The 113748-nt window shown below is 60.7% G+C and carries 111 protein-coding genes, 1 tRNA gene and 1 pseudogene (1 of these 113 only partly in view); 68 read left to right on the top strand and 45 right to left on the bottom strand.

The window, feature by feature from the left end:
- Together araH and LUB09_RS01705 are read left to right on the top strand one after the other, a co-directional pair.
- Positions 1-677, top strand: a 677-nt coding sequence (gene araH, locus LUB09_RS01700) for an L-arabinose ABC transporter permease AraH (protein ID WP_231421409.1), incomplete at its 5' end; no start/stop codon positions are given.
- Between the two features lie 181 nt (positions 678-858).
- Positions 859-1662 carry an IclR family transcriptional regulator gene (locus LUB09_RS01705; protein WP_209983908.1) on the top strand — a complete coding sequence of 268 codons (804 nt, stop codon included), beginning with the start codon at positions 859-861 and terminating at the stop codon, positions 1660-1662.
- On the opposite strand, the gene LUB09_RS01710 is transcribed toward LUB09_RS01705, so the two are convergent.
- Positions 1663-2715, bottom strand: a complete 1053-nt coding sequence (locus LUB09_RS01710) for an NAD(P)-dependent alcohol dehydrogenase (RefSeq protein ID WP_209983906.1) — start codon at positions 2713-2715, stop codon at positions 1663-1665. It lies immediately after the preceding gene.
- A gap of 181 nt (positions 2716-2896) precedes the next feature.
- Between LUB09_RS01710 and LUB09_RS01715 the strand changes: the two genes are divergently transcribed.
- On the top strand, positions 2897-3790 hold the full coding sequence (locus LUB09_RS01715; RefSeq protein WP_209983904.1) for an AraC family transcriptional regulator: 894 nt from the start codon (positions 2897-2899) through the stop codon (positions 3788-3790).
- An 86-nt stretch (positions 3791-3876) separates the two neighbouring features.
- On the opposite strand, the gene LUB09_RS01720 is transcribed toward LUB09_RS01715, so the two are convergent.
- The gene (locus LUB09_RS01720; RefSeq protein WP_209983902.1) at positions 3877-5541 is read right to left on the bottom strand and encodes an electron transfer flavoprotein-ubiquinone oxidoreductase; all 1665 of its coding nucleotides are present in this window, start codon (positions 5539-5541) and stop codon (positions 3877-3879) included.
- A 520-nt stretch (positions 5542-6061) separates the two neighbouring features.
- On the opposite strand from LUB09_RS01720, the gene LUB09_RS01725 reads away from it, so the two are divergent.
- From LUB09_RS01725 to LUB09_RS01785, 13 genes are all read left to right on the top strand, one after another.
- Complete coding sequence (locus tag LUB09_RS01725; protein WP_122718035.1) at positions 6062-6811, top strand: electron transfer flavoprotein subunit beta/FixA family protein; 750 nt, start codon at positions 6062-6064, stop codon at positions 6809-6811.
- Positions 6812-6813: 2 nt separating this feature from the next.
- Positions 6814-7743, top strand: coding sequence for an electron transfer flavoprotein subunit alpha/FixB family protein (locus LUB09_RS01730; protein ID WP_209983900.1), 930 nt, complete (start codon positions 6814-6816; stop codon positions 7741-7743).
- A 71-nt stretch (positions 7744-7814) separates the two neighbouring features.
- Positions 7815-8630 (top strand): substrate-binding periplasmic protein, encoded by an 816-nt coding sequence (locus tag LUB09_RS01735; RefSeq protein ID WP_231421410.1) that lies wholly within the window; start codon positions 7815-7817, stop codon positions 8628-8630.
- 9 nt (positions 8631-8639) lie between these two features.
- A complete protein-coding gene (locus tag LUB09_RS01740) occupies positions 8640-9002 on the top strand; it encodes a DUF4398 domain-containing protein (protein WP_209983896.1) in 363 nt (120 codons plus the stop codon).
- Positions 8999-9808, top strand: a complete 810-nt coding sequence (locus LUB09_RS01745) for an OmpA family protein (RefSeq protein ID WP_231421411.1) — start codon at positions 8999-9001, stop codon at positions 9806-9808. Before LUB09_RS01740 ends, LUB09_RS01745 begins: the two co-directional genes overlap by 4 nt.
- A 273-nt stretch (positions 9809-10081) precedes the next feature.
- Positions 10082-11521 carry an aminotransferase-like domain-containing protein gene (locus LUB09_RS01750; protein WP_209983892.1) on the top strand — a complete coding sequence of 480 codons (1440 nt, stop codon included), beginning with the start codon at positions 10082-10084 and terminating at the stop codon, positions 11519-11521.
- Positions 11522-11625: 104 nt separating this feature from the next.
- Entirely contained in the window at positions 11626-12099 is a 474-nt protein-coding gene (locus LUB09_RS01755) for a translation initiation factor 2 (protein WP_209983888.1), read from the top strand.
- 159 nt (positions 12100-12258) lie between these two features.
- Positions 12259-12513, top strand: a complete 255-nt coding sequence (locus LUB09_RS01760; RefSeq protein WP_209983886.1) for a YkgJ family cysteine cluster protein — start codon at positions 12259-12261, stop codon at positions 12511-12513.
- Positions 12514-12554: 41 nt separating this feature from the next.
- The gene (locus LUB09_RS01765; RefSeq protein WP_209983884.1) at positions 12555-13160 is read left to right on the top strand and encodes an START domain-containing protein; all 606 of its coding nucleotides are present in this window, start codon (positions 12555-12557) and stop codon (positions 13158-13160) included.
- A gap of 103 nt (positions 13161-13263) precedes the next feature.
- On the top strand, positions 13264-13500 hold the full coding sequence (locus LUB09_RS01770) for a hypothetical protein (RefSeq protein WP_209983882.1): 237 nt from the start codon (positions 13264-13266) through the stop codon (positions 13498-13500).
- A 214-nt stretch (positions 13501-13714) separates the two neighbouring features.
- Complete coding sequence (locus LUB09_RS01775; RefSeq protein WP_057009243.1) at positions 13715-14056, top strand: ribonuclease E inhibitor RraB; 342 nt, start codon at positions 13715-13717, stop codon at positions 14054-14056.
- Positions 14057-14456: 400 nt separating this feature from the next.
- Positions 14457-15866: a circularly permuted type 2 ATP-grasp protein gene (locus tag LUB09_RS01780; RefSeq protein WP_231421412.1), complete on the top strand. Its 1410-nt coding sequence runs from the start codon at positions 14457-14459 to the stop codon at positions 15864-15866.
- Between the two features lie 114 nt (positions 15867-15980).
- Positions 15981-16784, top strand: a complete 804-nt coding sequence (locus LUB09_RS01785) for a transglutaminase family protein (RefSeq protein ID WP_231421413.1) — start codon at positions 15981-15983, stop codon at positions 16782-16784.
- Between the two features lie 25 nt (positions 16785-16809).
- Here the strand turns inward: LUB09_RS01785 and LUB09_RS01790 are convergent, their stop codons facing one another.
- A complete protein-coding gene (locus tag LUB09_RS01790) occupies positions 16810-17616 on the bottom strand; it encodes a cytochrome c (protein ID WP_231421414.1) in 807 nt (268 codons plus the stop codon).
- Positions 17617-18333: 717 nt separating this feature from the next.
- Here LUB09_RS01790 and LUB09_RS01795 point away from each other — a divergent pair.
- Positions 18334-19056: an amidotransferase gene (locus LUB09_RS01795; RefSeq protein ID WP_209983874.1), complete on the top strand. Its 723-nt coding sequence runs from the start codon at positions 18334-18336 to the stop codon at positions 19054-19056.
- Here the strand turns inward: LUB09_RS01795 and LUB09_RS01800 are convergent.
- The 3 genes from LUB09_RS01800 to LUB09_RS01810 all read right to left on the bottom strand — a co-directional run bounded on the left by LUB09_RS01800 (position 19053) and on the right by LUB09_RS01810 (position 21760).
- Positions 19053-20024, bottom strand: coding sequence for a magnesium and cobalt transport protein CorA (locus tag LUB09_RS01800; RefSeq protein ID WP_209983872.1), 972 nt, complete (start codon positions 20022-20024; stop codon positions 19053-19055). The genes LUB09_RS01795 and LUB09_RS01800 overlap by 4 nt on opposite strands.
- Positions 20025-20112: 88 nt before the next feature.
- Entirely contained in the window at positions 20113-20853 is a 741-nt protein-coding gene (locus LUB09_RS01805; RefSeq protein ID WP_231421415.1) for a lysophospholipid acyltransferase family protein, read from the bottom strand.
- Positions 20854-21067: 214 nt separating this feature from the next.
- Complete coding sequence (locus LUB09_RS01810; protein ID WP_231421416.1) at positions 21068-21760, bottom strand: crotonase/enoyl-CoA hydratase family protein; 693 nt, start codon at positions 21758-21760, stop codon at positions 21068-21070.
- A 319-nt stretch (positions 21761-22079) separates the two neighbouring features.
- On the opposite strand from LUB09_RS01810, the gene LUB09_RS01815 reads away from it, so the two are divergent.
- The 3 genes from LUB09_RS01815 to LUB09_RS01825 all read left to right on the top strand — a co-directional run bounded on the left by LUB09_RS01815 (position 22080) and on the right by LUB09_RS01825 (position 23027).
- Positions 22080-22169, top strand: a tRNA-Ser gene (locus LUB09_RS01815).
- Between the two features lie 281 nt (positions 22170-22450).
- Positions 22451-22732 carry a hypothetical protein gene (locus tag LUB09_RS01820; protein WP_231421417.1) on the top strand — a complete coding sequence of 94 codons (282 nt, stop codon included), beginning with the start codon at positions 22451-22453 and terminating at the stop codon, positions 22730-22732.
- A 64-nt stretch (positions 22733-22796) separates the two neighbouring features.
- Positions 22797-23027, top strand: a complete 231-nt coding sequence (locus LUB09_RS01825; RefSeq protein ID WP_231421418.1) for a hypothetical protein — start codon at positions 22797-22799, stop codon at positions 23025-23027.
- Positions 23028-23602: 575 nt separating this feature from the next.
- On the opposite strand, the gene LUB09_RS01830 is transcribed toward LUB09_RS01825, so the two are convergent.
- From LUB09_RS01830 to LUB09_RS01845, 4 genes and pseudogenes are all read right to left on the bottom strand, one after another.
- Entirely contained in the window at positions 23603-24787 is a 1185-nt protein-coding gene (locus LUB09_RS01830; protein WP_231421419.1) for an Arm DNA-binding domain-containing protein, read from the bottom strand.
- 269 nt (positions 24788-25056) lie between these two features.
- Positions 25057-25305 carry a hypothetical protein gene (locus LUB09_RS01835; RefSeq protein ID WP_231421420.1) on the bottom strand — a complete coding sequence of 83 codons (249 nt, stop codon included), beginning with the start codon at positions 25303-25305 and terminating at the stop codon, positions 25057-25059.
- A 66-nt stretch (positions 25306-25371) separates the two neighbouring features.
- Complete coding sequence (locus tag LUB09_RS01840) at positions 25372-25665, bottom strand: hypothetical protein (protein ID WP_231421421.1); 294 nt, start codon at positions 25663-25665, stop codon at positions 25372-25374.
- Positions 25666-25680: 15 nt separating this feature from the next.
- Positions 25681-25866 (bottom strand): annotated as a pseudogene (locus tag LUB09_RS01845) (hypothetical protein); the annotation flags it as partial.
- Between the two features lie 247 nt (positions 25867-26113).
- On the opposite strand from LUB09_RS01845, the gene LUB09_RS01850 reads away from it, so the two are divergent.
- The 21 genes from LUB09_RS01850 to LUB09_RS01950 are packed head-to-tail and all read left to right on the top strand — an operon-like array spanning position 26114 to position 41750.
- Positions 26114-26584 carry a head completion/stabilization protein gene (locus tag LUB09_RS01850; RefSeq protein WP_231421631.1) on the top strand — a complete coding sequence of 157 codons (471 nt, stop codon included), beginning with the start codon at positions 26114-26116 and terminating at the stop codon, positions 26582-26584.
- A complete protein-coding gene (locus LUB09_RS01855; RefSeq protein ID WP_209983838.1) occupies positions 26581-27030 on the top strand; it encodes a phage tail protein in 450 nt (149 codons plus the stop codon). The genes LUB09_RS01850 and LUB09_RS01855 overlap by 4 nt, the downstream gene beginning before the upstream one ends.
- A complete protein-coding gene (locus tag LUB09_RS01860; RefSeq protein ID WP_231421422.1) occupies positions 27020-27700 on the top strand; it encodes a phage virion morphogenesis protein in 681 nt (226 codons plus the stop codon). The genes LUB09_RS01855 and LUB09_RS01860 overlap by 11 nt, the downstream gene beginning before the upstream one ends.
- Positions 27701-27711: 11 nt before the next feature.
- Positions 27712-28827, top strand: coding sequence for a DUF2586 domain-containing protein (locus LUB09_RS01865; RefSeq protein WP_231421423.1), 1116 nt, complete (start codon positions 27712-27714; stop codon positions 28825-28827).
- Between the two features lie 6 nt (positions 28828-28833).
- Entirely contained in the window at positions 28834-29283 is a 450-nt protein-coding gene (locus LUB09_RS01870; protein WP_003235237.1) for a phage protein, read from the top strand.
- Positions 29283-29501, top strand: a complete 219-nt coding sequence (locus tag LUB09_RS01875) for a TraR/DksA family transcriptional regulator (RefSeq protein ID WP_231421424.1) — start codon at positions 29283-29285, stop codon at positions 29499-29501. Before LUB09_RS01870 ends, LUB09_RS01875 begins: the two co-directional genes overlap by 1 nt.
- Positions 29498-29704, top strand: a complete 207-nt coding sequence (locus LUB09_RS01880) for a hypothetical protein (RefSeq protein WP_063033543.1) — start codon at positions 29498-29500, stop codon at positions 29702-29704. The genes LUB09_RS01875 and LUB09_RS01880 overlap by 4 nt, the downstream gene beginning before the upstream one ends.
- Positions 29701-30234: a lysozyme gene (locus LUB09_RS01885; RefSeq protein WP_231421425.1), complete on the top strand. Its 534-nt coding sequence runs from the start codon at positions 29701-29703 to the stop codon at positions 30232-30234. Before LUB09_RS01880 ends, LUB09_RS01885 begins: the two co-directional genes overlap by 4 nt.
- Positions 30234-30686 carry a lysis system i-spanin subunit Rz gene (locus LUB09_RS01890; RefSeq protein ID WP_122456930.1) on the top strand — a complete coding sequence of 151 codons (453 nt, stop codon included), beginning with the start codon at positions 30234-30236 and terminating at the stop codon, positions 30684-30686. Before LUB09_RS01885 ends, LUB09_RS01890 begins: the two co-directional genes overlap by 1 nt.
- Positions 30687-30720: 34 nt before the next feature.
- Entirely contained in the window at positions 30721-31008 is a 288-nt protein-coding gene (locus tag LUB09_RS01895; RefSeq protein WP_186751381.1) for a putative phage tail assembly chaperone, read from the top strand.
- A 20-nt stretch (positions 31009-31028) separates the two neighbouring features.
- On the top strand, positions 31029-31172 hold the full coding sequence (locus tag LUB09_RS01900) for a DUF6890 family protein (protein ID WP_032872601.1): 144 nt from the start codon (positions 31029-31031) through the stop codon (positions 31170-31172).
- Positions 31173-31178: 6 nt separating this feature from the next.
- Entirely contained in the window at positions 31179-33491 is a 2313-nt protein-coding gene (locus tag LUB09_RS01905; RefSeq protein WP_231421426.1) for a phage tail tape measure protein, read from the top strand.
- Positions 33488-33805 carry a DUF2590 family protein gene (locus LUB09_RS01910; RefSeq protein WP_003235256.1) on the top strand — a complete coding sequence of 106 codons (318 nt, stop codon included), beginning with the start codon at positions 33488-33490 and terminating at the stop codon, positions 33803-33805. Before LUB09_RS01905 ends, LUB09_RS01910 begins: the two co-directional genes overlap by 4 nt.
- Positions 33802-34974 (top strand): baseplate J/gp47 family protein, encoded by a 1173-nt coding sequence (locus tag LUB09_RS01915; protein ID WP_231421427.1) that lies wholly within the window; start codon positions 33802-33804, stop codon positions 34972-34974. Before LUB09_RS01910 ends, LUB09_RS01915 begins: the two co-directional genes overlap by 4 nt.
- Positions 34971-35495: a phage tail protein gene (locus LUB09_RS01920; RefSeq protein ID WP_003235260.1), complete on the top strand. Its 525-nt coding sequence runs from the start codon at positions 34971-34973 to the stop codon at positions 35493-35495. Before LUB09_RS01915 ends, LUB09_RS01920 begins: the two co-directional genes overlap by 4 nt.
- Before the next feature lie 8 nt (positions 35496-35503).
- Positions 35504-37918 (top strand): phage tail-collar fiber domain-containing protein, encoded by a 2415-nt coding sequence (locus tag LUB09_RS01925; RefSeq protein ID WP_231421428.1) that lies wholly within the window; start codon positions 35504-35506, stop codon positions 37916-37918.
- Between the two features lie 8 nt (positions 37919-37926).
- Positions 37927-38634, top strand: coding sequence for a DUF4376 domain-containing protein (locus tag LUB09_RS01930; RefSeq protein ID WP_231421429.1), 708 nt, complete (start codon positions 37927-37929; stop codon positions 38632-38634).
- Positions 38616-39554: a hypothetical protein gene (locus LUB09_RS01935; RefSeq protein WP_231421430.1), complete on the top strand. Its 939-nt coding sequence runs from the start codon at positions 38616-38618 to the stop codon at positions 39552-39554. Before LUB09_RS01930 ends, LUB09_RS01935 begins: the two co-directional genes overlap by 19 nt.
- Complete coding sequence (locus tag LUB09_RS01940; protein WP_231421431.1) at positions 39551-40105, top strand: baseplate complex protein; 555 nt, start codon at positions 39551-39553, stop codon at positions 40103-40105. Before LUB09_RS01935 ends, LUB09_RS01940 begins: the two co-directional genes overlap by 4 nt.
- The gene (locus LUB09_RS01945; RefSeq protein WP_231421432.1) at positions 40102-40806 is read left to right on the top strand and encodes a hypothetical protein; all 705 of its coding nucleotides are present in this window, start codon (positions 40102-40104) and stop codon (positions 40804-40806) included. The genes LUB09_RS01940 and LUB09_RS01945 overlap by 4 nt, the downstream gene beginning before the upstream one ends.
- The gene (locus LUB09_RS01950; protein WP_231421433.1) at positions 40779-41750 is read left to right on the top strand and encodes a hypothetical protein; all 972 of its coding nucleotides are present in this window, start codon (positions 40779-40781) and stop codon (positions 41748-41750) included. The genes LUB09_RS01945 and LUB09_RS01950 overlap by 28 nt, the downstream gene beginning before the upstream one ends.
- 110 nt (positions 41751-41860) lie before the next feature.
- On the opposite strand, the gene LUB09_RS01955 is transcribed toward LUB09_RS01950, so the two are convergent.
- The 7 genes from LUB09_RS01955 to LUB09_RS01985 form a co-directional block, all read right to left on the bottom strand.
- The gene (locus LUB09_RS01955) at positions 41861-42538 is read right to left on the bottom strand and encodes an MAE_28990/MAE_18760 family HEPN-like nuclease (RefSeq protein ID WP_231421434.1); all 678 of its coding nucleotides are present in this window, start codon (positions 42536-42538) and stop codon (positions 41861-41863) included.
- Positions 42535-43662, bottom strand: a complete 1128-nt coding sequence (locus tag LUB09_RS01960) for a DUF262 domain-containing protein (protein ID WP_231421435.1) — start codon at positions 43660-43662, stop codon at positions 42535-42537. Before LUB09_RS01960 ends, LUB09_RS01955 begins: the two co-directional genes overlap by 4 nt.
- A gap of 10 nt (positions 43663-43672) precedes the next feature.
- Positions 43673-44929, bottom strand: a complete 1257-nt coding sequence (locus tag LUB09_RS01965) for a hypothetical protein (protein WP_231421436.1) — start codon at positions 44927-44929, stop codon at positions 43673-43675.
- A gap of 677 nt (positions 44930-45606) precedes the next feature.
- Positions 45607-45822, bottom strand: coding sequence for a hypothetical protein (locus tag LUB09_RS01970; protein WP_231421437.1), 216 nt, complete (start codon positions 45820-45822; stop codon positions 45607-45609).
- A 740-nt stretch (positions 45823-46562) separates the two neighbouring features.
- Positions 46563-46898 (bottom strand): hypothetical protein, encoded by a 336-nt coding sequence (locus LUB09_RS01975; RefSeq protein WP_231421438.1) that lies wholly within the window; start codon positions 46896-46898, stop codon positions 46563-46565.
- A 308-nt stretch (positions 46899-47206) separates the two neighbouring features.
- Positions 47207-47785, bottom strand: coding sequence for a DUF4337 domain-containing protein (locus LUB09_RS01980; protein WP_209983808.1), 579 nt, complete (start codon positions 47783-47785; stop codon positions 47207-47209).
- Positions 47786-47840: 55 nt separating this feature from the next.
- Positions 47841-48206 carry a DUF2784 domain-containing protein gene (locus LUB09_RS01985; protein WP_209983806.1) on the bottom strand — a complete coding sequence of 122 codons (366 nt, stop codon included), beginning with the start codon at positions 48204-48206 and terminating at the stop codon, positions 47841-47843.
- 109 nt (positions 48207-48315) lie between these two features.
- Between LUB09_RS01985 and LUB09_RS01990 the strand changes: the two genes are divergently transcribed.
- Positions 48316-49002, top strand: coding sequence for an HAD-IA family hydrolase (locus LUB09_RS01990; protein WP_231421439.1), 687 nt, complete (start codon positions 48316-48318; stop codon positions 49000-49002).
- A gap of 17 nt (positions 49003-49019) precedes the next feature.
- Here LUB09_RS01990 and LUB09_RS01995 read toward each other — a convergent pair whose 3' ends face one another.
- The 8 genes from LUB09_RS01995 to rloA all read right to left on the bottom strand — a co-directional run bounded on the left by LUB09_RS01995 (position 49020) and on the right by rloA (position 56148).
- Positions 49020-49748: an aspartate/glutamate racemase family protein gene (locus LUB09_RS01995; RefSeq protein ID WP_209983802.1), complete on the bottom strand. Its 729-nt coding sequence runs from the start codon at positions 49746-49748 to the stop codon at positions 49020-49022.
- 31 nt (positions 49749-49779) lie between these two features.
- A complete protein-coding gene (locus tag LUB09_RS02000) occupies positions 49780-50514 on the bottom strand; it encodes a phosphoadenylyl-sulfate reductase (RefSeq protein WP_057009232.1) in 735 nt (244 codons plus the stop codon).
- 152 nt (positions 50515-50666) lie between these two features.
- On the bottom strand, positions 50667-51023 hold the full coding sequence (locus tag LUB09_RS02005) for a helix-turn-helix domain-containing protein (protein ID WP_209983800.1): 357 nt from the start codon (positions 51021-51023) through the stop codon (positions 50667-50669).
- Complete coding sequence (locus LUB09_RS02010; protein ID WP_209983797.1) at positions 51023-51325, bottom strand: type II toxin-antitoxin system HigB family toxin; 303 nt, start codon at positions 51323-51325, stop codon at positions 51023-51025. Before LUB09_RS02010 ends, LUB09_RS02005 begins: the two co-directional genes overlap by 1 nt.
- A gap of 226 nt (positions 51326-51551) precedes the next feature.
- Positions 51552-52895 carry an aminodeoxychorismate synthase component I gene (pabB, locus tag LUB09_RS02015; protein WP_209983795.1) on the bottom strand — a complete coding sequence of 448 codons (1344 nt, stop codon included), beginning with the start codon at positions 52893-52895 and terminating at the stop codon, positions 51552-51554.
- Positions 52896-53087: 192 nt separating this feature from the next.
- Positions 53088-54074 (bottom strand): alpha-L-glutamate ligase-like protein, encoded by a 987-nt coding sequence (locus tag LUB09_RS02020; protein WP_231421440.1) that lies wholly within the window; start codon positions 54072-54074, stop codon positions 53088-53090.
- Positions 54074-55606 (bottom strand): osmotic stress tolerance membrane protein RloB, encoded by a 1533-nt coding sequence (gene rloB, locus LUB09_RS02025; RefSeq protein ID WP_209983791.1) that lies wholly within the window; start codon positions 55604-55606, stop codon positions 54074-54076. Before rloB ends, LUB09_RS02020 begins: the two co-directional genes overlap by 1 nt.
- A gap of 5 nt (positions 55607-55611) precedes the next feature.
- Positions 55612-56148 (bottom strand): retropepsin-like aspartic peptidase RloA, encoded by a 537-nt coding sequence (gene rloA, locus LUB09_RS02030; protein ID WP_231421441.1) that lies wholly within the window; start codon positions 56146-56148, stop codon positions 55612-55614.
- Between the two features lie 271 nt (positions 56149-56419).
- Here rloA and LUB09_RS02035 point away from each other — a divergent pair, with 271 nt between their 5' ends.
- The 6 genes from LUB09_RS02035 to LUB09_RS02060 all read left to right on the top strand — a co-directional run bounded on the left by LUB09_RS02035 (position 56420) and on the right by LUB09_RS02060 (position 64334).
- Positions 56420-57133, top strand: a complete 714-nt coding sequence (locus LUB09_RS02035) for a GntR family transcriptional regulator (protein ID WP_209983788.1) — start codon at positions 56420-56422, stop codon at positions 57131-57133.
- Positions 57130-58023 carry a methylisocitrate lyase gene (gene prpB / locus LUB09_RS02040; protein WP_209983786.1) on the top strand — a complete coding sequence of 298 codons (894 nt, stop codon included), beginning with the start codon at positions 57130-57132 and terminating at the stop codon, positions 58021-58023. The genes LUB09_RS02035 and prpB overlap by 4 nt, the downstream gene beginning before the upstream one ends.
- A 42-nt stretch (positions 58024-58065) precedes the next feature.
- On the top strand, positions 58066-59193 hold the full coding sequence (gene prpC / locus LUB09_RS02045) for a bifunctional 2-methylcitrate synthase/citrate synthase (RefSeq protein WP_231421442.1): 1128 nt from the start codon (positions 58066-58068) through the stop codon (positions 59191-59193).
- Positions 59194-59317: 124 nt separating this feature from the next.
- The gene (acnD, locus tag LUB09_RS02050; RefSeq protein WP_209983781.1) at positions 59318-61912 is read left to right on the top strand and encodes a Fe/S-dependent 2-methylisocitrate dehydratase AcnD; all 2595 of its coding nucleotides are present in this window, start codon (positions 59318-59320) and stop codon (positions 61910-61912) included.
- 10 nt (positions 61913-61922) lie between these two features.
- Positions 61923-63113: a 2-methylaconitate cis-trans isomerase PrpF gene (gene prpF / locus LUB09_RS02055; RefSeq protein WP_209983779.1), complete on the top strand. Its 1191-nt coding sequence runs from the start codon at positions 61923-61925 to the stop codon at positions 63111-63113.
- Positions 63114-63404: 291 nt separating this feature from the next.
- Positions 63405-64334 (top strand): hypothetical protein, encoded by a 930-nt coding sequence (locus tag LUB09_RS02060; protein WP_231421443.1) that lies wholly within the window; start codon positions 63405-63407, stop codon positions 64332-64334.
- 65 nt (positions 64335-64399) lie between these two features.
- Here LUB09_RS02060 and LUB09_RS02065 read toward each other — a convergent pair whose 3' ends face one another.
- Genes LUB09_RS02065 through LUB09_RS02085 form a run of 5 tightly spaced genes read right to left on the bottom strand, consistent with a single transcriptional unit; the run spans position 64400 to position 69873 of the window.
- On the bottom strand, positions 64400-65128 hold the full coding sequence (locus tag LUB09_RS02065) for an alanyl-tRNA editing protein (RefSeq protein ID WP_209983777.1): 729 nt from the start codon (positions 65126-65128) through the stop codon (positions 64400-64402).
- 2 nt (positions 65129-65130) lie between these two features.
- Positions 65131-66123: a serine O-acetyltransferase gene (locus LUB09_RS02070; protein ID WP_209983776.1), complete on the bottom strand. Its 993-nt coding sequence runs from the start codon at positions 66121-66123 to the stop codon at positions 65131-65133.
- A gap of 37 nt (positions 66124-66160) precedes the next feature.
- A complete protein-coding gene (locus tag LUB09_RS02075; RefSeq protein WP_231421444.1) occupies positions 66161-67075 on the bottom strand; it encodes a PLP-dependent cysteine synthase family protein in 915 nt (304 codons plus the stop codon).
- 15 nt (positions 67076-67090) lie between these two features.
- The gene (gene moeB / locus LUB09_RS02080; protein ID WP_231421445.1) at positions 67091-68953 is read right to left on the bottom strand and encodes a molybdopterin-synthase adenylyltransferase MoeB; all 1863 of its coding nucleotides are present in this window, start codon (positions 68951-68953) and stop codon (positions 67091-67093) included.
- 26 nt (positions 68954-68979) lie between these two features.
- Positions 68980-69873 carry a DMT family transporter gene (locus LUB09_RS02085; protein ID WP_209990459.1) on the bottom strand — a complete coding sequence of 298 codons (894 nt, stop codon included), beginning with the start codon at positions 69871-69873 and terminating at the stop codon, positions 68980-68982.
- Positions 69874-70033: 160 nt separating this feature from the next.
- Between LUB09_RS02085 and LUB09_RS02090 the strand changes: the two genes are divergently transcribed.
- On the top strand, positions 70034-71458 hold the full coding sequence (locus tag LUB09_RS02090; RefSeq protein ID WP_231421446.1) for an aminotransferase-like domain-containing protein: 1425 nt from the start codon (positions 70034-70036) through the stop codon (positions 71456-71458).
- Between the two features lie 34 nt (positions 71459-71492).
- On the opposite strand, the gene ppsR is transcribed toward LUB09_RS02090, so the two are convergent.
- A complete protein-coding gene (ppsR, locus tag LUB09_RS02095; protein ID WP_231421447.1) occupies positions 71493-72311 on the bottom strand; it encodes a posphoenolpyruvate synthetase regulatory kinase/phosphorylase PpsR in 819 nt (272 codons plus the stop codon).
- A 179-nt stretch (positions 72312-72490) separates the two neighbouring features.
- Here ppsR and ppsA point away from each other — a divergent pair, with 179 nt between their 5' ends.
- The 8 genes from ppsA (at position 72491) to LUB09_RS02135 (ending at position 80571) form a co-directional block, all read left to right on the top strand.
- Positions 72491-74866: a phosphoenolpyruvate synthase gene (gene ppsA / locus LUB09_RS02100; protein ID WP_057009261.1), complete on the top strand. Its 2376-nt coding sequence runs from the start codon at positions 72491-72493 to the stop codon at positions 74864-74866.
- 106 nt (positions 74867-74972) lie between these two features.
- The gene (locus LUB09_RS02105; protein WP_209983768.1) at positions 74973-75962 is read left to right on the top strand and encodes an alpha/beta fold hydrolase; all 990 of its coding nucleotides are present in this window, start codon (positions 74973-74975) and stop codon (positions 75960-75962) included.
- A gap of 178 nt (positions 75963-76140) precedes the next feature.
- Positions 76141-76629 carry a ribonuclease E activity regulator RraA gene (rraA, locus tag LUB09_RS02110; RefSeq protein ID WP_139136753.1) on the top strand — a complete coding sequence of 163 codons (489 nt, stop codon included), beginning with the start codon at positions 76141-76143 and terminating at the stop codon, positions 76627-76629.
- 25 nt (positions 76630-76654) lie between these two features.
- Entirely contained in the window at positions 76655-77650 is a 996-nt protein-coding gene (locus tag LUB09_RS02115; protein ID WP_209983766.1) for a zinc transporter ZntB, read from the top strand.
- An 87-nt stretch (positions 77651-77737) separates the two neighbouring features.
- A complete protein-coding gene (locus tag LUB09_RS02120; RefSeq protein WP_209983764.1) occupies positions 77738-77980 on the top strand; it encodes a CrfX protein in 243 nt (80 codons plus the stop codon).
- 2 nt (positions 77981-77982) lie between these two features.
- A complete protein-coding gene (locus LUB09_RS02125; RefSeq protein WP_209983762.1) occupies positions 77983-78807 on the top strand; it encodes a mechanosensitive ion channel family protein in 825 nt (274 codons plus the stop codon).
- Between the two features lie 85 nt (positions 78808-78892).
- Entirely contained in the window at positions 78893-79483 is a 591-nt protein-coding gene (sigX, locus tag LUB09_RS02130; RefSeq protein WP_209983760.1) for an RNA polymerase sigma factor SigX, read from the top strand.
- Between the two features lie 107 nt (positions 79484-79590).
- The gene (locus tag LUB09_RS02135; protein ID WP_003230320.1) at positions 79591-80571 is read left to right on the top strand and encodes an OmpA family protein; all 981 of its coding nucleotides are present in this window, start codon (positions 79591-79593) and stop codon (positions 80569-80571) included.
- Positions 80572-80631: 60 nt separating this feature from the next.
- On the opposite strand, the gene cobA is transcribed toward LUB09_RS02135, so the two are convergent.
- The 8 genes from cobA to LUB09_RS02175 form a co-directional block, all read right to left on the bottom strand.
- A complete protein-coding gene (cobA, locus tag LUB09_RS02140; protein ID WP_209983758.1) occupies positions 80632-81375 on the bottom strand; it encodes a uroporphyrinogen-III C-methyltransferase in 744 nt (247 codons plus the stop codon).
- A gap of 10 nt (positions 81376-81385) precedes the next feature.
- A complete protein-coding gene (locus tag LUB09_RS02145; RefSeq protein WP_231421448.1) occupies positions 81386-84094 on the bottom strand; it encodes a nitrate reductase in 2709 nt (902 codons plus the stop codon).
- Positions 84094-84411 carry a nitrite reductase small subunit NirD gene (gene nirD, locus LUB09_RS02150; RefSeq protein WP_003230326.1) on the bottom strand — a complete coding sequence of 106 codons (318 nt, stop codon included), beginning with the start codon at positions 84409-84411 and terminating at the stop codon, positions 84094-84096. Before nirD ends, LUB09_RS02145 begins: the two co-directional genes overlap by 1 nt.
- Complete coding sequence (gene nirB, locus LUB09_RS02155) at positions 84408-86861, bottom strand: nitrite reductase large subunit NirB (RefSeq protein WP_231421449.1); 2454 nt, start codon at positions 86859-86861, stop codon at positions 84408-84410. The genes nirD and nirB overlap by 4 nt, the downstream gene beginning before the upstream one ends.
- Before the next feature lie 223 nt (positions 86862-87084).
- Positions 87085-88755, bottom strand: a complete 1671-nt coding sequence (locus LUB09_RS02160) for a bifunctional protein-serine/threonine kinase/phosphatase (RefSeq protein WP_231421450.1) — start codon at positions 88753-88755, stop codon at positions 87085-87087.
- Positions 88755-89966, bottom strand: coding sequence for a nitrate/nitrite transporter (locus LUB09_RS02165; RefSeq protein ID WP_003230331.1), 1212 nt, complete (start codon positions 89964-89966; stop codon positions 88755-88757). The genes LUB09_RS02160 and LUB09_RS02165 overlap by 1 nt, the downstream gene beginning before the upstream one ends.
- 414 nt (positions 89967-90380) lie before the next feature.
- Positions 90381-90956 carry an ANTAR domain-containing response regulator gene (locus LUB09_RS02170; protein ID WP_231421451.1) on the bottom strand — a complete coding sequence of 192 codons (576 nt, stop codon included), beginning with the start codon at positions 90954-90956 and terminating at the stop codon, positions 90381-90383.
- A gap of 13 nt (positions 90957-90969) precedes the next feature.
- Entirely contained in the window at positions 90970-92196 is a 1227-nt protein-coding gene (locus LUB09_RS02175; RefSeq protein WP_231421452.1) for a CmpA/NrtA family ABC transporter substrate-binding protein, read from the bottom strand.
- A gap of 161 nt (positions 92197-92357) precedes the next feature.
- On the opposite strand from LUB09_RS02175, the gene sctC reads away from it, so the two are divergent.
- From sctC to LUB09_RS02195, 4 genes are all read left to right on the top strand, one after another.
- Positions 92358-93815: a type III secretion system outer membrane ring subunit SctC gene (sctC, locus tag LUB09_RS02180; protein ID WP_231421453.1), complete on the top strand. Its 1458-nt coding sequence runs from the start codon at positions 92358-92360 to the stop codon at positions 93813-93815.
- A 166-nt stretch (positions 93816-93981) separates the two neighbouring features.
- Positions 93982-94377 (top strand): winged helix-turn-helix domain-containing protein, encoded by a 396-nt coding sequence (locus LUB09_RS02185; RefSeq protein ID WP_231421454.1) that lies wholly within the window; start codon positions 93982-93984, stop codon positions 94375-94377.
- Positions 94370-94831: a transglycosylase SLT domain-containing protein gene (locus LUB09_RS02190; protein ID WP_231421455.1), complete on the top strand. Its 462-nt coding sequence runs from the start codon at positions 94370-94372 to the stop codon at positions 94829-94831. The genes LUB09_RS02185 and LUB09_RS02190 overlap by 8 nt, the downstream gene beginning before the upstream one ends.
- 85 nt (positions 94832-94916) lie before the next feature.
- On the top strand, positions 94917-95972 hold the full coding sequence (locus LUB09_RS02195) for a quinone-dependent dihydroorotate dehydrogenase (RefSeq protein ID WP_231421456.1): 1056 nt from the start codon (positions 94917-94919) through the stop codon (positions 95970-95972).
- Between the two features lie 253 nt (positions 95973-96225).
- Here the strand turns inward: LUB09_RS02195 and rmf are convergent, their stop codons facing one another.
- The gene (rmf, locus tag LUB09_RS02200) at positions 96226-96441 is read right to left on the bottom strand and encodes a ribosome modulation factor (protein WP_002553055.1); all 216 of its coding nucleotides are present in this window, start codon (positions 96439-96441) and stop codon (positions 96226-96228) included.
- A gap of 532 nt (positions 96442-96973) precedes the next feature.
- Here rmf and rlmKL point away from each other — a divergent pair.
- On the top strand, positions 96974-99238 hold the full coding sequence (rlmKL, locus tag LUB09_RS02205; RefSeq protein WP_209983740.1) for a bifunctional 23S rRNA (guanine(2069)-N(7))-methyltransferase RlmK/23S rRNA (guanine(2445)-N(2))-methyltransferase RlmL: 2265 nt from the start codon (positions 96974-96976) through the stop codon (positions 99236-99238).
- 136 nt (positions 99239-99374) lie between these two features.
- The gene (locus tag LUB09_RS02210) at positions 99375-101759 is read left to right on the top strand and encodes a sensor domain-containing diguanylate cyclase (protein WP_231421457.1); all 2385 of its coding nucleotides are present in this window, start codon (positions 99375-99377) and stop codon (positions 101757-101759) included.
- A gap of 107 nt (positions 101760-101866) precedes the next feature.
- Here the strand turns inward: LUB09_RS02210 and dacB are convergent, their stop codons facing one another.
- Together dacB and LUB09_RS02220 are read right to left on the bottom strand one after the other, a co-directional pair.
- Complete coding sequence (dacB, locus tag LUB09_RS02215) at positions 101867-103327, bottom strand: D-alanyl-D-alanine carboxypeptidase/D-alanyl-D-alanine endopeptidase (RefSeq protein ID WP_209983736.1); 1461 nt, start codon at positions 103325-103327, stop codon at positions 101867-101869.
- 305 nt (positions 103328-103632) lie between these two features.
- Entirely contained in the window at positions 103633-103977 is a 345-nt protein-coding gene (locus LUB09_RS02220) for a YggL family protein (RefSeq protein WP_209983734.1), read from the bottom strand.
- Between the two features lie 245 nt (positions 103978-104222).
- On the opposite strand from LUB09_RS02220, the gene LUB09_RS02225 reads away from it, so the two are divergent.
- Positions 104223-105548, top strand: a complete 1326-nt coding sequence (locus LUB09_RS02225) for an NAD(P)/FAD-dependent oxidoreductase (protein WP_231421458.1) — start codon at positions 104223-104225, stop codon at positions 105546-105548.
- 296 nt (positions 105549-105844) lie between these two features.
- On the opposite strand, the gene LUB09_RS02230 is transcribed toward LUB09_RS02225, so the two are convergent.
- The 3 genes from LUB09_RS02230 to LUB09_RS02240 are packed head-to-tail and all read right to left on the bottom strand — an operon-like array spanning position 105845 to position 108923.
- Positions 105845-107308 (bottom strand): aldehyde dehydrogenase family protein, encoded by a 1464-nt coding sequence (locus LUB09_RS02230; RefSeq protein ID WP_209983730.1) that lies wholly within the window; start codon positions 107306-107308, stop codon positions 105845-105847.
- 28 nt (positions 107309-107336) lie between these two features.
- Positions 107337-108050, bottom strand: a complete 714-nt coding sequence (locus tag LUB09_RS02235) for a cupin domain-containing protein (RefSeq protein WP_231421459.1) — start codon at positions 108048-108050, stop codon at positions 107337-107339.
- A gap of 21 nt (positions 108051-108071) precedes the next feature.
- Positions 108072-108923 carry a GNAT family N-acetyltransferase gene (locus LUB09_RS02240; RefSeq protein ID WP_231421460.1) on the bottom strand — a complete coding sequence of 284 codons (852 nt, stop codon included), beginning with the start codon at positions 108921-108923 and terminating at the stop codon, positions 108072-108074.
- 501 nt (positions 108924-109424) lie between these two features.
- Here LUB09_RS02240 and LUB09_RS02245 point away from each other — a divergent pair.
- From LUB09_RS02245 to LUB09_RS02260, 4 genes are all read left to right on the top strand, one after another.
- On the top strand, positions 109425-110093 hold the full coding sequence (locus LUB09_RS02245) for a haloacid dehalogenase type II (RefSeq protein WP_209983724.1): 669 nt from the start codon (positions 109425-109427) through the stop codon (positions 110091-110093).
- Between the two features lie 30 nt (positions 110094-110123).
- Positions 110124-111398, top strand: coding sequence for an NAD(P)/FAD-dependent oxidoreductase (locus LUB09_RS02250; RefSeq protein ID WP_231421461.1), 1275 nt, complete (start codon positions 110124-110126; stop codon positions 111396-111398).
- Between the two features lie 95 nt (positions 111399-111493).
- Entirely contained in the window at positions 111494-113131 is a 1638-nt protein-coding gene (locus LUB09_RS02255) for an ABC transporter substrate-binding protein (RefSeq protein ID WP_231421462.1), read from the top strand.
- Positions 113132-113144: 13 nt separating this feature from the next.
- A protein-coding gene (locus LUB09_RS02260) for an ABC transporter permease (protein WP_209983710.1) crosses the window boundary here: on the top strand, positions 113145-113748 show its 5' portion. 353 nt of this gene lie beyond the right edge of the window; only the first 604 of its 957 coding nucleotides appear in the window; the start codon lies at positions 113145-113147; the stop codon falls past the right edge of the window.

A 113748-nucleotide genomic window follows, 5' to 3' on the forward strand; every position in this document is an offset into this window, starting at 1 on the left:
CCGACAGCGTGATGCTGGGCATCGGCGCCGCCCTGGGGATGGGCCTGCTGGTGGGGCTGATCAACGGCATCGTGATCGCCAAGCTGCGGGTCAATGCGTTGATCACCACGCTGGCGACCATGCAGATCGTGCGCGGCCTGGCCTATATCTTTGCCGACGGCAAGGCGGTGGGCGTGTCCCAGGATCAGTTCTTCATCTTCGGCAACGGCCAGTTGCTGGGCGTGCCGGTGCCGATCCTGATCACCATCGTGTGCTTTGTGTTCTTCGGCTGGCTGCTCAACTACACCACCTACGGGCGCAACACCATGGCCATCGGCGGCAACCCGGAAGCGGCGCTGCTGGCGGGGGTCAACGTTGACCGCACCAAGATCATCATCTTCGCCGTGCACGGCCTGATCGGCGCCCTGGCCGGCGTGATCCTCGCCTCGCGCATGACCTCGGGCCAGCCGATGATCGGCCAGGGTTTCGAGCTGACGGTCATTTCCGCCTGCGTGCTGGGCGGGGTATCGCTGAGCGGCGGCATCGGCATGATTCGGCATGTGATTGCCGGCGTGCTGATTCTGGCGATCATCGAAAACGCGATGAACCTGAAGAACATCGACACGTTTTATCAATACGTGATTCGTGGCTCGATCCTGCTGCTGGCGGTGGTCATCGACCGCATGAAGCAACGCTGATCTCAGAATCGTATGAGGCAAATGTGGGAGGGGGCTTGCTCCCGATAGCGGTGTATCAGTTGGCACATCAATAGATGACCCACCGCCATCGGGAGCAAGCCCACTCCCACATTGGATCTGCGCTGTTTTGACGTTGGGTATTTGCCATAATGCTGCCGCGTTCACACTTATAGGGCCCGATATGCAGGAAACATCCTCCACCCCCGGCAAAGACGTCGCCCCCACCGGCACCCAGACCCTGCTGCGTGGCCTGGGCGTGGTGCAGGCCGTGGCGGCCGGTGCGCGGGATCTGAAAGAGATCGCCCGGCGCATCGGCACCACCCGCAGCACCACGCACCGCCTGGCCAGTTGCCTGGTGGAAGAACGTTATCTGCGTGTGGTGCCGCAGGTCGGCTACCTGCTGGGGCCAAAACTGATCGAGCTGGGCTTTCAGGCGCGTGAGGAATTGCCGCTGGTGAGCCTGGCGGTGCCCTACCTGGATGAGCTGTCGGCGCTGACCGGCGACACCATTCACCTGGCCATCCGTGAATACGACGATGTGCTCTACCTGCACAAGAACCCCGGCCGCAACGGCCCGGAAATGCGCTCGCGGGTTGGCCATCGCATGCCGCTGGCGCGTACCGGGGTGGGCAAGGCGATGCTGCTCGATGACAGCGTGGCGGAATGGCAGCGCTTGTACGAAGCCAGCTTGCCGGAGGGTGGGAAAAGCCTGCAATGGCCGCAACACCCGGAACAATCCTGGGCGCAGTTCGAGCAGCGCATGCATGAATACGTGGTGGGCGGTTATGCGTTCGATCTGGAAGACAACGAACCGTCGATCCGTTGCGTGGCGGCACCGGTGCGCGATGCCAGCCGGCGAATCGTCGCCGGCATCAGCATCGCCAGTACCGTGCCCTACATGCCGCTGGAGAAAATGGCCGAGCTGATCCCTGTGATCAAACAGGTGGCGGCCCGGCTGTCCGCGGAGTTGGGCGCCAAGGCCTGATCAGGCCTTGAGGGTTGCCATGTCGATGACGAAGCGGTACTTCACATCACCGGCGATCATGCGGGTGTAGGCTTCGTTGATCTGGCGGATGTCGAGCATTTCGATATCGCAGGTGATGCCGTGCTCGGCGCAGAAATCCAGGACTTCCTGGGTTTCGGCAATGCCGCCGATCAACGAGCCGGCCAGCACTTTGCGGCCCAGCACCAGCTTGGCGGCGTTCACCGGCGGGTCCACTGGCTCGATCAAGCCGACCAGGATATGCACGCCGTCAAAGCGCAGGGTGTCCAGGTAGGGGTTGATGTCGTGCTGCACCGGGATGGTGTCGAGCAGGAAGTCGAAGTGCCCGGCGGCGGCTTTCATCTGCTCGGCGTCGGTGGACACGATCACATGGTCCGCGCCCTGGCGACGGCCTTCTTCGGCCTTGCTCGCGGAGCGGGTGAACAGTGTGACTTCGGCGCCCATGGCCTTGGCAAACTTGATGCCCATGTGGCCCAGGCCGCCCATACCGAGGATGCCGACCTTATCGCCGGCCTTGACGCCGTAGTGCTTGAGCGGCGAGTAGGTGGTGATGCCTGCGCAGAGGATCGGCGCGGCGCTGGCCAGGTCGAGTTTGGCCGGAATCTTCACCACGAAGTGTTCGCTGACCACGATGCTGTCGGAGTAGCCGCCCATGGTGTTGCTGCCGTCCACGCGATCAGGGGTGGCGTAGGTCATGGTCGGGCCTTCGAGGCAATATTGCTCCAGGTCCGATGTGCACGCGGCGCAGGTGCGGCACGAGTCGACCATGCAGCCGACGCCCACCAGGTCGCCGACTTTGTGCGCGGTCACGCTGGCACCGACGGCGGTAACCTTGCCAACAATCTCGTGGCCCGGCATCAGCGGGTACACGGCGATGCCCCATTCGTTGCGCGCCTGGTGGATATCGGAGTGGCAGACGCCGCAGTAGAGGATCTCGATGGCCACGTCATCGGCGCGCGGGCTGCGGCGTTCAAACGACATGGGGGCGAGGGGAGTGGTGGCCGACTGGGCGGCGTAACCGATAGCGGTATACATAGGGAAGCCTCGCAAAAACAATAACAAGTGAGGCGTGCCATTCTCCCCGCCGAGCCTGCGCGCGGCCATGGTGATTGCTCCGGGTCTTATGCCTATTCGTCCGGGAGTGCCCCTGGTTTGGATGCATTGGCCGCCAGACCTGCGATGATGTTCTCATCCCTTTTTTGCGAAGTTTTTTGCCATGTTGTTGACCCGCCATCTCGACGCCAACGCCACGCTGGTTTCCCTGATTGAGGGGCTGACGCCCCGCGATGGTTTTTCCCCGACTCACCTGCCAGGCGTGAAAGTGTTGCGCGCCAGTTGCGACGTGGCACGCGGGCCGCAGATCTATGAGCCCAGCCTGATGTTCGTCGCCCAGGGCAGCAAGGTCGCGTACCTGGGCCCGCGCACCCTCGAATACGGCGCCGGGCATTACCTGATCCAGGCGATGCCGGTGCCGTTCGAATGTGAGACTTTTGCCATGGCCCCCGACGCACCGCTGTATGGCGTGACCGTGGGGATCGACCGGGTGGTGCTGGGCGAACTGGTGATGGCCATGGGCATGCAGGCCGGGCCGCCGCCGATGCCGCAGACCCTTGAGTCGATGAGTTCAGTGGTGCTCGATGATGCCATGCGTGGTTGCGTGGAGCGGCTGTTGCAATGCCTGCACGATCCGCTGGAAAGCCGCATCCTGGGCCCGGCGCGAGTGCGCGAATTGTTGTTCACCGCGTTGCGTGGCCCGCAGGCGGACGTGTTGCGCGCGCTGGTCGAGCAGCAGGGGCAATTCTCGCGCATCGCCACGTCGCTGAGTCACCTGCATGCCCATTACGCCGAGCCGCTGAATATCGAGACCCTGGCCGGGTATGCGCACATGAGTGCATCGACCTTTCATGAACACTTCAAGCGTTGCACCCTGTTGTCGCCGGTGCAGTACCTCAAGCGTCTGCGGTTATTGAAGGCGCAGCAGTTGCTGCTGGTGGACGGCCTGAGTGTGGCGCAGGCGGCGCACAGCGTGGGGTATCAGAGCACGTCGCAGTTCAGTCGCGAGTACAAGCGCTATTTTCTGCGCAACCCTGGCGAAGAGCGGGCTGCCTAGATTCTGTTGATGCAACTCGGTCGACTGGCCTTTTTCCGAGCGCAAAAAAGGCCCCCGTCTGGGAGCCTTGTTCTCAAGCAGCTGGTTTACATATTCGGGTAAGTCGGCCCACCCGCGCCTTCCGGCGATACCCAGGTGATGTTCTGCGAAGGGTCCTTGATGTCACAGGTCTTGCAGTGCACGCAGTTCTGGGCGTTGATCTGGAAGCGCTTTTCGCCGTCTTCCTTGGTGATCACCTCATACACACCGGCCGGGCAGTAGCGCTGCGCCGGTTCGTCGTAGAGCGGCAGGTTGGTGCCGATCGGGATGCTCGGGTCCTTGAGCTTCAAGTGGCACGGCTGCTCTTCTTCATGGTTGGTACCGGAGATGAACACCGAGCTCAGCTTGTCGAAGCTCAGCTTGCCGTCGGGTTTGGGGTAGTCGATCTTCTTGCAGTCCTTGGCCAGCTTCAGGCAGGCGTAGTCCGGCGTGTTGTCGTGCAGGGTGAAGGGGAGCTTGCCGGCAAAGATGTTCTGGTCCAGCCAGTTGAAGCCGCCGCCGAGGATGGCGCCGAACTTGTGCACGGCCGCGCCGAAGTTACGGCTGGCGAACAGTTCTTCGTACAACCAGCTCGACTTGAAGCTGTCGACGTAAGCGGTCAGTTCATCACCGCCCTCGGACTCGGCAAACAGGCGGTCGGCCACGGCGTCGGCGGCGAGCATGCCGGACTTCATCGCGGTATGGCTGCCTTTGATCTTGGCGAAGTTCAGGGTGCCGAGGTCGCAACCGATCAGCGCACCGCCCTTGAACACCATTTTCGGCAGCGAATTCAGGCCGCCTTTGCAGATGGCGCGGGCGCCGTAGCTGATGCGCTTGCCGCCTTCCAGGTGCTGGGCCAGCACCGGGTGGTGCTTGAGGCGCTGGAACTCGTCGAACGGCGACAGGAAGGTGTTGCTGTAAGACAGGTCGACGATCAGGCCGACCACCACCTGGTTGTTTTCCAGGTGATACAGGAACGAGCCGCCGGTGTTCTCGGTGCCCATGATATCCAGCGGCCAGCCGGCGGTGTGCACCACGAGGCCGGGTTGGTGTTTGGCCGGATCGATCTCCCAGATTTCCTTGAGACCGATGCCGTAGTGCTGGGCGTCGGCGTCGCTGTCCAGGTTGAAGCGCTGGATCAGTTGCTTGCCGATATGCCCGCGGCAACCTTCGGCGAACAGCGTGTACTTGCCGCGCAATTCCATGCCGGGGGTGTACACGCCTTCCTTGGGTTTGCCTTCGCGGTCGACGCCGAGGTCGCCGGTGATGATACCGCGCACCACGCCGTTTTCGTCGAACAACGCTTCCTGAGCGGCGAAGCCTGGGTAGACCTCCACGCCGAGGTTCTCGGCCTGCTGGGCCAGCCAGCGGCAGAGATTGCCCAGGGAGATAATGTAGTTGCCTTCGTTGTGCATGGTCTTGGGCACAAAGAAGTCGGGCACCTTGGTGGAGGCGTCGGGGCTGCGCAGTACATAGATGTCATCGCGCACCACTGGCGTGTTGAGCGGGGCGCCGAGGGCCTTCCAGTCCGGGAACAGTTCGTTCAGGGCGCGAGGTTCAAACACGGCACCGGAGAGGATGTGAGCGCCGACTTCGGAGCCTTTCTCGACCACGCAGACGCTGATTTCCTTGCCGGCGTCAGCGGCCTTCTGCTTCAGGCGGCAGGCGGCGGACAGGCCCGCAGGGCCGGCGCCGACGATGACCACGTCGAATTCCATGTATTCGCGTTCCACAGGCTATCTCCTACTCAAGGCTCAACAGGCTTTTTTCTAATGGGTGGAGGTTCGGTGCGGCCGTGCGGCGATGGCAGGACTCACCTTTCTCTCTAGGTGGCGCATTCTAGGTCGCGCAGTATATCTACACCACTGTGAGCGTCCAATACAAACGTTTGTTTGAATTGCCCGCAGGCTAGGTAAATCAAAGCAACGCGGCTTATAACTGGCTATTTTGCCGTATTGACCAGAATAGGTGTTCCGGTCAAGATACGGTCGGTTTCGCGCTTACCGTAGGCAGACTGCAGGTTTCAGGAGTACGTCCAAAAGCAGGCCAGGGCATGGGCGCTTTTTTAAAGAGCGCTCAGTTTACACGCCGCGATCAAGAATGACCTCTCAGTCACCCCTGACGAACGGTCATCGCTGTCCGTGATCAAGGTCACGTGCCAAGGTTTTTGGAGGTGCCCTTGTGTGCCGATGAGCATCAACCGCCAGGTTCGCCTAGGCGACTTTCTTTTCACCGGAGAGTAACGAGGAATCCATGAAGGTTCTTGTAGCTGTCAAACGCGTTGTCGATTACAACGTGAAAGTTCGCGTCAAGGCGGACAATTCCGGCGTCGACCTTGCTAACGTCAAGATGTCGATGAACCCTTTTTGTGAAATCGCCGTGGAAGAAGCCGTACGCCTGAAAGAGAAAGGCGTGGCGACCGAAATCGTCGTGGTTTCCATCGGCCCGACCACCGCCCAGGAACAACTGCGCACCGCCCTGGCACTGGGCGCCGACCGCGCCATCCTGGTCGAGTCCGCTGAAGAACTGACCTCCCTGGCCGTGGCCAAGCTGCTCAAGGCCGTTGTCGACAAGGAACAGCCACAGTTGGTCATCCTCGGCAAACAAGCCATCGACAGCGACAACAACCAGACCGGGCAGATGCTGGCTGCGCTGACCGGTTACGGCCAGGGCACCTTCGCTTCCAAGGTTGAAGTGAGCGGCGACAGCGTGGCCGTGACCCGCGAGATCGACGGCGGCGCGCAGACCGTTTCCCTGAAACTGCCGGCCATCGTCACCACCGACCTGCGTTTGAACGAGCCGCGCTACGCGTCCCTGCCCAACATCATGAAAGCCAAGAAGAAGCCGCTGGAGTCGCTGACGCCAGAAGCTCTGGGCGTTTCCACCGCCTCCACCAACAAGACCATCAAGGTTGAAGCACCGGCTGCACGCAGCGCGGGCATCAAGGTCAAGTCGGTGGCTGAACTGGTCGAGAAACTGAAAAACGAAGCGAAGGTAATCTAAACATGACTATCTTGGTAATCGCTGAACACGACAACAAGGTGCTGGCCCCGGCCACCCTGAACACCGTGGCCGCCGCCGTTAAAATCGGTGGCGATATTCACCTGCTGGTCGCCGGTGAGGGCGCAGGCCCGGTGGCTGAGGCCGCTGCAAAAATCGCTGGCGTAAGCAAAGTGCTGAACGCCGACAACGCCGCCTACGCGCATCAGTTGCCGGAAAACGTTGCGCCGCTGGTTGCAGAGCTGGGCAAGGGCTACAGCCACATCCTGGCCGCCGCCACTTCCAACGGCAAAAACATCCTGCCACGCGTTGCCGCGCAGTTGGACGTCGACCAGATCTCCGAGATCATCTCGGTCGAAAGCGCCGATACCTTCAAGCGCCCGATCTACGCCGGTAACGCCATTGCCACCGTGCAATCGACCGCCGCGATCAAGGTCATCACCGTGCGCGCCACCGGTTTCGATCCGGTCGCCGCTGAAGGTGGCTCGGCCACTGTTGAAGCCGTCTCCGCCGCCCACGACGCAGGTACTTCCAGCTTTGTTGGCGAAGAGCTGGCCAAGTCGGATCGTCCTGAGCTGACCGCTGCCAAGATCGTCGTTTCCGGCGGGCGCGGCATGCAGAACGGCGACAACTTCAAGCACCTGTACGCCCTGGCCGACAAGCTGGGCGCGGCGGTCGGCGCTTCCCGCGCTGCCGTCGACGCAGGTTTTGTACCCAACGACATGCAGGTCGGCCAGACCGGCAAGATCGTTGCGCCACAGCTGTACATCGCCGTCGGTATCTCCGGCGCGATCCAGCATCTGGCCGGCATGAAGGACTCCAAAGTGATCGTTGCGATCAACAAGGACGAAGAAGCACCGATCTTCCAGGTGGCTGATTACGGCCTGGTGGCGGACTTGTTCGAAGCCGTACCCGAGTTGGAGAAGCTGGTCTAATCCAGCCGCTTCACTTATAAAGAGCCCGGTCTTGTGACCGGGCTTTTTTTTGACTATCGGAGACCTTCGCCATGGAATTGCGCCCCTGGATCGTACTGCTGGGCCTCACGCTGCTGCCAACCCTGGCGCACGCCGCCGGCAAATGTAATCGCCTGGTCATCACCGGCAGCCCGGACGCCCCACCCCTGCTCTGGCGCGACCCGCAAGACCCCACGCACCTGATCGGCGCCACCGCCGATGTGTTGCAGCAGGTGGCCAATGACCTCGGTCTGAAAATTGACCTGCTCTACGGCGGCAAACGCGCGGCAGCCCTGGATGAAGTGCGCAGCGGACGCATGGACATTCTCGCCGACGCAACGTTGAACCTCGGCGAGTTGCAAACCCTGGACTACATTCACCCGCCGCTGATGCAGCTCGACTACCTCGTCTGGACCCGTAAGGATTCCGCCCTGGTGTATACCACTGCGGCCGACCTGCACGGCCACTCGGGCGCAGTATCGGAACGGGCGCGCTTGAGCGCGGATTTCGACACTTTCGCCAGTCAGCAGCTCAACCTGCAACGCCTGCCCACGCTGACGCCGGCGTTTCAGAAACTATTGTTGGGGGAGGTGGACTATGTGCTCGCCAGTCGCTATTCCGGCATGGCCATGGCCCAGAGCCTGGGCATGAGCAACGACCTGGTGGCCCGCGAAGTGCCCATCGATCAGCCCGGCCTGTACCTGGCGATTTCCCACAACTCGGCCTGCAATGATCCGTGGCTGCGCGGACAGCTGGCGAAAAAGATGACAGAATTGCCCGCGTCCGGTGTGGCGCAAGCTGCGTTGCAGCGCAATCTGGAACGCTGGAAGGCGCAATTGCAGCAACCTGTCGGCACCTCAACACAGTAGGGATTTTCAGTGATTTTTCGACCTCTTTTAGCGGCCCTCGCCGCTGTCGCTCTGGCGGGATGTGCAACCGATCCCGCGCCGAATGAACAGCTGCGCCTGACCCGGCAAGCGCTTGAGCAAGCCAGCGCGGTCGGCGCCGTCGCCGAGGAGTCGGCCGAATTGAAACTGGCCGAAGACAAATTCGCCCGGGCCGAGGCCGACATGGCCGACCAGTCCTACAAGGACGCGCGCATGCAGGCCGAGCAGGCCGAACTGGATGCCCGCCTGGCCGAAGCCCAGGTGCTGACTCGCAAGAGCCAGGAGCAACTGAACGTGCTCAACACCCGCATCACCCGCTTGCGCAAGCAATTGCAGTTGGGGGAAGCCCAATGAGCCGGCTGATCCGTGGGATGAGCGCCGTGCTGCTGGCCGGCGCCATGTTGGGTGGCTGTGCCACCCATCCGAACAGCGAGCAGGCCCTGCAGCAGGCGGCCGGCGATTTCCAGAAGGTCAAGGAAGACGCCAATGTGCTGCGCTTCGCGCCCAAGGATGTGATCCGCGCCGGGGAGTCGCTGGCCCGTGCCGACCGCCTGTCCAGCTACTGGGGCAGCGGCGCCGATGTGGAGCATTACGCCTACCTGAGCCGTCGCTACAGCGCGATTGCCCGGGAACATACCGAGCAGGGGCTCAACGCAGAGCGCGGCGCGAAGCTGGAACTGGAGCGCCAACGCCTGCAACTGGCCCTGCGCGAAAGCAAGCTGTCGAGCGTGCAACAGCAGGGCAAGTGGCTCGAAGAGCAGATCACCAGCCTCGCCACCCAGACCGACCGCGGCCTGGTGATGACCCTGGGGGACGTGCTGTTCGACACCGGTGACGCGGAGCTAAAAAACTCGGCCAACCGCACAGTGCTGAAAATCGTGCAGTTCCTGCAACTGAACCCCAAGCGCGTGGTGCGTATTGAGGGGTATGCGGACAACACCGGCGGCGAGCAGGAAAACCTCAGGCTGTCCCGCGAGCGTGCACAATCGGTGGCCGATGTGCTGGTGGACCTGGGTATCGATGAAAAACGCATTCAGGTTGAGGGGTATGGCGACCAGTACCCGGTGGAGGCCAACGCCTCCGAGCGGGGCAGGGCGCAGAATCGCCGCGTGGAAATCGTCTTCTCCGACGCGAAGGGCCAATTGGGCGCTGCTCGCTAGGCGCCTGGCGCAGGTCAAAATGTGGGAGGGGGCTTGCTCCCGATAGCGGTGGTTCAGTCAACATCTTTGACGACTGACACGCTGCTATCGGGAGCAAGCCCCCTCCCACATTTGTTTTGAGGTACAGCTGAAAGCTCTATCCTAAACCCTTACAGTTTTTGCTGTCACTGCCGCGCGGCCTCGACTATTGTGGCAACTGTCCCCGTACACTTCTAAACTGTGCCGGTATGTTCCACACAAAAATAAAACGCCCGTGAAATCGAGTGCTGCGTCATGACCAATCTGTTGCTTTACCAACGTATCGCCCAGCAACTGGCTGAGGACATCCGGCGCGGTGTCTATCAACCGGGGGAGCGTGTGCCTTCGGTGCGCAAGATGAGTTCCCAGCTCAACGTGAGTCACGCCACGGTCTTGCAGGCCTATGCCAACCTGGAAGACCAGGGGCTGATCAGGGCGCGGCCACAGTCCGGCTATTACGTGCACCAGACGCCCGCGCTCACCGCGCCGACGCCGGATATCGCACGGGTCGAACGCCCGGGGCTGGTCACCCGCAGCAGCATCATTCAACAGGTATTGGGCGAGTCGCGCCGCGAAGGCGTGTTTCCCCTTGGCGCCGCGGTGCCGAGTGTCGACTACCTGCCGGTGCGAGCACTGCACCAGCAGTTGGCCAAGGTCACGCGCTTCCAGAGCCCACGGGCCTTCAGCTACATGTTCAGCCCCGGTTTCGAGCCGCTGCGCCGCCAGGTGGCGATCCGCATGCGTGATGCCGGCGTGGTGATTGACCCATCCGAAGTGGTGATCACCCATGGCTGCGTCGACGCGTTGCAGATGTCCCTGCGCGTACTGACCCGTCCCGGCGACCTGATCGCCGCCGAGTCGCCGACCTATTACGGCTTGCTGCAACTGGCCGATCTGCTCGGCCTCAAAGTGATCGAAATTCCCAGCGACCCCTCCACCGGTATGAGCCTGGAAGCCCTGCAGCTGGCGGCCAACCAATGGTCGATCAAGGCGCTGGTGCTGACCACACGCTTGAGCAACCCGCTGGGTGGCACCATGCCCGAAGAGCGGCAGAAGCAACTGCTGCGTCTGGCCTCGGATTTCGATATCCAGATTGTCGAGGACGATATCTACGGCGAGTTGATGTTCGAACTGGGCCGCACCAAGGCGCTGAAAGCCTATGACCGCCTGGACCGGGTCATTTACTGCTCGAGCTTCTCCAAGACGCTGTCGCCCGGTGTGCGCATTGGCTGGATGATTGCCGGTAAATATCAGCAGGAGATCCAGCGCCTGCAGATGTTCAGTACCCACTCGGCGTGCAGCGTCACGCAGATGGGCGTCGCCGCATACCTGGAGAACGGTGGCTATGACCGCCACCTGCGCTACATCCGTCAGGAATACCGCAAGAACCTCAGCGCTTTCCAGCTGGCAGTGCAGCAGTACTTCCCTGAAGGCACGCAGATGACCCGGCCTACCGGCGGTTTTATCCTGTGGGTCAGCTTGCCGGGGCGCGTCAATACTCAGGAGTTGCATGTGCGCGCGCTGCAACAGGGCATCAGCATTGCGCCCGGGCTGATCTTCAGCAATACAGAACAGTTCAACCATTGTATTCGGCTCAACTGTGGCACGCCATGGAACCGCGAAGCAGAGCGGGCGCTGATGACCCTGGGGATGCTGGCCAGCCAATTATGCCAGGAGACCAGCGCCGGTCTCTGAGGCGCAGAACCGGGACAATTCCTGCACGGGTGTGATTGCCGCGCTTGTCATGCTGCGCACAACAAGCGAGCATATGGCCTTCTGCCGTTAATGCTGTTGGCGATATGAATTCGATTTTTCGCGCTGTAGGGATGATTGGCCTGTTAACGCTGTGCAATGTCGGCGTCTTAATGGCGGCCGCGCCCGTATCGGACACCAGGTCTGCGCCAAGTGCCGAACAGGCGGCCTCCACGAAAAAAACGGCAGAGGCCAGGAAAGCCACGGTCGCCAAGAAAAAGCGCGCCTCGGCCAGAAAAAAATCCAGATCAGCTCGTGAGGTCGCCCAGACTAAACTGCCACCGGCACAACTGGACCTGTCGCTGCCGTCCGACATGGTCAGGCATTTACAGCCTATCGGTACCATGCCCAAGCCCAAAAGCGTACCGCTGCTACCGCCGATGTTCGGCGACAAGCCCACCGATAACAGCGCGTTTCAGATCAACGGCCGCTTGCTCAGCAATGAGATGAAGCTGCAACTGCGCAACGAAGAACGCCGTGATGTTGAAGGTGCGGCGCTGGATTTCGAATTCAAGCAATAACTATTGCGCACATGTGAGGAGCTGGATCGACCATTTGTCGCGGACTGGTCAGTCACTTGTCTTTTCCGTGAAAAACCCTCGTTGGACCGTTTTAAAACGGTTGTTCAGGGGCGTACCCTAGCTCCGCCATCCCATTGAGTCGTCGAGGACCTGCCGGTCATGAAATGCCGTGAAGGCTGTGGTGCTTGCTGCATCGCCCCCTCTATCAGTTCGCCATTACCCGGAATGCCCAAGGGCAAGCCGGCGGGCGAACGCTGCCTGCACCTGTCGGTCGAACAGCTATGCCAGCTGTTCGGCAAGCCCGAGCGCCCGGCGGTGTGCAGTGACTTCAAGGCGGATCTGGAGGTGTGCGGCACCGACCAGGCTGATGCAATCCGGCTGATCGGCTGGTGGGAACAGATGACGGCGGCTTGATGGGCTTTACTCTCGGAACTTCAACAATAAGGAATACAACGATGGGTTCGCTGAAACGAATGGCTGTGCTGTGCGGTTTCACGGTGTTGTTCGCGGCCACCGCGCAGGCCGAGGACTGGCAGGTGGCCAAGGACGAAGACGGCATCAAAGTGTCCCTGAGCGAGGTTGCCGGCTCCAAGTACAAGGCCTATCGCGGTGTCACCCTGATCAAGGCGCCCGTGGCGAAAATCCAGGCCCTGCAGGAAGACGTCGCCGCTGCCTGTTCATGGATTCACGAATGCAAATCCCAGAAGCTGGTGGACAAGAAGGGCGATGAGGCCTGGACCTACACCCAGTTCAACGCACCGTTCCCGGTGACTGACCGTGATTCCTACACCCACATCACCACCACCAAAAACGCCGATGGCGGTATAACGCGCACATTGCAGGGCGTGCCGACCTACAAGCCGGAAGAAAAAGGCTACGTGCGCGTGGCGCAGGTCGAGGGTTTCTGGAAGCTCGTACCCAAGGGCGATAACCAGACCGAGGTCACCTATCAGGTGCACACGGAGCCGGGCGGCAGCGTGCCCTCCTGGTTGGCCAACAAGTTCGTGGTGGACGCGCCGTTCAACACCTTGAAAGCCCTCAAGGAACACGCCGAGAAATAACCGCTGTCGATCAGGTGCCTGTGGCCTTGAGTGGAACGTTTGACGAGCCCTCAAGGTCCAGATGGATGTGAGCCCACACATGGGTTTTATCGAGGAGGCACCGATGCAAATGTGGCAAATTACCTTCGTTGACGATCACGGTGTGCAGGCCGTGGAGCAGTTCGACTGCGACCACAAGCCCAGCCTCGAAGATGCGGCGCACATGATTCGCAACAAACTCGTGCCGGTCGCCGCCGAACTCGACCTCAACGACCTTGAGGGCCGTAAGCCGGAGCCTACGGTCAAGATCCTCAAAGACCAGAACAGTATCCAGATCCTCGACATTTCGCCCGCCGCCTGAACATTCCCTGTTTGCCAGTGCAGCCCCTCTGGTGGAGGTGATAGCTTCGCGCTACTCTGCAAGCGAGATCAGCGAATGATTCGCTAGGTACTGGTCTTGTCAGCTACATGCTTGTTTTCCCTGCGGTGCAGTCATTGCCGTGGTGCTCGCGCCAGCAGCGCGCGGGCTTCGGGAGGCACGGAAAGTCTATCCATCGGTTTTAGGAGGACGTTTCATGAGCACAGCCTATCAAGAAGACATCAGCACCCACGTCCTACGCCGCATGAAAGAAGGCGGTTTTGACTTTTCACGGTTTCACCCCATCGAGTTCTACGCGATTTTCCCGGATGAAGAACGGGCGCGCAGGGCGGCGGGTGAGTTTCGCGGCGAGTCCCTGAATGCCCAGGTCAGTGCGCGCGATGACGGCGCCTGGTATCTGGAATTGAGCAAGATCATGTCAGCCACCTACGACGGCATAGGAGACTTCGAGCAGGACTTTGAAGCGGTGGTCGAGCCGTTGGGCGGGATCATTGAAGGATGGGGCGTCAAGCAGGAGGTGCGTGGGTTACCCATGTAGCTGTTTGCACAAGCACAGCGTATCGGCTGACCTTTGGGTCGGCCGATTTTGTTTGTGCCGTGGGAAAACGCTGCGCGGGTTTTTCGAAAGCAAAAAAAAGCCACCCAAGTCGGGTGGCCTAAAGGGAAGATCGTTGCGCTGAAACTGTAGGACGCGTCCTGTTCAGCAGATGTTGGCGATTATCCGCAGCTTGCGCCGCGCAGTGAAATCAAGTCTGACTATGCTGTTGATAGTAAAACGCCGCCTTGCGATGAAGCAGGCGGCCATGCGCTGGGTATTCTGTGCACCAGGACGGTGCTGGCAGATCCCGGCGGCCATTCAACTCACTGATGTTCAAGTGTTTATGCCGCTGGCACGGGCCTTGCGATAGTGCTCGTGTCCGGGTGACAAGGAGTTCGGCATGATCCGCACTTATTTCGACGAAATGTACGACGGGGCAGGGCAGGTACGCCCCCATTACCGCGAATTCGCCCGTTGGCTGGCGCTGACCCCGCCCGAACTGTTGGCCCAGCGTCGGCGCGAAGCCGATTTGCTGTTTCACCGTGCGGGTATCACCTTCACCCTCTATGGCGACGAGCAAGGCACTGAACGCCTGATTCCCTTCGACATCATCCCCCGCAGCATTCCGGCCAGTGAATGGCAGATTGTCGAGCGCGGCTGCATCCAGCGGGTCAAGGCGCTGAACCTGTTTCTTGCCGACCTGTATCACGAACAGCGCATTATCAAGGCGGGCATCATTCCCGCCGAACAGGTACTGGCCAACGAGCAATACCAACTGGCCATGCAGGGTCTGAATCTGCACCGTGACCTGTATTCACACGTCTCCGGGGTTGATCTCGTACGCGATGGCGACGGCACTTATTACGTACTGGAAGACAACCTGCGTACACCCAGCGGTGTCAGCTACATGCTCGAAGACCGCAAGATGATGATGCGCCTGTTTCCCGAACTGTTTGCCGCCCAGCGCATTGCACCGATCGATCATTACCCCAACCTGCTGCTCGACACGCTCAAGAGCGCCAGCCCTATCGACAACCCCAGCGTTGTGGTACTGACTCCGGGACGCTTCAACAGCGCCTTCTTCGAACACGCGTTCCTGGCCAGGGAAATGGGCGTTGAGCTGGTGGAAGGCGCCGACCTGTTCGTGCGCGATGACCACGTGTTCATGCGCACCACCGACGGGCCCAAGGCCGTGGATGTGATCTACCGTCGCCTTGATGACGCGTTTCTCGATCCGTTGGCATTCAACCCCGATTCCATGCTCGGTGTGCCCGGTCTGCTCGCGGTCTATCGCTGTGGCAATGTGGTGCTGGCCAACGCGATTGGCACTGGCGTGGCGGATGACAAGTCGGTGTACCCCTTCGTTACCCAGATGATCCGTTTTTACCTGGATGAAGAACCGATCCTGAAGAATGTGCCAACCTTTCAATGCCGCAAGCCTGACGAATTGTCCCACGTGCTGGCCAACCTGCCGCACCTGGTGGTCAAGGAAACCCAGGGCTCCGGCGGCTACGGCATGCTGGTCGGGCCGGCATCCAGCGCCGCCGAAATCGAAGCCTTTCGCGCACGCATCAAAGCCAAGCCCCACGCTTATATCGCCCAGCCTACCCTGTGTTTATCCACGTGCCCGACCTTCGTCGACAACGGCATCGCCCCGCGCCATATCGACCTGCGCCCGTTCGTGCTGTCCGGCAAGGAAACCCGCGTGGTGCCCGGCGGCTTGACGCGTGTGGCGCTGCGCGAGGGCTCGCTGGTGGTCAACTCGTCCCAGGGTGGCGGCACCAAGGACACCTGGGTGGTGGAGGACTGATGCCATGTTGAATCGAGCTGCCTTGCACCACCTGCGGGGAAACCTCCACGCCACCTTCATCCCCTCGGTGCGCCAGTTGGGCGACGCCATTTACGGTTCCTGCACGGAGGCCCCATGAGACTTTCCATCAGTCACGAAACCACCTACCACTACGAAGACCAGGTGCGCGCCAGCATCCAGTACCTGCGCCTTACACCCCACGACAGCGAGCGCCAGCAGGTCATCAGTTGGCAGCTCGACCTGCCGCGCCCGGTGCGCGCCCAGGTGGACCCGTTCGGCAACATCCTGCATGTGCTGACCCTGGATGAACCCCACGATGCAATCGTTATCCGTGCTCGCGGCCAAGTGGAGATCGACGAGCTGCGTGAAGCGGAGCACGAGGGCCAGTCGGCATTTCCTTTCCTGCGCTGCACCCGCCTGACCGAGCCGGACGAGGCTCTGCGCGGCTTTGCCGACCAGCACTGTCATCAACGCCGTGACCGCAGCGCGTTGATCGACCTGATGCACGCGCTCAACCAAACCATGGTTTACACGCCCGGCGCCACCGAGGTCGATACCTGCGCGGCCCAGGCCTTCGCTGGCGGGGCGGGCGTGTGCCAGGATCATACCCACGCGTTCCTGGCCTGCGCGCGCAGCCTGGGGATTCCGGCGCGTTATGTGTCGGGGTATTTATACAGCGAAGACAGCACGCACCTGGCCAGTCACGCCTGGGCCGAAGCCTGGCTGGAAGGCGCGTGGTACAGCTTTGACGTGACCAACCAGATGGCGCGGCCGGAGCGGCACCTCAAGCTGGCGGTGGGCCTGGACTACCTCGACGCGTGCCCGGTGCGTGGCATGCGCCGGGGCGGCGGGCAAGAGCAGATGCACGCCAGGGTAGTGGTCATGCCGACGCCGGTGATCGCTGTGCAGCAGCAATAATCGCACTGTTCCCACAACATAAAACTCAGGGTTGGGATTTACGCCCGGCCATGTGCTTCAAATACCCCACCAGCAAATCCAGTTCGCTGTCGGGCAACACATTGGCGGCGAACGCCGGCATCTTCGCCTGTGGCCAGTGCCGCATGCTTTGCGGGTCGCGAATATAGTGCTTGAGAAAATCGCCGCTGAAATACTCGGTGGGGCTGTAGGGAATATTCAGGTCCGGGCCCACCTCTGCATCCCCGGCGCCATTGAGCCGATGGCAGGCCAGGCAGTTTTTCTGGAACAGCGCAAAGCCCTGGTTGATCGGATCATTCGCCGCCAGCTTCGGGTCGGGCAATAACGCCGGGAAACGCTCGGCCACGGTCTTCAACTGTTTGATCCGGGAAACCTGAAACGGCCACTGCTCCGGGCTGATCGGTCCCGCCTGCGGGTCGGTCCACACCAGGTAAAAAGGCCCGGCGCCAGGTTTGCCTGACGTCAGGGGTGGCCAGGGGTGGGCCGGGTCTTCCACCGCCAGCCAGGCGCGGGCGCCGGTTGTTTCCAGCAGGGGCGCGGCGCTGAGTTCGGCCGCAAACCCATCCAGGGCGACCGCCTGCAGATGACTCTGCGGCGCAAGCCCCGGCAGCAGTACCGCCAGCGGCACTGCGCGATACGTCATGTCGCGCTTGTAGGAAACGTCATCAATGATGTGCACCGTCTGCGCATCCGGGTGTTCGAGCAGCTCGGCGGTCTGCCAGGTCTTGCTGGTGTGGTCCAGTTCGATGGTCAATTGCGCGGCGCCGGCTGGCACGCTGAGCAGCAGGGCGAACAGCGCAAGGATCGTTTTCAACAGTGAGTCCGTTTTCAAGTGGCGATGACCTGCAAGATAGCGGAAATCAGCATGTAAAAAGACAGCCCCTGCAACGGGATCGCTATGCGCAATGCCTCGCAGGTGCTGTCAAAAACTGTAATTCTGATGCGGTGGGTGCACAGAACTCGTGGCTCGGATCGTTACCCGATAACCTTGGTTAAATTGGGCAGGATCAAAATCAATGTGGTGGCGAAAAGAATAAGTCCCGCCTGACGTACTTTCGAATGTTTGAACATGGCTGACTGCCTTTTGTTGTTATTCCTGAGCGTCAAATGCGTGCCGTTGAATTCAGTATCGCGATCTGGCGTGACATTTTTCTTACAGCTGCTCCAGCAAAACCCGGCAGCAACCTCTTACTGAGTTCAACCTTAGAGCGCTCGTTCTTGCAGTCTTAGACTCATTTCATATCAGATAATCGTCATTCGAGATTAAAAAGGCATAAGGCAGAACGCCATATTGGCGCCAATGCCTTGGCTAGACAGCTAAAACGATTAATCAGGTCATTCGCCCAGGTGCCTACCGTTCGTCCGGGCGCAGGGGGTCAAAGCAGTCAACGCATCCGCCATTGAAACCGTGTCAATCGGGCGTGAATAAAGGCGTACGGGGTGAATGCGCAGTTCTGCGCTTGCGTTGCAGGTATGTTTCAAGGCAGGCTCTGGGTGTTCATTATTCCCATCGCCGTGTCAGGTATTTTTTATGTCGCTACGCGTCTGCATTCTGGAAACCGATATCCTGCGCCCTGGCTTGATCGATCAGTACCAGGGTTATGGGCAGATGTTCAAGCGTCTGTTTTCCCGGCAGCCCATTGCTGCCGAGTTTGTCGTCTACAACGTTGTGCAAGGCGAATACCCGCCAGATGACGAAACTTTTGATGCGTATCTGATCACCGGCAGCAAGGCCGATTCCTTCGGCACCGACCCCTGGATCCAGACCCTCAAAACGTATGTGCTGGAGCGTTACGCGCGCGGCGATAAATTGCTCGGCATTTGTTTTGGTCACCAGTTATTGGCATTGCTGCTCGGCGGCAAGACCGAACGCGCAAGCCAGGGTTGGGGCATGGGCATCCACGATTACACGCTCGATGCCAAGGCCCCGTGGATGAGCCCCGAGGTGCCGGAACTGACCCTGCTGATCAGTCACCAGGACCAGGTCACCACGTTGCCGGCCAATGCCACGGTTATCGCCTCGAGTGAGTTCTGCCCCATCGCCGCGTATCACATCGGCGACCAGGTGCTGTGCTTCCAGGGCCACCCTGAGTTTGTCGCTGACTATTCGCGCGAGCTGCTGGAAATTCTTCAGACGACTCTTGGGGAAAAGGTCTACACCCAGGGCGTCGCAAGCCTTGAGCGAGACCACCACGGCGCGACTGTGGCGGAATGGATGATGCGCTTCGTGGCGCACAAGCCCGAGTCGGCTTAAAGCCAGCCCGACCGCTTGAAGCTGGCCCACAGACTGATGCAGCCGGTGGCAATCAACCCGAGTACCGCGAAGTAGCCGTAGTGCCATTGCAGCTCGGGCATGTTCTGGAAGTTCATCCCATAAATCCCCGCCACCGCCGTGGGGAATGCCAGGATCGCCGCCCAGGCGGCGAACTTGCGCTGTACCACGCTCTGGCGTGACGCCTCCAGCAACACCCCGATCTCGATGGTCTGGCTGGCGATATCGCGCAGGGTGGTAAGGTCTTCCATCTGCCGCGTCACGTGGATCTGCACGTCCCGGAAGTACGGGCGCATGTTCTTGTCGATGAACGGGAAGCTCAGCTTCTGCAGTTCCTGGCTGATCTCCACCATCGGCGCCACATGGCGCTTGAGTCGCAGCACATCGCGGCGCAGGCCGTGGATCTTCTGGATGTCGCGCTCGCTCAGCGAGCTGCACAGCACGTTGCGCTCCAGCTCATCGATCTCGGCATGGATCGCCTCGCTCACGGGCTGATAGTTCTCGGTGACGAAATCCAGCAGCGCATAGAGTACGAAATCTTCCCCATGCTCCAGCAACAGCGGCCGCGCCTCACAGCGCTGACGCACAAAGCCGTAGGACGCCGAGTGACCGTTGCGCGCGGTGATGATGTAGCCATTGCCGGCAAAGATATGGGTTTCGATAAACTCCAGCTTGCCGTTCTCGCGCACCGGCGAGTAGGTGACGATAAACAGCGCATCGCCGAAGGTCTCGAGCTTCGGGCGGCTGTGCTTTTCCATCGCATCTTCGATTGCCAGTTCGTGCAGGTTGAACTGGCGTTGCAGGTTGGTCAGCTCCAGGGTGGTGGGCTCTTCCAGCCCGATCCATACAAAATGACCCGGTTTGGCGGCCCAGGCCGCGCCTTCATCAAGGGTGATATCCGTGACTTTCTTGCCATCGCTGTAGACGGCGGCCGCAACAACTCTACCCATGATGCTGATCACTTCTATCGTGAGGACAGGAGTTGGGCAGCTTAGTCTGATTGACGTTCCGTTGTTACTCGATGGCATTTCACGTCGTTCAGGTGTTCTTCAGGAGCGCGCGCTCTGCAACGTCACGGTCCATCTGCGCGATGCATTCATCCATCTGCGTCTGACATGCTTGCATCAAGGCCGGAATGTCATCCGTCGTCAGACCAATCGTAGGAATCGGCGGCAACGACCGTATGAGTACATCGCCACTGTTCCAGTGATTGAGTTGCATATGCGTGACGTAATTGCTCACGCACACCTGCACCACCGGCACACCCGCGGCAATCGCCATGTGAAAGGCGCCTTTTTTGAACGGCAATAAACCCTTGCCCAGGTTTCGCGTGCCCTCCGGGAACACCCAGATCGACGTGTCTTCATGTTGCAGGGTACGCGTGGTGGTGAGCATCGCCCGGCGCGCCTTGTGCGCATTGCCCCGGTCGATCAGCACATTGCCCGCCAGCCAGAACAGCTGGCCGAACAGCGGCACCCATTTCAGGCTCTTCTTGGCGATACACACGGTACGGTGGGGCACCACGGTGCCCAGCACAAACAGGTCGTAGTTGGACTGATGATTGGCGATCACCACGCAGGGCCCCGGTTTCTGACGCAGCGAGTCGACGTTCGCCTTTACATTCAGGCGCAGGATCCACATCGCCGGCACTGCGTACAGGCGGGCACACAAGCGACTGTTGTCCGGATTGAATGGCCGGCAAATACCCAACAGCACGCCTAGCACACCGGCGACCATAAAGTGCAGACCCATCAACAACATACGTAACAGAAACAGCATCGACACGGCCCATCGAGACAAAAGGTGGCGCAGTGTACGGATGTGCACTGTATTCGGCAATTGACCCTAAGGACGTCGGAGATAGCCGATGTTTAAGCACATGTTTCAACAATCGCTGACAAACCCCTTCTAGAGCGGCTAGGAAAGTTTCGGATTCTCTTGTAAGAAAAAGCCCGACACGAGGTCGGGCTTCGGTGAGCGCTGTGCAGGAGGCTTAACTGAGGCCGTGGCTCTGGTCCTGGATGATTGCCTCATCCAGTGCCTCCAGCAGTGCCTTGCGCACCTTCAATTTGGTCTGCTTGTGCGCAGTCATATTGATCTTTTTCAACTGCCGCGCCGCTTCCAGGGCCGCCGCGTGCAATTCCTCAGGAGCCACCACCTTGTCGAGGAAACCCGCTTGCAGCGCGCCGTGCGGGTCAAACATCTCGGCGTTGATCACCGAGCGGTGAAAGGCCGACTTGCGCAGACGGTCCCGCGCCAGCTCGATACCGGCGTGGTGCATGGTCATGCCGATCGCCACTTCGTTCAGGCCAATGCTGAACGGGCCCTCCACGCCGATCCGATAATCCGCCGACAGCAGCAAGAACGCGCCCTTGGCCACCGCATGCCCGGGGCACGCGACAATCACCGGGAACGGATGCGACAACAGGCGCCGCGCCAGCGTCGAACCGGAAGTTACCAGGCCGATGGCCTCCTTGGGGCCTGCGGTCATTACCTTCAAATCATAACCCCCCGACAGAATGCCCGGCGTCCCGGTGATGACCACCACCGCGCGATCCTTCTCGGCCTGATCCAGCGCCTCATTAAAAGCGCTGACCACCGCCGGAGAAATGGCATTCACCTTGCCGTTGCTCAAGGTCAGGGTCGCGATACCTTCTTCGAAGTGGTAGGCAATCAACTCACTCATGACGCGTTTCCTTGCAGGACTTGTTAGAGAAGAATGCAGCAGACGTTACCCACCACGCACGCCTCGGTAAAGCGCCGTGACTGACTACCCAGTCAGGCTTTTCCCACACCTGCAAGGGTAGATGGCCCGGAGCAGGGTGTGAAAGGCGAGTCAGAGCCATGCCACCAGTGCCCGAGAATGGCACAATCACCGCCCTCGTCGGGGGCGTCCTGACGGAGCGATCTAACCGCATGAAAATTCTGAAAAAAACCTTTGCCATCAGAAAGGCTTTCGACTACATTAGCGCGCCTCGACAGACTGAACTGGTTTGCCGAGATACGGTGAAGTGTCCGAGTGGCTTAAGGAGCACGCCTGGAAAGTGTGTATACAAGAAATTGTATCGAGAGTTCGAATCTCTCCTTCACCGCCAAATTATGAAAACGCAAACCCCTGATTTTCCTAGAGAAAGTCGGGGGTTTGTGGTTTTTGGCGTTCCAAAAACAGCCCCATGGGACCGCCATGGGACTGGTGCTTTATTTTGGTGCGAAAAAAGCGGGTGTCAGCGCACGGGTTCGGTTGCTGCCAAAAGAAAACTTCTTGAGGTCGTTGATCGCTGCCCTATAGTCACTCTTCAGTGCACAGAACAGGGCGGCGAGGCTTAACGCATATGCCGTCAAAACATGCCCCGCTGACCAGATGAAAGGATGCCTCATGAGAGCGACCGTAGATCTAAAGCTCGCGTACGCCATTATCGGTAGGCCCCAAAGCGAAGAACTCAGCCAGCTGTATCAAAATGTTGATGTGACGATTGAGCAAGTACAGAGTGGCCGTGATCAGCAACTGATTATCAACTTGCATGAGCCATTAGACGATTTGGCCGAGTTCAACCAGGTATGGGTGACTGTCAACGGACGGGTGCAGGAGGGTATAGGGAGATTAGACGCAGGCCGCAATCGCATTCTCGTGACGCTGTACCGTCACCAAACCGGATAGAAAGGAACCCCACCCTGCGGCCGCACTGGTTACAATGAGCCATCATTCAAGGAAGGTGCTTTTTATGAGTAACGTGACAAATCACTACTATTACTTTGCATTCAAAGACTCCGCGGAAGGACCTAGCACAGAGCGAAATACAGCTGCGACACTTGGAATGCTTGAACAGAAGGTCACGCGACAGTTTATTCAGCATGCGAAGAAAGTCGCCGGGGCAGCTCCTGATGCCTTTATGTCGTGCTGTACCTACCTGGGCGAAATGACCAGTGCAGAGTTTCACGAAGGGTTCGAATAACGCCACTTATGTTCAAAAGGCCCCACACCTTGCCCAGGTGTGGGGCCTTTTTGTGTCCTACCGCTTGCCGGAATTCCTTGCACTGACCTATCCCCCTCGTGTGCGAAAAATTGCCGGAGACCCGATGCCCTGTATCTGCTCCAGGAGCGCGCGAGATTGAGCGTTGGTTACTGACCAGTTAGGCCTCTTGGATTCTTTTCGCGATGGCTTGCAGCTCATCCCAAGGCACAGCACGCTGGCCATGGAAGCTGCAACTGGGGGAGTGAATGAATTCCTCAGCCTTTTGGTGCTCAGGTTGTTGAACCTTGCATTTTCTACATGAAATTACGCCCATGCAGATTTGCCACCTAGCGCTCCAGTCAATTAGGTCATCTTTAGCTGTCATAAAATCGCTACGAATTACATTTTTATAGAGATGCCCGAGATCGGATTTTCGTTCCTTAAGTTCTTGAATATTTCCGACTAAACGGCGCGAGTGCGATTGAGTCGATGTTCACAGCTTTGGATAAAGCTGCCGCACAACGCGTTCCAAGCCTCTTGCATCTTGATCTTGTGGTGTGTTGGGCGGCAGAACTCTACTGTGCCATTGCGAGTGGCTGAAGTTTCAGTGCCATTTGGAGCATTCCTACGACGTCTGGGCCATCCTCATTGATCCAAGTTCCGTAGTGCTGGCGGATCATGTTGCCATTGGTGTGCCCCATCTGTTCAGCGATCCAATCGATTGAGGCAATGCCCGTCGTCAGCAACTGACTGGCGTAAGTGTGCCGGCACTGACCAGGTCCTCGATAGCGAACCCCGGCTGCGAGTAAATGAGCCTTGAAAAACCGGTCTCGTACGACAAAGTCGTTGGCGTGGGGCAGGCCGCTTTTGGTGTTCAAGAATACAAAATGCAGCGTGTGCCGTCGTACCGTCTTGTTGTCCCGCTCAACAATCTCTACGGTTTCCGCTTTTCGCTTTCGCGTTAGCGCATCTACCTTGCGCAAGGCATCCCACGCCGGGGCCAACAGGCGAACCTTGCGCATTGAGCGCCGGGTTTTCGTGACCCGATAGGCGCCGCGTACCTTTGATCGGCGAAAGGTCACCGTCCCTTGTTCCAGGTCGACATCCTCCCACGCCAGGGCAATGGTCTCGGATACCCGGGGGCCGGCCCAAATCATGAACTGCACCATCAACAGCTCAAGCGTGCGGGTGGTCGGTGTTTCGAGGATCTGCTTAATTTCCGCCCGGGTAAACGGGTCCGGCGCCTCGGGATCAGGCAGGCGCACCATCAAGCCTTCGGTGGGATCGTGGGCGACTTTCATCCGAGTTCGGTAGAGCCGGAACACTTGGCGCACGTTGCTGATGATGTCGCGGATGGTCTTGTTTTTCAGGGTTTTGGACAGCGTGCCCTGGATCCACTCCTGCAGGTCCAAGTGATCGATCGCGTTGATCTGCACCTTGCCCCAGCGTGGCCGTACATGCACCTCGGCCTTGTTTGCGTAACCTCGATAACTCGATGCCGCCACGCTGTTGGCTTTAATCCGCAACCACAGGTCCAGGTAGTGACCAAAGGTGTTTTCCACCAGCCTGGCTGAGTTGGGGAAGTGGCGTGCGTAATCAAAGCTACCGGACTCAATCTCGTATTCAATGATGGCGAGCAAGCGCTTTGCCTGGGCCACTGTGGCCGGCTTGTTTCCTCCTGGTATTGATTCGCGGCATTTTTCGCCGTCGTATTGAAAATAGATTCTCACGGAATTGCCGCGAGCTTCGACCCCACTCATGTAAACCCCTAAAGCTGTACTGGTATAGCGACAGTCTGACGATCGGAAACAAAAAGGCCCGTTTCCGGGCCAAGTATCTTGAAGCGCATCTTCTGGTGGACGCGGCTTATGGTTTGGACTTGTGGTTGCGAAGATGAGCATTCTGCAACTGGCGCCGCCGGCTGCATTTCAGGTGATTACCCTGGGCGCGCCACCTGCCACACTGGTCGCAGAGGCTGGTGTAGTCGATGTTCCAGGGAAAGCGTGGCACAGGTGACCGGTCGGAGCGGTTAGACATGACGCATGGCCCCCCGGGTTTGAGGGGCGGCGAGCAGCCTGGCCACCACCGCCGCATCCGTTTCGCTAAGTTCGCCTAGGGTGTTGGCCATCTGGCTGAGGCTTTCGAGGCGGGTTCGCGATTCAGGAGTTTTGTGCACCAGGTAGCCAATGACGGCCGCGCCGATAATCGCGGTGGCCACCAGGTGTCGTGCCGGTGTGATAGCCTTCGTGCCGCTGCTGCTTTGGGTCTGTGCTTGCATGGTTTAGTCCTCGGTGGTGGTTGGGTGTCGGGGAGCTGCAACTCCTCGACACTGCTTTTCAAAAAGTCAGTCCTTGCGGGCCAGGTGGATCACCAGGCCGTCGAAAGTCGGATCGTGCTCAGCGCATGATTGCCACTCCAGTACCCTCAAAATTTGTTGCCTACTGCAGTCGTCCACCAGGATTTCGCGCTGGCCACAGGCTGCCCGAACTTCCAGAATTTCCAGCAAATGGTCCTCGCCATACGCACCGGCCTGGATGATCGGCGCGCTTTCGCCCGCGAAGTCCAGGCGATCCTGCACGGCCTGTAGCTTGCAGGTTTTGTCGTCCCTGGCGTTGCCCATAAACACTTGGATCTGCATCGGTCTTGCCCTCCTTTACGCCTTGAATGTCCAGCATTTCACTGTGGTTGGCCGGGGTTGTGAACACGGGTTGCGGCTATTGAACGCAGCACGCACAGCGCTGTGTACGGCCTTGTTGCTGTCCAGAAACTTGCGGGAGCGGGACTCTTTGAGCAGGTCGCGCAACGTGGCCACATCGGCCAACTTCTGTTTGTGTTCGGCGCCATGGAGGCCGAGCAGTGGCAAACCGCGCTCAAGCATTTGGAGCGCTCCACCGAGCTGTACCCGAAAGCTGGCAACGACACCCGCATCGATAAGGTCCGCAAGGCCTTGGCAAAACACGCGGCCGCTAATCCGGCCTCCGAATAATCGACTACCCCCCCCCCAGCGGGGACCTGTGGAAGTGAGCCGCCCATTTATGGACCGTCCCACTGAAAACAGGCTCTCCGCCCTATTTGAGCGGCCAGCAATGAGCTTTTCCGGGAAAACCACCACCTTTGTGGAACAGACGATCGAGAACGACGGCTTTTGGCCAGACCTCTCTGTGTCCGAATTCCAGAAGGAACAACGCCTGCCGGCGGAGTACCTGGTAGAGCTGCTGGTCGACACACTGAAAAGCGCCATGGTTGAGGTGAACACCGACCTAGCCCGCGTGAAAGCTACCCTGCAGGGCGCTGGCGTATCGAGCCTGACGGCAGCGGCGGGTGCGGGCACCCCTGCGGCATGGGCCTACGCTCATAAAATCACGCTCTACAAGCGTGCGGTTTACTGCCGCGCCAAAGCCCACTCACTGCCGCAGTTCGCCACCGTCAATCGTCGCGAGAGCGCGGAGAACACCGGCAAGGAAGCCCCTGAACGTGTCGAAACGTTCCTGGCATTCAGCCAACAGGCCGTGCGCGTACTGCAGGGCCGTGGCCGCATCACGGCGGCGCTTCAGTGATCCAGTTGAAGGCGCTGACCGCCTACCTGATGGCTCGCAACCTGGTGGAACCGGAGCAGTTCGACAGCTGGACCGAACAGGTCAGCCTGGAGCTGATCTGGAAGCCCGACCTTGACGGCCTTCACATGGCTGACATGCGCTATCGCGCTGCTTTCTCCCTGGAACGATTCACCGGTAACCCGGGCAGGTTGATGGCCCTGGTCGGCAGTTGGCTTGAAACCCACGACCCCGATCGGGACCGCCACGAATTGCCGGCGCCGCTGTTTGCGATTGAGCCGCTGGACGCTGACAGCTTCGACGTCGACCTGTCCCTGGAGTTCGTTGAGCCCCAATACCTGGCCGAAGATCCAGGCGGCGAGATCGAGGCGTTCGGCAAGACCTGGGCGTTTGTCCCATTCGATCTGTGGACAGCCGAGCAGGGCGAGGTGGGCAGCGATGGCCGCTAGTGCGCTCGATCTGGACATTCGCGGCTTGCTCAACGTCGACGCGCAGCTGGCATTGCTTGAGCTGCCGCCGCAGTTGCGCCGGCGACTGCTGAACAACGTGACCAAGCGCGTGCGGACGATGAGCCGCAAGCGCATGCGGGAGCAGAAGAACCTGGACGGCAGCCCGTTCGCGGAGCGCAAGGGCAGTGCCAAGGGCAAAAAGAAGATGGAAGCCGGCCTGGCCAAGCTGCTGCAGGTCACGCGTGTCAGTTCCGATGAGGCCGAATTGGGCTGGAAAAACGCACTCACCCGATGGGTCGCCTCCCAGCAGCACAACGGCGTCAGCGAGCGGCGCACCGCCGCGCAGATGCGCCGCTGGAACAAAGTCCCCCCAGGAATTGCATGCACCGACAAACAGGCAAAACGCCTGCGCCGGCTGGGCTTTCGCGTGCGGCAGAAGGGCAAAAAAGCGCTGGCCAGGCCGTCAGTGGCTTGGATTCAAGAACACGTCAACTACGCCAAGGCCGGCTTGCTGATCCGCATTTTGAACGATGAAAGAACCGAGACCACCGGCGCGCAAAGCTGGGATATCACCCTGCCCAAACGCCAGTTCCTCGGCGTGGAGACCGGGAGCGAAACCCGCGAGCTGGTTAACCAGGTCTTCCAACAAATCCTTAATTCACCCCGCTAACGAGGCACCGCATGGCAATTGGCAAAGTCAGCGTTAACAATCTCAATCTGGGCCAAGGCGCCGTGACTGAGATCGAGCGCTATTTTCTCTTCATCGGTCCCGGCCCGAAAAACGTCGGCAAATTGATGCCCCTCAACACCGACAGCGACCTGGACGCCTCTCTGGGGCTGCCAGCCAGTGACCTGAAAACCCAGATCACTGCTGCACGCCTGAACGGCGGCGATCGCTGGGCGTGCCTGGCGGCGCCGATTGGGGCCGAAGGGGACTGGAAGACCGCCCTGGAGCAGTCCCAGCAGCAGGGTTTCTCTGTTGAGGCGGTTGTCATCACGCAACCGGTGGTCAAGGCCGCTGAATTGTCAGCGATGCACGACGCCGCTGTCGCGCTTGGCAATGTCTACGGGCGCCGCGTCTTCGTTATGGCCTCCACGTCCAGCCCTACGCCACTGCAGGCTTGGTCCGAATACCTGGTTGACCAGAAAGTGATCGTGGACGGCTTGGCCGCGCCCAGGGTGCTGGTCGTCCCTCAATTGCATGGCAATGACCTGGGCGTGCTGGCCGGACGCCTGGCCAATGCTGCGGTGAGCATCGCCGATAGCCCTATGCGTGTGGCCACCGGTGCGGTGCTGGGCCTTGGCGCCGTGCCCATCGACAAAGACGGTATCCCGTTGCCGTCCTCGATCCGCGCTGAACTGGACAAAGCACGCTTCTCCGTCTCCCAGACCTACCCCGATTACCCCGGCGTGTATTGGGGCGACGGCAACATGCTGGACACCCCGGCCAGCGACTACCAGGTCATTGAATATCTGCGACTGGCGGACAAGGCCGCCCGCCTGGTGCGTCCACTTCTGATCCGCCGCGTCGCCGATCGCCGGTTGAACAGCACCCCCAACAGCATGGCGGTAAACGTCACCGCGCTCATGGCTCCGCTGCGCCGCATGGCCAAGTCGGTGAAGTTCGCCGGCGAGGTATTCCCGGGCGAGATCGAATCGCCAAAAGACGGCGACATCGTGCTGGTCTGGAAGAGCAAAACCTCCGTCGAGGCGTTCATCAAGATCAAGCCCCACAACTGCCCGAAAGACCTCACGGCGAACATCGCCCTGGACCTTTCCAACGACGATTCGGAGTAACACCCCATGTCACGTATTGGCGGCAAAAACTTTGACGTGAACCTGGGCGATCTGCAGGTCCACGTCGAAAGCTGCACCCTGGATATCACCGACAACAGCAAGACTGCGCAAACCCGGGGTGTGCCTGACGGCTACGTCGACGGCGATGTGGCAGCAGCCGGTGAACTGGAGCTGGACTCCACCAACTTCAATCTGCTGATCGAGGCAGCGCGCAACGCAGGCAGCTTCCGCAAGCTCGATGCTTTCGACGCGGTGTTCTTCGCCAAGGCCGGCGACGACGAGCTGCGCATTGAGGCCTTCGGCTGCAAGTTGAAGGTATCCAGCCTGCTGAGCATCGATCCCAAGGGCGGCGAGAAGACCAAGCACAAGGTGCCGTTCGAGGTCACCAGCCCGGACTTCATCCGTATCAACGGCGTGCCGTACCTGGATGCCACTGAGATCGAGGGCATTAGCTGATGGTCTGCCCGTTCGATCGCGCCCAAGCCCTGGAACAACGTCAGCGGGACCAGGCTATCAACGCCCAGTTGGCCCAGGCCCGGCGTGAGTCAGCGGGCCCAAGCCTCACCCACTGCCAGGACTGTGATAACGAGATTCCTGCCGCGCGCCAGGCGCTCGGCGGCAAGACCCGTTGTGTCCCGTGCCAGTCCTTGTTCGAAAAAGGAGTGCAGCGATGAGCACGAATCAGGCGGCCCAGGACACCGCCATCGCACTGGCGAAGGCGTCACCTGCGATCGGTGTAGCGGCCACTGGAGCGACCGGGGCTGTCGACTGGTCGGCTGTCGCCTACATGCTGACTGCCGTTTACATGGTGCTGCAGATCCTGCTGCTGGTTCCCAAGTATCGCCAGATGTTGCGCGATTGGAAGGTGAAGCCGTGAGCCTGCGCGGCAAGATCGCCGCCGGCGCCATCGCGCTCTGCAGCTCCACGTTGGTGCTGTTTCTGGGCACTTGGGAAGGCAACGGCCAGAACACCGTGTATGCAGACAAGCTGGCCGGTGGCCTGCCGACTGTGTGCAAGGGCATCACCCATCACACCAGCCCTTACCCGGTGGTTGTGGGGGATTACTGGTCGGACGCTCGCTGCAACGAGGTGGAGCAGCTAGTGATCAGCAAAGGCCAACTGCAGTTGGCTGACTGCATCACCAACCAACAAGTGGGCCAGAACACTTTTGACGCACTGAGCAGCCATGGCCACAACTTTGGCACGGCCAGCACCTGCGCCAGTCGCGCCGTAGGCCTGATCAACGCCGGCCGAATAAAAGACGGTTGCCAGGCGCTGGCCTGGGCGCCAGACGGCAAAACGCCGGTGTGGGCCTATGTCACCGGCCCCCCGGGCAAAAAGGTGTTTATCCCTGGCCTACATGCGCGTCGGTTGGCCGAAGCGGCGCTGTGCGAGGCGTGGCTGTGATGCGCGACGGCATTTTCATTCTGGTGCTGTGTTTGGTGGGCTGGTTCGGTTTCGACCTGCTGGAAGGCCAACGCAACGCCGCCCGCAGCGAGCGAGACGCCGCGCTGCTTGAAGTCAGCGGCCTGCGAGAGGCGGCGCGTATCAGCGGCGAAATGCTGGCCGCGCGTGACGCCATCGACCTCCAACGTACCCAGGAACTCAACGATGAACGCATCGAAAACGATGGCTTGCGCCGCGCTGTTGACGCTGGCCTTAACCGGTTGCGCCTCAACGCCACCTGCAGCGCCCCAGCCACCCCAGCGGCCGGCGCCGGCCGCGTGGTTGATGCAGCCACCGCCGAACTCACAGCAGACGCTCGACAGGATTATTTCACCCTCAGAGATCAACTCGCCCTCAGCCGGCAAATGATCCTGGGCCTGCAGGACCACGTGCGCAGGGTATGCCTGCGCTGATTCAGCACTTTTCTAACCTCAACGGAGCAACACCATGACCGATACACGCGATATCACCCTGGAAGTCGGCGACAAGGAATTCACCTTCGCACTGACCCCGCAGGACGTGACCAAGTACTTCAATGCCGTGACGCAGACCAACAAGGTTTCGCCGGCCAACAACCTGCTGGTGACCACCGTTAAGCAGGAAGACCGCGCCACGCTCAAGGCCTTGCTGGGCAATCCGGTACTGGTCATGCAACTGGCCGGCGCGCTCCTCGAGGAGTACGGGCCGGACGTTGAAATCACCGTAAAAAAGCCCTCGACCACGCCGAACGACTGACCGAAAACGGCCTTGGCCAACTGGTGGCCCTGGCCAGCCGCTGGCTACCTGGTGCCGAGCCCACCGCCGAGGTGATGGGCACGGCCAAGTGGCTGGAGGACGAGCATTGGCGCCGGATGGAAATCGCCATTGCCAACGGCATCGCCCACGCACTCAACGGATAAACACAGATGGCTGACAAAAGCGCCCGCCTGGCCTTCATTTTGAGCCTGACCGATAAGGTCACCGCCCCGCTGGGCAAGGTCAAAATGGGCTTTTCTGACCTGGCTGAACAAGGCCAGAAGAACATCACCCAAATGGGCGTTGGCCTGGCTGGGATGGTGGGTGCCGGCGTGGCCATCTCCGAATCGCTGGAACCAGCCTTGGAGATGAACCGGGCGCTGGGCGAGGTCCGATCGCTGAACGTTGCGGAAGATGCCTTGGATTCGCTCAATCGCAAGTCGTTGGAGTTTTCGGTGAACTACGGCGAGAACGCCCGGGACTTTGTCGCCTCGGCGTACCACATCGAGGGCGCTATCAAAGGCCTTGCGGGCAGTCAGCTGGCGACCTTCACCAACGCCAGTGCCGTGTTGGCCAAGGCCACCAAGTCCGATGCGGACACCATGGGCACCTACGTTGGCACCATGTACAACCTGTTCAAGGGCCAGGCCGACGCCATGGGCAAGGGCCAGTGGGTGGAAAATCTGGCGGGGCAGACGGCCACCGCGGTGCAGCTGTTTCGCACCAGCGGCGAGCAGATCGGCGAGGCTTTCAAATCCGCCGGCGGCCTGGCCAGCACCGCCGGAGTGAGCCTGGCCGAGCAAATGGCGGTACTGGGCACGCTGGGCAGCACCATGGACGGCGGGGAGGCCGGTGGTCTCTATAAGTCGTTTTTCGAGAATGTCAGCGGCGCCTCGGAAAAGCTCGGCATGTCCTTTGTCGACCAGCAGGGCAAGTTGCTGCCGATGATGGACATCCTGGACAAGCTCAAGGGTAAGTTCGGGGATCTGTCTATTGAGGCCAACGGCAAGAAGCTGCGTGACGCCTTCGGTGGCGAAGCGGCGCGGTTGATCACCACCTTGATGGGCGACACCGGTCGCCTGAAAAACGGCATGGAGCAACTTGGCAACGTGCGCGGCCTGGAGAACGCCGAGCGCATGGCCAAAAACATGGTGGACCCGTGGCAGCAGTTTGGCGCCGCTGTGCAGGCGCTGCGTATCGCCTTCGGGCAGTCACTGATCCCGATTCTGGCCCCGCTGATGGACCGCCTGGTGGCCATCGCCAGTACGCTGACCCGCTGGACCCAGCTGTTCCCCAATATCACCCGCGCAATCGGCATCACGGTGCTGGTGGTCTTCGGCATCATCGCCGCTATGTCCCTGCTTACCATGACGGTTGGCATCTCGAAAATGGTCTGGCTGGGCATGGTCACCGTCTGGAAACTCCTGACCATGGCCGGCCTGCGCAGCGTGGCCATGTTCCTGTACCACACCGTCATGGTGATCGGTTTTGTCGCCGGCCTGGTGCTGATGGTCGCCTGGATGGGCCTGGTCAAGGGCGCCATGCTGCTGTGGCAAGGCGCGATCTGGCTGGTCAACACCGCGTTGCTGGCCAACCCGGTGACCTGGATCGTGATCGGCATTGTCGCTCTGGTCGCGGCCGTCGCGGCGGCGATCATTTATTGGGACCAGTGGACCAGCGCGCTGCTCAACAGCGAGGCGTTCCAGTGGGTCAGTGGCCAACTGACCGCGCTGTCGGACTGGTTCGATTCGATGGGCGGCTGGTCGAGCATGGCCAGCGCCGCGTGGGACGCCATCGTCGCCATCTTCAAAAGCGCGATCAATGGCTTGATCGATATGCTGAACAAGATCCCCGGCGTGAGTATCGATGCGGCGTTCGGTGACATGCCGGCCGCGCCGGATCTGCCGACAATCAGCGCGCCCCAGGTCGAGGCGCCATTGCTGCCGCAGTTGGTCAGCGCACCCCAGCCACCGATCCAGGCGCCGCCTTTGGTACTGGCTGCACCGCCAAAGGCAGCGGCGCCGGCAATGCCCACGCTCAACACGCTGCAGCCCCAGGCTCAAGCGCCGGCCCTGGTGCTGGCACCGGTGCCAAAAACACCGGCGCCGGTCGCGCAACCGCTGACCGCGCCCCAAGCGCCGCGCACGGCACCGGCACTGGTGGCTGCGCCGGCCTTGAAAACGCCCGCGCCGATCGGGCCGCAGCTGCGTGTCCCCCAGCCTACGCAGCCGCCCGCCCTGGTGACAGCTTCCAAACCGACCGAGAAGGCCGAGCAAAGCCAGGAACGGATCAACAGTGCAGTGACCAGCCTGTCACCCAAGCGGCCGGACGCGGTGCCCCGGGGCGGCTTGCTGTCCAGCATCCAGAACAACAACCAAACCCAAAACAAGGGCACCCACGTGGAGAACGTCAACATTCACACCGGTAAAACCATGAACCCGCTGGAGCTGGAAGGCATGTTGGCCATGGCGGTGGGCGGATGAGCGATTACATCGACCTGCTGATTGTGGAAAACGACCTGGTGCTGGACCCCTCGCGTCAGCCTTTGCTGATCGAGGACCGGGCCAGCATCGCCCAGGACATTGCGCACATGATCCGCGAGAGCGGCTTGCTGGTCACGCTGGTGGCCGAACGCAGCAAGTTGCGTCAGCGCGATTGCATCCAGCAACTGGAGCTGCTGGTAGAGGCCGACGAGCGCCTGGTGCCTGGGACGGCGCTGATCAACCAGGTGCGGTCCGGCCAGTACCTGGTCACAGCCAAAACGCTGAAATTCGGCGATATCGAGGTGGTGTTGTGAGCGACGTAGATTTTAAACAGGCGCTCGCAGACGCTGGCATTCCGATCACCGAGGACGGGTTGCGCAAGGCTTGGGAAAAGGAAGTGGCCGCCCAGGGCAGCAAGATGAGCAACACCAGTGCCTATTCACCGTTCTGGCGGGTGATCACCGCCCTGGTAACCAAGCCGGTGCTGTGGCTGATCAACTTCATCAGCGGCACGATCCTGCCCAACTTCTTTGTGAAAACGGCCCAAGACAAGTGGCTCGATATGCTGGCCTGGGCAGTCAATGTGGAGCGAAAGGGCGCAACCAAGGCCCAGGGTATGTTGCTATTTACCCGTGACGTCGCCGGCGGCGTGCTGCAGCTGCCCGCCGGCATACAGGTTCAGTCCGCCGCTATTAACGGCCATGTTTATCAGTTGGTCACAACCCAGGCGGCAACCTTTGCGGACGGTATGCTGCAGCTGGAGATCCCCGCACAAGCGCAGGAGGTGGGTAGCGGCTACAACCTGGCGCCGGGTTACTACGCCATTTTGCCTGTGCCCATTGCCGGCATCGTCCAGGTGGTGAACGCGGACGGCTGGCTGATTGCACCAGGTGCAGATCCAGAACCAGACGATCAACTGCGTTTGCGCGTGCGCAACCAGTTCTCGGCGGTCAACCAGTGGCACACCGATGCGGTGTATCGCGCCATGATCTCGGCCTTTCCAGGCGTGCGCCCCGATGGCGTGTATTTCCTGCACGGTGCTCCCCGGGGCCCAGGCAGCGCCAATGCCTATGTGCTGTTTGAAGCCGACGTGCCGGCCGCGACCTACTTGGAGCAAATCAACGCCCATATCCGCGACCAGGGCAACCATGGCCACGGCGACGATCTGTTGGTGTTGGTGATGCCCGAGACGCAGCACGCCCTGCGTGTGCTGCTGTGGCCGCGCCCGGTGCTGACCAGCGAGCAGCGCACCAAGCTGCAGGCCGAGGTCGAGCAGTTCATCCGGGCAGCCTTTCGCGAGAGCGGTACCGGCGATTACCAGCCGACCCTGACCTACCCACAGGCGCGCTTTTCATTCAGCCGCCTGGGCGAAGAACTCCACCAGCAGTTTGCCGGCATTGAGTCGCTGCACTTCGACAATGCCGACATTGTGTCGGAACTGACGATTCCACGGATCAGCAGCCTGCAGGTGGTGTTGCCATGATCAAGCTCGGTTTGCCGTTCTGGCTCGATGGTCCGCAACTGGCCAAGTTGAAAGCTGCAGCGCAGTCATGGTGGGAAACGGTCGAGGGCTGGTTGCACTGGCCGCTGCTGCAGATGGATGCGGAAACCTGTCACTTGACGGTGCTCGACCTGTTGGCCTGGCAGCGCGATATCAGCCGCTTCAAGGACGAGCCGGAAAACCTGTACCGCTTGCGGGTGAAATACGCCTTCATCAATGCCGTCGACGCCGGCAGCACGGCCGGACTCAAACGCATCCTGCAGCGCCTGGGCGTGGGTTATGTCGAGATTGACGAGCGCATGGCCGATCGGGACTGGGACGTGGTGCTGCTGCGCCTCTCCGACTCGCAGCTGTCGCAGAACCCCGAGCTGCTGCGCGTGCTGATTCAGCAATACGGCCGCACCTGCCGGCGCTATGACTTCGTGACCATCACCCCTGTATCGCTGCGCATCGTCGCAGTGGACTTCAACGACGACCAGCAAACGCTGATCGCCAGCCTGTAGGAGCCCTCATGGGAGCCAGTATTACCCTTGCAGGTGAAAGCCTGATTGCCCAGAAAATGGGATCGAAACAACGCCTCGAAGTCGTGCGCTTTGTGTTTGCCAACGTGCCGGACCTGAACCCGAACGCACCGGTCAATCGCGCCGCCGCGAAGCCCCCGGCCGCGCAGATCGTGCACAGCTACACCATCCCCCAGCAAAACGTGGGGTATGTGAACCCCAATCAGGTGGTCTACAGCTCGATGCTGGGCAGCGATGTCGGAGATTTTGATTGGAACTGGATCGGCCTTGAGACTGCCGAGAACGTGTTGCTTGCCGTGGCTTATGTGCCGCTGCAGCAGAAGCGCAAGAACATTCCCCCGCTGCAGCTGGGCAACAACGTTACCCGCAACATCCTGGTGGTGTTTGATGGTGCCCAGGCACTCACCGGCATCACCATCGACGCCAGCACCTGGCAGCATGACTTCACTGTGCGGCTCAAAGGCATTGATGAGCGTGAGCGTCTGAGTAATCGGGATGTGTTTGGCCGTGCCTGCTTTTTTGGCAGCGCGTTTCAAGTTGAAAAGGTGGGATCCGCCTACCAACTGAATCCGGGCGTGGCGTACATCGAAGGTGTGCGCATCGAGCTGGCCAAGGTCTCGCCAGTTGTGCCGGCACAAATTCCCACCCAGAGCTGGCTGCAGGTCTCATTGCGTCGGGAGCTGAACGATGTGGTGGCCTCTTGGAAAGTGGTGTTCGCGCCGGACCAAGTCGACTATGTGACCTCTGACGGTGCCCAGGTCTACTGCGTGCCTCTGGCCGATCTGACCGCCTCGGCAGTGAGCGATCGCCGGACGGTTGAGGCTATCAATGGGCCGCTGATCCAACATCTGGCTGCGCGCAACGGTGATTATCAGAACCTGCGCGCTCGTGCGACGACCAAGGGCGATGTGGGCCTGAGCAATCTGCCGAATGCGATCAGCGACGACGATACCACCAACGACAGCTTGATTTTGGCTACGACCAGGGCGGTTAACGCCGTTCGTTTGTCGCTGCAGGACGCTATCAAAAAGCTGATCAACGGCACCACGCCGGCCGGCAAGGCGAAGCAGTTGGAAACGGCGAGAAAGCTATCGATCAGCGGCGCCGGCACCGGCAGCGTGGATTTTGATGGCACTGCAGACGTTGATATCCGGCTGACGATGCCGGATATCGTCGCCGCCTGGAAATACACCAAGGTAACGGTCAACTCCAAAGGCTTGGTGGTCAGTGGCGAATATCTCCAGCCGAGCGATGTGCCCGCGTTGGACTGGTCGAAGATCAGCAGCGGCAAGCCTACGACCCTTGAAGGGTACGGCATTACCAACGCGTTGCCGCTGGGCCTTACCAGCAAACGGCCCCAGCTATATGCGCCTGCACCAGGGAGGGAGTACTACAAGGGCGCGTTAGAAATTCGGGAAGCGATGTTGGTCACCGATACGCAGAACAACTTCGACTACGCCCCACGTATGCAATTTCACTGGGGCGGTGTGGTTGCCGGCGATCTTGCGATGGACATACATGGTGCACTGCAGTGGCAAGGTCTTCCGATTTGGACCGCTCATAATTTCACACCAGCGGTGAAAGCAGACAAGGCCACAACGCTTGCTGGCTATGGCATCACTGACGCCATCCAGACCGGAAAATGCGGATTGGCATCGTCCAGCGCGGCGCTAAGCCCGATCGACACCATCGGCCTCCCAGGCGGGTTTCACTACTTTGGCGAAGGGCCAACGACCTTTGAGCAGTATGTCAGCGTCCTGAATATTCCTTATGGGAGCAGCGCCTACGCGGGTCAGATCGGCCTCCAACAGGGAACGATCGAGCCCCGGGCGCTCATTCGATCAGTGAACAACGCGGGCAACTGGACGCCCACACGTGAGCTATGGCACAGCGGCAACCTCAATCCCTCGAGCATCGTGCCTCCAGGAACGGTCGTGGCGTTTGCCATGGCGACACCGCCGTCGGGCTTTTTTAAAGCGAATGGCGCAGCGGTGTCTCGAATCACGTACGGGGCTTTGTTCGCGCAGATTGGCACGAGCTACGGGGCAGGGGACGGCGTTAATACGTTCAATCTGCCAGACCTTCGCGGCACATTCTTGCGCGGTTGGGACGACAGTCGCGGACTCGATGCTAATCGAGGACTGGGGACCCTGCAGGGCAGTCAGAACGCCAGCCACACGCACGGCGCGTCTAGCGACGTACAGGGCGCACACAGTCACGGCATTTGGCCGATCGCGCTCAACATCACCACCGGCCAGGGCGGTGGGCACTACTCGGTAGGCGCCTCGCTTTCGGCAAACAGCGGATCCGCCGGCGCCCACAATCACAACATCACAGTCGACGCATCGGGCGGTATCGAAGCACGCCCGGTCAACGTTGCCATGGTGTATTGCATCAAATACTGAGGTCCAACATGAACACTAAAACGGTCTACCAAACCAATCAATTGGGCCTCTATGTCGGCCTGGCCGAAGCCGAAGAATCGCCCCTGGAGCCAGGTGTTTTTCTGATTCCTGGTGGATGCGTAGAAATGGCACCGCCGAAGATTCCGGCCAACAAAGCAGCCTGCTGGAGCGGCGGCCAGTGGAGCCTGGTCGAGTATTTCGACGGCCTGATTGTCTACAGCATCACCACGGGCGAACCTCTGACCGTCACCGGCCTCGGCCCGATCCCCAGCGGCTATACCGTGAAAAAGCCAGGGTCTGATCAGGTTTGGAAGAATGGCGAGTGGGTAGACGATATCGGCGCCATTCTGGCCACGCTTTACGAACAGAAACTGCAGGAGATCAACGCTGGCTGTAATAGCCATATCGAGTCCGGTTTTATGTCCAGTGCGCTGGGTGAGCCGCACCGATATAACAGCCAGATGGACGACCAAATCAATCTGACGGGCATGGTGTTAAGTGGCCTGGATGCCAGCTACGCCTGTTTTGACGCTGACCAGGTCAAAGGCTTCCGACCTCACACGGCGGCACAGTTGCACCAGGTAGGTCAGGATCTCGTGCGCTTCAAGCAGTCGGCGCTGCAGCACGCCGATAACCTCAAACAGGACTTGGCCACCGCGCTCAAGGGCAAAAAGCTCAAGGTGATGAAGGCTATTCAATGGGCGCCGCCGGCATGACCTGGAGCGCGGTCAAAATACGCTGGCCCGAGCAAGCCACTCAATGGATGGGCGATCTGTCACATGCCCACGGCTTGGCCGGCAACGAGCTGGTGGGCACCACCAAGCGCCTGGAAGATCTCAACGGCAAAACCACCACCAGCCCAGGGCCGGTGGGGGAGGCTGCCAAGGCTCCGATCGCTGCAGGCCGTATGGCGCTCGCCGAGCAGACGGGTGAAGCTCCGGCGTGTTTGGTGGTGACGCCGTTTCAAAGTGGAGTTGGCCAGGGCCGTGGCTACCAGCGTTTCCTGTCGGCACCGAACCTGCTGCAGCAGCTGGCCGGTAAACTGGTAGATGTGAGCGACACCGGCCGGCCGGATGGCTCTCAGTTCGCGCTGTGCTTGATGTTTCTGGCTACCCGCTTTGATCAGTTGGCCGACAGTTTGGCGCGCTTCAATGCGCTGTTGCCGATGCCGGACTTGGTTCGGGCGGAGCGCCGTGCACGGCACCTCTCCAAGCTGGAGACGGAAAAGTGGGAGATCCCCGCTGCCGGTGCTTTACCACGCTGGCAAGCGCTTCCGCTGGAGCGCTGCACTGTGGTGAAAGCTGCACAGCAATCCATGGCCGGCCAGATCGCAGTCCTGGAAGGCTACGCCGCCGACCGTTCGCCCATGGATGACCTATCAGCGTTGGCCACCCGCAAAGCCGCCCAGCAACGGAGCCGTGACCAGCAGGTGGCCGACCTTAAAGCCTCCCTCGCTGGCAGTAACGCTGATAGCAGCATGCGCGCCCGTCTGATTGGCCCAGGTAACTCTGTTGAGCTGCGCCAGGCGCTGCTGAGTGGTGAGGCCCCAGGACATGAATGGGTGCTGTGCGCCGGCGCGCTGCTCGTGGGATCTGAAAAGGGCTTGAGCTTTGTTCGTGAGTTGGTGGGCCAATGACACTGCTACTCGACGGGCAAGAGGTTCGCGGGAAGAACCTGAAAGTCACCGGCAATCTGCGCATTGAGAGCGACGATTTGTCAGGGCAAACCAGCAACACCGACAAGGGCCACAAGGGCTTCAAGCCCAAAACCTTGACGGTGAGCCTGATGATTCCATTTGTTGACCAGGTGCAACTGCGCGACCTGATGCGCCTGGTGGAAGCCACCGAGGGCGGTGGCCAGCTCAAGACCTACCGCATCGTCAACGATACCGCCGCCGCGTTCGGCATGCGCCAGGTGACATTCACTGAGGGAGTCAGCGCCCGGGAGGACGACAACCTGCGTGGCTGGCTAATCCAGTTCACCCTGACAGAGAAATTGTCCAATCCTGAAAAGGTCGAGGGCAGGCGATCAGGCAACGCGGTGACGGCGCAGTCTGGCCCGGGCGCAGCGGTTGGTGGTGCCAGCGGTGCCGGTGGCGACTCACCTGGTGGCCCGGAGGAACTGACGGGATTTGAGGCGACCCTGAAAAAAGTCGATACCTGGTTGGGCGGGAGCCCGCAGACATGAAGCTGCACAAGGAATTGGCCATCAACGGCCAGCCGTACGTCCTGGTCAAAAACGAAGTGCGGCTGGATGCCAAGAGCCCCGGGCGGGCGACATTCACCATTCAAGCCTCGGCGCCGGTCAAGGGCCTGGTGACGCTCGATATCGGCTACAACGGCAATACGCTGCAGCGACACTTCATCGGCTACGTCGAACGCTCCACCACAGCCAGCATCGGCCAGCAGGTGCTGTTCTGCCGCGAACTGGCCGCGATCCTCGCCAACCCGCTGCCGCTGAATCTTCGCCATGTCGACCTGCGCGCCGTGCTGGTTGAGATCGGTCAGCACACCGGGTTGCGGTTCCGCGTCCCGGATCAGCCCTACGCGGGCGTGAAAGCGCCGTTCTTTTACAGCCTGGCTGCCGGCTATCAAGCCATGGACAGCCTTGCCCGGGTTTTCAATATCCCCGACTTCATCTGGCAGCAGCAGGGTGACGGGGAGGTGTTCGTGGGCAGTTGGGCCGACAGCTTCTTTGGCGTTCGTGCGCCGCTGCAGCTGCCGGTGGAGCTATTCGACGACTACCAAGGCAACCAAAGCGCAATGATTGCAGCCCTTCCCGGGTTGCGACCAGGTGCAACGATCAATCACGGCGAGCGCATCACAAGTGTGGCGCTCATCGACAACCAGATGGCCATCCGATGGACGACGCAATCCGCCGCAGCGTAGAACGACAATTTCCCGAACTCACCGGCGGTTACCATCTGCCGCGTTTTGCCCGTGTTGTTGCCGTGGCCGACGCCCCGGCCGGCGCCGGCATCTGTGACGACTTCCGCCCGCGCTATGCGGTGGACATTGAGGTCCTGGGCCCGGACGGCGAGCCAGATAGCAAGCTGCCGATCTTGGCGGGTGTGCCGCTGCCCCTGCCCACCGGCGGCGAGGAAATGGGCATCTATGCGTTCCCGGAGGAGGGCACCCAAGTTGTGGTGTGCTTCGCCTATGGCCTGCCGCACAAGCCGTATATCCAAACCATCCTGCCCCACGGTCTGAGCATGCCCAGCGTCCCAAAGGGTGACCAGGTGTGGCAGCACAGCGACGCCTGTCAGCAGCGTGTCGACGCAGACGGCAACTGGCTTCGCCAAACGGACGGCAAGATCCGCGACAAGGCGATCGAGCGGGAAGTGGAGGCGATGGGCAACACTGAGCGCTACCAGAGCCACAACAGGACCGTGGACGACCATTCCACTGAGTCAGTGGGTGGTATCAAGACGATTGAGGCGCTGGGCGCGCTCAAGCTACTGTCGGGCGGATCTGCGAGCCTGGCTGCGGTGGATGATTTGCATCAGGCGACCGGGCGGGATCTGAACCTGGTGGTGGGGCAGAAGCACAACGCCACGGTGGGTGGCGATATGGATGAAAGGATTGAAGGGTTGCGTAAGAGCGTAGCTGCGATCAATCAGCGGCTGGTTGCCCCCCTGACTTGGTTGGGGTCGGAGGACGTCAATGTATTGCAGTTGTTGTGCGATTTGTTCGATTTGGTAAAAAATATGAATACTCAGCTGGCTAGTCACACCCATGCGCCTATATCTGCACCACAAAATTCTGGAGTATTCGTGAGTAATGCAGCGATTGCTGCATTACTTGAAAAAAAGCTAAAGTTCATTACGCTTTAATCGAGGCAGTTGGACAGGTGCCTTCCGTACCAAGACTCTTCGTCGGGTTAGGTTGGGCACAAGGCGCACCTGAAGATTAAACATCTAATGTGAGAACTCCAGTAAAAAATTCACTTAAGATATTTTTGCGCGCCGAACGAACTGGTAAGTCTTCGCGATATTGTAGTCATCACGCTGCGACAACAGTTTAGAAATGTATTGTAATCCTCATCGCTAATACCTTGTTTTCTTTTTCCGTGAGCTATGTCGTTGCGAACATTAAGTAGTCTGTTTAGGGGGGAGTAGGCGTCTTTTAAGTCAGAATATTCTAAACCTACTTGAAACAGCATTTTCTCTAACACCTCTCTCCCTACGTTGTTTTCCGTGTTTACATACCCCTCTGCAATTACAACTGGGTGATCGTAAAAGTTTCCTATTTGTGTTATAAAGTCTACGTCCCGAGCAAATCCGTGTAAGTGTTTGTCGTCAGGTAGCGCCTTTATAAAGAAGGGGCTTTTACTATTGATATCTTTAAGAGCTTTTAACTCTTTAGCAAATGCAGCAGCGGCTATAGCAGGGCTTACATCTTTACATGTTAGCCCTTTGCGGTTTACTTGGTCTACATACAGTGAAAATGCAAATCTAACAAAGCCTTCTATATGTGCATATAGGAGGCATACTATTGAGCGACGTATTTTAGTACGATCTTTATCGCTTAAACCTCCTTGCATGTTGTTTAGAAACCTGATTTCGGCTTCGCGCCATTCGCGCTCTGACTCAATTTGTTCTTGAAAGATAGCCAGGCTCATATATTGACCTCTGCGAGTTTATCTACCACAACTCGAATACGGCTATTTAGAGGTCCTGGCGAGTTCTTACCGCCACCCGTGGTATGGCTAATGAAGCCTGCGTCAGACTTTATTTCTATAAGCTTTGCTTTGATTAAGTCAATGTGCATATTGTTTAAAGTGTCAATTTTGTGAAGGTAAGGCTGTAATCCTACACATATTGCTTCGAAATGATATACAGAGAAGTTTGATTGAATTCCTTGTTTTCCCGATCTCCCAAAGCTTTTGTCCTCAAGGCATTTTCTTAAGATTGAAAATGTTTTTTGAAAGATTTGTTCTTCGGCTGGGTAATCAAAAACTATTTCTTTGTTTTCTGGGTCTGTTACTTTTTCTGTGTATTCCGTTAGGAAGTCTGAAACATCATGGACAAACTTTTGCTTGTAGTTTTTAAGCGCAAGAAAGCGGATTACTAGCTCTTGGTCAAATGCTCCAAGTTTTTGTTGCTCTGAAATTTTGGCTGTACAAATTTCGAAGTCGGCATTTTTACTAAGGTGGATTACGAAATCTATAAATTTAGAGTCCAGCATGCGGATTGTGCAATTGCGTAATTGCTGGCTGGTTAGCGCCTCACCACCTGTGTTTAATCTTTTGAACATATGGTAGCGAAACTTATTATCGCTCCCTTTGCGAACTACCTCAACACGCACAAATGCTCGCTTTAGCCTGATCTTTAATGCAGTTGGGAAGTCCTCAAATACCAAGTCATTTAGATCCTCAACTATGTCACACTCTTGAAGTTTTAAATATTCTCCTTTTTTAATGGGCTCATTCAAGTGCGGAGCATCTAGCTCTCCGCGTAAATGTAAGTAGGACGAGAACCTCTGAAGGCCATCTATCAATTGATACTTGCCGTTTTCATCCTCGACGACATATATCGGTGGTACTGGCATTTCTAAAAGTAGGGACTCGATAAATCTAGACTGTGCACCCTGGCTCCAGCGGAAAAGTCTTTGATAGTCGGGATTTATATCTAGCTCGCCATCTTTGAACATGTCGAGAAGTTCATTGAAAGAAAGATCGAGGCTTTGCGTGTGTACCTTTTCAACTTTAGACTCTAAAGCTCTTATTAATTCGTCCTGATTCATGTGTGTCTCCTTACTTGTGAAATATTAGTACACTCTCGTGTGCTATGCTTTTTTTTCTGTAATTTCGGCTTTTTGAATTTAGGTTGGCCATGTTTTGCTTGCTCTCAAAGTCATGTCTTTGGTCAAATTTCATTCCAGACATTAGAGCGATTTCTGTAAGTATGGTTGGCAAGTCGCAGTGTACATCTTTATAAAATGAGTCCTGTACTACGCAAACAAAACTGGATTCTGGTTTCATTACTCTATATATCTCGGCTAATGACGAGTTGAGGTCTATAAAGTATTTCAATATGTTTTTATAGTAATATGTTGCTGATGATTTTGATGAGTGCTCTCTGACGTCGTTTAGAAACTGCGTACACATGTTTCCAAAATTCGATGAGTCCCAGGAAATTGGGCCTTTGGAGACTGTCGTAGTTCCCATTAACGAACGTCTAACATCTTCGATTGTGCTTGTGCTTAGATCTGACATTATTGCTAGCTCAGGAAGAGTGGCAATTCCGTAATCGATTCTGGTGCAGTAAGGGGGCGAGCTTAGAACTAAGTCTATGCATTCATCAGGTAATGGCATACTCACAGATGAAGCGGTCAATAGAGAAGCTCGATCAGACGGCCAGATATGAGTTTGCGTACTAAATGCTTTGAGCATTTCAGCTACTAAAAAAGTGTACCTTGTTTTAAGTGATTTCCAGTCTAAGTCAATTTTATCGTCGTCAGATTTTGGCTTTTTTATCCAAGTCGGATTAGAAGGTATGAAAGATTTTAAATACTCGCGTACGCAATTAAAAAGCGCAGTATATAGGAGGCATTGCTCGATTGATAATGACTCGACTTTGTCGAGCATTGAATTGTGACGTGCTCTCCCCAAGATCCAATATTCGATCTTTCGGATAGCAAGTACACCTGACGTGTTAAACCAAAAACAAAGAGGGTCGTTTTCTTTGGTTTTTCTTAAGCGAACATTGGAAAGAGTTTGAAGCTTAGAATTTATATGTGCTGCTTCTCTAGTTGTGGCTTGTTTAGCTTTTGCTATAACTTTCATTACTGGATTTAAGTCAATTCCGACTGAGCGAAAACCACTAACAGAAGACATAAGCGTTGTAGTTCCGGCGCCATTCCAAGGATCTAAAATTATTGAAGACTCTGTGAGGTCGCTGGAGTCGATAATGTTTTTCGCAAAAGAATGAGAATAGCCAGCATAATAATTATACCAGTAGGGTTTATCCTCTACTTCCTCGTTCACTCTTTTTGGATTAATTACTAGCAAGTTGATCTCGATTCTTTAAATACTTAGTCGCAATGGTTTCTACGACCTTTGTCAGCAGCAGTGTGCATATCTTCACCCTGGTGTCTGGCACCTTGAAGGGCACGTGCTTCCCTAGCGCACTATACCTTGTAACGCTCCGATTCAGGATAGCCAGGAGCGTCTGTAGGGGCCACACGCTATGGTTGTGAGAAAAATAGGTTGGCTGTCACTCTGCCGTTGAAAAGGGGAGGAATGATCGATGCCGGTTGACGGTTTCTGTGGTGAAAAAATCAGCATGCAAAAAAAACTTAGAAGAAAAGCACTTATCCCCCTCCCGCCGACGGGCTCTACGTCCGTTTTTTGTGCAAAGGTTGAGGGTGGTGCATTCAGCGCTGCAGGCCAGGCGGACCGGGGGCTCGCTTGGGGAAAAGACAATTTCACAAAATGCTAAGTTTTGCTAAGAAGTGCAGCGTGGTTACAAAACGACGTGAGGTCCTGGAGAACCAAAGGAAATGGCTGCCGTCCCGGTATCACTGGGCGGGACGAGTGAAAATCCAGAAAAGTAGCGACTTTCCAGAACGAGACATATCCATTTTTTCAGTGCATGGAACTGCTTTCCATTGCATTGAGATCCGGCCGTAGGCCGCGAGCTATAAGGGGCTCGCCGGTGTGGGAGGATTTCACAAACTGGCACGAGCCTAATTGGCTCCTCGCTTCTTGAGGCGGGCCAGACCTTGCTTGATATGCCCTGCATTCTGGCCAATCGTTTCCAAGACGCCGCGTACGTTTTCACCTGTATCTATTGAGCCTTGTGTTTCGAGCCGCAATGTCAGCTCCATTACAGCTGCTTCAAGGGCTAGCTGATTTTCGTACATCCTCTCAAGCACATCTGAGAGCGAATACTCATGTGTCATATCAAGTCTCCTATGGTGAATTCACGGGCTGGCCGCCGCACCAGGGCACGCCCAATTGGGGGCTATTTTGGAACCAGGGCTGGGAAAAAGGTAATTTTGGTTAGGCAGGGCGTAAATCTTGCTGCAGCCCCCGTAATCCGTAGGTTTGGCGCATTACCTGGAGAGGTAATATTTGGTAATGGCAAAGGTAATATTCGCCGAAGTGCCCGGTTTTGCTAGGGATTATAGGGGAGAGGAATTACCAAGTGAAAAGGTAATGACCTAACCTATAAGTTACCAAATTATTACCTTCTGAAATAGCTGTCAACTCATTGAATATAAAGGGTTTTATCCGATATTTTCATCGGCATTACCAATATTACCTTTTTCCCAGGCCTCAACATAAATCGGCTTGGATGCGGTTTTTGTCCACTCTACGGCTGTCCCGCACTAACTTGGTGCAAAACCCATGGGACTACCATGGGACTAAAAATGTCTTTTTTTCGACGACGCAACACCGCTGCAGGCCCCGTAAACCGGGCACTTTAGAAATTGAGGGAGCGTTGCGGGTAGTTTCGAATCTCTCCTTCACCGCCAAATTTGATGTAAACAAAACCCCTGGTTTCGAGAGAAATCAGGGGTTTTGTAGTTTCTGGCCCTTGAAAAGGCGCGTTCAGGCAGCTCGCAAAACCATGGGCCGTCCTCTGAGGTCTGGCCCATGATACGTCGCTTGCCAGAGTAATGACTCTGACGGTTCCTGCTTACTGCGCAACCTTCAACTTGACCACATCACCCGAAATCTTCGTGGTATAGCCGCTCAATACCCACGCCCAGAACCACTTCTCCTGAATTTGTGTATTGATCAGCGCATCACCGCCTTTGGCCTGGATGGCGGCGGTCTGTGCACGCACGAAGCGGCTGTTCTGGCCGATCGGGATGATGCCGAACAGCATGATGCCGGTGGCGCTGGCTTCGCTGTGGCCCAGTACGGTGTACTGGCTGCTGTCGTATTGCGGGGATTTGATGGCGGTGCCGGTGCAGCCGGCGAGGGTGAAACCGAGAACGGCTGCTGCAACTGCTTGACGGGCGTACTTCACGGGTAACTCCATGGGCTGAATATCGAGATTCAATTCTCGAAGGCGCGACACTCTAATGGCGTGAAGGCCGGATTGAAATCCGTCGTGGGAAATTTCCTGGGTTTCTGTGGCGAGCGGGCTTGCCCCGCGTTGGGGTGCGAAGCGCCCCCAATCGAGCAAAACGCGGTGTACCTGATACGGCTCAGCGCCGGGCTTTGGGGCTGCTGCGCAGCCCAACGCAGGACAAGCCTGCTCGCCACAGGGAATCTGCGCTTAACTGAACGGCATTAGGGCAAGCCCGCTCGCCACAAAGCGCGTCACGCCTTCAATCAGAGATGCAACCAGGCCAGGCTGCCGAGTATCACGGCCACGCCGCCGGCGGTATACGACAGGCGCTTGAGCCATTCCTTGCGCGTGAGCAAGGTAATCGCCGCCAACGAAATCGCGATCTGGATCGCGGTCATCGCCTGTGCCCAGCGGTGGTGCTGGTGCAGGGCCTCCTCGGACTTGTCATTCCATTCCCTGGAGGTGGCTTCAAGTTTTTCCGCCTGCTTGCGTACTTCCTCCTTCTGGCCTTTATAGCGCTGGATTTCGTCGCTGTAGTGGGCGACGTCGACACCGGGGATGTGCGTGGCCAGTTCGGCCAGATTCTGGCGGCTGGATTTGGCCTGGTAGTAATTCCACTGGTTGGCCGCTTCGGTCTTGAATATGGCGGCGTTGTTCTTGTCCATCGCGGCTTCGCTCTCGGTGGAGCCGGCCTGATAGCTGAGCATGGCGCCGAGGGTGGCCATCAGCGCGGTCATCACGGCGATGCGGCTGGCGAACCTGTCTCCGCGGCCGTGGGCATGTTCTGTGGTGTGTTCGATGTGCTTTTCGTGGGGGCTGGGGACTTCGAAAGCTTCTGACATGGGGGGCGGCTACAAACGAACTGAGGGAGTCTGATTCTTCACTGGCGAGGCTGTCTCAAGCCTGTCCGTAACGTCGGAAAATTCGCCCATACACAGCGATATTGACCAGTAGTACCAAGGCACCCAGGCCCAGTTGAATCTGCGGCGTCAGCCCGGCCGGGTAAATCAGCGTGAGGATGTAACGCTCGACAAAGCCCCCGCCGTAGCCGTCCTGCCCGGCCAGGTGGCGAAACAGGTTTTCCCAGCGGGTCAGCGGGCAGGGCAGATGAAGCACCTCGACAACAACGCCCCACGCGGCTGCCGGCAGGTGCAACCAGAGGATCGGTCGCCATTTCAAGGCGAGCAGCCCGCCGAACAGCGCGAACAGGATGAAACACAGGTGGAACAGCACGAGGCCATCGGCGGCCAGACGGTAGAGCATCGTGGATCACTCTGTAAGGGGAGAACCTACAGTCTAAAGGGTTGCTTGCAGGCAAGCGTGGCCGCTATTGTGCTGCATCCCTCCAGTCAGTCCCCAGGATCCTTCTCCGATGAGTGCACCGCGTACCGCTGTCCCGATCAAGGCCGTGATTTTCGATATGGACGGTTTGCTGCTGGACACTGAAGGCATCTACACCGAAGTCACGCAGATCATCGCTGAGCGCTATGGCCGCACCTATGACTGGGAAATCAAGCAGCACATCATCGGGCGCGGTTCACAGGATCTGGCGGATTACGTCGTCAAGGCGCTGGACCTGCCGATCACTCCGGCCGAGTTCCTGGAGATCCGCGAGCCGCTGATGAGCGAGCGTTTTCCCAAGGCTTTGGGCATGCCCGGCGCCGAGGCGTTGGTGCGGCATTTGAAGGCGCATGACATTCCGATTGCCGTGGGCACCAGTTCGTCGCGAAACTCGTTTGGCCACAAGACCACCTTGCACCGCGAATGGTTTGGCCTGTTCGACACCATCGTCACGGCTGACGACCCGGAAGTCGGTGCCGCCAAGCCCGCGCCGGACATCTTTCTCACTGCCGCCCGCCGCCTGGGTGTGGCGCCGCAGGATTGCCTGGTGTTCGAAGATTCGCCGTTCGGCGTCACGGCCGCCAAAGCTGCGCAGATGACGGCCATTGCGGTGCCCGATGAAGCCATGGCCGACAGCAAATACCAGCATGCCGACCAGATCATCCGCAAGCTGGCGGACTTCGACCTGGCTGCCTACGGCCTGCCGCCTCTGCCCTGAACAGGCACCGTCGTTCTTCAGCGGCTGAACGTGCCCGGCCAGCCGATGATTTTCTTCGGCCTTGGCGTCGCGTAGGTGCGTACCTTTGACGTCGACAAGCCCAGGCGCACAAGGCCCTCGGCAATCGTCACCGCCGCCGTCACGCCGTCCACCACCGGCACGCCGGTGCGCTGGCGGATCTGTTCGTCCAGGCCCGCCATGCCGCCACAGCCCAGGCAGATGACTTCGGCCTTGTCTTCGGCAATCGCCAATTGCGCCTGGCGCACGATGGCCTCCATGGCGGCCAGCGGATCCTCTTCCAGTTCCAGCACCGCCATGCCACTGGCACGCACCGACGCACAACGCTGATACAAGCCGGCGAGTTTCAGCCGGTCTTCAATCAGCGGCACGGTGCGGTCCAGGGTGGTCACCACCGAATACGCATGGCCCAGGAACATCGCCGTGCTGGCGGCCGCTTCGGTGATGTCCACCACCGGCACGTTCAACAATTCCTGCAGCCCCTCGCGGCCATGCTCGCCATAGCCGGCCTGGATCACCGCATCGAACGGCTGGTCGTAGGCCATCACCCGGTCCATCACCGCAATGGCCGCCAGGTAGCTTTCGAAGTTGCCTTCTACCGACTCGGCGCCAAAGTACGGGGTGAGTCCGACGATCTCCGTGCCCGGAGAGGCCACGGTCCGCGCCTGCTGGGCGATGGCGTCGGTGATGGATTCGGTGGTGTTGACGTTGACCACGAGGATGCGCATGAAACCTCCTTGATGAGTGACAGACGTCGCCTCAAGCCTTGCTGATGATATTCCCGGCATGCAGCCCGCATTCCTTCTGCGTTGCCTCTTCCCACCACCAGCGACCTTCGCGCTCATGCTGATTCGGCAACACCGGGCGCGTGCACGGCTCGCAGCCAATGCTGATAAATCCGCGCTCATGCAGGCTGTTGTACGGCAGCTCCAGCATGCGGATATAGCCCCAGATTTCCTCACTGGTCATCTGCGCCAGTGGGTTGAACTTGTACAGGGTGCGTTCCGGGGTGGAAAACGCCGTGTCGATTTCCAGTGCGGCCACCTGGCTGCGCGTGCCGGGGCTCTGGTCGCGGCGCTGGCCGGTAGCCCAGGCGCTGACGCCGGACAATTTGCGGCGCAGCGGTTCGATCTTGCGTATGCCGCAGCACTCGCCATGGCCGTCGCGGTAGAAGCTGAACAGGCCCTTTTCCTTGACGAAGGGTTCCAGTTTGCTCTGGTCCGGCGAGATCAGTTCGATGTCGATTTTGTAGAAATCGCGTACCTGCTCGATAAACCGGTAGGTCTCCGGGTGCAGGCGGCCGGTGTCGAGGCTGAACACCTTGACGTTCTTGTTCAGCTTCCAGGCCATGTCCACCAGCACCACGTCTTCGGCACCGCTGAAGGAAATCCACAGGTCATCACCAAACTGGCTGAAAGCCAGCTTGAGAATGTCCTGGGCAGACTTGTTGGCATAGGTCGTGGCGAGTTCAACGACGTCGAAGGCTTGGTTCATCAGGACGGTTCCTACAGGTCAGTGGCGCTGAGCGCTCTATAGGGGAGCGATGGTATCAAAATCAGCCCCGGGGTGCGGCGCTGCGCTTGAGCCATCGGGCCCGCCAACTGGCTGCGGGCATCCTACTGTTCTGATGTGTGAGCCCGTTCTGCTCAAACGCCTGCCAGCAGCCGCTCATAAGGAATGCTCAGGCCATCGTGCAGGCGCTTGATCATGGCCAGGCTCAACTTGCGCTTATGATTCAATACTTCCGAGACCCGCCCGCTGGTGCCGATAAAGGGCTCCAGGTCGCGGGCCGTCAGGCCCATTTGCTCCATGCGAAATTTGATCGCTTCCACTGGATCCGACGCCGGCATGGGGAAATGTTCCGCTTCGTACTTCTCGATGAGCACGGCGAGAATTTCCAGCTCGTCGCCTTCGGGTGAGCCGATCTGCGCTCCCCATAGCTGTTCCACCCGCGCGAGCGCGGCGGTCAGGTCTTCAGAGGAATGAATGGGTTTAATGTTCATTACACGGTCTCCGCGTTGATTTGATCGTATTGCGCGTGAGTGCCTACAAAACGTATGAACCCAAGCTGGCGCTGATAATCGATGGCCATGATGACTCGATATTTGTTGCCGCCTACGTTGAAGACGACCCTACCGGCCTTGAGAATGCTCGCTGTTCTGAGGGTTGCCTTCAGTGCCTGTGGTGTCGGGTAGGTAGCGTTCTCCATGTACCGATACAGTTCGACCAAAGGCGTCCTCGCGTCGGCATGGTTTGGGTGGCTTTCCCAGAACCGTCGCAAGGTTGATAACGCGATTATTCGCATCGTGCAGACCTCCCGATTTGGGAGATGTTAGGCATGGGCAGGTGGAGATGCAACTCCGGAAACAAATTCTCACGAGTAAGCAGTCGCATATGTGATCCTTCACAGGCGCGTATAGGCAGTAGCCGTCGACGCTATAGGCGTGCCGGCAGGTCGTCCACACGCGTACTGATTCAGGCTTTTTCGTGCTTCGCGCTTCGTGAGGTCAGAGGCCGGATTGCCGGGGGGACTACAGATTTTCCAGCGTCTGTAACAAAACCCGTACCTTCGTCATCGACTCCTGGTACTCCGCTTCCCACTGCGAGTCGGCCACAATCCCGCCGCCACCCCAGCAGCACACCTGGTCATCCTTGACCAGCAGGCTACGAATGGCGATCGAGCTGTCCATCTCGCCACGTACGTCCAGGTACACCAGCGAGCCGCAGTACAAACCGCGTCGAGTGGGCTCCAGCTCGTCGATGATCTGCATTGCGCGGATCTTCGGTGCGCCGGTGATGGAGCCGCCGGGGAAGCTGCCCGCGATCAGGTCGAGGGCGTCCTTGTCGCTTGCCAACTCGCCGGTCACGCTGCTCACCAGGTGGTGCACGTTGGGGTAGCTTTCGAGGCTGAACAGTTCCGGCACCTTCACCGACCCGGTGCGGCAACTGCGGCCGAGGTCGTTGCGCAGCAGGTCGACAATCATCAGGTTTTCGGCACGATCCTTAGGGCTGGCCAGCAGTTCGGCGGCGTTTGCGGCATCTTCCTCGGGCGTAAGGCCGCGCGGCCGGGTGCCTTTGATCGGCCGGGTTTCGACCTGGCGTTGGCTGATTTTGACAAAGCGTTCCGGTGACAGGCTCAGCACCGCGCCATTATCCGGCAGGCTCTGGAAGCCGGAGAACGGCGTCGGGCACGCCTCGCGCAGGGCGCAATAGGCCGCCCAGGGATCGCCCAGGCAGGGCGCGCGAAAGCGCTGTGCGAAGTTGACCTGGTAGCAGTCGCCGGCCTGGATATAGCTGTGGATGCGCGCGATGGCGTGCTGATAGGCCTCGGCACTGAGGTCCGCTGCCATGGGGCCACGCAGCTTGAAACTGGCGGTTGAGGCCACGACCGGCTGACTGAATACGGCAATCAGGCGTTGCCGTTCGCTCTCTGCCAGAGTCGGGTGAAACACCAGTTGGCTGGTCTGCACCAGGTGATCACTGACCAGCGCCCAGGCATACAGGCCCAGGCGTGCGTCCGGCAGGTGCAGGTCGTCCGCGGCCAACTGCGGCATCTGCTCCAGATGGCGGCCGAAGTCATAGCTCAAATAGCCGATCAGCCCGCCGGCAAACGGTAATTCATAACCGTCGGGCACGTTCGCTTCACCTAACCGGGTAAGGTTTTTGCGCAAGCGTTGCAGGAAATCGCTGCCGCTTTCATCCGGCGATACCGTGAGGGTGGCCTGCGGCCAGGCGCTCAGGAGGTCATATCGCCCGCGCTCGGCTGTCGGCCGGCCGCTGTCCAGCAGCACCGCGCCGGGTGCATGGCGGATCGCCGCAAAGTACTGGGCGGGATTTGCCTGGTAGGGCAACGGGTAAACGGAGCAGGTCGACATACGGGGTGGATCAGCCAAGGCGCGGGGGAGGGGATTGTAGTCCGGCGTAGGATTTGCTCCTAGAGGCAATTGCCCGCAGACGACCCGTTCAGTGTGGGAGGGGCTTGCTCGAGAGGGCGGCGGATCAGTGACAGATGAACCGACTGACACAATGCGATCGGGAGCAAGCCTCCTCCCACATTGTGTTGGCGGTCAGCCTTCCACGGGCGGAATATGCCCGAACATCTCCTGCACAAACCTCACCCGTTCTTCCGGCGTTTCCGTCACGCCGTCGGCTTTCAGGGTTTCCAGCCGCGCTTCCACGGCATGGGTGCGCAGGGTCAAACCGCAATCGTTGGCGATCTGGATGTTCAATCCCGGCCGCGCATTCAGCTCCAGGATCAGCGGGCCTTTCTCCTGATCCAGCACCATGTCCACACCGATGTAGCCCAGCCCGCACAGCTCATAGCAGCCGGCCGCGAGCTTCATGAAACCGTCCCAATTGGGCAACTGCACGCCGTCCACGGCGTTGGTGGTGTCGGGGTGCTTGGTGATGATGCTGTTCAGCCAGGTGCCGCGCAGGGTCAGGCCAGTGGCCAGGTCCACGCCCACGCCGATTGCACCCTGGTGCAGGTTGGCCTTGCCGCCGGACTGACGGGTCGGCAGGCGCAGCATGGCCATCACCGGGTAGCCCATCAGCACGATGATGCGGATGTCCGGCACGCCTTCGTAGCTGATGCTCTTGAAGATCTGGTCAGGCACCACGCGGTATTCGATCAGCGCGCGGTCGCGGTGGCCGCCCAGGGAATACAGGCCGGTGAGGATGCTGGAAATCTGGTGTTCGATTTCTTCATGGCTGATGATCTTGCCCGACACTGTGCGATAGCGCCCCTCAAAACGGTCTGCCACCACCAGGATGCCGTCACCGCCGGCGCCCTGGGCCGGTTTGATCACGAAGTCGCTGCGCCCGCCGATGATCTCGTCGAGCTTGTCGATGCCTTTTTCGGTGGAAATCACCCCGTACATCTCCGGCACATGCAGGCCGGCGGCCATCGCGCGCTCCTTGGTGATGATCTTGTCATCCACCAGCGGATACAGGCTGCGCTTGTTGTACTTGAGCACGTAGTCGGCGTTACGTCGGTTGATGCCCATGATCCCGCGCGCTTCGAGGGCCTTCCAGGTCTTCCAGAAACCGAACATTACTGGTCAGCCTTCAGGAAGGCCTTGAAACGCACCAGTTCGGTCAGGCGGTAGCCGCGATAACGACCCATGGCCAGCATGAAGCCCACCAGAATCAACAGGATCGCCGGGAAGGTGAACACGAAGTAGATCAACTCCGGCACGCTCATGATGATGTGCGCCAGCGATGCCGCGAACAGCGTGCCGATTGCCACTTTCAGTGCGTGGTTGGCGCCGCGCTCTTCCCAGGTGATCGACAGGCGTTCGATGGTCATGGTCAGGATCACCATCGGGAACAGCGCCACCGACAGCCCGCGCTCCAGCCCCAGCTTGTGGCTGAACAGGCTGATGGCTGCGATCAGCACCACCACGAAGGTGAGCACCACCGACAGCCTGGGCAGCATTTGCAGCTTCAGGTGTTCCAGGTAGGAGCGCAACGACAGTCCCAGCGCGGTGATAATCGTGAACAGCACAATCCCGAAGCCCAGCTGCGTCTCGCGGAACGCCAGGGCGATCAGCACCGGCGTGAAGGTGCCCAGGGTCTGCAGGCCGATCAGGTTGCGCAGGATCAGGATCACCAGCACGCCAATCGGGATCATCACCATGATCATGAACGTCTGCTGGGTCTGCAGCGGCAGGCCGTACAGCGAGTATTCAAGGAAGTTGGCGTCGGTGTTCTCGTCCGTCAGCTTGGCCAGGCGAATCGCGTTCATCTCGCTGTTGTTCAGGCTGAAGGTCACCATGGCTTTCTTGCCACCGTCCACGGTGATCAGGTTTTCATCGCCGGTCCACCACAGCAGGCGGTCGGCGGGCAGGCCCTGTTCGCCGGTTTCCGGGTTGAAATACAGCCAGTCGTTACCGTTGAAGCTGCGCAGCCACAGTTCCGGGCTTTGCGGCTGGTCGGCGACCAGGCGAATGGTGTGGACCTTTTCCACCGGCACATGGGCGATGGACAGCAGCAGCTCGACGATCTTGGCCTTGTGCGCGGTGGACGGGTCGCCCGCCAGCAGCAGTTTCACGTTGTCGTCGCTGAGGTTGTTGGTGCGCTTGATCGCTTCGGTGATGAAGGTCTCGACGTCGGCCGAGTGCTGACGGATCGGCGCCAGCAGGGCTTCAGCGGCGATTTTTTCCGGGCCTTCCACGGCGATGCTGTCGCGGAAGGTCGGGCCCTTGACCTTGATCTTCTCACCGCTGTAACGCTTGGTCAGCACCAGGCGGTAATACAGGGTCTGGTTGCCCTTGGCGCGGCGTGCTGACCAGGTGACCTTGCGATTGCCATCGGTGCGGTTGACGCTGACCCCGTAGTTGTTCGAGATAAAGCTCTCGTTAAGGCTCACGAAGTCGCGGCTCAGGGGCGGCACGAACATCTGGATCTTCACCGGGTCTTTCGGATTGGCGACAAACTCGACCTTGGCGTCGATGTTCCACAGATCGTCGGTGGCATCCTCGGTAACAGGAATGCCCAGCACGAAGATCTGGTAGCAGGTGACCGAAATACCCAGCACCACCAGGATGGTGATGAGAATTTTCAGGTGCAGGGTCAGAGAGCGCATTCGGTTTACTCGGCGGTATGAGCGTCGGCGGCGCAGGCAGGCTTGCCCGCTGCGTATTTAAGACTGGGGTCGACCAGCGCATCAAAGCGCTTCAGCGCTTCGGAGCCGATCAACAGCGGGTATTGGAAGGCACTTCGGTCAGTCAAGTTCACTTCTATGCTGCGTAAAGCGCTGCCCATGCAGATATTCAGGGCAATCACCGGACGGGCGGTGTAGTTCTTGTCTTCATCGGGGTCGTAGTCACCGGCGCGGCGCTTGATCTTGCTGACGCGGGCCAGGGGCCGTTCGATGGGGTGGGAATGGGCGGTGTCGATCGCCAGGTAGAAGCGCACCCAGGATTCGCCGTTGCGCTTGAAGCGCTTGATATCGCGGGCGCTGAGGGAGGCGGTCTTGGCGCCCGTGTCCAGTTTGGCGGCCACTTCGAGGTCGATTCCGGCCAATTGCGCGTATTCGTTGAGGCCATACACGGTCTTCTCGGCAGCGACGCCAAAGCCCGGTACGGCCAGCAGGCACATCAATAAAAGGAAGGGCTTGAGTCTCATAGATCCTGAGGCGTGCAGTGCGATGTTCGATTCAAGGCGACTGGCATTGCTGCGCAAACTCCCTCGTGCGCCGTTTCATCCAATGATGTCAGGCAAAAGCGGCGGGCATTCTAACATGATGCTTTTTTGGCGCCAGCGCTGGCAGGCGGCCATGTCTGCTTGGAGCTCGTCGGAGGTTATTAGACGATTGTCGACAATATGGATTTATTCTTTGACTAATAGGGGGTGATTGGCTAGTTTTTGCCACATTGCTTTTAAAGGTGTCGACAATATGCTGGATCAGCTGCAAGCCCCGGTACCGGCGCAGGACGATTCCCAGACCATGTCCGAGAACGTGTTCCGGCGTATCCAGGCCGCCATCGTCAAGGGCGAGATTGCCCCCGGCAGCAAGATCTCCGAGCCGGAGCTGGCGCGTACCTACGGCATCAGTCGCGGTCCGCTGCGTGAAGCGATCCACCGCCTTGAAGGCCAGCGCCTGCTGGTGCGGGTGCCTCACGTCGGCGCGAGAGTGGTGTCCTTGAGCCACGCCGAGCTGGTCGAGCTCTATGAAATCCGTGAGTCCCTTGAAGGCATGGCCTGCCGCCTCGCCGCCGAGCGCATGACCGACGCCGAGATCGAAGAACTGCGCCAAGTGCTGCACACCCATGAGCGCGACGAAGCGTTTCAGGCCGGCCTGGGCTACTACCAGCAGGAAGGCGACTTCGATTTTCATTACCGGATAATTCAAGGTGCCGGTAACCGCACCCTGACCCAAATGCTCTGCGGCGAGCTGTATCAGTTGGTGCGCATGTACCGCATCCAGTTTTCCGCCACGCCCAATCGTCCACGCCAGGCCTTTGCCGAGCATCACCGCATTCTCGACGCGATTGCCGAGCGCGACGGTGAACTGGCCGAACTGCTGATGCGCCGCCATATCGGCGCTTCCAAACGCAACATTGCCCGTCACTTTCCCGACGGTTGCGCCCAATCACGAGGTGAGTCATGAGTTCCCACAATAAGCGTACGCCGGGCCAGCGTTTTCGTGACGCCGTCGCCAGCGAGCATCCCTTGCAGGTGGTCGGCGCGATCAACGCCAACCACGCCCTGCTGGCCAAGCGCGCCGGTTTCAAGGCGATCTACCTATCGGGCGGCGGCGTCGCAGCGGGCTCCCTGGGGGTGCCGGACCTGGGCATCACCGGCCTGGACGACGTGCTCACCGATGTGCGCCGCATCACCGACGTGTGCGACCTGCCGCTGCTGGTGGATGTGGACACCGGTTTCGGCTCTTCGGCGTTCAACGTGGCGCGCACCGTCAAGTCGATGATCAAGTTCGGCGCCGCAGCCATTCATATCGAGGACCAGGTCGGCGCCAAGCGCTGCGGCCATCGTCCCAACAAGGAAATCGTGTCCCAGCAGGAAATGGTCGACCGCATCAAGGCCGCCGTGGACGCGCGCACCGATGACAGCTTCGTGATCATGGCGCGCACCGACGCCCTGGCCGTCGAGGGGCTGGAGTCTGCCCTGGAACGCGCGGCCGCGTGCATCGAGGCCGGTGCCGACATGGTGTTCCCGGAAGCCATCACTGAACTGGACATGTACAAACTGTTCGCTGCCCGCGTCAAAGCGCCGATCCTGGCCAACATCACCGAATTCGGCTCGACCCCGCTGTACACCACCGAACAGTTGAAATCTGCGGATGTTTCCCTGGTGCTGTACCCGCTTTCGGCCTTTCGCGCCATGAACAAGGCCGCCGAGAACGTCTACACCGCGATCCGTCGCGACGGCACCCAACAGAACGTGATCGACACCATGCAGACGCGCATGGAGCTTTACGACCGTATCGACTACCACACCTTCGAACAGAAGCTCGACGCGCTGTTCGCCGCCAAAAAATAAACCTTGTGGCTCCCTGAACAACGACAAAATTGGAGAAACACCATGGCTGAAGCAAAAGTATTGAGTGGCGCCGGCCTGCGTGGCCAGGTGGCCGGGCAGACTGCGCTGTCCACCGTGGGCCAGGCCGGCGCCGGTCTTACCTACCGTGGCTACGATGTGCGTGAACTGGCCGCCGACGCGCAGTTTGAAGAAGTTGCCTATCTGCTGCTGTACGGCGAGCTGCCGACCCAGGCCCAACTGGCGGACTACAGCAAAAAGCTCAGCACGTTGCGCGACCTGCCGCAAGCCTTGAAGGAAGTGCTCGAACGCATCCCCGCTGACGCCCACCCGATGGACGTGATGCGCACCGGCTGCTCGTTCCTCGGCAATATCGAGCCGGAAAAAGACTTCAGTGCGCAGCACGATGTCACCGACCGCCTGCTCGCCGCCTTCCCGGCGATCATGTGCTACTGGTACCGCTTTAGTCACGACGGCCAGCGCATCGATTGCGTGACCGACGAACCGAGCATCGGCGGCCACTTCCTGCACCTGCTGCATGGCAGGAAGCCCAGCGACCTGCACGTCAAAGTGATGAACGTGTCGCTGATCCTCTACGCCGAGCACGAATTCAACGCCTCCACCTTCACCGCGCGGGTGTGTGCCTCGACCTTGTCCGACCTGTATTCCTGCGTCACCGCAGCCATCGGCTCGCTGCGTGGCCCGCTGCACGGCGGCGCCAACGAAGCGGCGATGGAAATGATCGAGCGTTTCGGCTCGGCCGCAGAAGCGGTGGAGGGCACCCTCGGCATGCTGGCGCGCAAGGACAAGATCATGGGCTTTGGCCACGCGATCTACAAAGACAGCGACCCGCGCAATGAAGTGATCAAGGGCTGGGCGAAAAAGCTGGCTGACGAAGTGGGCGATACCGTGCTGTTCCCGGTTTCCGAAGCCATCGACAAAACCATGTGGGAACAGAAAAAACTGTTCCCCAACGCCGACTTCTACCACGCCTCGGCATATCACTTCATGGGCATCCCGACCAAGCTGTTCACCCCGATCTTTGTCTGCTCACGCCTCACCGGCTGGGCGGCCCATGTGTTCGAACAGCGCGCCAACAACCGCATCATCCGTCCAAGCGCCGAGTACACCGGCGTCGAGCAGCGCAAGTTCGTGGCAATCGAACGTCGCTGAAGACCGTCGATCCCGAATTGGCAATCGGATCAAATGTGGGAGGGGGCAAGCCCCCTCCCACATGGGATCGCGTTCCAGTTCGAGCTCCGGCTTCCTTTGCAATCACCGTGACCGAGTTCTGACGATGAACACTGAATTTCGCAAACCGCTCCCCGGTAGCCGGCTGGATTACTTCGACACCCGCGCGGCCGTCGAAGCCATCACCCCCGGCGCCTACGCCACCTTGCCCTACACCTCACGCGTACTGGCCGAAAACCTGGTGCGCCGCTGCGATCCGGCCACCCTCGATGCGTCCCTGCGCCAGTTGATCGAGCGCAAGCGCGATCTTGACTTCCCATGGTTTCCGGCCCGCGTGGTGTGCCATGACATCCTCGGCCAGACCGCGCTGGTCGACCTCGCCGGCCTGCGTGACGCCATCGCCCTGCAAGGCGGCGACCCGGCACAGGTCAACCCGGTGGTGCCGACGCAGTTGATCGTCGATCACTCCCTGGCCGTCGAAGCCGGCGGTGCCGACCCGGACGCGTTCGAGAAAAACCGCGCCATCGAAGATCGCCGCAACGAAGACCGCTTCCACTTTATCGAGTGGAGCAAAAAAGCCTTCAAGAACGTCGACGTGATCCCGCCGGGCAACGGCATCATGCACCAGATCAACCTGGAGAAAATGTCCCCGGTGATCCAGGTGCGCGACGGCGTGGCCTTCCCGGATACCTGCGTCGGCACCGACAGCCACACCCCGCATGTGGACGCCTTGGGCGTGATCGCCATCGGCGTCGGTGGCCTCGAAGCCGAGAGCGTGATGCTGGGCCGCGCGTCGTGGATGCGCCTGCCGGAAATCATCGGCGTCGAGCTGACCGGCAAGCTGCTGCCGGGCATCACTGCCACCGACATGGTGCTGGCGCTGACCGAGTTTCTGCGCAAGCAAAAAGTGGTCGGTGCATGGCTGGAGTTCTTCGGTGAGGGCGCTTCCAGGCTCACCCTGGGCGACCGCGCGACCATCTCCAACATGGCCCCGGAATACGGCGCCACGGCAGCGATGTTTTACATCGATCCGCAGACCATCGCCTACCTCAAACTCACCGGCCGTGAAGACGAACAGGTCGCCCTGGTCGAACAGTACGCCCGCCACACCGGCCTGTGGGCCGATGATCTGAAAGGCGCGCAATACGAGCGCGGCCTTACGTTCGATCTGTCCAGCGTGGTGCGCAACATGGCCGGCCCGAGCAATCCTCACGCCCGTGTAGCCACCCGTGACCTGGCCTCCAAAGGCATCAGCGGCCAGTGGGACGAAGTACCAGGGCAGATGCCCGACGGCGCGGTGATCATCGCCGCCATCACCAGCTGCACCAACACCAGCAACCCGCGCAACGTCATCGCCGCCGGCCTCCTGGCGCGCAACGCCAACAGGCTGGGGCTGACGCGCAAGCCGTGGGTCAAGTCGTCGCTGGCGCCGGGCTCGAAGACGGTGGCGATGTACCTGGAAGAAGCGGGTCTGGCTGACGAACTGGAAAAACTCGGCTTTGGCGTGGTGGCCTTTGCCTGCACCACCTGCAATGGCATGTCGGGCGCGCTGGACCCGGTGATCCAGCAGGAAATCATCGACCGCGACCTGTACGCCACCGCTGTGTTGTCGGGCAACCGCAACTTCGACGGGCGGATTCACCCGTACGCCAAACAGGCATTCCTGGCTTCGCCACCGCTGGTGGTGGCCTACGCGATTGCCGGCACCATCCGTTTCGACATCGAAAAGGATGTGCTTGGGCTCGACGCGCAGGGCAATGAAATCCGCCTGCAGGACCTCTGGCCCAGCGACGAAGAGATCGATGCGGTGGTCAAGGCCTCGGTCAAGCCGGAGCAGTTCCGCGCGGTGTATATCCCGATGTTCGCGATTCACGAAGACACCGGCCCCAAGGTGGCGCCACTGTACGACTGGCGCCCGCAAAGCACCTATATTCGCCGTCCGCCTTATTGGGAAGGCGCGCTGGCCGGGGCGCGGCCGCTCAAGGGCATGCGCCCGCTGGCGGTGCTGCCGGACAACATCACCACCGATCACCTGTCGCCGTCCAACGCCATCATGCTCGACAGCGCCGCCGGCGAATACCTGGCAAAAATGGGCCTGCCGGAAGTCGACTTCAACTCTTACGCGACCCATCGGGGCGACCACTTGACCGCCCAACGCGCCACCTTCGCCAACCCGAAACTGTTCAATGAAATGGTGGTGGAAAACGGCAAGGTCAAGCAGGGCTCACTGGCGCGCATCGAGCCCGAGGGCCAGGTCACGCGCATGTGGGAAGCCATCGAAACCTACATGCAGCGCAAGCAGCCGCTGATCATCATCGCCGGCGCCGACTACGGTCAGGGCTCATCCCGCGACTGGGCGGCCAAAGGCGTGCGTCTGGCCGGGGTGGAAGCGATTGCCGCCGAAGGCTTCGAACGCATCCACCGTACCAATCTGGTGGGCATGGGCGTGCTGCCGCTGGAGTTTCTGCCGGGCACCGACCGTCACACCCTGCAGATCGACGGCAGTGAAACCTATGACGTGCTTGGCGCGCGCACTCCGGGTGCGCAGTTGACCCTGGTGATCAATCGTAAAAATGGCGAACGTGTCGACGTGCCGGTGACTTGCCGTCTGGACACCGCCGAAGAAGTATCGATCTACGAGGCGGGCGGCGTGTTGCAGCGTTTTGCCCAGGACTTCCTGGCATCGGCGGCGACCGCCTGAGGGACTGACCATGGCACATGCAGCGCAAATCAGAATCCCCGCCACCTACATGCGTGGCGGTACCAGCAAGGGTGTGTTTTTCAGTCTCCAGGACTTGCCCGTTGCGGCGCAGGTGCCCGGCGCCGCACGCGATGCCCTGCTGTTGCGAGTGATCGGCAGCCCCGACCCCTATGACAAGCAGATCGATGGCATGGGCGGTGCGACGTCCAGCACCAGCAAAACCGTGATCCTGTCCAGGAGCAGCCGCGCCGAGCATGACGTGGACTACCTGTTCGGCCAGGTCGCCATCGACAAACCCTTCGTCGACTGGAGCGGCAATTGCGGCAACCTGTCGGCGGCGGTCGGTGCGTTCGCCATCAGCGCCGGGCTGGTCGATGCCGCGCGCATACCGCACAACGGCGTCGCCGTCGTGCGCGTGTGGCAGGCCAATATCGGCAAGACCATCATCGCCCACGTGCCGATCACCGACGGCGCGGTGCAGGAAACCGGCGACTTTGAACTGGACGGCGTGACCTTCCCGGCCGCCGAAGTGCAACTGGAGTTCATCGACCCGGCGGCGGAAGAGGAGGGCGGTGGTGGTGCGATGTTCCCCACCGGCAACCTCGTCGACGAGCTGCAAGTGCCCGGCGTGGGGACCTTCAAGGCGACACTGATCAACGCCGGCATCCCGACGATTTTCATCGACGCCGCAGACCTCGGCTATACCGGCACCGAACTGCAAGGTGCGATCAACGGCGACCCCAAGGCCCTGGCGATGTTCGAGACCGTGCGCGCCCACGGCGCGTTGCGCATGGGCCTGATCAGCCACCTGGACGAAGCCGCCCAGCGCCAGCACACGCCGAAAGTCGCGTTCGTGGCGACGCCTGCGGATTATGTGGCGTCCAGCGGCAAGTCGATCAAGGCCGCCGACGTGGACCTGCTGGTGCGCGCGCTGTCCATGGGCAAGTTGCACCACGCCATGATGGGCACGGCGGCAGTGGCGATTGGCACCGCGGCGGCGATTCCCGGAACCCTGGTCAACCTGGCGGCAGGTGGCGTGGAGCGCAGCGCGGTGCGCTTCGGGCACCCCTCCGGCATCCTGCGCGTGGGCGCCGAGGCCAGCCAGGTGAACGGTGAATGGGTGGTCAAAAAAGCCATCATGAGCCGCAGTGCGCGGGTGCTGATGGAGGGCTTCGTGCGCATCCCAGGCGACGCGTTCTAGAGCCAATTTCGTCCCGAAAACTGCCGACTCCCCCTGTGGGAGCGGCTTGCCCGCGAACGCGCCGGGTCAGCCAACATCAATGGTTGCTGGACTACCGCCTTCGCGGGCAAGCCAGCTCCCACATTTGATCTTCGTTGCCTTGAGCAGCCTGTTTTTTACTCGAAACAGGTTGCTACTTACGACTCCTGAACAGTACGGAACTTCTTCCGGGATAAACACCAATCAGGTAGCCATAAGACTTGCTCGAGCAGGCCTTGTGAACACCCACTACCTGAATCTTGGAAGGTACCTATGACCAGCGTAAATACTCAGTCACAAACGCCTTATACCGTCGGCTACGAAATGTCCCCCAATCCGGCGCCCATCCGTCGTGAGCACAGCGCTGAGGCCGCTGAATATTTGGCTGCTCCCCAGGATTCGACGCCGCCCCGTAGCGCCATGACGGCCCGGCAGCGCGGCCCATTTTCGGGTCACAGTGCACTGGTCAACACCGAGCAGGTGAAAGCCGCTGAACCAGACCAGGTGACGAAACTGACCCTGCAAAACCAAGCGCTCAATGAGAAATTCAGCGCATTGGTCGCCAGGTTTGAGTCGATGATAAAAGGGCTTCAGCAACAGATTGCCGACCTGACCCAGCAACTTGAACACCCGGAAAAGGCAACTCACCAAACCCCTTTTGATAACGGCAGCCAAGTCAGGAATGCCGCAGTCGAGGGGCAGAACCTCGCTCAGACTCAAGATTCGACTCCCGAGCAACAGACACGCATGCAAGAGTCACCGCAAACGCAGTCGCCGCAGACTCCTGGTCTCGGAGCACTGAGCAGCCAAACCGATCAGTTTTACCAGAAAGTCGATGAGGCACTCAGGAAGCTCGCGGAATTGCTGATGGGACTGAGTCAACAAATTGATGGCTTGTTTCAAAAGATCAGCGGCACGGGTGCCTCCCCCAGCGATACTCCGACCATGCCGGCGGATAGCGACATGACCACTGAGTCGGACAGCATGCAGCCTAAAGTACCCGCCGCCAGGCAAAGCGAAGAAACGCTTCCGGCCACTCAGCCAGCAACGTCTGAGGCCCGCACCATCGAAGAACTGAAGAGACAAAACGAGCAGCTCAACGCCCACCTTGATAACGCGGCACAGGCTTACGAGCAATTCATTGCACAACTTCAGCTGAAAGTTGACAGCTTGAGTCAGCAAGTCATTCAACAAAAGAAATAGGCTCCAGCACCCCGCCCGCCGGTATAGGAGTTACCTCCTGCACTTGGCGGCGTCAGTACCGATATTCATTCGAACCGCAGTATCACCCGACGGTTGTGCTTGCTCTTCTTCTCGATTTTCTCGCAGAACACCCGGCCGATCTCGTCGGTGTTGGCCACATGGGTGCCGCCGCATGGCTGGATATCCACGCCGGCGATGTCGATCACCCGCACCGAGCCCTGAATCACCGGCGGCGCGACTGCCTGGGTACGGGTGATCTGCAGCAGCGTGGCGTATTCCGACGCAGGCATCGACAGCGTTTTTACCTCGTGGGCCTGTTCGATCAGTGCGTTCAGGTCGCGGGTGATGCTGTCCTTGTCCAGGGTCATTTCCGGCAGGTCGAAATCCAGGCGGCCCTTGTCTGCGCTGATGCTGCAGCCGGTCACCGGCGCATCGATGATCGAGCACAGCAGGTGCAGGCAGGTGTGCATCTTCATGTGCAAGTAGCGCCGATCCCAATCAATTTCCGCCTCCACCTGGACGCCGGCGATCAACTGCGCGGGACACTGGTGCACCTGGTGCCAGATGATCGCGCGCGATACCGGGTCGCGCACGGTGCCGATCACGTCGACGCGCGTGCCATCGGTCAGAATGAAGTGGCCGGTATCGCCCGGTTGTCCGCCGCCGGTGGGGTAGAACAGCGTGTGCTCCAGGGCGATGCCGTGTTCGCCGACGGCCCTTACCCGGGCGCTGAACGTGTTCTGGTAGGGCGCGCTGTCGAACAGCGCCAGGGTTTCCATGGAGTGCACAGACATGTTCAACCTCCGACGATCAATGGGCTGGCCTGCAACACCGAGCGCACCATCGCACTCAAGCCCGGCGGGGACAGCAGGGTGATTTCAAACTCCGGCCCGCAGACTTTCAGGTTCAGCGGCAGGCGCGGCAGCGGGTTGTTCGGTTCGGTGCGATGCAGGCGAAATTGCAGGTGGTGGCGCTCCTTCATCGTGGGCTCCAGCATCAGCCCCGGCAACGGATGAAAGTCGGCGTCCAGCACCGTGACCTTGTGCCCGGCGGTGATTTCACCGACCACATGCAAGCGCTCCTCGAGGGCGAATGCGCCGAGGTAGGTGCTGTGCTCGGACGCATCGTTCTTCTGCATCTGGATCTGGTTGACCACCTTGACCTTGGTGCCCGCCGGCACGTCCTGAGTGATCACGCAGGCCGGGCTGATAAACACATTGTCGCCAATCAGCACGTAGCCCAGCACCCGTGCGCCGGAGCCGATCTCGACGTTATTGCCCAGGCGCGGGTGGCGCTTGCCGTCGGGGTTGTTGGCGATGCCGCGCGCGCCAAGTGTCACGCCACAGAGGATGTAGCAGTCGTTGCCGATTTCGCAGGTTTCGCCGATCACCGTGCCGTAGCCGTGGTCGAGCACAAACCGCCGGCCGATGCGTGCCGCCGGGTGAATGTCGGCGCCGGAGAGCATCTTGCCCTGGTTGCTCAACTGCGAGGCGATGTGCGCGAACGCCTCATCGGTCTGGTCCGGGAAATTCCACACACGGTGCGCGAGCCGGTAGTACAGCACCGCCTTGAACGAGGCGTAGGACTCCAGGATCAACTCGCCGCGCCCGCGTGAAGCCGGGTCGCGGCTGGCGTAGGCGATCAGGTCTTCGGCCACCGCCTGCGCCGCGTCCTGGATCAATGGCGCCAGGTGCGGTTCCAGCTGCTTCATCTGAGCCGGCGTGAGCGTCTTGATGAGGTGCGTGAGCAGCTCATCGTGCAGCAGTTGCATGTCGATAAAGCCCCCCATGGAGCCACCTCCGCAGTCTGGATAGTTGGAAGGCCGGTTACTCGAAGTTGGGCAGGTAGCTGTCGGCATTGTCGTAGACCAGGGTCAGCACCACCGTTTCAGGCGGCAGTTCGGGGGCGAGTTGGGCGATGGCGACCATATTGGCGGCCGAGGACAGGCCCAGGCTGATGGCGTCGGTGCGCATGATGCGTTTGATCATGTCGACGCACGCCCGGTGCGAGACCTTGAGCATGCCGTCGATCACGTCCAGGTTGAGGATGCTCGGGATCAGGCCGATCGACAGGCCCTGAATGTCGTGCGGCGCATGCCGGTCCTTGAGCAGGTCGCATTCTTCGGGCTCCACGCCCATCACGCGCAGGCCCGGCCAGGCGGCCTTGAGGGTTTCGCCGATGCCGGTGATATGGCCGCCGGTGCCGATGCCGCTGACGAAATAGTCCGCACGCAGCTCACCGAAGTCGCGCAGGATCTCCGGCGCGGTGGTGTCGCGATGGGTCTGCGGGTTGGCGCCGTTGCGTTGCTGGTTAAGCATCACGTAGTTGGGGTTTTCCAACTGCAACTCCATGCATTTCTCGCCGTGGGAGTTGTTGCCCAGGCGGCTGTCCGACAACACCACCCTGGCGCCGTAGAGGCGCAGCAGTTTCTGTTTTTCCGGGCTGTAGTTGTCGGGAATCACCAGCACCACTTTGTAGCCCAGCACATTGGCGGCCATCACCAGGCCGATGCCGGTATTGCCGCCGCTGGGTTCGATCAGGGTTTGCCCGGAATCACGGATCAGCACACCACGGCGTTCGGCGTCGAGGATCATGCCCAGGGCGATGCGCGCCTTGTGGCTGCCACCGGGGTTGAGGGATTCGAGCTTGGCGTAGACCTCGATGCCGAGGTCTTCGGAAAACTGCGCCAGGCGCACAGTCGGCGTGTGGCCGATGGCGTCGATAATCGAGTTATGCAACATCGCTCTGCCCCCCGCTCAATACAACGGCATGTCGGGTTCGACGTCGCGCACCCAATGCTTCATGCCGCCCTGCAGCACCCTGGTGTTGGCAAAACCGGCGGCCAGCAGGGTGCTCGCCGCCTGCTCGGCGCGGGTGCCGGCGTAGCAGATCAGGTAATGGGTGTTGTCGCGGCTCAGGCGGCCGAGCTGTGAATCCAGCTCGTCGAGGGGAATGTGCACCACGCCCGGCAGCTTGCACACCTCCAGTTCGCTGGCATCGCGCACATCCACCAGCACATCGGCGCTGTTCGGGTGTTCCAGCACTTGCTTGAGGACGTGCGGCTTGATGTAGCGCTCCTCGGCGAGGCACGGCTGGGGCGCCACGGCGTCGGCGCAAACTGCCGGGGCGACGGTGTGGCTGTGGCGCTGGGCGGAGCAGCACGGGCAATTGGCGCGGCGCTTGAAGCGCACCTCAGTGAATTTCATCGCCAGGGCATCGAAGCGCATCAGGCGCCCGGACAACGGCTCGCCAATGCCGATCAGCAGCTTGATCGCCTCGGTGGCCTGGATCATCCCGACCACCCCCGGCAGCACGCCGATCACCCCGCCGGCGCTGCAGTTGGGCGCCAGTTCGGCTGGCGGTGGGCTGGGAAACAGGCAGCGATAGCACGGCCCGCCCTGGTAGTTGAACACGCTGATCTGCCCGTCGAAGCGGTAGATGGCGCCGTACACCAGCGGCTTGTCCAGCTGTACGCAGGCGTCGTTGACCCGATAGCGCGTGTCGAAATTGTCGGTGCCGTCGATCACCAGGTCGTAGGCGCCGACCAGCTCGAGGGCGTTATCGGCATTGAAGGCGGTGTCGTGGGTGTTGATCCGGATATGGCTGTTGAGGTCCTGCAGGCGCTGTTTGGCGGATTCGACCTTGGACATGCCCAGGCTGCTGTTGCCGTGAACGATCTGGCGTTGCAGGTTGCTGCTTTCCACCACATCAAAATCCACCAGGCCCAGGGTGCCGACGCCGGCGGCGGCCAGGTACAGGCTGATGGGCGAGCCCAGGCCTCCCGTGCCGATGATCAGCACCCTGGCCTTTTTCAGCTTCAACTGGCCTTCGCGACCGACGCCGGGCAGGGTGATGTGCCGCACGTAGCGTTGCACTTCTTCATTGCTCAGCGCGTCGACGTCCATGCCGCCGGAAGTGGCGAGCAGCACATCGATATGGGCTTTTTCCGGCAGTGGCTCGTCGGCGTCGATCAAGGCTTCTTCGGCGGTGAACAGAAAATGTTCCTTGAGCTGGTTGTTGTTCTCGTGAAACAAGTGTGCGCGCAGCTGCGGGTGGCGGCTGCACAGGTTTTCCATGACCTCGCGCAATGTCGATCCGGCGCCCTCGAGGGTCGACTCCGGCAACTTGGCCACGCGAACCAGAATGTCGGGGAAAGAGACAGCGTTCATGGACAGCTCCGCATGCAGGTCGTTGAAAGGGGTGAGGGCGAAATGCTTGCCATCCCAGGCAAACAGCTTGGAACCCTGGGCCTGGCCCTGACGGACGTCGACCACCAGATAACTGACCGGGTGGATCGGTTCGCCCATGAACAGCGCCTTGTCCTGGTCTTCATCGCTGAAATAGGCGCCGACATCCGGGTGCGAGTGGTAGATCACCACCACCGGGTTATCGCTGCGCAACGCCTTGTTCAGCAGCAGGGTGTCGGCCACGGCAAAGGTGTAGCCATTGGCCGCGCTGCGTGGGTACATCTCGGGGTTTTTGCGGTGCAGTTCGTTCTGGATATTGCAGCCCGGGTACACGCTGCCATCGGCGAAGACGAAACCGCAGCACTCTTCGGGGTAGCAGCGGCCGGCGTGGGCGTAGATTTGTTCCAGGGCGGTGGGACGAAGGACATCCATGTTGCTCTCGCGTCGTGGTGGGCGGCTCAATTTTTCTTGGCCAGGAATTTTTCGATGGGCAGCTTGGTGATCGCAAAACCGGCCAGCAGGACTGCCGAGTAGAGCATCAGGTCACGGGACAGCGCCACGCCCTCGTACCAGGCGCCGATGATCACCGCGAACACCGGGAAGATAATGAACACGAACGACAGGATGATCGGGCTCAGGCGCTTGAGCAGCATGAAGTACACGATGAAACCGCCCACCGATGCCACCAGCCCCAGGTAGAACAGCGCGCTCCAGGAGCGCAGGGTGATGTCTTCGAACGTCGGCGTTTCAAACCACAAGCCGGCCACGAACAGCATCAGGCCGGCAATCCCGATGGGCAGGGTGTTGTAGGTGATCACGCTGATGGCGCTGCCTTTTTGCTTGGTAATCACATAGCACAACGCATGCATGATCGCGGCGCCGAGGATCGCCAGCACCCCGAAGAACTCGGCGTGGTCCAGGTGCAGGCCCTGGCTGCGGATGATCATGTAGAGACTGCCGAAACCGATTCCAATGCCGACCACTTGGGAAAAGTAGATGCGCTCGCGCAAAAACAGCGCGGAAAAAATCAGGATGAACACCGGCATGCAGCTGAACAGCAGGGCGGTGAGGCCCGACGAGACATGCATCTCGCCGTAGTTGAGCAGGTAATACGGAATACTGAAGTAGGACAATGTCACGAATACGAAAAACCAGCGGCTCTCCCGAGGAAACAGGATCGGCTCGCGGCGCACCCTGGCAAAACACAGGAACAGCGGGAATGCGATCAGAAAGCGCAGGCCGGCGGACGTTAGCGGTGGCACGCTTTCCACCGCGATCTTGATACCCAGCCACGTGGTCCCCCAACTCAGGCACACGATAAGAAACATCACACTGGTGACCAAGCCGGGCAACCACTGTTTGGGTGTTTTGGTTTTGGCGGTGTTTTCGAGAACAGCAGACATTGGCATCGTTTATTGCTTCCCTGAGCCGACATTGAACTCTATATTGAGCGTGTAACAAGCGGTAAAAATCGGCGATTGAACCCGTAAAAGCACACTATTAGGGCGAAAGATGACTGTCAAAACAAATATTGACATGGTGTCAATTATGCGTGAGGGGTTGTCCAACGGGCAGGGTGTCAAGTACAAGCGCCTGTCCGATGTCATGGAGCGGGGCATCCTTGAAGGCTTGATTGAACCGGGACGAAAACTGCCGCCCCATCGGGTGCTTTCGGACAATCTGGGCGTCACCATCGGTACCATCAGCCGCGCCTACGGCGAGCTGGAACGTCTGGGGCTGGTGGTGGCGCGGGTCGGTGACGGCACCTTCGTGCGCAAGCGCGGGATGGAGCGCCAGCGCGATGAAGGCTTTCGCAATGTCAGCGAGGAGCCGCGCCAGTACTTCGACATGAGCCGCAACATGCATATCCCCGGGCAGGAGACGGTGTTCCTGGCACAGAGCTTCCAGACCCTGTCGACCAACGCCAAGTTTCTCCAGGAGATCAGCGCCTACACCCCGGACGCGGGCCTGCCACGCTACCGCGAAGCCGGTGCGCAGTGGTTGGTACAGCGCGATTTCCATCCGATTCCCGAGCAGGTCATCTGCGTGAATGGCGGTCAGCACGGTTTGCTCTGCGCCATGATGGCCCTGCTGCGGGCCGGCGATACGGTGGTCACCGAACAGCTGACTTATCCGGGGTTGATCACGGCGTCACGCATGCTCGGTATCCGCCTGATCGGCCTGGAGATGGATGAGGAGGGTGTGCTGCCGGGCGCGCTGGATGAACTCTGTCGTAATCACCGAATTTCGGCGTTGTACTGCACACCCACGATTCAGAACCCTACGACGTCAGTGTTATCGGTGGCGCGCCGCGAAGCGCTGGCCAGAGTCTGTCGCGAACACAATCTGTTGATTCTTGAGGATGAGGCCCACGGCGTTCTGGTGGAAGACCGGCCGCCGCCTCTCAGCTATTTCGCGCCCGAGCGTACGATTTTGATCAGTAGCCTGAGCAAGGCGGTGTCAGCCGGGTTGCGCGTGGGTTATGTGCATGCGCCGCCCGCGCTGGTCAGCCGCATTTCTGCCGCCTTGCGCTCCACCTGCTGGATGGCCACGCCAGTGACCCTGGAGTTGGCCACCCAGTGGATCGAAAACGGCACGGCGGAATACCTGTTGCGTCAACAGATCAGTGAGATCAGCCGGCGCAAGGCGCTGGTGGAGGATTTGCTGGCTGGCCTGGCTTACCGTACTCACCTGAATAGTCCGCACTTCTGGATCGAAGTGCCGGAGCCCTGGCGCGCGTCGGAAATAGAAGCCGAACTCAAACAGAACAATTACCTGATCGCCACCGCAGAAGCCTTTGCGGTGGGGCAGACGGCGGTGCCGCAGTTTATTCGGGCGAGTATCTGTAATACGTCCGGGGATGATCAGTTGTTGCGGACGGGGTTCGATGCGTTGGCAACCGCGCTGGGGCAAGGTGGCGGAAGGTTTCATCTGTAAGGCTGATCAGGCTTTTTGTGGGAGGGGGCGTTGATTACTTGAACCTGCGCTCCACCCCTTTCTCCACCAGAATCTTTGCCGAAATCTCTTCCACCGAGAAATGCGTGGAATTGATATGCGCAATATTCTCGCGCCGGAACAGATTTTCCACTTCACGCACCTCGAACTCGCACTGCGCGTAGCTCGAATAGCGGCTGTTGGGCTTGCGCTCGTTGCGGATGGCGGTCAGGCGGTCCGGGTCGATGGTCAGGCCGAACAGCTTGTGCGAGTGCGCGCGCAGGGCGGCGGGCAGGGTCAGGTGTTCCATGTCGTCTTCGGTCAGCGGGTAGTTGGCCGCGCGGATGCCGAATTGCATGGCCATGTACAGACAGGTTGGCGTCTTGCCGCAACGCGACACGCCCACCAGGATCAGGTCAGCCTTGTCGTAGTAGTGCGTGCGTGCGCCGTCGTCGTTGTCGAGGGCGAAGTTGACCGCCTCGATACGCTCCATATAGTTGGAGTTATGCCCGATGGAGTGGGACTTTCCTACCGAATAGGAGGAGTGTTCGCTCAGCTCCTGCTCCAGCGGCGCGAGGAAGGTGGAGAAGATGTCGATCATGAAACCATTGGAGGTCGCAAGAATCTCACGAATGTCCTGATTGACGATGGTGTCGAAAATGATCGGGCGGCAGCTGTCTTTTTCAGCCGCCAGATTGATTTGTTGTACCATGGCCCGCGCTTTATCCACGCTGTCTATATAGGGTCGGGTGAATTTGGCGAAGGTAATGTTTTCGAACTGCGCGAGCAGGCTTTGGCCCAGGGTTTCGGCAGTAATGCCAGTGCCATCGGAGATAAAGAAAGCAGATCGTTTCATTTGAGCCCTGGGCCTTAAGCTGATGGCGAATCTTGGATATGATAGGCGCGATTTTGCTGTCCCGCAGTGGGCCGCATTCTCACTTATTTTCCAGGCCCAGGCCACAAGCGCTGGCGAATGCTCCTACTGAGCCGTCGGCGTCCATGAGCTTTTCCAACACAGAAAGTGGAGAGATCACCTTGGTAGAGTACGTAGTTTCCCTCGATAAGCTCGGCGTCCATGATGTAGAGCACGTAGGGGGCAAGAACGCATCCCTCGGCGAGATGATCAGTAATCTTGCAGGCGCAGGTGTGTCGGTGCCCGGTGGTTTTGCCACCACGGCCCAGGCGTACCGTGATTTCCTCGAGCTGAGCGGCCTCAACGCTCAGATCCACGCCGCGCTGGACGCTCTGGACGTCGATGACGTCAACGCCCTGGCCAGAACCGGCAGCCAGATCCGCCAATGGATCATGGAGGCCGAGTTCCCTGAAAAGCTCAACGAAGAAATTCGCACCGCCTTCGCCACCCTGTCGGCCGGCAATCCGGACATGGCCGTCGCCGTGCGTTCCTCGGCCACCGCCGAAGACTTGCCCGACGCCTCCTTTGCCGGTCAGCAGGAAACCTTCCTGAATATCCGTGGCGTGGAAAACGTGATCCGCGCGGCCAAGGAAGTGTTTGCCTCGCTGTTCAACGACCGCGCCATTTCCTACCGCGTGCACCAGGGTTTCGACCACAAGCTGGTGGCCCTGTCTGCCGGCGTGCAGCGCATGGTGCGTTCGGAAACCGGCACCGCCGGCGTGATGTTCACCCTCGATACCGAATCGGGCTTCCGTGACGTGGTATTCATCACCGGCGCCTACGGCCTGGGCGAAACCGTCGTACAGGGCGCGGTCAACCCGGACGAATTCTACGTGCACAAGCACACCCTTGAGGCCGGTCGCCCTGCCATCCTGCGCCGTAACCTGGGCAGCAAGGCGATCAAGATGATCTACGGCGACGAGGCCAAGGCCGGTCGTTCGGTCAAGACCGTCGATGTGGACAAAGCCGAGCGCGCGCGCTTCTGCCTGAGCGACGCGGAAGTCAGTGAGCTGGCCAAGCAGGCGATGATCATCGAAAAGCACTACAAGTGCCCGATGGACATCGAGTGGGCCAAGGACGGTGACGACGGCAAGCTGTACATCGTGCAGGCTCGTCCGGAAACCGTGAAGAGCCGCACCTCGGCCAACGTCATGGAGCGCTACCTGTTGAAGGAAACCGGCACCGTGCTGGTGGAAGGCCGTGCCATCGGCCAGCGCATTGGCGCGGGCAAGGTGCGGATCATCAAGGACGTGTCCGAGATGGACAAGGTTCAGCCGGGTGACGTGCTGGTCTCCGACATGACCGACCCGGACTGGGAACCGGTGATGAAACGCGCCAGCGCCATCGTCACCAACCGTGGCGGGCGTACCTGCCACGCGGCGATCATCGCCCGTGAGCTGGGCATCCCGGCGGTCGTGGGTTGCGGCAATGCCACCCAACTGTTGAAAGACGGCCAGGGCGTGACCGTGTCCTGCGCTGAAGGCGACACCGGTTTCATCTTCGAAGGCGAGCTGGGCTTCGACATCAAGCAGAACTCCATCGACGCCATGCCCGACCTGCCGTTCAAGATCATGATGAACGTCGGCAACCCGGACCGCGCCTTCGATTTCGCGCAGTTGCCGAACGCCGGTGTGGGCCTGGCCCGCCTGGAGTTCATCATCAACCGCATGATCGGCGTGCACCCCAAGGCCCTGTTGAACTACGACGGGCTGCCGCTGGACATCAAAGAGAGCGTCGACAAGCGCATCGCCGGCTACAACGACCCGGTGGGCTTCTATGTCGACAAGCTGGTGGAAGGCATCAGTACCCTGGCGGCGGCGTTCTACCCGAAAAAGGTGATCGTGCGCCTGTCGGACTTCAAGTCCAACGAGTACGCCAACCTGATCGGCGGCAAGCTCTACGAGCCGGAAGAAGAAAACCCGATGCTGGGCTTCCGTGGTGCCTCGCGTTACATCAGCGAAGCCTTCCGCGACTGCTTCGAGCTCGAATGCCGTGCGCTCAAACGCGTGCGCAATGAGATGGGCCTGACCAACGTCGAAATCATGGTGCCGTTCGTGCGCACCCTGGGCGAGGCGAGCCAGGTGGTCGACCTGCTGGCCGAAAATGGCCTGTCCCGTGGCGAAAACGGCCTGCGCGTGATCATGATGTGCGAGTTGCCGTCCAACGCCATTCTGGCCGAAGAGTTCCTGGAGTTCTTCGACGGATTCTCCATTGGCTCCAACGACCTGACCCAGTTGACCCTGGGCCTGGACCGCGACTCTGGGATCATCGCGCACTTGTTCGACGAGCGTAACCCGGCGGTCAAGAAGCTGCTGGCCAACGCCATCCAGGCCTGTAACAAGGCCGGCAAGTACATCGGCATCTGCGGCCAGGGCCCGTCGGATCACCCGGACCTGGCCAAATGGCTGATGGAACAGGGCATCGAAAGCGTCTCGCTGAACCCTGACTCGGTGCTGGAAACCTGGTTCTTCCTCGCCGAAGGCCAAGCGTCCGCTTAAGATCGCAACGTCAAAAGTGCCGGTCACCCGTTGCGGATGACCGGCATTCTTATCTGTACAGGGCGGGAATCCTCGCGGACGCCGCCCTTTTTTGTGCAAGAGCATTATGCAAAGCAGCAGCAATCTGTTTCCCGTCGCCCTGATCAGTGCTGAACGTCGTGGCGACCTGAGTGAAGACGTGTATCGCCTCAAACCCGGTAACAGCCCCGACGGCACCGTCGAGCTGGCAGTGACCCGTCTGGGCCTGGCCGATGTCCCGGAAAACCGGGGCATTGCGGTTATTTTGTTGCACGGCAGTTTTTCCAACCGGCGTTTCTGGTACTCGCCCAAGGGCATCGGCCTGGGCGCCTACCTGGCGCGCCAGGGGTTTGATGTGTGGATCCCGGAAATGCGCGGCCACGGGCTGTCCAGGCGTAATCAGGACTATGCGAAAAATCGCGTGGCCGACTATGCGCGTTACGATTTGCCGGCCATCGGCGCGTTCGTGCGTGAGCAAAGCGCGCAGACGCCGCATTGGATCGGGCATTCCCTCGGTGCCATCACCCTGGCTGCCGCCCTGGGCGCGCGCCACCTGGAAGCATCGGCGGTGGCGTCGGCGGCGTTGTTCGGCTGTCAGGTCAGCCGCACGCACTGGCCGTTGAAAATCCCGCCGGTGGAGTGGGCAGGTCGCTGGTTGCTCAAGCGCTTTGCCCATGTGTCCGGACCACGTTTCAAGCGCGGGCCCGAGGACGAGCCCGCCGGCGTGATGATCGAGGCGTTGCGCTGGAACGGTCTGTTTGGCCGGTTTGGCGATGCTGATGCCGACTGGTGGAAGGGCCTGGCCCAGGTCGATGTGCCCTTGCTGGCGGTGAGCGCCGCGGGCGACGAGCAAGACCCGGACTGGGCCTGCCGCCAGCTGTTCGAACAAGTGGGCAGCGAACATCGCCAATACCTGTGCCTGGGGCGTGGGCAAGGGTTTACCGGGGATTTCGGGCATGTGGAAATGCTCGTCAGCAAGGCCGCGCAGGCTGAAGTCTGGCCGTTGACGGCGCAGTGGCTGAAAGATCCGCTGACACCGTTGTCCGCTGCCCGGCCCGAGCTGATGGCCACGGCTTGATCCGGGGCTTTTCGCTGATCTGCGGTTGCGGCTAAGCTATGACGCGTTAAACGCTTCTGGTCATATTCAGTCGCTGCTGCGCGCTTGCGTTGCGGCGAAACGGATGGGATGTTGCGTACCTGCGAGGCAGACGCTTCTTTCCAAAGACAGCTTTTTGACGCAAGGGACTCTTTTCATGATCCATTACGTAACCCCTGACCTGTGCGATGCCTACCCCGACCTGGTGCAGGTGGTCGAGCCGATGTTCAGCAACTTCGGCGGACGCGATTCCTTTGGCGGCGAAATCGTCACCCTCAAATGTTTCGAAGACAACTCGCTGGTCCGGGAGCAGGTTGACCTGCCGGGTGCCGGTAAGGTGCTGGTGGTCGACGGTGGGGGGTCGCTGCGTCGCGCATTGCTGGGCGACATGCTCGCCGAAAAAGCCGCAAAGAATGGCTGGGAAGGCATGGTGATCTACGGCTGCATCCGTGACGTCGACGTGATCGCCCAGACCGATCTGGGTGTGCAGGCCCTGGCCAGCCACCCGATGAAGACCGACAAGCGCGGCATCGGTGACCTGAACGTGGTGGTGACCTTTGCCGGCGTCACATTTCGTCCGGGCGAATACATCTATGCCGACAATAACGGTGTGATCGTGTCGCCCAGTCCGCTGAAGATGCCTGAATAAACCGCAATAGCCGACAGGGGTGAGGATGTTCGAGGAAGAAAACGCGCAATGGGGGCTGGTGCATGCCCTGGTGCTGGACGGTAAAGGCGGCGCGCGTTCGATTGCCCGGACTGAACTGGATGACCTGCAACTGCAGCCGCGGGAAAGCCTGTGGCTGCATTGGGATCGCAGCCATCCGCAAACCCGCACCTGGCTGCGCCAATCCAGCGGATTGAGCGAGTTCGCCTGCGACCTGCTGCTGGAGGAGAACACCCGTCCACGCCTGTTGCCGTTACCGGACGCCGAGCTGTTGCTGTTTCTGCGCGGGGTCAACCTCAACCCGGGTGCCGAACCGGAAGACATGGTCTCGGCGCGCATCTTCGCCTCTGCCAGCCGTGTGATCTCCCTGCGTTTGCGCCCATTGCGCGCGACTGATGAGTTGCTGGTGCAACTGGCGGAGGGCAAGGGGCCGAAAAATACCTCTGAACTCATCCTTTATATGGCGCAGTACCTGACCAATAAGGTGCAGGATCTGGTTACCGACCTGTCTGAAATCGTCGATTCAGAGGAAGAAAAACTCGATGCCGACGAACGGTATACTCCGGAGCATGGCAGTATCCTGCAGATCCGTCGCAGAGCCGCTGGATTGAAGCGATTCCTGGCGCCGCAACGGGATATTTTCGGTCAGCTCACGCGGATCAAATTGCCGTGGTTCTGTGACGACGATGCCGACTACTGGAACGAATTGAACAACAGCCTGACCCGCTACCTGGAAGAGCTGGAATTGACCCGGGAGCGCGTGGGGCTTGTACTTGAGGCCGAGGACCGGCGCTTGAGCGTGCGCATGAACCGCACCATGTACCGCTTCGGAATCATCACCGGGATTTTCCTGCCGATGAGTTTTCTCACTGGTCTGCTGGGTATAAATGTGGGGGGAATTCCTTTTTCCTCCAGCCCCTATGGATTCGCGATTGCGTGCCTGTTGATGGTGTCGGTGGCGCTCGGGCAATGGTGGTTGTTTCGACGCTTGCGCTGGGTTTGACCTGAATACGAGCTGAACGTAGGAAGGGTCGGATGTGACCTCAGGAATTTAACCCTCGTCTTTTAATTCACTTGCGAGAGGTCTTTTATGCACGATCCGTTTGAACAGTCTTTGCGTGACATGCTGAATGCTTCGCCATCCAACCGTGATGACGATGCCTGCCTGGGCCGCGTATTGAAAACCGCCAACCGTCAGGTTGGGGCGGGAGACCTGTTCGGGCTGCTCGGGCGTTGGGTGCCGGCGTTGATGATGGCCCTGAACAACGGTTCGGCCCACGTATCCCCGGTTTCCCGTGGCAAACCTCTTGCTCGCACTGATAAGGCTGATTGAACATGGAACTTGATCTCTGGACCCAGAGCCTGGTCACCGCGATGACGGCATTGTGGACCAAGGTGGCGAATTTCATTCCCAACCTGTTTGGTGCCCTGGTGCTGGTGCTGCTGGGGTTTGTCGTGGCCAAGCTGCTCGACACGCTGTTGTCCAAGCTGCTCGCGAAACTGGGCCTGGATCGCTTGATGGCAGGCACCGGCCTGACCAAGCTGCTGGGGCGCGCCGGGCTGCAAGTGCCGATCTCGACCTTGATCGGCAAGATTGTCTATTGGTTCGTTTTGCTGATATTTCTGGTTTCGGCGGCGCAATCCCTTGGACTTGAGCGAGTTTCAGCTACGCTCGACATGCTGGCGCTGTATTTGCCCAAGGTTTTCGGCGGCGCGCTGGTATTGCTGGTAGGCGTTTTACTCGCACAATTGGCCAATGGGCTGGTACGCGGGGCCGCCGAAGGCGTGGGGCTGGACTATGCTGCCGGCCTGGGGCGAATCGCTCAGGGGCTGGTGATCATCATCAGTATTTCGGTCGCGATCAGCCAGTTGGAGGTCAAGACCGACCTGCTCAACCACGTGATTGTGATTGTTTTGATTACCGTTGGTCTGGCAGTTGCGCTGGCCATGGGGTTGGGAAGCCGGGAAATTGCCGGTCAGATTCTTGCGGGAATCTACGTGCGTGAGCTGTATCAGGTAGGGCAAAATGTGCGTGTAGGCGAGGTCGAGGGGCAAATCGAGGAGATCGGTACCGTCAAAACGACAGTACTGACCGATGATGGCGAGCTGGTGTCGCTGTCCAATCGGATACTCCTTGAACAGCAGGTCAGTAGCCGCTGACCCGGCACCCTGCTAATGTACGCCGCCGCGAACCCGGCTTGCCGGGCCGTAGCGGACATTGACCTGACTGTCGGCACGACTTGTTTTGAATAAAGCTCAAACGCTGTCCACGCGCTATGACCCCCGTGAGCTCTCTGATGAGGAGCTGGTCGCGCGTGCACATACGGAGCTGTTTCACATCACGCGCGCCTATGAAGAATTGATGCGCAGGTATCAACGCACTCTGTTCAACGTTTGTTCAAGGTATTTAGGGAACGATAGAGATGCGGACGATGTCTGTCAGGAAGTGATGCTAAAGGTGCTGTACGGCCTCAAGAACTTCGAGGGCAAATCGAAGTTCAAGACCTGGCTCTACAGCATCACGTACAACGAGTGCATCACGCAGTATCGGAAGGAACGGCGAAAGCGTCGCTTGATGGACGCCTTGAGTCTGGACCCCCTTGAGGAAGCGTCTGAAGAAAAGGCGCCGGCACCCGAGGACAAGGGCGGACTCGATCGCTGGCTGGTGTATGTGAACCCGATCGATCGGGAGATTCTGGTGCTGCGATTCGTCGCAGAGCTGGAGTTCCAGGAGATCGCTGACATCATGCACATGGGTTTGAGTGCTACAAAAATGCGGTACAAACGTGCTCTAGATAAATTACGTGAGAAATTTGCGGACGAGACTGAAACTTAGTGCGTGGCAAATATCTCTTACGTGTAGGCAAGTTCTGTTAGACTTGTCGCCGAGTTGTCCCCCGGTTTGTGGGACTGCTTTACAATCACCAGATGGGGATTTAACGGATGAAACTGAAAAACACCTTGGGCTTGGCCATTGGTTCTCTTATTGCCGCAACTTCTTTCGGCGTTCTGGCACAAGGCCAAGGCGCAGTTGAAGGCGAGCTGTTCTACAAGAAGCAGTACAACGATAGCGTCAAGCACATCGAAGACGGCTTCAACCCAGGCGCTCGCATTGGTTACTTCCTGACCGACGATCTGTCCTTGAACTTGTCCTACGACAAGACTAACCACACCCGTTCGAATGACGGTACTGGTAGCCAGAAGATCAAAGGTGACACTGGCAGCCTCGTGGCCCAGTACCACTTCGGTCAGGCCGGCGTTGACAGCCTGCGTCCATACGTTGAAGGCGGTTTCGGCCACCAGAGCCGTGGCAACGTGCAAGCTGACGGCCACAGCGGTCGCGATCAGACCACTTTCGCCACCGTCGGTACCGGCGTGAAGTACTACTTCACCAACAACCTGTACGCTCGTGCCGGTGTTGAAGCTGACTACGGTCTGGACAACGGCAAGTGGGACTACTCCGCACTGGTCGGCCTGGGCGTGAACTTCGGCGGTAACGCTGGCGCAGTCGCTCCAGCTCCTACCCCAGCACCAGCTCCAGAGCCAACTCCAGAGCCAGAAGCTCCAGTTGCTCAGGTTGTTCGTGTTGAGCTGGACGTTAAGTTCGACTTCGACAAAGCCGTTGTTAAGCCTAACAGCTACGGCGACGTGAAAAACCTGGCCGACTTCATGGCTCAGTACCCGTCCACCAACGTAGAAGTTGCTGGTCACACTGACTCCGTAGGTCCAGACGCTTACAACCAGAAGCTGTCCCAGCGTCGTGCTGACGCTGTTAAGCAAGTCCTGGTTAAAGACGGCGTGGCTCCTAGCCGTGTAACTGCTGTAGGTTACGGCGAATCCCGCCCAGTTGCTGACAACGCAACTGAAGCTGGTCGCGCTGTTAACCGTCGCGTAGAAGCGTCGGTTGAAGCTACCGCTCAGTAATTACTGAGTAGTAGAAAAAAGCCCGGCTCAGGCCGGGCTTTTTTTCGTCCGCAATTTGCCTCAGGCGCTGGCGGCCACTGCGACATAAGCCGCCTGTTCAGCCGCTGCAACCCTGCCAATCACCAGAATCGCCGGGCTCTTCAACGCGAAAGCCTGTGCATCTTCCTGCATGCGCGACAGCACGCTGCGGCACTCCCGTTGCTGGGGCAGCGATGCATTCTCGATCATCGCCACCGGCATATCCGCCGTCATGCCGCCGTCCAGCAACTGCTGGCGTATTTCTTCCAGCTTCGCCACGCCCATATACACCACCAGCGTCGTCCCGCCTTCCGCCAGCGCGCGCCAGTTCAGGCGGCTGTCGTCCTGGGTATGCGCCGTGACCAGCGTTACGCCACGGCTGATACCGCGCAACGTCAGCGGGATATCGCAGTTAGTTGCGCCTGCCAGCCCCGACGTAATCCCATTGACCACCTGGGCCTCGATCCCGCGCTCGCGCAGCCACATGGCTTCTTCACCGCCGCGTCCGAAAATGCACGGGTCGCCGCCTTTGAGCCGCACCACACACTTGCCCTGACGCGCGTAACGCAGCATCAAACGGTGGATGAAATCCTGCGGCGTTGAACGACAGCCGCCGCGCTTGCCCACCGTAATCACCCGCGCATCGCCGCAATGTTCCAGCACCGCCGGGTTGACCAGATCGTCAATCAGCACCACATCGGCCTCGTTCATCGCCCGCACCGCCTTCAGGGTCAACAGCTCCGGATCCCCCGGCCCTGCGCCTACCAGCCAGACTTTTGCGCTCATATTCCTGTCCTCACACACTGATAGCGATTGGCTGCGGATGGCTGACCAGCAGACGTTTGATTTCCGGCACACAGGAGCCGCATTGCGTGCCGCATCCCAGGGACTGCTTGAGTCCATCCAGGTCCAGACCCTGGGCAATACCGGTACACACCGCGTTTTCACTGACGTTCATGCAGTTACACAACACCTTGCTGCTTGCCGCCGCACCGCCGGGCGCTGCGCTCAAGGGCGCGAGTAGCCAGCGGCGCAACTGCTCATCGGTGCGGCCTTCCAGCCACAGGCTCTGCAGCCAGTGGCGGGCGAGGGTTTCACCGGCCAGACGTACGGCCGTGATGCGGCCTTTTTCGATCTTCACCCGCTTGCCGATCGAGCGGCGCGGGTCGTCGTAGGCCATCACCGGGCCGTCGTGCAGGCCCAGCAGTTGGTCGATACGGGTCAGCAGCTCAAGCTCGGGCGCTGCGGTATGTGCCGCGCGTACCAGCAACGCCGGCCGTTCCCGCCCGGCCAGGCTCAGGCTCACATAGGCAAAACCCTCGCACAGCGGGCGCAGGGCCTCGAAGTGTTGCTGCACATCGCCCTCGATCAGCGCGAACAGCTGCCATGGCAACTGCACCGCCTCCAGGCGCACGCCGCTGTGCTTGAGTTCAGGTTGTTTCGACAGCGGGTCGAACGCCGGCTGGGTGAGGGTATTCACGCCGCCCTTGAGAAACCGGTCGCCCCAGTGCATCGGCAGGAAGGCCTGGCCGGGGCGTACGCTGTCATCACTGCTCACGGCAACGATCACATTGCCGCGCCGGCTTTTGAGGTTCACCAGGTCGCCTTCCTTGAAGCGATGACGACGCAGTTCATCGGGGTGCAGGCTCAGCAGCGCTTCGCTCACATGCCCGAACAACTGCGCCGCCGTGCCGGTGCGGCTCATGCCGTGCCACTGGTCACGCAGGCGCCCGGTAATCAGGGTGAGCGGGAAGCGCGCGTCGCGCTGCTCCTTGGCCGCACGATAAGGGTCGGCGATAAAGTGCGCGCGCCCCCCGTCGGTCGGGAAAACCCCGTCGGTATACAGACGCGAGGTGCCGCTGCGCGCGCCCATGGGGAACGGCCACTGCTGCGGCCCCAGTTCGTCGAGCACGGCATGGCTGATACCCGACAAATCCAAATCAAGCCCACGGGTCAGCAGCTTGAACTCATCAAAAATCTGCGCCGGATGCTCGAAGGCGAACAGGCTCGGCAGCCCCGGGCGCAGTCGCTGTTCCAGGCGTTGGGCGAAATCCACGGTGATTGCCCAGTCCGGCCGTGCCTCTGCGGGTGGGGGGATGGCGCGGCGTACGTGGGAAATACGCCGTTCGGAGTTGGTCACCGTGCCTTCTTTCTCCCCCCAACTGGCGGCCGGCAAAAGCAGGTCGGCGTAGGCGGCGGTCTCGGTGGTGCGAAAAGCTTCCTGCAACACCACGAACGGGCAGGTTGCCAGGGCGGCGCGCACAGCGGTCTGGTCCGGCAGCGATTGCGCGGGGTTGGTGCACGCGATCCACAACGCTTTGATTTTACCGGCCTGCACCTGCTCAAACAGCTCAATGGCCGTCAGCCCGGTCGGCTCCGGCAACGCATCGACGCCCCAGTAAGCAGCGACCTCTGCGCGGTGTTCAGGGTTGGCGGCTTCCCGATGGCCCGGCAACAGATTCGACAAGCTGCCGGTTTCGCGCCCGCCCATGGCATTGGGCTGGCCGGTCAGGGAGAACGGCCCACAGCCCGGCCGGCCAATTGTGCCGGTGGCCAGGTGCAGATTGATCAGCGCGCTGTTTTTAGCGCTGCCGGCGGTGGACTGGTTTAGCCCCATGCACCACAGCGACAGAAAGCCAGGGGAGGTGCCTACCCATTCGGCGCACAGACGCAATTGTTCGACACTGATCCCGCACAGCTGCGTGACCATCTGCGGCGTGTAGTCATGTACCAGGCGCTTTAGCTCCGCCAGTCCGTCGGTATGGGCCTGGATAAAGTCGCGGTCGATCCAGTCTTCCCACAACAACAGGTGCAAGATTCCATGGAACAGCGCCACATCCGTGCCCGGCAGGATGGCCAGGTGCATGTCAGCCAATTCGCAGGTGTCGGTGCGCCGAGGGTCGATCACCACGACTTTCATCTGCGGACGCCGCGCCTTGGCTTCCTCCAGGCGTCGGAACAATACCGGATGGGCGTAGGCCATGTTGCTGCCGACGATCATCACGCAGTCACTGGTGTCGAGGTCTTCATAGCTGCACGGTGGCGCGTCGGCGCCCAGGCTGCGCTTGTAGCCGACCACCGCCGAGGACATGCACAGCCGTGAATTACTGTCGAGATTGTTGGTGCCCACCAGCCCCCGCGCCAGTTTGTTGAAGCTGTAGTAGTCCTCGGTGAGCAGTTGCCCGGAAATATAGAAGGCCACGCTGTCCGGCCCGTGTTCGGCGAGGGTGTCGGCAAACACGTTGGCCGCGTGGTCCAGTGCGGTATCCCAGCTGGTGCGGCTACGGGCCAGGCCTTTGCCCAGGCGCAACTCCGGGTACAACGCGCGCGCGCTCAGGTCGCCCGTCAGGTGCAGGCTGGCGCCTTTGCTGCACAACTTGCCGAAATTGGCCGGGTGGCTCGGGTCGCCCTGCACACCGAGGATCTGCGTGCCGTCATGCTCGATCAGCACGCCGCAGCCCACCCCGCAGTAACAGCAGGTGGACGCGGTGACCTGGCGGTCCATCAACCGGCGTCCCGCAGGGCCAGCATCACCCGGCCGTTTTCGACACGGGCGGGGTGATGGTGGGCGCAGCCGATATCCGGCGCCTGGGCTTCGCCGGAGGCCAGGTCGATCTGCCAGTTGTGCAGCGGGCAGGCCACGCGTTTGCCGTAGATCAGGCCTTGGGACAGCGGGCCGCCCTTGTGCGGGCAGCGGTCGTCGAGGGCGAAGACTTCGTCGTCACTGGTGCGAAAGATCGCGATGTCGCCCTTGGGCCCGTTGATGATGCGTGAGCCCAGTGCGTTGATGTCGTCGAGGGCGCAAATATCCAGCCAGTTCATGCCTGCACCTCCAGGTGTTTGACGGGGATCACCTCGAATTCCTTTTTCAGCAGCGGCTGTTCAAGCCGTTCTTTCCACGGGTCCTGCTCGAATGACAGCGAGAATTGCAGGCGCTCGTTCAGCGCCTTGCGCCGGGCCGGGTCTTCCAGCACGGCCTTTTTGATGTGTTCCATGCCCACGCGCTGCAGGTAATGCACGGTGCGCTCCAGGTAGAAGGCTTCCTCGCGGTACAGCTGCAGGAACGCGCCGTTGTACTCGCGCACTTCGTCGGCGGTTTTGAGCTTGACGAAGAACTCCGCGACTTCGGTCTTGATGCCGCCGTTGCCGCCGATATACATCTCCCAGCCGGAGTCGACGCCGATGATGCCGACATCCTTGATGCCAGCTTCCGAGCAATTGCGCGGGCAACCGGACACCGCCAGCTTGACCTTGTGCGGCGACCACATGTTGAACAGGTCATGCTCAAGCTCGATGCCCAGTTGCGTCGAGTTCTGCGTGCCGAAGCGGCAGAACTCGCTGCCCACGCAGGTTTTCACGGTACGGATGGATTTGCCGTAGGCGTGGCCGGACGGCATGTCGAGGTCCTTCCACACGCCGGGCAGGTCCTGCTTTTTGATGCCGAGCAAGTCGATGCGCTGGCCGCCGGTGACCTTGACCATCGGCACGTTGTACTTGTCGGCCACGTCGGCGATGCGGCGCAGTTCCGAAGGGTTGGTCACGCCGCCCCACATCCGTGGCACGACAGAGTAGGTGCCGTCTTTCTGGATGTTGGCGTGGGCCCGTTCGTTGATCAGGCGTGACTGCGGATCATCCTTGGCTTCGCCAGGCCAGGTGGAAATCAGGTAATAGTTCAGCGCCGGGCGGCAGGTGGCGCAGCCGTTGGGCGTGCGCCAGTTCAGGTAGCTCATGGTGCCAGCGATGGTCAGCAGGTGCTGTTCGCGGATGGCCTGGCGGATTTGCCCGTGATTGAGGTCGCTGCAGCCGCAGATGGCTTTTTCGCTCTTGGGTTTTACATCGGCCGCGCCACCCACGGTGTTGATCAGGATCTGTTCCACCAGGCCCACGCAGGAGCCGCAGGAACTGGCGGCCTTGGTGTGTTTTTTCACCTCATCGACACTGAACAGGCCTTGTTCCTGGATCGCCTTGACGATGGTGCCCTTGCACACGCCGTTGCAGCCGCAGACTTCAGCGCTGTCGGCCATGCTCATGGCCTTGTCCTGGCCCTGATGGCCGACATCGCCCAGGGCGTTCTCGCCGAACATCAGGTGATCGCGGATCTCGCCGATGGCATGGTTCTCACGGATCTGGCGGAAATACCAACCGCCATCGGCGGTGTCGCCGTACAGGCAGGCGCCGACCAGGATGTCGTCCTTGATCACCAGCTTTTTGTACACGCCGCCGATCGGGTCGGAGAGGGTGATGGTCTCGGTGCCTTCGCCGCCCATGAAGTCGCCGGCGGAAAACAGGTCGATGCCGGTGACTTTCAGCTTGGTCGAGGTGACCGAGCCCTTGTAGGTGGCAAAGCCCAGTTGGGCCAGGTGGTTGGCGCAGACCTTGGCCTGTTCGAACAGCGGCGCCACCAGGCCGTAGGCAATCCCGCGATGGCTGGCGCATTCGCCGATCGCATAAATACGCGGGTCGTAGGTTTGCATGGTGTCATTGACCAGAATCCCACGGTTGCACGGGATGCCGGATTTTTCCGCGAGTTCGGTGTTGGGCCGGATGCCGGCGGCCATCACCACCAGGTCGGCGGGGATGATGTCGCCATTCTTGAACTGCACCGAGCCGACCCGGCCATTGCCAGCGTCGTGCAGGGCCTGGGTGTGTTCGCCCAGGCGGAAGACCAGGCCACGGCTTTCCAGCTCGGTTTGCAGCAGTTGGCCACTGGTCTTGTCCAACTGGCGCTCCAGCAACCATTCGCCGATGTGCACCACGGTTACATGCATGCCGCGCAGCATCAGGCCGTTGGCGGCTTCCAGTCCGAGCAGGCCGCCGCCGATGACTACCGCGTGTTTATGGGTTTTGGCGGTGTCGATCATGGCCTGGGTGTCGGCAATGTCGCGATAGCCGATCACGCCCTGCAAGGTGTTGCCGGGGATCGGCAGGATAAACGGCGTGGAACCGGTGGCGATCAGCAAACGATCGTACTCGGCCTCGGTGCCGTCATCGGCGATGACTTTGCGCTTGACCCGGTCGATCTGCACCACCTTGCGGTTGAGCAGCAGCTTGACGTTGTTGTCCAGGTACCAGTCCAGGTCGTTGAGCACGATCTCTTCGAAGGTCTGTTCGCCGGCCAGCACCGGCGACAGCAGGATGCGGTTGTAGTTGGTGTGGGGCTCGGCGCCGAACACGGTGATGTCGTAGAGGTCGCTGCTCAGCTTGAGCAGTTCTTCAAGGGTACGAACCCCGGCCATGCCGTTGCCGATCATCACCAATTTGAGTTTTTTCATGTCGCTCTCCGACCAATCACGCGCAAACAAAAAAAGGCGTCCCCGCTAGTTACCTAGCGAGGACGCCTTTGTCCGATCCCGTTCTCTCGGGAAGCTCGATCCTTCGTCGTTGAAGGGGCGGCTGTATGTGGGGTGTTGGGAAGGCTAATGCAGCGGTTGTGCCAAGTCCGCATAACCCCGGTTTTACTGGGCGTTTAAACCCACAGCCGAAACGTTTTGCCCGTTAGTGGTGCAACAGCCCATACAGCAGCACCAGATTGAGCAGCAGCGACAGCAGCGCCAATGTGCGCCACACCTTCAAGGGTTCACGCTCCAGCAGCGGGCGCGGGCGCACGCTCAGTTCGCGGCGGTCGGCCTGCTCCAGCACCAGCAGCCATTCTTCGGCGGTTTCATAACGCTGCGCCGGTTGCGCGGCCACGGCGCGCTCCAGGCTCAGGGGCAGCCAGTCCGGCAGGTCGGGGCGATAGCGGCTGGCGCTGATCGGTTGATGGAAGCGGGGGCGTTGGAAGGCTTCGATTTCGCCGTAGGGATAATGCCCCGTCAGCAGGTAATACAGCGTAATGCCGACACTGTACAAATCCTGCTGGGCCGCAGGACGCTCGCCATTGAACGCTTCGGGGGCGATAAAGCTCGGCGTGCCGGGCAGTGTGTTGATCGGGTCTGCGGAGAGGCCCGGGCAGTAGGCCAGGCCAAAATCCAGCACGCGCAGTTCACCGTCGTCGCCCAGCAGCAGGTTTTCCGGCTTGATATCGCGGTGCAGGATTTGCCGACGATGCAGCAGCCCGACCGCACGCAGCAAACGCTCGGCGATGGACTGCCATTGCGCCAGGGGCAACGGGCCTTGCTGCTTGAACAGCTCGGCCAGGGTAAGCCCAGGGTATTCGCGCATCACGTAGTACACATGCTGACGCTCGCTGGCGGGGTGGACCTGCGGGAACGCGCGCCCGGCCACCCGGCGCAGAAACCATTCCTCCGACAGCAGGGCCTGGCCCGCATCGGTGTCATTGTCATGGCTGCGCGGCAGGGTTTTCAGCAGCCAGGGCTGTTGCTGCGCGTCGCGGACCCGGTACAGCAACGATTGTCGGCTCTGCGCGACCACACTTTCCACCTGCCAGCCTTCGAACGCCTGGCCGGGCTTGAGCGGCGGTGGCAGTGGCCATTGCTGCAACTGCACCAGCGCATCGCCCAGGGTGGCGGCGCCGAGTGCGTCGATGCGCACCAGCAACGCGCTGGCGTTGTCCTGGCTGCCGGCCAAATGCGCGGCGCTCACCAGGGTGTTGACGGCCAGGTCGAGGTCGGCTTGCTCGCGCAGGATCGCACGGATGCTGTGCTCGCCCAATGTGGCCCAGACGCCGTCGCTGAGCAGCAGGAAGCACTCGCCCGCGCGCAGTTCGCCGTCGAGAAAGTCCAGCACCAGGTGTTGATCCAGGCCGAGCGCACGCTTGAGCACATGCTGCATGCCCGGTTGCTCCCACACATGGTCTTCGCTGATGCGCTGCAGCTCTCCGTCCAGCCAGCGATACACGCGGCAATCGCCGACATGCGCGAGGGTGAAGCGCTGACCGCGAAACACCAGGGCGCTGAGGGTGGTCAGTAACGGCTGGCCGCCGCCGTTGGCTTGCAGCCAGCGATTCTGTGCGAGCAATAACCGTTCGAGCGCCTGGGCCACGCCCCAGGTCTGCGGTGTGGCGTAGTAGTCCAGGGCCAGCGCCTGCAGGCTTGAGCGTGCGGCCAGGCCGCCATCGGCACATTGGCTGACGCCGTCGGCGAGGGCGCACAGGTACCCTTTGCTCGCGGCCAGTTGCGCGCTGGGCGTGACCACCCGCAGTGCGTCCTGGTTTTCACTGCGCGGGCCAATGGCGCTGGCCTGGGCAACGCTCAGTTGCAGGCTCATCAGACGCGCGCGGCGGTCACGGCGGCCGAACCCCAGGTGGTTCTCCAGCGGCGTTTCACGCCGTAAAGGCCGAACCAGGCCAGCACGCCGAGGCTGGCGAACAGCCACAGGGCCAGTTGATAACTGCCGGTGCTTTGCTTGATCGCGCCCATGCCGGCGGCGAGGGCGAAACCACCGATCCCGCCAGCCATGCCGATCAGGCCGGTCATCACGCCGATTTCGCTGCGAAAACGCTGGGGCACCAGTTGGAAGACCGCGCCGTTGCCGGCACCCAGTCCGAGCATGGTGCAGACGAACAGTGCGAGGGCGGCGTAGGAGCTTGGCAGGTTGAAACCCACCGCGGCGATGCACACCGCCGCCACGCTGTACATGCCCAGCAGGGTGCGGATGCCGCCGAAGCGGTCCGCCAGGGCGCCGCCCAACGGCCGCATCAGGCTGCCGCCGAACACGCAGGCGGCGGTGTAGTAGCCGGCGGTCACCGGGCTCAGGCCGTACTGGTCGTTGAAGTAGCCGGGCAGGGCGCTGGCCAGGCCGATGAAGCCGCCGAACGTCACGCTGTAAAAAAACATGAACCACCAACTGTCACGGTCGCCCAGGGCCTTGAAGTAGTCGGCCATGGCTTTGGCTTTCGGGCGTTGCGGGGCGTTGCGCGCCAGCCAGGCGAACACGATCAGCGTAAGCACTAACGGAATCAGCGCAAAACCAAACACATTGCTCCAGCCAAAGGCGGCGGCCAGCACTGGCGCCAGCAACGCGGCGAACACCGTGCCGGAGTTGCCTGCACCGGCAATGCCCATGGCCTTGCCCTGGTGTTCAGCGGGGTACCACTGCGAGGCCAGGGGCAGGGCGACCGCAAAGGATGCGCCGGCCATGCCGAGGAACAAGCCCAGCAGCAAGGCTTGTTCATAGCTATGGATGCCCAGTTTCCAGGCGCCGAACAACGCGACGATCACGATCACCTGGCCAATCAGCCCGGCGGTCTTGGGTGACAGCTTGTCGGCCAGCATGCCCATCAGAAAGCGCAGCACCGCGCCCGCCAGGATCGGCGTTGCCACTACCAGGCCACGCTGTTGGGTGGTCAGGTGCAGGTCGGCGGCAATCTGCACCGCCAGCGGGCCCAGCAGGTACCAGACCATGAAACTCAGGTCGAAATACAGGAACGCGGCAAACAGGGTCGGGGTGTGCCCGGATTTCCAGAAGCTTGATTTCATCACGCACCTCAACGGTTGGGGGTCTTGTCAGAAGGCCAAAACGAAAAAAAACGCCGCCATCGGGTTCGCGAAAGCAAACCGGATGTGCGACGTCTTTGTCGTGGAAGGGCAACCGCCGTTGGCTACCTGTGATGAATGCTTAGCAAGTCCTGCGCCAACACTAAACGTTGTGCAGAACAAGCCTCCTGTGGCGAGCGGGCTTGCCCCGCGTTGGGGTGCGAAGCGCCCCCAATCGAGCAAAACGCGGTGTACCTGATACGGCTCAGCGCCTGGTTTTGGGGCTGCTGCGCAGCCCAACGCAGGACAAGCCTGCTCGCCACAGGGAATTTGCGCTTAACTGAACGGCATTAGGGCAAGCCTGCTCGCCACAACCACAATCAAAACCAGTCTGCCCATCACAAGGCTTTGCCACAGTCAGCCCAGCAACTCACTCATGGCAATAATCTGCTCGGCCACCTGGATCAGTTTCTGCTGGCGGCTCATGGCCTGGCGGCGCATCAGGGTGTAGGCCTCTTCCTCGTTGCAGCTTTTCATTTTCATCAGCATGCCCTTGGCCAGTTCGACGCGCTTGCGCTCGGCCAACTGCTGGTCGCGGGCCTGCAACTGGGCACGCAGGGCCTGGTCGCTTTCGAAGCGGGCCATGGCCACATCGAGGATCGGTTGCAGGCGCTGGGCCTGGATGCCTTCGACGATGTAGGCGCTGACGCCGGCCTTGATCGCCTGGCGCATCACATTCGGGTCGTGCTCATCGGTGAACATCACAATCGGCCGCGGCTGGTCGCGGGTCACCAGCACCACTTGCTCCATGACATCGCGCCCGGCTGACTCGGTATCGATCAGGATCACGTCCGGGCGCACCGTTTCGACGCGGGCCGGCAGGTCGATGGTCAGGCCGGACTCATCGATCACCTCGAAGCCGGCCTCGACCAGTGCTGCCTTGAGCCGCCCAACCTTGCGCGGGGTGTCGTTGATCAACAGGATTCGCAACATCTTGGTGCTCCTGTCAGCGCCGGGCCTGGCGGTTGGGGTGGTCCGCCAGGGCGTGCAGACGGAAACTGCGGGCGTAGGCGGCGGGGTCGGAGCCGTCCCAGATCTTTCCGTCGATCAACTGGCTGCTGCGCGTGTCCTGGCGGCTCGCAGGCACGTCAACGACGGCGGCGGCCTGGCGATACAGGTCCAGTTGCTGGACCTGGCGGGCAACCTGAAGGTAGTCCGGGTCTTCACGCAACAGGCCCCAGCGGCGGAACTGGGTCATGAACCACATGCCGTCGCAGAGGTAGGGCAGGTTGACCTCGCCATTGGCGAAAAAGCGCAGGGCATGGGGATCCTGCCACTGGTTGCCCAGGCCGTCGTCATACTGGCCGAGCAGGCGCGGCTCGATGCAGTCGAGTGGGGCATCAAGGTACTCGCGGGCGCTGAGCAGTTGCGCGGTGGAACGGCGGTTTTCGTGGCTCTGCTCGATAAAACGGCTGGCTTCGAGCACCGCCATCACCAGCACGCGTGCGGTGTTGGGGTATTGATCGACGAACGCCTGGGTGCAGCCGAGCACTTTTTCCGGATGGTTTGGCCAGATCGTCTGGCTGGTCGCCAGGGTGAAGCCCTGATTGTGCTTCACTGCGCTGGCGGCCCAGGGTTCGCCGGCACAGAAACCGTCGATGCGCCCCGCCTGCAGGTGCGCAACCATCTGCGGCGGCGGCACCACCACGCTGTCGACATCCTGCAAGGGGTGAATGCCCTGGCTTGCGAGCCAGTAATACAGCCACATGGCGTGGGTGCCGGTGGGAAATGTCTGGGCGAAGGTCAGTTTTGTGCGGCTTTGGTGCACGTGGTGGTCCAGCGCCTCAGGAGTGGTCACCCCTTGTGCCTGCAGGCCGTGGGACAGATTGATGCTCTGGCCGTTCTGGTTCAGGCCCATCAACACCGCCATGTCGGTGGGCGCCACGCCGCCGATGCCCAGGTGCACCGCATAGATCAGCCCATACAGGCTGTGGGCGGCATCCAGTTCACCGCTGACCAGCCTGTCGCGCAGGTTGGCCCAGGATGACTGGCGCTTGAGGTTCAGGGTCAAGCCGTAGGGTTGGGCAAAGCCCTGGGTGGCCGCGACCACCAGCGAGGCACAATCGCTCAAGGCCATGAATCCGAGATCGAGGCTGCTCTTTTCCGGGGCGTCACTGCCGTGAACCCAGGCCAATGGATCTCTGGCCGGGCCGCTGCCTGCCGAATCGTTCATCAATGCCGCCTTTTCAATCAAAAAACCAGTGAGCAAGGCTTAGCAAGGCACATGCCACGGCCCCGTAGGCGCGGCTGGCCGTCAGTTTCTCATCAAGATTGAAACGCGACCGGCTTTCAGTATGGCCGCCTCTTTGCGCCATACAGCCAGGAACATCCACGGTGACGATCGATTCCCCTGTCATGACCCGCTTGCGCCGGTTGCTGTGCCTGGCTGTGCTGTGCGCAAGCGCGTTCGCCTCGGCCGAGGACTACCGGGCGCAGGATGAAAGCCTGCATACCGTGTTCAGCGCATTGTCAGTGCCCTTGGGGTTGCCCGTGGTGGTCAGCCGCGACGTCTCGCGCAAGCGCGTTTCCGGGGTGTTCGATTTGAGCGCCGCGCAGCACACCCTGCAGGCCGTGGCCGAGCAGCATGGCCTGATCTGGTACAGCGACGGCCAGGTACTGCGTGTGTATGACGCCAGCGAAGCGAAAAGCTCGGCAGTGACGCTGCGGCATATCTCGGTCGACCGGCTGCGCGGGTTCATGCGCCGTTCGGGGTTGGATGAATCACGCTTTCCCCTGCGCGAAAGCACCGGGCCCACCTTTTATGTGTCCGGCCCTCCCAATTATGTGGACCAGGTGCTGCACCTGGCGCAACTGATGGATCGCCAGCGCACTCAGGTGCGAGTGGGCGATCAGGCGTTTGGCGTGGTGCAGGTGTTCAACACCCACGTGGCCGATCGTCAATATGCCCTGGGTGATGAGCAGGTCAATGTTCCCGGCATGGCCTCGATGATCGAAACCGTACTGGCTGCCGAGCGCAAGGGCGGCGCGCGCGGTCCGCTGGCGGACAAGAGCCTGCTGGTGATCGCCTATCCCGACTCCAACAGCCTGCTGATCAAGGGCATGCCGGCTCAGGTGAAGGTGATCGAGGAGCTGGTGGCGCAACTCGACACGCCCAGGCGGCCGATTGAGGTGGCGTTGTGGCAGATCGACGTGGACCGTGCCGAGCTGGAAAAGCTGGCGACCGCCTGGTCCGGGGAGGGCAACGACCCGCCTTCAGTAACGCAGGTGCTGGCCCCTCTGGATGACAACCGCCTGATGGCGCAACTGGCTGCGCTGGAGCGTCGTCGCAAGGCCAGGGTGGTGGCGTTTCCGGTGATCCTTACCCAGGAAAACGTCCCGGCGGTGTTCCATGACGCCCACACCTTTTACCTGCCCAAATCGGCGCAAGACGACGCCCAGTGGCAACCGGTGCGCTATCGCACCGAAGCCAGTGTGCTGCCGCGGTTTGCCGATGCGAGCCAGATCGAGATGCAACTGAACCTTGAAGATGGGCGGCCCATGGCCGGCAAGCTCACGCCAGGTTCGACAGGGGCGGTGGGCCGCATCGCGATCAGCACGGTGGTGCGTGTGCCTCAGGGCCGCCGTTTGTGGTTGGGGGCTTTTCGCCGTGATGACGAGGGCATGCGCCGCGCCCGGGGTGCCCAGGTGCGGCTGTTCGTGATCCAGGCGCGCGCGGTGGGCGGCGAGCCGAAGCTGCTGGCGGGCGCCGTAGGACCGCCGCCACTGACCGAGACCCAATACGAGCGCGTGCGACGTGCCTTTATGGGCGTGAACCCCGAGGGCGCTGAGTGATCTGCGCGCGGCGAAAAGTCCTACTTAGTGACTCTCGAAATCCTCACGCGTATAGGCAGTTTCCTAGCTCCGTTCGGCGATCAGGTTTTTATAGTCCTGCTGTTGCCGTATCGGTCGATTCAGGAAGCAAGAAATTCAATGTCAGTAGATGGATACCGAGGTGCCCATGGCCATCGCGAATGATGAGCTGACTGCCTCATGGGTGTTTGCCGGATGGACCTTGCATGGCTATGGCCGGTTGACCGGGCAGAATGTGGACCTTCAGTTGCCGCCCAAAGAGTGGCATGTGCTGCGATTGCTGCTGGCATCCGGCGGTGCGTTGATGACCAAGGACCATTTGCTGGAGTCGGCCTGGCCCCGTAGAGAGGTGTCCGAGGAGTCGCTCACCCGCTGCATTTATTCGCTGCGCAAGCACCTGAAGACCGACAAGGGCTTTATCAAGACGATTTATGGCAAGGGCTATCGTTTTACCTGCGCCGTGAATGTCCAGTTCAGGTCGCTGCGGGAAGGGGCGCACGGGCCGCGTCTCTGCTCGGCCTGTGGCCAGGTGCAGCATGATTAAACGCCTGGTCAGCAGCATCGTATTGACTGCGGCGCTGCTCGGCAGCCCGGCCTGGGCCGATTGCTGGGCAGACGTGGCCGGTCGCTACGACATTGAACCGGAGCTGCTGCAGGCCATCGCGGCGGTGGAGTCGGGATACCGTGCGAACACGATGAACAACGCGAACAGCGACGGCAGCCGTGATATCGGCTTGATGCAGATCAACAGCATGCACCTGCCGCGCTTGCTCAAGCAGGGCATTACCGAAGAGCGGCTGCTGAGCGAGCCGTGCCTGTCGGTTGAAGTGGGTGCTTCGATCCTCGCCGAGTTTATCCAGCGTTTCGGTTACAACTGGACGGCCGTGGGCTCCTACAACGCGGGGCCAGGGTCGGGGCCGCAGCGTGACGCCTTGCGCGAGCAGTACGCGCAGAAAATCTGGGCCCGCTATGAGGCGCTGGTCGCACTGCGTCAGTGACGATTGGGCGGCACGCCTCGCACCGGGGCGATCACCCCGGCTATAATCGCGCCACCTTTCGCCGCCATCCGAGTCTAGCCCGCCCATGTATAACCTGGCCCGCCAGCTGTTGTTCAAACTCTCCCCGGAAACCTCCCACGACCTGTCCCTGGACCTGATCGGTGCCGGCGGCCGTCTGGGGCTCAATGGCCTGGTCTGCAAGGCGCCGGCGAAAATGCCGGTGTCAGTGATGGGGCTCGAGTTTCCCAACCCGGTCGGGCTGGCAGCCGGCCTGGACAAGAACGGCGCGGCCATCGACGGCTTTGCCCAGTTGGGTTTTGGTTTTGTCGAAATCGGCACCGTGACCCCACGGCCGCAGCCGGGCAACCCCAAGCCGCGCATCTTCCGTCTGCCGGAAGCCGAGGCGATCATCAACCGCATGGGCTTTAACAACCTGGGCGTCGATCACCTGCTGTCGCGGGTTCAGGCGGCAAAGTACAAGGGCATCCTGGGCATCAATATCGGCAAGAACTTCGACACCCCGGTCGAGCGCGCGGTGGATGACTACCTGATCTGCCTGGACAAGGTCTACGCCCACGCAAGCTACGTCACCGTCAACGTCAGTTCCCCCAACACGCCGGGCCTGCGCAGCCTGCAGTTCGGCGATTCGCTCAAACAACTGCTCGAAGCCCTGCGCCAGCGCCAGGAAGACCTGGCCGTGCGGCATGGCAAGCGCGTGCCGCTGGCGATCAAGATTGCCCCGGACATGAGCGACGCAGAGACCGTGCTGGTGGCCCAGGCGCTGGTGGATTCGGGGATGGATGCGGTGATCGCGACCAACACCACCCTGAGCCGCGCAGGTGTCGAAGGCCTGGCCCATGGGGATGAAGCGGGCGGGCTCTCGGGTGCACCGGTACGCGAGCAGAGCACCCACATCGTCAAAGTGCTGGCGGCCGAGCTGGCCGGACGCTTGCCGATCATCGCCGTGGGCGGCATTACCGAAGGCAGACACGCTGCCGAAAAAATCGCCGCCGGCGCCAGCCTGGTGCAGCTTTACTCCGGCTTCATCTACAAGGGCCCCGCGCTGATTCGCGAATCGGTGGATGCCATTGTGGCGAGCGGGCTTGCCCCGCGCTGGTCTGCGCAGCAGACCCAGTCATGACGCTGCGTTCTTTCAGTTGGAGCCGAGTGTCCGGTTTTGGGGCTGCTGCGCAACCCAACGCAGGACAAGCCTGCTCGCCACAGAGCGGGCAATAGGGCAACCCACAAAAAACGCTAGCCTCAATGGGTTTTGCCATCCAATAAAAAGGGCTCCATAAAGGAGCCCCTGGGCCGAAGCCCGCCGCCTGGGTCAGGCGTGCGTGGTTAAGTCGTTACATATTCAAAGGTGGTATGTCGGAATTAAATGCCCTGAGTTAGCCGACGGCGTGAAGTTCGTTGAGTCTGTGGATACCCGCAGTGCCAGTCATACCGTCCCAGTTGTCGCCGCGTCCTTCTCGCCAGCCGTTGATCCAGGCTTGGCGTACCGACGGTAGAGTAAATGGGCAAAGCTCACGGGATTTGCCATGAACGCCATATTGATATCCGCGTAAAAATGCTCTTTCCAACGGATCACGCTTAAGTCTTCTCATAGGGTGTTTCCCTCACTGGTTGACTGTCTAGATATCCTTCGGCCTCGTCTGGGGCCGGGCAGAGTTTTTCTGCCGTTGGTGGGCTCGCTGCCGGCGTGGCGAGCCTGTGTGTCGGCGTCGTTACGGCGCCAACCTGTGTTGATTTCTAACCAATAGGTCACATGGATTCAATGATCGTTTTGTCATAAGCACGTAACGTTTTGGATGCTATAGCCATAAGCTGGGATGGCTTTTCGCCCCTTTTTATCGCCAAAGCCAGCTATGATGTGCCCCGCGCAGACCATGGGTGCAATCCCTTGGTGAGAATGCCCGCCCGTTGCAGTCGGTTATTATTCGACGAAGGGTCGGAATATTTCTTTTTGTTGCCTAAAATTATTGATCTGCCTTTGCATTCAGGGCTTACGGGCCCTATCGCCCGGGTGGGACGGCACATTCGTGCCACGCGAGCACTCTTCAAGAAAAGTGCTTGATTGAAAACCGAACCGGCGATGCGTCGCCCGTTCATTTATTGCTGAAAAGCCTGGAATGCCCCATGTCGGACCGTTTTGAACTCTTCCTCACTTGCCCCAAAGGCCTTGAAGGCCTGCTGATCGAGGAAGCCGTCGGGCTTGGCCTTGAGGACGCCCGCGAGCACACCTCGGCCGTGCGCGGCATGGCCGACATGGAGACCGCCTACCGCCTGTGCCTCTGGTCACGTCTGGCCAACCGCGTGCTGCTGGTGCTCAAGCGCTTCCCGATGAAGGATGCCGAAGACCTCTATCACGGCGTGCTGGACATCGAATGGGCCGAGCACATGGTCCCCGATGGCACCCTGGCGGTGGAATTCAGCGGCCACGGTTCAGGCATCGACAACACCCACTTCGGCGCGCTGAAGGTCAAGGATGCGATTGTCGACAAACTGCGCACCCCGACCGGCGAACGGCCGTCCATCGACAAGATCAACCCGGACCTGCGCATCCACCTGCGCCTTGACCGTGGCGAAGCCATCCTCTCCCTCGACCTGTCCGGCCACAGCCTTCACCAGCGCGGTTACCGCCTGCAGCAGGGCGCTGCGCCGCTGAAGGAAAACCTCGCGGCCGCGATCCTGATCCGTGCCGGCTGGCCGCGCATTGCTGCCGAAGGCGGCGCGCTGACCGACCCGATGTGCGGCGTGGGCACCTTCCTCGTCGAAGGCGCGATGATCGCCGCCGACATGGCGCCCAACCTCAATCGCGAACTGTGGGGCTTCACCACCTGGCTCGGCCACGTGCCGGCGCTGTGGAAGAAACTTCACACCGAAGCGTCGGAACGTGCCGCCATCGGCATGAACAAACCGCCGCTGTGGGTGCGTGGCTATGAAGCCGACCCGCGCCTGATCCAGCCGGCACGCAACAACATCGAACGCGCGGGCCTGAGTCACTGGATCAAGGTGTACCAGGGCGAAGTCGGCACCTTCGAGCCGCGTCCGGACCAGAACCAGAAAGGCCTGGTGATCTGCAACCCGCCCTACGGCGAGCGTCTGGGTGACGAAGCCAGCCTGTTGTACCTCTACCAGAATCTTGGCGAACGTCTGCGTCAGGCCTGCATGGGCTGGGAAGCGGCGGTGTTCACCGGCGCGCCGGACCTTGGCAAGCGCATGGGCATCCGCAGCCACAAACAGTATTCGTTCTGGAACGGCGCACTGCCGTGCAAGCTGCTGCTGATCAAGGTCAACCCGGATCAGTTCGTCACCGGCGAGCGTCGCACCCCGGAGCAGCGTCAGGCCGAGCGCGAGCAGGCCGCTTACGACCAGGCCCCGGTCGAGCCGCAAGAGCGCCAGTACAACAAGAACGGCAACCCGATCAAACCGGCGCCAGCGCCGGTCGTCGAGCAGGCACGCCTGAGCGAAGGCGGGCAGATGTTCGCCAACCGCCTGCAAAAGAACCTCAAGCTGTTGGGCAAGTGGGCCAAGCGTGAAGGCGTGGATTGCTACCGCGTGTACGACGCCGATATGCCGGAATACTCCATGGCCATCGACCTGTACCACGACTGGGTCCATGTGCAGGAATACGCCGCGCCCAAGTCCATCGACCCGGAAAAAGCCTCGGCACGCATGTTCGATGCTCTGGCCGCGATTCCCCAGGCGCTCAACATCGACAAGAGCCGCGTGGTGGTCAAGCGTCGCGAGCGCCAGAGCGGCACCAAGCAGTACGAGCGCCAGAGCGCCCAGGGCAAGTTCACCGAGGTCAGCGAAGGTGGCGTGAAGCTGCTGGTCAACCTCACCGATTACCTGGACACCGGCCTGTTCCTCGACCACCGTCCGATGCGCATGCGCATTCAGAAGGAAGCGGCCGGCAAGCGCTTTCTCAATCTGTATTGCTACACCGCCACCGCCAGCGTGCACGCCGCCAAGGGTGGCGCGCGCAGCACCACCAGCGTCGACCTGTCCAAAACCTACCTGGACTGGGCGCGTCGCAACTTTTCGCTCAACGGCTTCTCCGACAAGAACCGCCTGGAGCAGGGTGATGTGATGGCGTGGCTGGAGGCGAGCCGCGATGAGTTCGACCTGATCTTCATCGACCCGCCGACCTTCTCCAACTCCAAACGCATGGAAGGCATCTTCGACGTACAGCGCGACCACGTGCAATTGCTCGACCTCGCCATGGCGCGCCTGGCGCCGGGCGGCGTGCTGTACTTCTCGAACAACTTCCGCAAGTTCGTGCTCGAGGACAACCTCAGCGAGCGCTACGCCGTCGAGGAAATCAGCGACAAGACCCTCGACCCGGATTTTGCGCGCAATGCCAAAATTCACCGCGCCTGGAAAATCACCGCACGCTGATCGGCGCGTGTCCACTGCAGGCGCGAGCTTACTTGCTTCTGCAGTGGTTTGAGGCTGGTCAAACCCCTGGCCTATGGCTATAACTAAGGCCTGGCCAACGTGACACCTCCGCACGTTGGCGTCTTGAGTGTTGTCCATGCCGTTGCAAGCCGTCCGCCCGAAAATACTAGGCTTTATCAGTGAGCAGGCATCCGCGTGGTGGGTGGCGTCGGTGGTATTCCTGGCAGGGGTTGCCTTGACCATTATCGTCGCCTGGGCCGCTTGCGAGCTCAATCAACAACAAGTGCGCCAGCGCTTCCAATTGCTGGTCAGTGAGCGCTTCAGTCGCCTGCAGGAACGTTTCGAAGACCAGGAGCAACGCCTGGGCAGCCTGCAACGTTTCTTCACTAATTCCCAGAACGTGACCCGCGCAGAATTCGACGGTTTTGCCCAGCCCTTGCTGCTGCACGCGCGCGCCTATGCGTGGGCGCCGCGCGTAGTGCGCGCGCAGCGCAGCCGCTTTGAACAGGACATCTCGCGCGCGCTCGGCACGCCGTTCGCCATCCGTGAACTCAATGCGGTCGGCGAACTGGCTCTGGCGGCTGAACGTGATGAATACGTGCCGGTGCTGTACAACCAGACCCAGAGCCAGTTCGGCTCGCCCATGGGGTTTGACCTGCTGGCCCAGCCCCTGCGGCGCTCGACCCTTGAACGGGCGCAGAAGAGCGGCAAGCTGGCAGTGTCCCAACCGATGCAACTGGTGGGCGTGGAGCCTGCCTACGCGACGGGCGTGCTGCTGGTTGCGTCGGTCGCTTCCCAGGCAGGAGCAGAGCCGTTTGGCTTCGTGATGGCAGTGATCAGCCTGCGCCAGTTGGTGGCCGACGGCTTGCCCAGGCCCGACCGCGATAACCTGGTGACGCAGATCGTTGACACCTCCGACCTGCAGCAACGCAGGCTTTATGAGTCGGGCAACACGCCGAGCGACAACGACCTCAGCGTGACCCGCCGCCTGACCCTGGGCGACCATGTCTATGCCCTGACACTGCGTCCCAGCCAGGTGTTCGACGGCACCGGCCACTCCTCGCTGATCAGCATCCTGAGCATGGGCGGGCTGCTTAGCCTGTTGGTTGCAGTCTTGCTCTACGTGCTGGTCAGCCAGCGCCAGCGCGCGGTGAAACTGGTGGAGCAGCGCACCGGGCAGCTGCGCGCGCGCGAGCAGGAACTGCGCGGTACCCACAGCCAACTGCGCAGCGTGCTGAATGCCGCCACCCAGGTCGCTATCATCGCCACCGACCTGCGCGGCGTAATCAATACCTTCAACGCCGGTGCCGAACAGATGCTCGGCTTCAAGGCCGCTGAGGTGCTTGGGCGCGCCACCCTCGAAAGCCTGCACCTGGCGTCCGAGCTGGAAGCCAGCGCCGCGAGCGTGAGCCTGCTGCTGGGCAAGCGTATCCCGCCGAGCCAGGCCATGCTGGTACAGAGCCCGGACAGCCTGCACGAGGCGCGCGAATGGACCCTGGTCCGCGAGGATGGCAGCCAGTTGATCGTGAATATGCTCGGCACCGCGTTGCTCGATGACCATGGCCTGTGGGTGGGCCACCTGGCGATCTACCTCGACGTGACCGAGCAAAAGCGCGCCTATGAGGCACTGGCCGCAAGGGATCGCCTGCTGAAAAAACTCAGCGCCCACGTGCCCGGCGGGATTTTCCAGTTCACCCTCAAGCCCCGGGGTGAGTGGCGCTTCATATATGCCAGCGATGGCATGCGCGATATCTATGAAATCGAGGTGGGGGTGTTGCAGCAGGATGCGGAAAAGGTCTTCGAGCGCATCCATCCACTGGACGTCGAACGCATACGTGCCTCGATTCGCTCGTCGGCGGTGCAGCTGAGCCATTGGCGCGAAGAGTACCGGGTGATCTTGCCGCAGCGGGGTCTGCGCTGGATTCGTGGCGAGGCCACGCCGGAGGAGTTACCCGGAGGTGGCACGCTGTGGCACGGTTATGTGTCGGATATTTCCGATCTCAAGCGAGTGGAAGAAGAACTGCGCGCGCTCTCCATCACCGATTCCCTGACCGGCATCCACAACCGTCGCTACTTCCAGGACCGTCTCAAGGCCGAGATGGTGCGCGTCAGGCGTACGTCGGGGGCGTTGTCGGTGATCATGCTGGATATCGACCACTTCAAGCGCATCAACGACCGCTATGGTCACGGGGTGGGCGACGGCGTGCTGCAGGAACTGTGCAAGCGCATCAGCCAGCGCTTGCGCCGCACCGATGTGTTCTGCCGCCTGGGTGGCGAAGAGTTCATGGTCTTGTGCCCCGGCACCGATGGCCAGCAGGCCTACAGCCTGGCGATGGAGCTGTGGGAATCGTTGCGCAGCGTACCGATGGAGGCAGTGGGTACGGTGACCGCCAGTTTCGGCGTGGCCAGTTGGCGTGTCGATGAGGGCATCGACGGCTTGCTGCTGCGCGCCGATTCGGCGGTGTACCTGGCCAAGCAGGCCGGCCGCGACCGTGTCACGCCGGAAAAACTACCGGCCTGAAGGCAGACACAAAAACCAATGTGAGAGGGGGCTTGCTCCCGATAGCGGTGAATCAGTCAATCCGTGGACTCATTCACCGCCATCGGGAGCAAGCCCCCCTCCCACATTTAGAGCACCGGCGCTGCCGCCATCACTTTCGGCTGGCGGTACAGGTCCAGCAGCACCTGGTCGAGCACCGACGAGGCGCCCCACGGCTTCGGATCGTTGAGGATCGCCACCACCGCCCAGGTGTAGCCGTTGTTGTCGCGGCTGAACCCGGCGATCGCCCGTACGGTGTTCAGGGTGCCGGTCTTGACGTGGGCTTCGCCGCGCATGGCGGTGGTCTTCAGGCGTTTACGCATGGTGCCGTCGGTACCGGCAATCGGCAGGGAGCTGATGTATTCGGCGGCGTACGGGCTTTTCCACGCGGCCTGCAACATGGCGGCCATCTCGCGCGCGCTGACGCGCTCGGCGCGGGACAGGCCGGAACCGTTCTCCATCACCAGGTGCGGCGCGGTGATGCCTTTCTTCGCCAGCCACTGGCGCACCACGCGTTGCGCGGCCTTGGCATCGTCGCCGTCGGCGTCGTTGCGAAACTGCGCGCCCAGGCTCAGGAACAACTGCTGGGCCATGGTGTTGTTACTGTATTTGTTGATGTCGCGGATGATTTCCGCCAGGTCCGGCGAGAACGCGCGGGCCAGTACCTTGGCGCTCTTGGGCACCGGGGCCTGGAGGTCGCGGCCCTGGATGCTGCCGCCCAACTCTTTCCAGATGGCGCGCACGGCGCCAGCGGTGTAGGTGGCGTGGTCGAGCAGCGAGAGGTAGGTCTGTGAGCTGCAGCCATCGGCCAACTGGCCGCTGACGGTCACTGTGACGCTGCCATCGGCGGCGGTGACCGGGTTGTAGCGCACATCGCCGGTGCACTGCTTGGCGTTGGAGACCTTGACCTGGTTATCGATACGAATGGTGGCAATCGGCGGCTCAACCGAGACGATCACCCGTCCGCCATCGTTACGCGTGACAAAGCGCAGGGCCTTGAGGTTGACCAGCAGCGCGTCGGGCTTGACCAGGAACGGTTTGTTCTCGTCGTTGCCGTCGTCATTGAACTCGGGCAGCAGTGGCTGGTTGAAGAAACTGCGGTCCAGCACCAGGTCGCCGGTGACCTGCTGTACGCCATTGGCCCGCAGGTCGCGCATCAGCAGCCAGAGTTTTTCCATGTTCAGCTTGGGATCGCCGCCGCCCTTGAGGTACAGGTTGCCGTGCAACACGCCACCGCTGAGGGTGCCGTCGGTATAGAACTCGGTTTTCCACTGATGGTTGGGCCCCAGCATTTCCAGGGCCGCGTAGGTGGTGACCAGCTTCATGGTGGAGGCGGGGTTCACCGAGACGTCGGCGTTGAACACGGTCGGCGTGCCCGGGCCGTTCAGCGGAATCATCACCAGGGACAGGGCGGTATTTTGCAGCTTGGCTTTCTGCAGGGCCTGCGCGACATTGGGCGGCAGGCTGTTGTTGACGGGGGCGGCGGCGGCGGAAAAGGCCAGTGGCAGAAGCAGACCGGCGAGTAACAATGGACGCAAGGATTTGATCATAAAAAATAGAACCCTACTGCTGAGGAGGGTGAAAAAAGCGAGGGGAACGTAAGAAAAATCCCTCAGTGGTCATGAAAGTGTCGGCATTATGCCCCAAGGTCGCGCCACTTGTAGCTGAACGATAGCTGGAAATTGGCGTTTTTTTGCAGGCACGGCGTTGCTTTACACTACAGAGTTGGCAGTGAGTTCATTGATCGAGTGATTTTGAGCGGTTGCCCGGCGACCAAAGTGTCGTGGGCGCGGAGCACCAGAGGAGGGGCTCGCGTAAACAAACAGGGCCATCACGAAGATGGCCCTGAGGACAATCAGGCAACCGGGTTGATCGGCTTTTCCGGGTACCAGACGTCCAGCAACGGGCTGACTTCAGCGTTGGTCAGTTCATCGCGGGATTTGAGCCAGGCTTCAACCTTGGCGCGCTGCTCTTCGCTGACCGAGCCACGCTTCTGCAGGCAGACCAGACCGTAGTCGTCACCGCCGACGTAGCCCAGGCCGTTGGCTTCCATGGCTTCTTTGAGGAATGCGTCGAGAAAAGTATCGATTGCATCGTCGGCCAGGTCTTTCTTGAATTCCAGGTTCAGTTCGAAACCCAGTTCCTGGAACTCGTCCACACACAGTTTTTTGCGCAGACGCCGGGAGCGGTTAGTGGCCATGAAACATTCCTCTTAATAAATAACGGTGCGCACTTTACCAGCTAATAGGCGCGGCCGCCTCACGGCGTTACGCAAACCCTCATCCGCTTCATCGGTAAAGTCTGCCGGGGCAGGCCTGTTAAACGGTGGTTTGTATCAGTCAGCCGGTATTTTTCGCCGTTTATGCATGGCTTCATGGTGGTGTAATAAATCCATGCTGCCGCGATGCCAGAGCCCCCACGACCGACCTTGACGGAAACCCGCCCATGCCAGCTCCCCTGATTCCTGTAGAAACCTCGCCTGACCTGCCGACGGACGCCGATGTGGTCGTGATCGGCGGCGGCATCATCGGTGCCTTTACCGCCTATTACCTGGCCAGACGCGGGATGAAGGTCGCGCTGGTGGAAAAGGGCCGCATCGGCGCTGAACAATCGAGTCGCAACTGGGGCTGGTGCCGCCAGCAGAATCGCGATGCGCGCGAGCTGCCGATGGCCACCAAGAGCCTGGAACTGTGGTCGCAGTTCGCCGCCGAAACCGGCGAGCAGACCGGCTTCACCCGCTGCGGCCTGCTTTACCTGAGCAATGACGAAAAGGAAATCGACGGTTGGGCGCGCTGGGGCGAATTTGCCCGTTCGGTCAACGTCGAGACCCATATGCTCACCGCGCAGCAAGCCGCTGAACGGGGGCGGGCCACCGGCAAACAGTGGAAGGGCGGGGTCTACGCGCCCACCGACGGCATCGCCGACCCATCCCGCGCAGCGCCTGCGGTCGCGCGCGCGATCATGGCGCTGGGCAGCACGGTGCATCAGGACTGCGCCGTGCGCGGGTTGGAGACCGAAGGCGGGCGACTGTCGGGAGTGGTGACCGAGAAGGGCACCATCCGCACCCGTCTCGCGGTACTCGCCGCCGGTGCCTGGGCGTCGTCGTTCTGCCGTCAGTACGGCATTCGGTTTCCCCAGGCGACCATTCGGCAAACGGTGCTTCGCGTGTCGCCGCCCAATCAGGAACTGCCCAGTGCGCTGCACACCTCCCAGGCCTCGATGACACGTCGCTTTGATGGCAGCTATACGCTGGCCATCAGTGGACGCGGCCGGGTTGACCCGACGCCGCAGTTGCTCAGCTTTGCGCCGCAGTTTTTACCGATGTTTCAACGCCGCTGGCGCAACCTGGCGGTGGGCGGGTTCGAAGGCGCGCGGGCAGGGCATGAAAGCTGGAAGCGCTGGCGTCTGGATGAGCCAACGCCGATGGAGAAGATGCGGATTCTGGATCCGACGCCTGATGCGGCGGCGGTGAAGTTGACTTACGCGCGGGCTGCGCAACTGATGCCGGCGTTTAAAGAGTCATCGGTGACGGCCGCGTGGGCGGGGTATGTGGACAGCACGCCTGACGGAGTTCCCGGGATTGGGGAGATGGCCAGCTTGCCAGGCTTGGTGTTGGCGGCGGGGTTCAGTGGGCATGGGTTTGGGATTGGGCCGGGGGCGGGGCATTTGATTGCGGATATTGTGAGCGGGGCACAGCCGATTGTGGATCCGCAGCCTTATCACCCGGATCGGTTCAAGTCTTCGGCTTGGGGAAAGGTGGCGGACTTTTGAGGTTTTTTTGAGGGGGGTATAGCCGTTGCTTCGGTAACGGCTAATGGCGGTTCCGCTTTTACAGCGCCCCAGATCAAGAGCGCGGCGACCTTAGAGCCGACCGAGGTTTTCCTGCCTGGCGCTGTTCAAACTGTGGGAGGGGGCTTGCTCCCGATAGCGGTGAATCAGTCAATACATAGACTGGCTGTCACACTGCCATCGGGAGCAAGCCCCCTCCCACATTTGATCTCCATTTGTCTGATAGATATCACACTGCTTTTGATCTGCTTTGCTTTGGTTTTTGCCCCTACATTAATCTACCCGCCAAACCCAACAATCGCCTTAATCTCCAGATACTCCTCAAACCCCACCACCCCATACTCCCGCCCATTGCCCGACCGCTTATACCCCCCAAACGGGGCCATCGGATCCCACGCCGGATGATTCAGATGCACCTGCCCCGCCCGAATACGCGATGCCACTGCCCGGGCAGCCTGCAGGTCCTGCCCCTGCACATGCGCGCCCAGCCCATACACCGTGTCATTGGCAATGGCCACCGCCTCGTCCACCGTGTCATACGCAATGATACAAAGCACCGGCCCGAAAATTTCCTCCTGGGCGATACGCATGCGGTTGTCCACTTCAGAGAACACCGTCGGCCGCGTGTAAAAGCCGTAATCAAAACCCGCCACCCGCCCCGGACCCCCGCACACCAGTTTCGCCCCTTCGTCGATACCGGCCTCGATCATCACTTGCACGCGCTCGAACTGCGCCTGATTGGCAATCGGCCCCAGCACCGTGTCCTCCGCTGACGGGTCACCCACGATGATCGCGTTGGCCGTCGCCGCCGCCAGGGCTTCGACCTCGGCCAACCGCGCCCTCGGCACGATCATCCGCGTTGGCGCGCTGCACGACTGGCCCACGTTGCGAAACGCCGACATCACCCCCAGCGGCACCACGTTGGCAAAGTCCGCATCGGGCAGCAGTACGTTCGGCGACTTGCCGCCCAGTTCCTGGGTCACGCGTTTGACCGTCGGCGCGGCGGCCTGCGCTACCAGGGCGCCGGCGCGGTTGGAGCCGGTGATGGAAATCATGTCGATGTCAGGGTGCGCCGCCATCGCCGCGCCCACCTCGTGACCGCTGCCGTTGACCAGGTTGAACACCCCCGGCGGCAGGCCGGCGTCGTGCACCAGTTGAGCGAACAGCAACGCGCTCAGCGGCGACAGTTCGCTGGGTTTGAGCACCACGGTGCAGCCGGCGGCAATCGCCGGCGCGACCTTGGCGGTGATCTGGTACAGCGGCCAGTTCCACGGCGTGATCAGCCCGCACACGCCGATGGCTTCGCGTTCGATGGCGGTGCTGCCTTCGAGCGTGTGAAAGCGGTAGCTCGTCAGCAGGTCACGCGCCACCCGCACATGTTCGGCCGCCAGCGGCACCTGCATGGCGCGGGCAAAACCGATGGCCGCGCCCATTTCCAGGGACAACGCCTGGGCCAGTTGTTCCTTGCGCTCCAGAATCAACGCGTGGATGTTCCCCAGCACCACGGCGCGCGCCGCCGGAGCAGTGGCCGACCAGCCGGGAAACGCCGCACGCGCCGCAGCGACGGCACGGTCGACATCTTCGCTGGAGCCGCGCGCCACCTGCGCGGCCACCTCTTCGGTGGCCGGGTTGATCACCGCCAGGCTCGCCGGAACGGCCGGCGCCACCCAACGGCCATCGATGTAGAACTTGTCCGCCGTGTGCGCATCGACGCTGTAGCGGTTCGAAGAGTGTGTAGTCATTCAACGGGCTCCCTGGAGCGATAACAGCTTATTTCACCGCGTAAACCTTGCGCACATACACCGAGCCGCGCCAGGCGCAGGGCGCGCCTTTGGCGACGAACACGGTGTCGCCGGGGTTGACCGTTGTGTCCACACCTTCGGCGTCCTGCAGCGTCATGCTGCCTTCGATCAGGTACATCAATTCATGCAGCTTGTGCGGGCGACCGTGACGGGCATAGGGCGTGGAATCCCAGATGCCCACGCGCAGCTCGGTGCTTTCATCATCGAACAGGTTGTTCGCGCGGCACTGCGGCGCGGGGCCGATCAAAATCTGGGCGTCGGGGGCGGCAGACGGGTTGAGCGGGGTGCGTGGATCGAGCCAGGTGAGGCCGGGACGCAGCGGCGCGTCGGTGAGGTTCAGCGTGCAGAAGGCCCACCAACTGCCGGGGCTCGCCTGCAGGGTGAGGCGTGTGCCCCGGCCGATCACGGCGCTGTCGCCGACGCCCAGTTCCAGGGTTTGCTCGGCGCTGTGCAGCAGCACGGAACCTGCCTGCACTACCAGCGTTTCGCTGTAGGGGAAATCGTCGATGACAGCTTCGCCGCTGAACGCAACGCGCCCGGCCGACACGCCGTCGTCGCTGAGCCAGGCGATCTGGCGAGCATCGCCGAACGGGTCGAGCGTGTTCAGGGCCGCGTGGCGAAAGGGGGTGCCAACGGCGCTGCCGTCAGCGCGGGCCAGCATCAGAATACGGGGAGAGGACATGGGTAAGGCTCCAGGAAAGAATCAACCGACCGCTTGGGTGATCAGGGCAAACAGTTGGACGCCGCCGCTGGCCTTGGGCGGTGTGCCCTTGGCCATGCGGGCGACGGTGTCGACGCACTTGAGACCGGCCTGTTCGAGCCAGTCGCCGAGGCCGCACTTGGCGGGAATGTCGATGCGCACGAAGGCGTCCGGCACCTGCTCAAGCAACGTGGTGATCAGGTGTTTGGCCTGTTCGAGGGTTTCGGCCACCACCGGGCCGATGCAACGTCCGCGGCCGAATGGGCGCAGCAGCGCAAACCCGCGCAACTGGCCGTCGCGTTCGATGCCCACGGCGTGTTCCACCTGCAGGTCGCGCAGGATTTCACGGCGGTCCAGGCCGCTGCCGGCGTTGGCCAGGGCAATCACGGCGGCGTGATCGTCGGCCGTCAACGGGCGACAGTGTTCACCCTCGGCCAGCGCGGTCTGCTCGGGCACCTGCACATTGCCTTGGTGCTGCTGTATATGGCCGAATTCGACAAAACCCTGGCTGGCATACAGCGGCGCGCCGGCCACGGTTGCGTTGAGCAACGGTGTGCGCGCGGCACAGGCTTTCAGCGCCAGCTCCATCAAACGTCGGCCAATGCCCCGGCCCTGATAGTCGTCGCTGACAATCACCAGGCCGATGGTGGCGTAGTCGCCCTGAGGGCAGGCGAATGCGGTGCCGATCAGGCGTTCGCCATCGAGTACCACAAAGCCGTTACTGACCCGCTGCAACATCGCCCAATCTTCCTGGCGGTGGGGCCATTTGAGTTGCACCGACAAGTGATGGGCGGCCGGCAAGTCGGCCACCGTCATCGAGCGATAGAGGTAATCAGTGTGTGGCTGGGCTGCCATGGCGGGCCTCCGTTGAGCAAAAGGGGGAGCATCATTGGAATGCCTGTATCCCACCTGTTTTCAGGGCTGGCAAGAGGGCGCGCAGTATTCGGCAGATTTGCGATGCAGGAGGGTCACACCACCATAGTTACTACTAAATTCGAGGCGGCGCTCAGCAGCAAATGCGTTGCCGTAGAGAGGGCTGTTTATGGCCGCGTCAGCGCGCAGCACCAAGCGCAGCGGCCCACCACACTTTCTGCCGCTCGCCAGCCCCATTCTTGAGCCTTCATGCCGTAAAAGGCCCATTAAGGCGCATGAATACGGGCTTTGCCCAAGGCTTGTGCGCGCCGCAAACTCTGCTGGCGCTGGCGCTAAAAACGGTGCTTTGTATTGAGGTGCAGGCGTTTTTGACGCCATCTGCTGATTTCACAGTGTTGTAATGAAGCTGTGTTGCACAGGGCTGACGCGCCGCCAGAGCCGCGAACGCTTGGCCACATTCCATTGACTCCAGGACCACACGCCATGAGCTTTCTTCGTCCCAAATTCATTACGTTCGACTGCTACGGTACGCTGACCAACTTCCACATGGGCACCCTGACCCGCGAGCTGTTTGCCGACCGCGTCACGCCCGAGCAGATGGAACAGTTCGTCAAGGACTTCACCGCCTACCGCCTCGACCAGGTGATGGGTGACTGGCGGCCCTACGATGAAGTGCTCAAGACCGCCCTGGCCCGTACCTGCAAGCGTTGGGGCATTGAGTATCGCGAAGAAGGCCAGCTGTATTACGACGCCGTGCCGACCTGGGGCCCCCATGCCGATGTGCCAGCCGGCCTGTCGAAGATCGCCGACAAGATTCCCCTGGTGATTTTTTCCAATGCCATGGACAGTCAGATCATGTCCAACGTCGAGAAGCTCGGCGCACCGTTCCACAAAGTGTTCACCGCCCAGCAGGCCCAGGCCTACAAGCCACGCCTGCGCGCGTTCGAGTTCATGCTCGACAACCTGGGCTGCGGTCCGGAAGACATCTTGCATGTGTCGTCCAGCTTCCGCTACGACCTGATGCCGGCCCACGACATGAAGATCAAGCACAAAGCCTTCGTTGCCCGTGGGCATGAAGTGCCGGCCAATGCCGCCTATGGTTACCAGCAGATTACCGATATCGGCGGGTTGCCAGGCCTGGTGGGTTTGTAAAACGAACGTCCACAGCGCGCGAGGTTAGACATGGGCAGTGAATCCTATTGGCTCGACACCGCACCGGCCTTCACCGGCGCACAGTCGGGTGACCTGCCCCGGCAGGTCGATGTGGCGGTCGTCGGTGGCGGGTTCACCGGGCTGTCGGCTGCCCGTGCACTGGCCATGCGCGGCGCCAGCGTGGTGGTGCTGGATGCCGGGCGGGTGGTCGGTGAAGCGTCGGGGCGCAACGGCGGGCAGTGCAACACCGGCGTGGCTCAGGACTACGCCGGGCTGCACGCCAGCCTCGGCGCCGACCGCGCGCGCGCCTATTACCAGGCCTATGAAAGCGCGGTGCACACGGTGGTGTCGCTGGTGGCGCAGGAGCAGATCGCCTGCGACCTGGTGCGCAACGGCAAGCTCAAGTTGGCGGCCAAGCCCCTGCATTACGAGGGACTGGCACGCACCTGCGAACTGATCCGGCGCGAGGTGGACGCCGATGTGGAGTTGCTCGACGCCGGGCAGGCCCGTGCTGAAGTCAATTCGACGCAGTTTCACGGCGGCCTGCTGCAACGCAACGGCGTGCAGATGCATATCGGGCGCTTCGGCGTGGGGCTGGCCGACGCCGCCGCGCGACGTGGCGCGCTGATTCACGAGCACACCCTCGTCAACGACTGGAAGGCGCACGCCGGAGGCTATCAGGTCAACACTGCCAAGGGCTCGCTGCACGCCGGTCAGGTGTTGCTGGCCAGCGGCGCCTGCCAGCACGGCGGCCTTGGCTGGTATCGCCGGCGCATCGTGCCGGTGGGCAGCTTTGTGATCGTCACCGAGGTGTTGCCCCAAGCGCTGATCGATCAGCTGTTGCCGCAGCACCGTGCCTATGTCACCAGCCGCATGATCGGCAATTATTTTCGGCTGACCCCGGACAACCGCCTGCTGTTCGGCGGGCGTGCGCGGTTCGCCATGTCCAACAGTGTGTCCGACGCCAAGAGCGGCAAGGTGCTGCAAGCGGCGATGGTGAACATGTTCCCGCAGCTGGCGCAGGTGAAGATCGACTACTGCTGGGGCGGCCTGGTGGACATGACTTCCGACCGCCTGCCGCGCGCCGGCCAGCACGGCGGCGTGTTTCACTCCATGGGCTACAGCGGCCATGGCGTGCAGATGTCGGTGCACATGGGCCAGGTGATGGCCGACGTGATGGCCGGTAATACAGCGGCCAACCCGTGGCGCGAGCTTGAGTGGCCGGCGATCCCCGGACACTTCGGCACACCCTGGTTCCTGCCGTTCGTGGGCGCCTATTACCGCTTCCAGGATTACTTGCATTGAAGCGCCGCAGTTGACTCACCGTCGTTTGCGTTTCCAGGACGCTCCGGATATCCGTGAGCACTCGAATCTTTTCATCTTCGACAGGTAGCCTTGCCATGACAGACAACAAGAACACGCCCGACCTCATCTCCGGAGCAGAAAGCCTGCGGGTATTCGAAGGCCTAAACCGTGGCATGTCGCGCCGCAACGCCCTGCAGATGCTCGGCGTCGCCGGTGTGGCGGCGGCGGGTGCGGGCAGCCTGTTCGGCGCCGCCGGCAAACTGTGGGCCGATGACGCGCCGGTGGCAGGCAAGGGTAAGCCAGGCGGCAAGATTCGCGTGGCCAGCGTGGCCAGCTCCACCGCCGACACCCTCGACCCGGCCAAGGGCGGCCTGTCTACCGACTACGTGCGCCAGTACATGTTCTACAACGGCCTGACCCGTTTCGACGTGCACATGGTGCCGCAACTGGAACTGGCCGAACGCATCGATAACACCGACGCCACGCTGTGGACCATCACCCTGCGCAAGGACGTCACCTTCCACAACGGCAAGTCGCTCACCGCCGCCGACGTGGTGTATTCCCTGAATCGCCACAAGGACCCGGCAATCGGCTCCAAAGTCATGGCGCTGGTGGCGCAGTTCGAGGAGATCAAAGCCAGCGGTCCCAACGAGGTGCAGATTCGCCTCGGCGCGCCGAATGCCGAGCTGCCCTCGATCCTTGCCGTGTCGCACTTGCTGATCGTGCCCGAAGGCACCACCGACTTCAGCCAGGGCATCGGCACCGGGCCGTTCAAGGTCAAGGAATTCAAACCCGGTGTGCGTTCGGTGGCGGTGCGCAACCCCAACTACTGGAAACCCGGCCTGCCGTACCTGGACGAGATCGAAGTCATCGCCATCAGCGACGAACCGTCGCGGGTCAATGCGCTGCTGTCGGGCGATGTGCACGCGATCAACCAGGTCGACCCGCGCTCCACCACGCGGATCAAGGCCAGCGCCGGCCATCAATACGTGGATTCGCCCTCGGGCAACTACACCAACCTGATCATCCGCCAGGACCAGATGCCGGGTAAAAGCCCGGAGTTCACCCAGGCCATGAAATGCCTGCTGGACCGCGAACAGGTCAAGTCCGCCGTGTTCCGCGGGTTTGCCGTGGTGGGTAATGATCACCCGATTGCGCCCGGTTCGCGTTACTACAACGCCGACCTGCCGCAGACCGTGTACGACCCGGAGAAGGCGCGCTTCCTGCTGAAAAAAGCCGGCATGGAAAGCATCACCATGCCGCTCGCCGCTTCGCCCGCCGCGACCTCTTCGGTGGACATCGCCGTGCTGTTGCAGCAATCGGCGAAACAGGCCGGCCTCAAGCTCGACGTCAACCGCCTGCCCAGCGACGGCTACTGGTCCAACCACTGGATGAAGCATCCGTTGAGCTTCGGCAACATCAACCCACGGCCGAATGCCGACGTGATGTTCTCGCAGTTCTTCCAGTCCAAGGCGCCGTGGAACGAGTCCGGCTGGCAGAACGAGCAGTTCGATCAGTTGCTGTTGCTGGCCCGCGCCGAAACCGACGAAGCCAAGCGCGGCAAGATGTACGCCGATATGCAGACCCTGGTGCATGACCATTGCGGTATCGGCGTGCCGGTGTTCATCAGCAACATCGATGGTGTCGACCAGCGCCTGAAGGGCTACCGCACTCACCCGCTGGGCGGCTTCATGGGTTACATGTTCGCCGAGCAGGTGTGGTTGGACGCGTGATGAGGGCTTTGCGATGAACAGCACTACACTGTGGTTGATCGGCCGGCGTCTGGGCGCTGCCGTCGTGACCTTGTTGATCGTGTCCATGGTCGTGTTCGCGATCACGGCAGTCCTGCCCGGCGATGCGGCGCAACAGGCCCTCGGCCAGTTCGCGACGCCTGAACAGGTGGCGGCACTGCGCCTGAAACTGGGGTTGGACCAGCCCGGTGTGTTGCGCTACCTGCACTGGTTGATGAACCTGCTCACCGGCGATCTGGGCATGTCGGTGTCCAGCGCGATGCCGGTGAGTGAGCTGATGGGCGGGCGGGTGCCCAACACCCTGATGCTGGCGGCCACCACGGCGCTGGTTTCGGTACCGGTGGCGCTGGTGCTCGGCATCGGTTCGGCGATGGCCCGAGGCGGGCGCATCGACAACATCCTGAGCTTCGTCACCCTGGCCATGGTCGCGGTGCCGGAGTTTCTGGTGGCGACCCTGGCGGTGCTGATCTTCGCGGTGAACCTGGGGTGGCTGTCATCGCTGTCGTATGCCAGTGATATCAGCTCGCCGTGGGAGTTCATGCGCACCTATGCCTTGCCGGTGATGACGCTGTGCTGCGTGATCGTCGCGCAAATGGCGC

Source organism: Pseudomonas sp. Leaf59, from assembly GCF_920984685.1.
Lineage (GTDB): Bacteria > Pseudomonadota > Gammaproteobacteria > Pseudomonadales > Pseudomonadaceae > Aquipseudomonas.

Coding starts and splice junctions, on each gene's coding strand:
- LUB09_RS01705 (WP_209983908.1), top strand. CDS start 859: ATGCAGGAAACATCCTCCACCCCCGGCAAAGACGTCGCCCCCACCGGC.
- LUB09_RS01710 (WP_209983906.1), bottom strand. CDS start 2,715: ATGTATACCGCTATCGGTTACGCCGCCCAGTCGGCCACCACTCCCCTC.
- LUB09_RS01715 (WP_209983904.1), top strand. CDS start 2,897: ATGTTGTTGACCCGCCATCTCGACGCCAACGCCACGCTGGTTTCCCTG.
- LUB09_RS01725 (WP_122718035.1), top strand. CDS start 6,062: ATGAAGGTTCTTGTAGCTGTCAAACGCGTTGTCGATTACAACGTGAAA.
- LUB09_RS01730 (WP_209983900.1), top strand. CDS start 6,814: ATGACTATCTTGGTAATCGCTGAACACGACAACAAGGTGCTGGCCCCG.
- LUB09_RS01735 (WP_231421410.1), top strand. CDS start 7,815: ATGGAATTGCGCCCCTGGATCGTACTGCTGGGCCTCACGCTGCTGCCA.
- LUB09_RS01745 (WP_231421411.1), top strand. CDS start 8,999: ATGAGCCGGCTGATCCGTGGGATGAGCGCCGTGCTGCTGGCCGGCGCC.
- LUB09_RS01750 (WP_209983892.1), top strand. CDS start 10,082: ATGACCAATCTGTTGCTTTACCAACGTATCGCCCAGCAACTGGCTGAG.
- LUB09_RS01755 (WP_209983888.1), top strand. CDS start 11,626: ATGAATTCGATTTTTCGCGCTGTAGGGATGATTGGCCTGTTAACGCTG.
- LUB09_RS01760 (WP_209983886.1), top strand. CDS start 12,259: ATGAAATGCCGTGAAGGCTGTGGTGCTTGCTGCATCGCCCCCTCTATC.
- LUB09_RS01765 (WP_209983884.1), top strand. CDS start 12,555: ATGGGTTCGCTGAAACGAATGGCTGTGCTGTGCGGTTTCACGGTGTTG.
- LUB09_RS01770 (WP_209983882.1), top strand. CDS start 13,264: ATGCAAATGTGGCAAATTACCTTCGTTGACGATCACGGTGTGCAGGCC.
- LUB09_RS01775 (WP_057009243.1), top strand. CDS start 13,715: ATGAGCACAGCCTATCAAGAAGACATCAGCACCCACGTCCTACGCCGC.
- LUB09_RS01780 (WP_231421412.1), top strand. CDS start 14,457: ATGATCCGCACTTATTTCGACGAAATGTACGACGGGGCAGGGCAGGTA.
- LUB09_RS01785 (WP_231421413.1), top strand. CDS start 15,981: ATGAGACTTTCCATCAGTCACGAAACCACCTACCACTACGAAGACCAG.
- LUB09_RS01795 (WP_209983874.1), top strand. CDS start 18,334: ATGTCGCTACGCGTCTGCATTCTGGAAACCGATATCCTGCGCCCTGGC.
- LUB09_RS01800 (WP_209983872.1), bottom strand. CDS start 20,024: ATGGGTAGAGTTGTTGCGGCCGCCGTCTACAGCGATGGCAAGAAAGTC.
- LUB09_RS01805 (WP_231421415.1), bottom strand. CDS start 20,853: ATGCTGTTTCTGTTACGTATGTTGTTGATGGGTCTGCACTTTATGGTC.
- LUB09_RS01810 (WP_231421416.1), bottom strand. CDS start 21,760: ATGAGTGAGTTGATTGCCTACCACTTCGAAGAAGGTATCGCGACCCTG.
- LUB09_RS01820 (WP_231421417.1), top strand. CDS start 22,451: ATGAGAGCGACCGTAGATCTAAAGCTCGCGTACGCCATTATCGGTAGG.
- LUB09_RS01825 (WP_231421418.1), top strand. CDS start 22,797: ATGAGTAACGTGACAAATCACTACTATTACTTTGCATTCAAAGACTCC.
- LUB09_RS01830 (WP_231421419.1), bottom strand. CDS start 24,787: ATGAGTGGGGTCGAAGCTCGCGGCAATTCCGTGAGAATCTATTTTCAA.
- LUB09_RS01835 (WP_231421420.1), bottom strand. CDS start 25,305: ATGCAAGCACAGACCCAAAGCAGCAGCGGCACGAAGGCTATCACACCG.
- LUB09_RS01840 (WP_231421421.1), bottom strand. CDS start 25,665: ATGCAGATCCAAGTGTTTATGGGCAACGCCAGGGACGACAAAACCTGC.
- LUB09_RS01850 (WP_231421631.1), top strand. CDS start 26,114: ATGAGCTTTTCCGGGAAAACCACCACCTTTGTGGAACAGACGATCGAG.
- LUB09_RS01860 (WP_231421422.1), top strand. CDS start 27,020: ATGGCCGCTAGTGCGCTCGATCTGGACATTCGCGGCTTGCTCAACGTC.
- LUB09_RS01865 (WP_231421423.1), top strand. CDS start 27,712: ATGGCAATTGGCAAAGTCAGCGTTAACAATCTCAATCTGGGCCAAGGC.
- LUB09_RS01870 (WP_003235237.1), top strand. CDS start 28,834: ATGTCACGTATTGGCGGCAAAAACTTTGACGTGAACCTGGGCGATCTG.
- LUB09_RS01875 (WP_231421424.1), top strand. CDS start 29,283: ATGGTCTGCCCGTTCGATCGCGCCCAAGCCCTGGAACAACGTCAGCGG.
- LUB09_RS01880 (WP_063033543.1), top strand. CDS start 29,498: ATGAGCACGAATCAGGCGGCCCAGGACACCGCCATCGCACTGGCGAAG.
- LUB09_RS01890 (WP_122456930.1), top strand. CDS start 30,234: ATGCGCGACGGCATTTTCATTCTGGTGCTGTGTTTGGTGGGCTGGTTC.
- LUB09_RS01895 (WP_186751381.1), top strand. CDS start 30,721: ATGACCGATACACGCGATATCACCCTGGAAGTCGGCGACAAGGAATTC.
- LUB09_RS01905 (WP_231421426.1), top strand. CDS start 31,179: ATGGCTGACAAAAGCGCCCGCCTGGCCTTCATTTTGAGCCTGACCGAT.
- LUB09_RS01910 (WP_003235256.1), top strand. CDS start 33,488: ATGAGCGATTACATCGACCTGCTGATTGTGGAAAACGACCTGGTGCTG.
- LUB09_RS01920 (WP_003235260.1), top strand. CDS start 34,971: ATGATCAAGCTCGGTTTGCCGTTCTGGCTCGATGGTCCGCAACTGGCC.
- LUB09_RS01925 (WP_231421428.1), top strand. CDS start 35,504: ATGGGAGCCAGTATTACCCTTGCAGGTGAAAGCCTGATTGCCCAGAAA.
- LUB09_RS01930 (WP_231421429.1), top strand. CDS start 37,927: ATGAACACTAAAACGGTCTACCAAACCAATCAATTGGGCCTCTATGTC.
- LUB09_RS01935 (WP_231421430.1), top strand. CDS start 38,616: ATGGGCGCCGCCGGCATGACCTGGAGCGCGGTCAAAATACGCTGGCCC.
- LUB09_RS01940 (WP_231421431.1), top strand. CDS start 39,551: ATGACACTGCTACTCGACGGGCAAGAGGTTCGCGGGAAGAACCTGAAA.
- LUB09_RS01945 (WP_231421432.1), top strand. CDS start 40,102: ATGAAGCTGCACAAGGAATTGGCCATCAACGGCCAGCCGTACGTCCTG.
- LUB09_RS01950 (WP_231421433.1), top strand. CDS start 40,779: ATGGACGACGCAATCCGCCGCAGCGTAGAACGACAATTTCCCGAACTC.
- LUB09_RS01955 (WP_231421434.1), bottom strand. CDS start 42,538: ATGAGCCTGGCTATCTTTCAAGAACAAATTGAGTCAGAGCGCGAATGG.
- LUB09_RS01960 (WP_231421435.1), bottom strand. CDS start 43,662: ATGAATCAGGACGAATTAATAAGAGCTTTAGAGTCTAAAGTTGAAAAG.
- LUB09_RS01970 (WP_231421437.1), bottom strand. CDS start 45,822: ATGACACATGAGTATTCGCTCTCAGATGTGCTTGAGAGGATGTACGAA.
- LUB09_RS01980 (WP_209983808.1), bottom strand. CDS start 47,785: ATGTCAGAAGCTTTCGAAGTCCCCAGCCCCCACGAAAAGCACATCGAA.
- LUB09_RS01985 (WP_209983806.1), bottom strand. CDS start 48,206: ATGCTCTACCGTCTGGCCGCCGATGGCCTCGTGCTGTTCCACCTGTGT.
- LUB09_RS01990 (WP_231421439.1), top strand. CDS start 48,316: ATGAGTGCACCGCGTACCGCTGTCCCGATCAAGGCCGTGATTTTCGAT.
- LUB09_RS01995 (WP_209983802.1), bottom strand. CDS start 49,748: ATGCGCATCCTCGTGGTCAACGTCAACACCACCGAATCCATCACCGAC.
- LUB09_RS02000 (WP_057009232.1), bottom strand. CDS start 50,514: ATGAACCAAGCCTTCGACGTCGTTGAACTCGCCACGACCTATGCCAAC.
- LUB09_RS02005 (WP_209983800.1), bottom strand. CDS start 51,023: ATGAACATTAAACCCATTCATTCCTCTGAAGACCTGACCGCCGCGCTC.
- LUB09_RS02010 (WP_209983797.1), bottom strand. CDS start 51,325: ATGCGAATAATCGCGTTATCAACCTTGCGACGGTTCTGGGAAAGCCAC.
- pabB (WP_209983795.1), bottom strand. CDS start 52,895: ATGTCGACCTGCTCCGTTTACCCGTTGCCCTACCAGGCAAATCCCGCC.
- LUB09_RS02020 (WP_231421440.1), bottom strand. CDS start 54,074: ATGTTCGGTTTCTGGAAGACCTGGAAGGCCCTCGAAGCGCGCGGGATC.
- rloB (WP_209983791.1), bottom strand. CDS start 55,606: ATGCGCTCTCTGACCCTGCACCTGAAAATTCTCATCACCATCCTGGTG.
- rloA (WP_231421441.1), bottom strand. CDS start 56,148: ATGAGACTCAAGCCCTTCCTTTTATTGATGTGCCTGCTGGCCGTACCG.
- LUB09_RS02035 (WP_209983788.1), top strand. CDS start 56,420: ATGCTGGATCAGCTGCAAGCCCCGGTACCGGCGCAGGACGATTCCCAG.
- prpB (WP_209983786.1), top strand. CDS start 57,130: ATGAGTTCCCACAATAAGCGTACGCCGGGCCAGCGTTTTCGTGACGCC.
- prpC (WP_231421442.1), top strand. CDS start 58,066: ATGGCTGAAGCAAAAGTATTGAGTGGCGCCGGCCTGCGTGGCCAGGTG.
- acnD (WP_209983781.1), top strand. CDS start 59,318: ATGAACACTGAATTTCGCAAACCGCTCCCCGGTAGCCGGCTGGATTAC.
- prpF (WP_209983779.1), top strand. CDS start 61,923: ATGGCACATGCAGCGCAAATCAGAATCCCCGCCACCTACATGCGTGGC.
- LUB09_RS02060 (WP_231421443.1), top strand. CDS start 63,405: ATGACCAGCGTAAATACTCAGTCACAAACGCCTTATACCGTCGGCTAC.
- LUB09_RS02065 (WP_209983777.1), bottom strand. CDS start 65,128: ATGTCTGTGCACTCCATGGAAACCCTGGCGCTGTTCGACAGCGCGCCC.
- LUB09_RS02070 (WP_209983776.1), bottom strand. CDS start 66,123: ATGGGGGGCTTTATCGACATGCAACTGCTGCACGATGAGCTGCTCACG.
- LUB09_RS02075 (WP_231421444.1), bottom strand. CDS start 67,075: ATGTTGCATAACTCGATTATCGACGCCATCGGCCACACGCCGACTGTG.
- moeB (WP_231421445.1), bottom strand. CDS start 68,953: ATGGATGTCCTTCGTCCCACCGCCCTGGAACAAATCTACGCCCACGCC.
- LUB09_RS02090 (WP_231421446.1), top strand. CDS start 70,034: ATGACTGTCAAAACAAATATTGACATGGTGTCAATTATGCGTGAGGGG.
- ppsR (WP_231421447.1), bottom strand. CDS start 72,311: ATGAAACGATCTGCTTTCTTTATCTCCGATGGCACTGGCATTACTGCC.
- LUB09_RS02105 (WP_209983768.1), top strand. CDS start 74,973: ATGCAAAGCAGCAGCAATCTGTTTCCCGTCGCCCTGATCAGTGCTGAA.
- LUB09_RS02115 (WP_209983766.1), top strand. CDS start 76,655: ATGTTCGAGGAAGAAAACGCGCAATGGGGGCTGGTGCATGCCCTGGTG.
- LUB09_RS02120 (WP_209983764.1), top strand. CDS start 77,738: ATGCACGATCCGTTTGAACAGTCTTTGCGTGACATGCTGAATGCTTCG.
- LUB09_RS02125 (WP_209983762.1), top strand. CDS start 77,983: ATGGAACTTGATCTCTGGACCCAGAGCCTGGTCACCGCGATGACGGCA.
- LUB09_RS02135 (WP_003230320.1), top strand. CDS start 79,591: ATGAAACTGAAAAACACCTTGGGCTTGGCCATTGGTTCTCTTATTGCC.
- cobA (WP_209983758.1), bottom strand. CDS start 81,375: ATGAGCGCAAAAGTCTGGCTGGTAGGCGCAGGGCCGGGGGATCCGGAG.
- LUB09_RS02145 (WP_231421448.1), bottom strand. CDS start 84,094: ATGGACCGCCAGGTCACCGCGTCCACCTGCTGTTACTGCGGGGTGGGC.
- nirD (WP_003230326.1), bottom strand. CDS start 84,411: ATGAACTGGCTGGATATTTGCGCCCTCGACGACATCAACGCACTGGGC.
- nirB (WP_231421449.1), bottom strand. CDS start 86,861: ATGAAAAAACTCAAATTGGTGATGATCGGCAACGGCATGGCCGGGGTT.
- LUB09_RS02160 (WP_231421450.1), bottom strand. CDS start 88,755: ATGAGCCTGCAACTGAGCGTTGCCCAGGCCAGCGCCATTGGCCCGCGC.
- LUB09_RS02165 (WP_003230331.1), bottom strand. CDS start 89,966: ATGAAATCAAGCTTCTGGAAATCCGGGCACACCCCGACCCTGTTTGCC.
- LUB09_RS02170 (WP_231421451.1), bottom strand. CDS start 90,956: ATGTTGCGAATCCTGTTGATCAACGACACCCCGCGCAAGGTTGGGCGG.
- LUB09_RS02175 (WP_231421452.1), bottom strand. CDS start 92,196: ATGAACGATTCGGCAGGCAGCGGCCCGGCCAGAGATCCATTGGCCTGG.
- LUB09_RS02185 (WP_231421454.1), top strand. CDS start 93,982: ATGGCCATCGCGAATGATGAGCTGACTGCCTCATGGGTGTTTGCCGGA.
- LUB09_RS02190 (WP_231421455.1), top strand. CDS start 94,370: ATGATTAAACGCCTGGTCAGCAGCATCGTATTGACTGCGGCGCTGCTC.
- LUB09_RS02195 (WP_231421456.1), top strand. CDS start 94,917: ATGTATAACCTGGCCCGCCAGCTGTTGTTCAAACTCTCCCCGGAAACC.
- rmf (WP_002553055.1), bottom strand. CDS start 96,441: ATGAGAAGACTTAAGCGTGATCCGTTGGAAAGAGCATTTTTACGCGGA.
- rlmKL (WP_209983740.1), top strand. CDS start 96,974: ATGTCGGACCGTTTTGAACTCTTCCTCACTTGCCCCAAAGGCCTTGAA.
- LUB09_RS02210 (WP_231421457.1), top strand. CDS start 99,375: ATGCCGTTGCAAGCCGTCCGCCCGAAAATACTAGGCTTTATCAGTGAG.
- dacB (WP_209983736.1), bottom strand. CDS start 103,327: ATGATCAAATCCTTGCGTCCATTGTTACTCGCCGGTCTGCTTCTGCCA.
- LUB09_RS02220 (WP_209983734.1), bottom strand. CDS start 103,977: ATGGCCACTAACCGCTCCCGGCGTCTGCGCAAAAAACTGTGTGTGGAC.
- LUB09_RS02225 (WP_231421458.1), top strand. CDS start 104,223: ATGCCAGCTCCCCTGATTCCTGTAGAAACCTCGCCTGACCTGCCGACG.
- LUB09_RS02230 (WP_209983730.1), bottom strand. CDS start 107,308: ATGACTACACACTCTTCGAACCGCTACAGCGTCGATGCGCACACGGCG.
- LUB09_RS02235 (WP_231421459.1), bottom strand. CDS start 108,050: ATGTCCTCTCCCCGTATTCTGATGCTGGCCCGCGCTGACGGCAGCGCC.
- LUB09_RS02240 (WP_231421460.1), bottom strand. CDS start 108,923: ATGGCAGCCCAGCCACACACTGATTACCTCTATCGCTCGATGACGGTG.
- LUB09_RS02245 (WP_209983724.1), top strand. CDS start 109,425: ATGAGCTTTCTTCGTCCCAAATTCATTACGTTCGACTGCTACGGTACG.
- LUB09_RS02250 (WP_231421461.1), top strand. CDS start 110,124: ATGGGCAGTGAATCCTATTGGCTCGACACCGCACCGGCCTTCACCGGC.
- LUB09_RS02255 (WP_231421462.1), top strand. CDS start 111,494: ATGACAGACAACAAGAACACGCCCGACCTCATCTCCGGAGCAGAAAGC.